Source organism: Flavobacterium sp. HJ-32-4 (assembly GCF_022532105.1).
Classification (GTDB): domain Bacteria; phylum Bacteroidota; class Bacteroidia; order Flavobacteriales; family Flavobacteriaceae; genus Flavobacterium.
Genome location: NZ_CP092832.1, coordinates 3,184,343 through 3,299,685 on the forward strand (window position 1 = coordinate 3,184,343; position 115,343 = coordinate 3,299,685).

The window sequence follows — 115,343 nt, forward strand, 5'->3', positions numbered from 1 at the left end:
CGAAGTCGACCTGCGTGGAATGGCACATAAAATGCCACACCAGTTATCCGGAGGCGAACAACAGCGGGTAGCTATTGCCCGGGCCCTGCTCAACGATCCGGAAATCATCCTGGCAGACGAACCGACCGGAAACCTCGACCCGCAAACGAGTGTAGAAGTACTCAATACGCTTCGGAAAATCAACGAGAGCGGCAAGACCGTCATCATGTCGACACACGATTATGCGGTGTTGCTTAAATTCCCGTCTAAAACGCTTAAGTGTGAGAACGGGACGCTTTTCGAAGTCGTACAGAAAACTGTATAAGCCGGCGGTACTTCCAGATGGTCGCCAGTAACAGGAGGTAAAACGGATACAACGGCACCATAAAGCGGTCGCCTTGTCCGCAGGAGATACCCGATAAGGCCACCGTATACACCACGATAAATGCCGCCACGACGACGTAAAACGGGAAACGTCGCCATCGGACCAATACCAGTAACGAGATTGTGAAGCCTATCACCGTCAACACCCGGTTTTGCCATATCGAGACCGTATACAGTATCGTTCTCCCTCTCTCAAACGCCGGAGTATGTCGTTCGTTTTGGCAGTCTTTGATGGCATACGCGCCATGGGATGTGTTGTCTGACAGGTTGCCCATATAGGCTTTCACCACATACGGAAAACGGTGCCGGAGTTGCTCTTCCAGGTCGTTGGTGGCCAATTTTTTTTGCTCCATTGGTGTCAGGGAAAACAAGTACTCGGCGCGTGGATTGTGTTCCTGTGAATACGTTTTTCCCTCCGCTTCGCACACCGCCCGTGACAAAAGGTAATTGTGCAGTGTCACCCCATCGATGTAGCTGATGGTGTAATTCCCGAACTCATACCGCAGGCCGCCTACTTGTATCGCAATCAAGAGGAAACTCCCGTATAAGGGCCATGCGATCCGGCGGCGCCACAGTTTCCACAATGTCGGTGCAAACCATAGAACAGCGGCAATGGCGAGAAACATACTGGCGGGCTTTACCAACATACTGGCGGTGACCAGGGCGAGTGCCCAGACAAGATGCCGCAGGTTGCCACTGGCTTTATACGACTGTACCAGGCCCACAAATCCCACCAGGCAAAGCGTGAAGATGGACTCGGCCAACAGGTGGAACGCCAGCACGGCGCTGCCCGGCAACAGGAAAAAACAGCCCGCACACCAGAAGGCACGTTTTTCGCCCAGAATAGGTCGCAGTTGCAGCAATAGCAACAAAGCCGTAGCGAGCCAGCATCCGGCGTTCAGCCAAAAACTCCACTCCAATACCGCGGCGTCGCCTCCTCCAAACAGATACGGTAAACCGTTGAGGAACGCCATCAGGATAGGACGATACGGGTGTCCGCGGTGATACAGAAACAGGTTCCGGCTGGCTTCCAAATAGTTGCCGGCATCCGGATACAAGAAGGTTTGTTGGTCAAGTTGGAGCAGCCGATTATACACGATCAAAACCGCCACACCTGCCAACAGCAAGAGCAGTGGGTATCGGTAGCGCGACGCAAGTTCCTTTATCGACATCGCACAAAAATAACCAAATAATTGCGCGGCCTTGGCTGAAAACGTAGCTTTGTCGAAAGCGTACTACATGCCTGACACGACTCTTTCGATCGTCATACCCGCCTATAACGAGGGGCGCACCATCCACCGTATTTTGGATAAAGTGCGGGATGTGACCCTGCTGGCCGGATTCCAAAAAGAGATCCTTGTCGTCAACGACTGCTCTACCGACGACACGGCGGAGGCCATCGCGCGGTACCAGGCGACAAATCCGGATACGCCGATACGGTATTTTGCGCACCCGGTCAATAAGGGAAAAGGCGCGGCTCTGCACACCGGTATTGCAGAAGCGACCGGCGCGTATATCGTGATCCAGGATGCTGACCTTGAATACGATCCGCAGGAATTCAACATTTTGCTCAAACCCGTGGTCGACGGTTTTGCGGATGTGGTATATGGTTCCCGTTTTATGGGCGGTCGCCCGCATCGTATTTTGTTTTTCTGGCATACCATCGGCAACCGCTTCCTGACGTTTCTTTCGAATATGTTCTCTAACCTCAACCTGACGGATATGGAGACCTGTTATAAACTCTTCGACGCCCAGATGCTGAAAAGCCTGAATTTACAGGAAAAGCGCTTCGGTTTTGAACCGGAAGTCACGCAAAAAATCGCCCGAATTCCAAGGGTCCGGATTTACGAAGTGGGTATTTCGTATTACGGCCGCACCTATGAAGAAGGCAAAAAAATCAACTGGAAAGACGGCCTTCGTGCCATCTACTGCATCCTGAAATACGGTCTTTTCCGCTGACATGCTGTCGATCCTGATTCCGACATACCACTACAATGTCTATCCGCTGGCGCAGCAAATGGCCCGAATGGCCGACGCCGCCTCCATCCCGTATGAAATCATCTGCCTGGACGATGGTTCGGGTGGTTTTCGGACGGAAAACGGGAAAATCAATGAACTGCCCCATGCCTCCTTCTCCGAACTGGAAACGAACATCGGACGAAGTGCCATCCGGAACCTGTTGGCCCGAAAGGCACACTATGAAAATCTCCTGTTTCTCGATGCCGACGTCCTGCCGCAAGCCGAAGATTTCCTGCAGCGGTACCTTCCCTATCTCGACGGTACCGACAAAATCGTCTACGGTGGTATCCGCTACCAAATCGAGCCGCCGGCAAAAGAGCAACAGTTGCGGTGGGTCTACGGTATGGAACGGGAGGCGCTTGATGTAGAAACACGTCAAAAACACCCGTATCGCTCCTTCCTCACCTTGAATTTCCTGACGACGAAATCGGTGCTGGCGACGGTGCCTTTTAATGAGGCGATACCCAATCTGCGGCACGAAGACACCTTGTTTTCGTATGAACTGTCAGAAGCGGGTATCCCGATCCTGCACATTGAAAATCCGGTGTGGCACCACGGACTCGAAAACAGTGTGCGCTTCCTCCAGAAATCGGAAGAAGCCGTGGTGGCCTTACAGTCGCTCGTAACCGGCGGATTGCTGCCTTCCTCCTATGCCCGTTTGTCGGCGGTGTATACCACTCTCTCCCGATTCGGCTTGCGGTTTCTTTTCGCCACGGCCTATCGGTTGGGGCGCCCTGCACTTCGCAAGCAGCTATTGGGCACGCGCCCTTCGATGCGGCTGTTCGACCTCTACCGACTTGGTTATCTTTGCAGTATAAAAAAAGCGTGATGCCTCTTTTCTCCGTCATCGTGCCGTTATTCAACAAGGAAGCGACTATCGTTCGCGCCCTTCGAAGTATTTTGGCCCAGGAGGAAATGGATTTTGAAATCATCCTGGTCAACGATGGTTCGACCGATGGAAGTGTCGCACAGGCCAAAAAGGTAGACGACCCGCGCATTCGTTTTTTTGAAACAAAAAACCGTGGCGTCTCGGCAGCACGGAACCTGGGTGCGGAAAAAGCGACCGGGAATCTCCTTGCCTTTTTGGACGCCGACGACATTTGGGAACCCCATCATCTTACCGTACTCAAACAATTACGCCGCGATTTTCCGGGATCGGTCCTGCTGGCAACGTCCTATCGAATTTTTTATAGGGAAGGACATGTCGTCACCCCTCATTTCGACAACCTGCCGAACGGATGGTGCGGTGTGCTCGACGATTTCTTCGCGACCAGTAGGGTATTTCGGGTAGCATGGACCTCAGCGGTGGCGGTTCCGACAGACGCTTTTCGCTTAAGTGGCGGCTTCAACACCGCCTTTGCCATTGGGGAGGACACCGATCTTTGGATCCGGCTCGCTCTCTCGGGCCCGGTGGCCTTCTGCAACCTTCCTTCGGCCACGCACCGACTTGATGCGCAAAACCGCGCCGGTAAACGACCCATCGCCTCGGTACCGCATGCTACGTTCACGGGCTATGAAGCTGAAGAACAGAAGCGTCCGTCGGTGAAGCGATTCGTGGATGTATACCGGATAGAATTCGCCCTCAAACACCGGGTAGCTGGGCGGGTAAACATCGCGAAGCAGTATCTGGAAGCGGTCGATCCGGCCCATATTCCCTGGCGTACTAGGCTATTGCTGGCACTACCGGTGGGCGTTTTGAAAGGGTTATATGCTTTGAAGAAATTCCTGGAAAGAAAGCGGGTAGTCGTCTCTGCCTACCGCTGAACATATGCCATAAAGGCGTCAAAGTCGCGGATGTAGTCGGTTTCGTCAAATTCCCCTGACGAAAACACCAGACATACAGAACCCGCCGAAAAATTTTCCAATTCACGCCAGATATTCGAGCGGATGAGGAGTCCACGATCGGGTTTGTTCAACGTCACCGTGCGGCTTTCCGTTCCGTCATTCAAGACCACATCAAAGCTGCCGGATAACGCGACCAGCATCTCGCACTGTTCTTTGTGGGCATGACCGCCGCGACGCGCACTGCTGGGTACATCGAACAGGTAGTACACCCGGCGGATGTCAAAGGGAAACGTGCCTTTCTCGACCACAGCGATATTACCGCGGTAGTCTTCTATTTTGGGAATCTGGAGAAGTTCGATGTTCATTTACAAAGCGAGATATTCCAACCATTGCGGCCCGATGATTCGGATGTCGAAGCGGGTCACCGACGGACGGGCGTTTTGACGGCAATTGTCCTGCAAGGTACTATTTTCCACCATTTCATTGAGTGCTTCCGTGAACTTCGCAAAATCCTGGTCGGGAACCAGTCGGCCGTTCACGCCATCTTCGACTATCTCTGACGGGCCCGACGGGCAGTCGAAAGACACCACGGGCGTGCCGCAGGCCAGCGACTCGACCAAAATATTGGGTAACCCCTCGTTGCGACTGGTCAGCAGCGTGCATTCGGCGCGGGAGAGGAAGGCATAGGGATTATCGACAAAACCCGGAAAGACCACCTTATCGGAAAGCCCGAGTGATTGGACCAATGCGATTAAGTCGTCACGTTGTGGCCCATCGCCCAGCAGTACGAGTCGGATATTTTTTTCTGGAAGTGCCGAAGCGGCATAGGCCCGGATCATGCCGTCGAATTGTTTGTTGTTGTCGTGCACCATCCGTCCGACACCGATCACGAAACGTCCGTCAACTGTAATGGGCTCGTGGAGAAGCGCGTCGATTCGATCCAGTTCGATGGGATTGTAGAGCGTACGCACCCGTTCATATCCGTATTCCGACCGCACTTTCGCCTCGATCTTCGCTGACACGCAGACGATGCCATACGCGTCACGATAGAGGCTGCGGGAAAGGGAGGGAGCACCCGGGATGTACCAGTCGGTGCGGTAGCTGTGGACGGTGATAACGTAGGGCGTTCGGTATAGCATTCGGGTAAACAGCCACTCCTGCCATGGTTTGTGCTTGTTGCGAAAATCGATGATGAAGTCGAATTGCTGCTCGCGGAAATACCGGCGTAGGAAACCAAAGCGGCGTAGGAGGTCAAGAGCTCCTCCCGACTGCTTACGGGCGCCCATGTTGAGCAGGGTGCCACCGTAGCTGTAAGTGACCTGATCGATAAAGATCACGTTGTGTACATCAAGCCCCTGGGAGACAAAAAAAACCGAAAGCACCGCATGGATACGATCCGCACCTCCTGATGAAAGGCTGTTGCCGACCAGACATATTTTCGCGTGCTTCATTCGGTCCGGATCCTTTTGGTTATTTTTGGGAGGTACGAAACAAAGATAGCACTTATGCGGATACTCCTCATCGGCGAGTTCAGCCGGCTCCATAATTCCCTCAAGGAAGGACTGGTGGCGCTTGGCCATGAGGTGACGCTGGTGTCGGCAGGAGACGATTTCAAAGGGTTTCCGTCCGATCTTTCGATAGCGCCCGTGACGTGCCGCGGGAGTCGCTTCCTGTCGTTCCTGGGTAAAATCCTTCGAAAAGGAACGGGATACGATCTCGAAGCCTGGGAAAAAGGCCTCCGATTCCGAAGGCTGCTACCCCAGTTAAAAGGCTACGATGTGGTGCAACTCATCAACTCGGATGCACTGGAGACGCTTCCGTTCCTTTCCAAACGACTGTACCGATCGCTGTTTTCGCAAAACGGCAAACGTTTCCTTTTGGTTTGTGGAGATGAAACGCCGGTGGTGACGTATTGGTTGTCGCATCCGGACTTCTTTTCCCCGTTGACGGCCTACCTACGGAATCGCGACTACGGGCAGTACTTCCGATATACGTTAAAGTATGCCTCTACTCCCTATCGCTCGCTTTACGATTATGTCACGTCGCAGTGCGAAGGTATCGTGTCATCCGACCTCGATTACCACCTGCCGCTGAACCATTCCGGTATCATCAATACGCTCGTTCCCAATCCGGTCAATACAGACCTAATTCCGTTTTCGCCGCCGCCACTCGCTGACAAAATCGTGATTTTTCATGGGGTCAACCGGTATACCTCGATTAAAAAAGGAAGTCGTTTTTTTGAGGAAGCGTTGGTGGAAATCGAGGCGCGGTATGGGGGGCGCGTGTCGGTTGTGCGTACGGACAGTCTTCCGTACACGGAATTTGACAGGCTGCGGAAACAGGCCCACATCCTCCTTGACCAGGTGTATGGTGTTGACCAGGGATACAATGCGTTGGAAGCAATGGCCCGCGGACAGGTGGTGTTTACCTGTGCGGGTGCGGCTTTCCGCTCCCACTATGGACTTACAGACGAGGTAGCCGTGGAAGCGCGGCCGGATGTCGCGTATCTGGTAGAACGGCTTTCAAAGTTCATCGAGGATCCGGAAACGATGGTCGAAACCGGAAAACGGGCACGTGCATTTATAGAAAAAGAACACCATTATCACACCATCGCGCAACGGTACCTGGACGTATGGAAGCCATCCTAAAATATCGTTACGCCATGATGGTCATTCCCGCCCTGGCAGCGGCGACCGCGCTTTTTGTGCTGCCCGTTTCGTATGACGAGGCGTGGACTTTCCTGAATTTCACCCAAAAAGGCGTGGCGTATTCCGCCAGCCACTACCCTGCCCCGAACAACCATATCCTGCATTCGATACTGACGGTTGGGATGGATGTCCTGCCCGGCCTCAAGCACCTGTGGAAGATCCGGTTGTCGTCGTGGATCGTATATGTGCTGGGACTCATCGCGACGTTCCAAATCGTACGCCGGCATTTCGGGAGCGAAACGGCCGTCCTGGTGAGTGCAGTCGCACCGGTGTTGTTCATGACGTTTTACTATAGTTATATGTCACGCGGCTACGGCCTCGCTTATTTGCTGTTTCTGCTTTGCTTCGATCGCGCCTGGTCGATTTCGGCTGGCAATAACAGCTGGAAGCAATGGCTGTGGCTGTCGGTGTGGGGCGCGCTGGGCTGTTATACACTGCCATCCTTTCTCTATGCGTTGGTGACACTACACGTCTTTTTGTTGGTAAGCCACCCGAAAAATATCGTTCGCCAAGCCCTTTGGTCGGTGACTACGGTGGTGTTGGTTGCCGGCTTGTATCTGCCGCTGCTGCAGACAGAAGGGCTGAAGTCGATCACATCAAACCGTTTCGTGGAACCCATCGGACTTTCGCAGACCCTACGCGAATTACCCGGCTTTCTCGTGCATCTGGTCGAAGAATTAAGCGGATTCTCGCGTTGGATTTTGTTGCCGTTTTTGGCCCTTTCGGGATGGCACCTCATCCGGAGCCGCAACCGCCGCCTGATGCTTTTTGCCGGATGTGTGCTTATGGTCCCTATCCTGATGTTGGTTTTGCAACGGACCATTCCTTTCCCTCGGACCTTCCACTACCTGGCGTTTCCGATGACGCTGTTTTTGGTGGTTCCGCTGGCACCGCTCGTCCGTCGGATGCGGCCCGCTGTTGTTTTGGGCACAGCATGCGCGCTGCAGGTTGGATTGCTTTTACACTTTGCCCTGACTATCGGTGCCTATGAAGACCGCGATATGGCGCTGAACACAACGGCATCGACCATCATCCCTTCTATTGAGGGAGACAAGCGTTACTTTTTTGTAGGAACGCTGTTGCCTACGAATCTTGAATTTGAACTTATTGACGACGGGTATCAACACTACCACATTGAATATGGCTATACGGAAGACGCAGCAAAGGTGAGCGGATTCGACTATGTCATCATCCAAAAAGAACAGGACCATTCGGTGGTGAAACCCTTATGGTCGACGCCGTATTATGCGGTCTATAAGGGAACGACTTCGTCTCCTTAACTTATACTGCCGCTTTTTGGCCCCACCACACGCGGCGAAACCAATACAGCATCAAGATCAGGTTGAGAAAATGGGCAATGGCGTATGCCTTCAACGCGCCGTTTCCTCCCTCTTGGGGTACGAGCCAAAACGCACCCGCCAGGTATAGACCGTTGAACAGTATTTCGGCAATAAGGTAGCGTGTGACCTGCGCTTCCACCAGTACCCGCATCCCAAAAGCCAATGCCAGCACCCGGAAGAGGTCGCCTGCGAGTTGCCACGTCAGCAGGTCGGCGACGGGTTGAAACTCGTCTGACAGGGCTACGGTTACCGCGATATGGCGTAGCAGGTATAATAGCACCAATGCGCCGGTAAAAAGCGGCACGAAATACCGATAGTAGTAGCGTACTTCTTTTCCGAATGCCTTTTCCGACGTAAGGGAGGCGAGTCGTGGCATGTAGTAAAGTGAAAGTCCCGACCCGACCGCTAGCATGTAAAAGCCGGATATGCGGTTGACGGCATCCCATAAACCTGCCTCCGTCACCGAGCGATGGTCAACGATGCACGTCCGTATGAACAACTGCGCCACGGGGGCGAGGATCGAGGTAACCAGTCCCATCAGCATAAACTTCCCAATCTGCCGCACGAACCGCATGTGGAGGACGCGCGGCAAATGGGTACGGAAAAGGGTGCGGTCGCGTCGGAAAAACAGCCAGGTAACCAAGGCCATCAACGCCTCACCCACGGCAATGGCATAGAGTCCGCCTTCCATCCCGAACATCAGGATAAAATAGACGGTAGCGGCAAAAACGGCCGCATTCGAAATGATTTGTATGAGGATGATCTTCCGGAACGCTTCAAAACCGTTGTACACCGCAAGCCAGAATACATTCAATACCACCAACGGCAGCACCGACGCCAGTAGCCGGAGGGGCCATACATAACCGGGATCGAAGAACAGCGCCTCAGAGAGAAAAGGCGCTGCGACAAACGTGACAACTGACAATACGGCCGACATCAACAGCGAAAACCAGAAGAAAGTCGCGTAGATCGCCGATAATTCCTCGAGGTCGTGCCTGTTCCGGGCGACCAGTTTGGTCGCGGAATTGCTGATGCCGAGCGTGCCCAACGACTTCACCATGGCAACGAAATTGCGGAAACTGCCGGTGAGGGCCATTCCTTTCGCACCCAGAAATGTCGAGGTAATTTTTACGGAGAGGAAACCCAAAAGAAAATTGAAGAGAACTTGTGCGGCGTTGAGCGACACCACCTTCAATACTTCGTGTTTATTCGGGAACCGCATCAGATAGTCCGGATTACACGGGCGGGGTTGCCCGCGGCTATTGCGTTGGCCGGCACGTCTTTCGTTACGACCGCGCTGTGTCCGATAACGGCATGATCCCCAATGGTGACACCTTTTAGTACGGTCACATTCGAGCCGATGAACACCCCTTTCCCGATCGTGACGGGCGCAGTGGCGGGTTGCCCCGTCAGCCTGTTTCCGGGTGTGAGGTCGTGCGCATCGCTGTCGAGAATGCGGCAGTTACTTCCTATCAGGGTATCGTCGCCGATGGTAATGCGATCAAAAGCGATGGCTGTAAAGGCATTGTTCAACGCCACCCGATTGCCGATTTCAATCCGCGCGTCGGGATGACGGGCTTCGAGATAGGCATAGTGGGAATAATACTCACTGGAAGCGATGACCCCCACTTGCACGTCCTGACCAAAGGCAATATGTCCCTTCCCTTTCAGCAAAAGCGGGTGGTAACACGTTGGCCGACCCGCTACTGAACGACAGTCGGAAAGCCAGCGGTATTTCCAAACGCGAAGCGTGACGAATAAAAACTGTCGGATCCTATTCATTCCAATCGGTTTACGTGGGTGATAATGTGCTGCAACTGCGCATCGGTGAGCGATCCGTATACCGGCAAACTCAATACTTCCTCATGGAGGGCTTCCGTCAACGGAAAAGATAATCCGTGCCATTCAGGCAAAGCTTTCTGGCGATGCGGCGCGACCGGATAGTGTATCTGTGTCTGGACGCCGTTTTCCAACAGCATGGCCTGCAAACGCGCCCGTTCCGTACATCGGATGATAAATTGGTGGAACACATGCGCGTCGCTTTCGTCATAAGTGGGCAGTACAACCCTTGGGTTCCTGATTTCCGACAGGTAACGGGTGGCAATCGCGCGACGTCTTGTATTCTCCGCATCCAAATGGGGTAACTTCACCCGAAGGAATGCGGCCTGCAACTCATCCAGACGCGAATTGATGCCGACATACTCGTTGTAGTACTTGGTTTCCGAGCCGTAATTCCGTAGTAACCGCACCATCCTGGCCAGTTGCGGATCGTTGGTCGTCACGGCACCGGCATCTCCAAGGGCGCCAAGGTTTTTGGTAGGATAAAAACTAAAACCCGCTGCATCCCCCAGATTACCCGCCTTTCGTCCGGAGGCATCACACGCACCATGGGCTTGCGCTGCATCTTCTACGATGAGTAGTCCGTGACGCGAAGCAAGCTCCCGCAGCCGCGGCATATCACACAGTTGTCCGTAAAGATGGACGGGCAAAAGCGCCTTCGTCCGCGAGGTGAGCTGCGCCTCTACCCGCGAAGGATCGAGGTTAAAACTCGCTTCGTCGGGCTCAACCGGAACCGGCACGAGTCCGGCCTGCTTGATGGCAAGAATACTGGCAATGTAGGTATTAGCCGCTACGATGACCTCATCACCCGCCTGCAAACGGCCCAATTCTATATACGCCGTCAGGATGAGTGTCAGCGCATCGAGTCCGTTCGCCACACCCACAGCATATTCGGTGCCGCAATAGGCAGCGAATTCGGCTTCGAAGGCAGCGGTCTCTTCTCCGAGGATATACCAACCCTTGTCGAGGAAACGCTGCATCCGGTCGCGAAAGTCGGCCTCAAAGGGCTCGTTTACTTTATGTAGGTCGAGGAACGGAATCATAGCAACACGTTTTGTAACCGGGCGTGGTGCGCGGTCGCTACTTCATAAAAATCATGGGTGACGGTGCCGCATCCGAAACTCTCCTTCCAATACGAAAGTCCGCCGTTGAGCTTTTGCCCGTCCGCCTCATTCGAAATACCAAAATCGAACCAGCGTTTGGTTCCTTTGAACTGCGACAAAAGAGAGACATGCAGGAAGTCGAGGCTGCCGTTCTTGTGGCGCTCGGCATCGGCCGCAATGTATTGGGAATGGACGACATAATCAGAGAGATACAGCACCGTTCCGGCAACAGGTCGGTCGCCGTCATACGCGATATACAGGTGGATATGATCCGGAAACCGCTCCATCAAAAGTCGCATTTCGTTTGCCGTATGCACCGGCCGCGCGTCGTGCCGTTCGTTGAGCGAAGGCACCAGCAATTCCTCCCAAAATACCGTGGGATCGAGGACCCGTTTCACGTGCAAAAAGGCTCTTTCACCCCGTTTCAGCCCCGCCTTCCGATCGGTAGAAAAACGCGGTGTAAGGGAGAGGTCCAAGACGGAAAGCGTATCGCGACGCACCAACGTAGCACCAGCCAAAAAAAGCGCATACTCAGCTTCCTGCGACGGTTTGGCGTGGTAAATCGAAGGGAGGCATTTCCACCGAAGGGTCGAAACGCCCTGCGATGCCAGAAAACGGAGTATGGCCGCCAGCATGTTAATGACACCGGCCAGTTTCATTCCGTCTTTATACACCAATCCGCCATAGGTCAGGCCCCCGTGCGTTACGACCTGTTCCCCTTCGCGGTTCGCGGGCAGCACGCCTACCCATTCCCCTTCTTCTTCCAGTATCAGTGAAAAATCCTCAAAGCGATTCGAGTGGTACTCCATATACCGCCGGTCAAACAAAAACGTCGCATTCCGCGCACTTCCTATGAAGGCGTTCCATTTGTCGGCGGAACGGGCGTCGTAGCGACGGACGGTGAGGTTTTTCAAATCGGCGGTTTAGGACGGAAATTTACGCAATTCCCCGCGAATGCACTAATGGCGCATTTGGGTGATTTTACGTATTTTTAACCGTCAAAAAAACGCGCTGTGAAACGACATATTGCCTGGTTGCTGCCGATTCTGCTTCTGGCGGGCTTCTCTGCCTCCGCCCAGACATTTGGGCTGTTGCAGCAATTTGGAGGTCATAGTGACTTCACTTTCGCGGGCAATACGCTAAATTACCAGGAAAACGAGGGCAATCCTGAAGGCCCGTGTACGATCATGACCTCATCGTCGGCTTCGCTGGCCCTCGGACCGTCTGATAACGTGATATTTGCCCGCCTTTACTGGGCCGGCTCGGGCAATGGCAGCGGCGATGATGTGGTGCAACTCAACGGACAACAGGTGGTCGCCACCCAGACCCTTACCTTTACCTATGCCAATATGCCCGCGTTCTGCGCTTCCGCGGATGTCACCGCGTTGGTACAGGCGGCAGGCCCTGGCACCTACACCTTTTCGGGACTTGACCTCAGCGATGTCATCAACACCCTAAACTACTGCGCCAATGGTGTCAATTTTGGCGGATGGGCCCTGGTGGTGGTCTTTGAAAATCCGGCGCTGCCCATCAACCAGGTGAATGTGTACGACGGACTCAACGGCGTGCCGCCCCAGTTGACGATCGTACTCGACAGCCTGAATGTCATCGATTCGGAAGGCGCCAAAATTGGTTTCATTGCCTGGGAAGGCGACTCGGCCCTGGCGGTGAACGAACGGCTTACGATCAACAACCAGGTGTTGAGCAACGCGCTGAACCCGCCTACGAATGCGTTTAATGGGACGAACAGCATCACCGGCGCGACAAACCTTTACAATATGGACATCGATGTGTATGACATCGAAAACAACATACAACCGGGTGACGCCACCGCTACCGTAAAACTGACCTCCGGACAGGATTTCGTGATGATCAGCACCGTAGTGACGAAATTGAATGTCATGTTACCCGATGCGACCGTGGCCATCGACGCCGTCGATACCGACTGCGGCTCGCGCGACATAACCGTTTCTTTTACCGTGTGGAATAAAGAAAGTACGGATGTCCTTCCGGCCGGGGTGCCGGTGTCTATTTACGCGGATGGCACCTACCTCACCACTATTTTCACCACCATCGACTTACCGCCTGGGGGAAGTGAGAGCAGCACCCTGACATTGACGATCCCCGATGGCGTTCCCAATACGTTTACACTGGAATTCCGCGCCGATGAAGCGGCTGACAGCACGAAGACCGTCACCGAACTTAGCGAATCCAACAATAGTACGACCACTCCGGTGACCCTGTTGGTACTGCCCAGCTTCAATGCCGTTCCGGGACTCGAGGCCTGTAACCTCGGCCTTTCTAAGGGACGATTTGATTTTTCGGGGTATCCGGATAGCATCCGCACACGGCCTGAAGATAGCATTCGTTTTTTCGCAACGGAAGACCAGGCGGTTGCCGGTACACCGGAAATCCTGGATCCCTCGGCTTATGAAACCACAGCACCCGACACCGTTTGGGTACGGATCGAGACACCGGAAGGTTGTTTTGTTACCACCTCTTTTCCGTTGACGGTGCGAAATTGCCCGCCTGTTCTCTATAATCTGGTCGAACCGAATGAAAACGGGTATTTTGATTTTCTACTGACGGATGGTTTACACGACATCTTCCTGGATTACCGCCTTTCGATCTACAATCGATGGGGGATATTGGTATGGACGGGCTATGACACGACCGATGATTTTCGCGGACGGTCAAATGAAGGGAACGAGTGGTTAGGGAAAGACCTGCCCGGGGGCACCTATTTTTACCTGTTGGAATTGAACGACCCGGATTATCCGGATCCTATGACGGGCTATCTCTACCTTAAAAAGTGACCTACATTTTTTGGGTGTAGTAGTTGTAATCCTTCATAACGGTCGAAATAAAGGCCTCTTTCGTAGACAGCGGATTTTTGAAACCGCAAACCTGTTCGATCTTATCCGCCAGCCTTTCAAGTGTGCGGTAATCGGCGTGGCGACGGGCCGATTCGAAGGTATCCTTGATGATCCGCATATCGTTGTCGCTCAACCGTACCACCAACGGAAACTGGGGTCGGTAATCGTCTTCCACTTCAATCAGGATGGTACTGTCGATGGTCACCCGGTTCCGAAGCGTTATGACAGCCGTTCCGGCCGCAATGTCACCCAACCGTTGGGTTTTCTTTGTGGTAATCAGCAGGATGAGGCCAGTGACAATCGTTCCGAAGTCGACGATCCGTAAGACCCACCGCATGAAATAGTCGCCGAACGACGCCTGGTACCCGTCGATTTTGACCACTTTAATTTTGACGATGTATTTCCCGATAGTACGTCCTTCAAAAAAGCCCTCCTGCACCACAGAATAAAAGGCGACAGGCAAATAAAACAGGATGTAAACCGCCATCTCTGACCACTGGTCGAGCGTACTGAGGTACTGCTTGAAACCGAAAAAGCTGAAAATGAGGTTGAATACCAACTGCAGGTACACAAACTGGATGACGAAATCGATGAGGCCGGCGAGCATCCGCTCTCCAACCGACGCGGCATTGAATTTGATGACGACATTTTGTGTGGTATTGATGGATAATTGGGTCATAATTTATATTTTAGCCCTACATGAGAGAGGCGGCCTTCATCAAGCAAAATAAAGAAAAATGGCTCGAATTCGAACGGGCTATTTCGGGCGAGACAAAAAAAAATCCGGACGAGTGGGCGGCACTCTACGTGCAGATCGTCAGTGACCTGTCGTTCGCGCAAACGTATTACCCGAAGAGTAAAACCGTTATCTACCTCAACCACCTCGCGTCGCAGATCTTCCAAAAAATCTACAAGACCCGTCGGCATGAGACGAACCGGGTGGTGCATTTCTTCAAAACGGAAGTGCCGTTGCTTACGTATCAAAACCGACGCTACCTGCTCTACTCCTTTCTGTTGCTCCTCCTTTTTACCGCCATTGGCGTCTTGTCGGAGTATGGTGGCGACGGCCTGGCACGACGTATGCTCGGTGACGAATATGTCAATAAAACGCTGGAAAATATCCGCGAGGGCAATCCGACTGCTGTGTATTCATCCGGATCGAACTGGGGAAGTTTCATAGGAATTGTATTCAATAACCTCAAAGTAGGCGCCTTCCTGTATGCATCAGGTATCTTTGGCGGGATTGGCAGTTTCTACTGCCTTTTGCAAAACGGCGTCATGTTGGGCTGCTTCCATTATATCTTCGCTACCCAGGATGTACTGTACAAAAGCGCGCTGGGTATCTGGATACACGGTTCGTTTGAGATTTTTTCGATGGTCGTGGAAGGCGGTTGCGGACTCATGCTGGGCGCATCGCTGCTGTTCCCCCGTACGTATTCCCGCATCGATTCACTGAAGATCGGCTTACGGAACAGTTTCAAGATTTTTCTGAGTACGATGCCGTTCACGATCGCTGCCGCGGTTTTGGAGGGATTTGTGACCCGATATGCGAACCAGCTTCCGGATTTGGTCAACCTTGCCATCATCCTATCGACGCTTTCGATCATCTCCTATTATTACATCATCTATCCGTATCGCGTGGCGCGCCGGATGCAAAACGAACAGCACGCCTCGTGAGGAACCGGATCGTATTTGTTTTATCGCTGCTTTCCGCAGTGGCCACGGCGCAGGACACACTATCCGAGCCGCTGGTGGATACGACGACGGTTACCGTTGACTCTACTTACGTCGACGAGGACAATACCTTTTCGGCCCGCATACCTGCCGACACCAGTGCGTTTTATGCGATTGACCCACAACGGATCAAACCGGTGCGTTTCGAAGATGACCTCCGTTCGCGCTACGATTCGAAGGCATTTTCGTATGAGGATACAAAACCGGAGAAGACGCTTTGGCAACGATTTACCGACTGGCTCGACCGGAAGCTACGCGAATGGTTTGATTTGCAAGACACCCAGACATCTGCCCAAATTCTGCGCTATGTCGGTTGGTCGTTAGTGATACTGCTTGCCCTTCTGGTGGTGTATTTCATCGCCCGTGTCCTTTTCAGGAAGGAAGGAAAATGGGTTTTCACGCGTTCGCCTCAGGCCGGATTACGCTATGATGATGTGGACGACAACATCGAAGCCGCTGATTTCGACGAGTTGATCCGGAAGGCGCTGGCGGAAAATGACCGCCGTCTTGCCACCCGTTACCTCTACCTGCGATTGCTGCGGGAATTGTCGAGACGGGAGATCATCGAATTCGACAAAGAGAAGACGAATTCGCAGTACGCCTATGAAATACGGAATGAGGCGCTACGGAAGCAGTTTCAGTATCTCTCTTATTTGTATAACTACATCTGGTATGGCAAATTCGACGTTGACGAATCGACATACGCCAAAACGGCCGCCGCTTTCCAGGAAACCATAACGCGACTGGCATGACAACTTCCGTGAAACTCTTCCTGGGGCTTTGCATTGCCTTTTTCGTACTGCTCTTGGTGGCCGACAACACCGAACCGCGGCCCGTCGATTGGCAGCGTTCTTATCGAGTAGCCGACAAGAACCCGCTTGACCTCTACGTGTTCAACGAAGAGATCGACCGGCTGTTCGGTGCTGACCGTGTCGAGCGCTTCGGCAACACGCCTTACGAGTACTTAAACGAGAACATCGACTATTACGAGGAAGGTTCCGGGTTTGCGTTATCGGGCACGATCATGTCAATCGGCCAGCATGTAGACCAAGCGTCGGTGTCCGAATTGCTGCTGTTTGCCGCCAACGGAAATACTGTCTTTATCAGCGACTATGAACTCGGCAAAGCTCTGGCCGACTCGCTGCACTTTTCCGTAAAATCGTCGGAAAGAAATCCTGAAAAGCGAAAACTCTGGACCGTAAACGAACGCTCGCGCCAAAAGCCCGTGATCTTCGACAAAGGCATAGGCGATACGTATTTCGACAAATTCGATGCATCACAGACCCAGGTGTTGGGCTACGTGCGTCAGGACGACGCGAAACCGAAACCGAACTACCTGCGCATCCGTTACCTAAACGGGTATTTCTTCCTGCATCTCGACCCACAGGCGTTCTCCAACTACTACCTGTTGCATGGTCGCGACGCACGGTATGCCGAAAGTACGCTGTCATTACTCCCTCACGACCAGGTCTATTTTTTCACCGACGACGCCCGAAACACCACCAACGGTTCCCTCACCCGGTTTATGTTTGAAAACGTCGCGCTGCGTTGGGCATGGCTGCTTTTACTCGGCGGTCTGGTGGTCTTCATTATTTTCACCGCCAAAAGACGCCAACGGGTGATCCCGATTGTCACGCCTTTGTCGAATACCACGGTAGAGTTCGTACAGACCGTTGCCAACCTCTACCGTCAGGAGGGTGAACACGGTAACCTGGTCGAGAAGAAAATCATTTACTTTTTCGAGCGCATCCGACAGGAATACCGTATCGATACCACCGTATTGGACGATGCGTTTGTAAAACGACTGCATCTTAAATCGGGTAAACCCGAAGACGACATACGCCGCGTATGCGACATGATCAATAACTTTAAACGCAATCGGTTCAGCCTGAATGAGGAAGAACTGATTGCCTTCAATGAAGCCACCGAAAAAATCTTCAGCTAGTATGGAAAATGGAAACACACCGGTGCAACCGGACAACGAAAACATCAACTTCACCGCCCGTATTGACCTGGGCGGACTGCAACAACACATCGACGCCATCCGCACCGAAATCGGATCGGTCATCGTCGGACAGGAAAAAATGGTCGACCAACTGCTGGTGGCGCTGTTGGCCAATGGGCATGTGCTGTTGGAAGGCGTGCCCGGCGTAGCCAAAACCCTGACGGCCAAACTGCTGGCGCGCACGCTTGACATCGGCTACAGCCGGATCCAGTTTACGCCCGACCTGATGCCGTCGGATATTCTCGGAACCTCTGTATTCGACCTGAAAAAATCGAGTTTTGAATTCCGGAAGGGGCCCATTTTCTCCAACCTCCTGCTGATTGACGAGATCAACCGGTCCCCGGCGAAAACACAGGCCGCCCTTTTTGAGGTGATGGAAGAGCGGCAAGTGACGATCGACGGCACCACCTATGAAATGGACGCCCCGTTCCTGGTGGTCGCTACCCAAAACCCCGTGGAACAGGAAGGTACGTATCGTCTTCCGGAAGCCCAACTCGACCGCTTCCTCTTCAAGATACACGTAGGCTATCCGTCGCTTTCAGAGGAAGTCGACATCATCCGCCGCGAGCACGAACTGAAAGGGGAAGCCAAGCTGTCACACGTCAAAACCGTGCTGTCGCCGGATGAAATTCGCCGTTGCCAGTCGATCGTCAAACAGGTGGTAGTCGAACCTCAGTTGATGCACTACATCGCACAGATCATCGTCGGCACCCGCGAAAATGCGTTCCTCTACCTGGGCGCTTCCCCGCGTGCCTCACTCGCCATCCTCAACGCGGCAAAAGGGTTCGCGGTAATCAATGGCCGCGACTTCGTAACGCCCGAAGACATCCGTGAAGCGGCGGCACCTGTATTGCGCCACCGCGTGATCGTCACCCCAGAACGCGAAATGGAAGGCCTGACCGCCGACCAGATCATTGCACAAATCATCGAATCGGTTGAAATTCCACGATAAATGAAGCGATTCTTCCGGCAACTCTACCTCACCACGTTTACCTTCTATGTTTTAGGAGGCGTAGTGGCGTTGTTTGCCTTCGCTTTTTTCTTCCCACGATTGTATCTCGCAGCGCAGTTCGCGTTTTTTGTGTATGTGGGATTGATCCTGTTGGATATCGTCCTGCTTTTCCGCACGTCCGAAGGCGTTACCGGTGAACGTACCTTGCCTGAAAAGTTCTCGAATGGTGATGAGAATCCGGTGACGGTTAAACTTGTCAGCCGCTATCCGTTTACAGTCAAAGTACGGGTTATCGACGAATTACCGGAACAGTTTCAATTGCGTGACTTCGGTATCACACGCACGGTCGACGGCATGGCACAGGATACCTTCCGCTATTACCTAAGGCCGGTCAAACGCGGCGAATATTCGTTCGGCGTACTAAACCTCATGGTCACCTCGCCGCTCCGATTTGCCATGCGGCGGTTCCAGTCGGGTGCTGATGCGATGGTGCCCGTGTATCCGTCGTTCATACAACTTCGGAAATACGACCTGATGGCGTTTTCGAACCAATTGGTGCAGTATGGCATCAAGCGGATCCGAAAACTCGGGCACACCATGGAATTCGAACAGATCAAGGAATACGTCCAGGGGGACGATATCCGGACGCTGAACTGGAAAGCCACTGCGAAGAAAAACAGCCTGATGGTGAACCAGTTCCAGGATGAAAAATCCCAAACGGTGTATATGGTCATCGACAAAGGACGGCAAATGCAGATGCCGTTCAACGGACTCAGCCTGCTAGACTACGCTATCAACGCCTCGTTGGTGCTGTCGAATGTGATTTTGAAAAAACACGACCGGGCCGGGCTCTTTTCCTTTTCCAAAACGGTTGAGAATCGCGTTGCGGCTGAAAAACGATCCTCGCAGATGGAACGCATACTCGAAGCACTGTATGCCGTCAAGACCGACTTCTTCGAAAGTGACTTCGGACGCCTGTATGCCGACATCAAGCGCAACGTCAACCACCGCAGTCTCGTGATGCTGTATACCAATTTCGACACGCTCGATGGCCTGAACCGGCAGCTACCCTACCTTCGTGGTATCGCCAAAAACCACTTGCTGGTCGTGGTGTTCTTCCACAATACCGAACTTGACCGTATGTCAAAAGAAAAAGCTGGCAACGTCCAGGAGATTTACGATAAGGTCATCGCCGAAAAGTTCATTTTCGAGAAAAAACTAATCGTCACCGAATTGAAAAAGTACGGTATCCACTCGGTGTTGACGTTCCCGGAGCAGCTGACCCTCGACACCATCAACAAGTACCTCGAGATCAAGGCGCGCGGAATTTTGTAATTTTACGACGGATTTCCGCCACTAAACCGATTGCTCCTGAAACTACTTACTTCTCCACAGAACCCGCTTATCAAATCCATCCTGCAATTACAGGAGAAGGCACGCGCACGCCGTCAATCGGGGCAGTTCGCCATCGAGGGCCGTCGCGAAATCGGTTTGGCGGTGAAAGGAGGCTACGACATTACCGACCTGCTCTTCTTTCCCGAAAAATGCACCGCTGAGGAGGCCGCCCGCCTGGCACCCGGCGCCACGCTATACGAAATCGGACGGGAGGTATTTGACCGCATTGCCTACCGGGAAGGTTCAGACGGATTGCTGGCGCTCGCCCGGGCAAAATCGCTTGAACTTGATGCGTTGCAGTTGTCGGATAATCCACTCATATTGGTGGCAGAAGCACCCGAAAAACCTGGAAACATCGGGGCTCTGTTGCGCACCGCCGATGCCGCACGGTTAGACGCGGTGATCATCGCCAACCCAAAAGGTGATTTATACAACCCGAATATCATCCGGTCAAGCGTCGGCTGTTTGTTTACGACGCAGGTCGCCACAGGCACCACAACAGATGTCATCTATTTTCTAAAGGCGAAAGGTGTGGCCCTTTACGCCGCCGCGCTTCAGGACGCGTCCGAGTACCACCATTGCGACTTCACCACTCCGACCGCACTGGTCGTCGGCACCGAAGACAGCGGCCTGACACAGGAATGGCGGGACGCGGCGGTTCGCAACATCCAGATTCCGATGCAGGGCGAAATCGACTCGATGAACGTGTCGGTAGCCGCAGCGGTCTTGATTTTCGAAGCCAAACGCCAACGCAACTTTCAGTAAAAAGCGTTCGGGAAAGCCGTTTGGGTTTTCGAGAGTTTTCTTATATTTAAGCGAATTTACAGGTCGATGACAGAGCTTGATATCGAAAAAGAAAACAAAGCTATTGCCCAGGAATATAAAGAATTACTGCGCATCAGCTACCAAACCCTGTCGGAAGAGGATAAAAAACTCATCCGGAAGGCGTTTGACGTGGCGGTAGACGCGCATAAAGACCAGCGGCGAAAATCGGGCGAAGCCTATATCTTCCATCCCATCGCCGTTGCCAAGATCGTCGCTTCCGAAATTGGTTTGGGCGCTACCGCAATCGCTGCGGCCCTCATGCACGATGTGGTCGAAGACACCGACGTTACGCTAGAGGACATCGAGAAGATGTTCAATCCGAAAATCGCCCAACTGGTCGAGGGATTGACGAAGATCTCACAGGTGCAGAAAGACCTCAACATCTCGGTACAGGCCGAAAACTTCCGGAAAATGCTGCTCACGCTCAACGACGACGTGCGTGTCATCCTCATCAAACTCGCCGATCGCCTGCACAACATGCAGACCATGGATTCGATGGCCGAGTACAAGCAGATGAAGATTGCATCGGAGACCCTTTATATATATGCGCCCCTCGCCCATCGTTTGGGTTTGTATAATATCAAGACCAAACTGGAAGACCTCGGACTCAAATATACCGAGCCCGACGTATTTAATGACATCCTCAGTAAAATCAAGGAGACGAAAGAAGAACAGGATGCCTATATAAAGAGTATTTCAGACGTATTGAAAAAGTCGCTTGACGCGGAAGGCATCGACTATATCATCAAAGGACGGCCCAAGTCGATTTACTCGATCCGGCGCAAGATGAAAGCGCAGAATGTCACCTTTGACGAGGTGTATGACAAATTCGCACTTCGCATTGTGTATAAATCGGACGCACATGATGAGAAATTCCTCGCCTGGAAAATCTATTCCATCGTCACCGATCATTACCGTCCCAGCCCCAGCCGCCTCCGCGATTGGATTTCGTCACCTAAGTCAACCGGCTACGAAGCGTTGCACATTACCGTAATGGGACCGCTCGGGCGTTGGGTGGAAATACAGGTGCGGAGTGAGCGGATGGATGAAATCGCCGAGAAAGGCTACGCCGCGCATTACAAATACAAACAGGGCGCCACCGAAGAAAGCAGCCTGGATGTATGGCTCAACCTGTTGCGGGAAGCGCTTGAAAGCCAGGAAACCAATGCGGTGGACTTCGTCGAGGATTTCAAAATGAACCTCTATTCGAAAGAAATCTTTGTTTTCACGCCCAAAGGGGAAATCAAATCCTTACCCAAAGGCGCCACAACCCTCGACTTCGCCTTCAGCATCCACTCGGAAATCGGCGTCCACACCCGCGGCACCCGCGTCAACGGAAAATTGGTACCGCTCAACTATGAACTCAAGAGCGGCGACCAGGTCGAGATCATTACGTCGACCAACCAGAAACCGAACCTCCATTGGCTCGATTATGTCACCACCGCAAGGGCCCGGAACAAAATCAAAAGTGTCTTAAACGAAGATACCAAACGGATCGCAGAAGAAGGAAAAGAACTGCTCTTCCGGAAATTACGCCACCTGAAGATAAACGTCAACGAGAGTACGATCAACGAGCTGGCCAGTTTCCTGAAACTCAAAACGAGCCTCGATCTGTATTACCGTGCAGGCATCGGCACCATCGAAAACCCGAAATTGAAGGAATTCGCGGCCCTGAAAGGCAATGCGTTCATGAATTTCTTTAAAGGAAAAATCCGCCGGGCGCCGGTTGAGCAAATCCAGAAGGAAGAAATCAGCAGCAACTACGACATGCTGGTTTTTGGCGCGGAACAAGACAAATTGGATTATAAACTCGCCACCTGTTGCAACCCGATTCCCGGTGACGAGGTGTTTGGCTTCCTGACGATAAACGAAGGTATTAAAGTCCATAAGAAAGACTGCCCCAACGCCCTTAGCCTGCAATCGAATTACGCCTACCGCATCATGCTGGCCAAATGGATCGACTCAAGCCAACAGGAATTCAGGGCCGTGCTCGAAATCACCGGAATGGACAGTATCGGTCTCACCAACAACCTCACACGTGTGATTTCCAATAATATGCACGTGAACATCCAGAGCATTTCGCTTAGTAGCGAAGCCGGACTTTTCAAAGGACAGGTAACAGTAGTCGTACAAAACAACACCATCCTGAAGCGCCTCACCGACAACATCCGCAAAATAGACGGCATCGAAAAAGTAACCCGGATTTACCATAACTGATGTCCGCTACCCGCATTCCCTTCGTCGACGACACCTTCCAGTTGCAGCGAATGCAGCAGAAAGGCGGCTGGACGTTCATCCTCATTCCCCTCGACAAACCCGCCGTGAAAGCGCCTTTTGGCATGCAGAAGGTAAACGGATATATCGACGACTATGAATTGAAAGACGTCACGATGTGGTCAATGAAGAACCAGGGCCATTTCTTAGCTGTAAAATCCGAAATCCGGAAAGCGATTAAGAAGGAAGAAGGGGATACGGTCCGGCTGACCTTATACACCGACGGTCCTCCACCGGTGGCCGATGATGACTTCCTGTTGTGCCTTAAAGACGATCCGGACGCCTATGCTGCGTTCTCCTCCTATCCGGAAAAAAAGAAGCAACTCATCCGCAACTGGGTGCTGGCTCCAGTATCAGAAGACGGCAAAATACAACGCATTGCCGAAGCCATCGACCGCATCGCCGCCGGATTTGACCGCTGGTAACACCCCCTTCACCGCTTTTTTCCATCCTACAGACGGTTTTTTACAATCTTAACAGTGTCGTATTTATTTTTGACTAACAATTTTATTACTTTTGTTAGACAAAACTACGACCATGAAAGCGTCAAAGCAAGTCTTCAGCATCCGGGACCTTGAAAACCTAACCGGAATCAAGGCTCACACGATTCGTACCTGGGAAAAACGATACAACATATTGACCCCCGAGCGCGACCAAAACAACGTTCGCTCGTATTCCATCACCAACCTTCGGGAGTTGATGAACATCAAACTGTTGAACAACCACGGTTACAAGATTTCAAAGATTTCGGAACTGGGTCCAGGCGGAATACCGAAATTGTTGGCGGAAATCACCAACGCGAAAAGTATCCGGAGCCATTCGCTGAATGCCTTCCTGTTGGCGATGATGGACTTCGACCAACCGCTATTCATGCGCACCTACGATGCGTTGGCCGCAACCAAGACGTTCCGTGAAATTTACCTTGACGTGTTCCTTCCGCTGCTGGCGGAAATCGGCACGTTATGGCAAACTGGCACCATTACGGCCGTACATGAGCACTTCATCTCTGAGATGATCCGCCAGAAAACCGCCGCCGAGTCGGATCGCTTGCTCGCGCAGGAACCCGAAAACACCGAACACACCATCGTGTTGTTCCTGCCATCAGGCGAAATACACGATACGGCCTTGCAATACCTCAATTTTGAAACGCTTTCCCGCTCTTATCGCACGCTCTATCTGGGTACGAATGTTACCATGGACGAATTATCTGAGCTAAAACAGATGCACGATAACCTTATATTCGTAACTTACCTGACGGTAACGCCGGGTGCGAATGAGCTTCCGGATTATCTGACCCGTTTTTCGTCCAAGTTGCTGGCTGATAACGACTCTGAATTATGGATTGCGGGACAGATGGCCCGTCATTTTAAACCCTCTCCGCGTTATCCGAATGTGACCACCATTGCATCGCTGTCGGATTTTGGAGACAAACTCGAACGACTCAACCAAAGAGTGAGTGCATGATGGGAAAGACTGTTTTGATTGCCGGGGCCGGATTTTCATCGCTGGCCGCCGCCTGCTATTTGGCAAAAGAAGGGTATGATGTTACGATTTTCGAGAAAAACCCTTCGATAGGAGGACGTGCGCGCCAACTTAAAAAAGACGGTTTTACCTTCGATATGGGTCCGAGTTGGTATTGGATGCCCGACATCTTCGAGCGCTTTTTCGCTGATTTCGGGAAAAAAGTATCCGATTATTACAAACTAATTCGCCTCGATCCTGCCTACCGGGTCTATTTCGGCATGGATGATTTCATCGATATCGGCGACGACCTCGACACCATCGCCGCCAAATTTGAATCACTCGAACCCGGTGCCGGCGACAAGCTGCGCCAGTTTATTGCGCGGGCGAAGAAAAACTACGAGATTGCCATCCTTGACCTGGTGTACCGTCCGGGTGAATCGCCACTGGAACTCATCACGTGGGATACGTTCCGAAACGTCACCCAGTTCGCCGGCACGATCAGCCGTGACATACGCAAGCTGTTCAAACATCCGAAGCTCATCCGTATACTGGAATTTCCTGTACTGTTTTTGGGCGCAAAACCGTCTGATACGCCGTCCTTTTATAGTTTCATGAACTATGCCGACTTCGGACTCGGCACCTGGCACCCCGAAACGGGCATGTTCGATGTGGTGGCGGCCATGGAATCGCTGGCGACGGAATTGGGTGTACGCATCCGAACCGCATCGCCCGTCGATCGCATTGTGGTGGAAAACGGCCGCGCGACTGGACTTGTCGTAAACGGTGAAACCATTTCAGGCGACATCATACTCAGCGGCGCCGATTACGCCCATACCGAAACCTTATTACCGGAAGCGGCTCGCACCTATTCGGCCGAGTATTGGGAAAAACGCGTATTCGCACCGAGCTGCCTCATCTTCTACGCCGGGTTTTCCAAACCGGTAGAAGGAGTGCCGCACCATGCCCTGTTCTTCGATGCCGATTTCGATACGCATACTGCTGCTATTTACGACCGGCCGGAGTGGCCGAAAGAACCGTTGTTCTACGCCAACTTCCCGTCGAAAACCGATAAAACCGCCGCGCCCGAAGGCATGGAATCCGGATTTTTCCTGGTGCCGCTTGCACCGGGTATTGAAGACACCGAAGCCATGCGGGAACGTTGTTTTGAGAACATTATGACGCGCTTTGAGACCATTACCGGACAACCCATCCGAGAGAACCTGTTATTCCGGATCGGTTTCTGTAAGAATGACTTCGAAGACGCCTACCACTCCTATAAAGGCAATGCCTATGGGCTGGCCAATACCTTATTGCAGACGGCGTTCCTACGCCCGAAACTGCGAAGCCGAAAAGTGAAGAACCTCTATTTCGCCGGACAGCTGACGGTGCCCGGACCGGGTGTGCCACCGTCGCTCATCTCAGGAAAACTCTCGGCCGAATTAATACGTACCTATAATCCCATCTTACAGGAAACATGAAAGCACTTTTTGACACCGTCTCTTTCGATTGCAGCCGAAAGGTAACCAGCACCTACAGCACGTCGTTTTCGGCGGCGGTCCGGATGCTGGCGCCATCGATACGGCAGGACATCCACAACATCTATGGGTTCGTACGCTTCGCGGATGAAATCGTCGATACCTTCCACGAATACGACAAACAACGCCTGTTCGATGCCTTTGAACACGATTTAGAACGCGCACTGGCAGATGGCATCAGCCTGAACCCTATCCTGAATTCGTTTCAGCATACCGTCCGTAAATATAGCATCGGACGCGACCTGATCGATGCATTCATGCACAGTATGCGCCTCGACCTCAGCAAATCGGTGTATGAAACAAAAGAAGAATACGCGCAATATATCTACGGGTCGGCAGACGTGGTAGGCCTGATGTGCCTGACCGTTTTTGTAAAAGGAAACCGGGAGAAATATGAAGCACTGAAAGGCGCTGCCGTGAAACTCGGATCGGCGTTCCAGAAAGTCAATTTCCTGCGCGACCTGAAGGCGGACTTCGAAGGATTGAACCGCACTTATTTCCCGGGCACCGACCTCAACCGACTGGACGAGGCGGCGAAAATGGAAATCGTACGCGAGATCGAAGCCGACTTCGCCGACGCCTATGACGGGATTCGCCTGTTGCCCATGGAGGCAAAATTTGGGGTCTATACAGCCTATGTCTATTACCGTCGCCTGCTGACGAAACTGAAGAAAACGCCTTCGTCTGAATTGGTGGCCGCGCGCGTTCGGGTTCCTAACTACGAAAAATTCGGGCTCTTCGCCAAGAGCTATATCGTTTATCGCTTTAACTTTGTCTAATGTCAATTTTCATACACCTCCTGGTTTTCGCACTCACCTTCTTCATGATGGAATTCATGGCGTGGTTCACCCATAAATTTGTCATGCACGGATTTTTGTGGTCGCTACACGCCGACCACCACCGCAAAGACCACGATTCGTGGTTCGAGCGCAACGACGCCTTTTTCATTTTCTACGCCGTCGTCAGCATCGGGTTCTTTTTGTTGTGGCAAAACGGCATACTTGAAATCGGGTTGGCGATTGGTTTGGGTATTTTCGCATACGGACTTACATATTTCCTCGTCCATGATATTTTCATTCACCAACGGTTTAAGTGGTTACGGAATGCCGATAACATTTATGCCCGGGCGGTGCGTCGTGCCCACAAGATGCACCACAAGCACTTGGGAAAAGAACACGGGGAATGTTTTGGGATGCTGGTCGTTCCGTTGAAATACTTCCGCGAAGCCAAAAAGAAAAGCGCCCCATGAGGACGCTTTTTTTTATAAACAAGTAAGAGATGACTACTGTTGGCTTTTCAACATTTCCTGCAGCGGTTTGAGCTCTTCTACATCGAAGTCGGACTGCTTCAGAAGCGACATCACGGCCATGATATCGTTCATCGTCATTTCGTCGCCGAGTAACCGGATGACGGCAAAACCGTTTTCTTCTGAGTAGGCATTGACAACAAATTCATCCGTCTTTTCCTCTTTGCCTTTCATGTAGATCGAAGCACCGTTTTTACCCGATCCGATTTTCATCAGAGGATCGTATTTCCCCGCTTTCAGGATAGTGTTGACGCTGTCTTTCTCGGCTTTGTAATCCGCTAGATTTTTTGGATTACGTTTGAACATCAACACATTGAGTTTTTCGATACGCTCGAGGGCGCCCGCCTGCTCCGCCGTAATGTTCTTAGGATTGGCCTTGATGATCGACGAGGCGATGTCGACGGTAAGGAAATCCGGGTTCTCCGACTTCTTGACGTAGTACTTCTCAAGGGAGGGTCCTGATTCGCAGGAAGCGAGGCCAAACGCAAAGGCCAGTAGGAGGAGGTAGCGGAAGTTTTTCATGTTGTTAACGTGCTTTCGATGCTTTTTTAAGGTTGTCGCCGCCTGGCAGATCCATACGGTCGGTGAGGGCTGACAGATCGTCGAGGTCGAAGTTACCGGTCAGGGAAAGCAATACGGTTTCGTTGCCTTTACCCGTTCCCTGGATGAACATCAACAGTTCCTTTACGATGTTGTCGGTACTCCCGGATTTCACCATGATACGGATGCTTTGTCCTTTATCGTTTATACGCATCAACTCTTCCAGTTTGGCTGTCTTGATATACTTTTCAGCCGTTGCTTTCATATCCGCGGCATACTTCGAGTTGGCGGTCGTAAACACCCGAAGGTTATCCAGTTTCTCGACCAGTTTCAGGAATTGCTTCGCGTCTTTGTCTTTGCTATCGACCTTACCCATCATCGAGAACATTTTTTTGTTTACGATGACCGTAGTGATTTCTTCGGGTCCGTCGAACTTATTGAATACATCCTGTCCGAAGAAAAGGGTTGGCAGTAAGGCCAGTACTAAAGTTAAGAATACTTTTTTCATGATTGCTGATTTTTACTTTTTAAATATGACGTTTTTTGATTGTTCGTATGTTTCAATGTAGGCCATTCCTTTCACACCGGAATTCACGTGGTGGGAAAGCATTTTCAGGGCCTTTTGGGTTTCCTGGTAGGCTATTTCAGGATTGTCGTAGGTACCGAGGTCCTGACCCTGGCTGGCAGGTGCCGTGTTAAAGTGGAGGTAGGCGAAGGTACCGGCACCGAGCAACAGCACCACCGAGGCCGCAGCCGGAATCCAGCGCATGCGGTTTCTCTTTACGGGAAGCGATACTTCCGTTTGGGGTTCCAACTCCCGTGCTTCGGCGAAAAATCCGAAGAGCGGACGATAGGGTACTAAATCGGCGGCCACATCGTCAGACGCAAAATAGGCGGCCAGTATGTTTTCTTCGTCAAGCGTCGTTTCCCCTTCAAAATAGCGGTCCAGCAGCAGCCGGATGTTATCCAATTCCATAGCGATGTAGTTTAATGATCGATTCTCGTAATGTTTTCCGTGCCCTGGATAATGCGACCCGTACGGCCGTTTCGTTCATATCCATTATTTGGGCGATCTCATCGTATTCACACTGCTCGATGTCGCGCAACTGCACGATGAGTTTCTGTTGTTGCGGGAGTTCCTCCATCGCCTTCTCGACGAGCCGCATCGTATCGCGGTCTTCAATCCGACGTTGCAGGCCCGGGTCGGCGTCCGTATAATTGCTGTGGACGATCCGAAGGTTGCCCGCCCTTTTCGACTTCAGTTGATCCAGACAAAAATTCTTCGTCATCGTCATCGCAAGGGCTTCCACACTATTATACGACGAAAGCGTCTCCCGGCGTGACCAGAGGCGAAGCATCACCTCCTGAACGGCATCTTCCGCTTCGTCGCTGCTCACCAGCAGCCGGAGGGCTACCCTGTAGAGCTTAGCCCGGAAGGGCGTCACCGTTTTCATGAATTCCGTTTGATCCATCTGTTTTATCGTGTGTTCTAAGTCAAGACGAGACACGTTTTTTTTTGTTACAAGAAAAAATCCGGTAAGGCGAAAGTTCTTAAATTTACGTTTTAGACAAAATGCCTGCTATGAAAAAAACAATTGGATTTCTGGGACTTTTCCTGCTTGCCGCGGGCTTCTTCCAGAGTTGCGAAGACCAGGACGACAAACTGTCGGTAAGCGCCGGACTTGAAGTACAGAACTTTATCTGGAAAGGCCTTAACACCTATTATCTATGGAAGGAAGACGTGCCCGACCTGGCCGATGACCGTTTTGCTTCACAGAAAGATCTCGAAGCCTTCTTGCGGGGCTATCCCGATCCGTTCGACCTGTTCGACCATCTGCGCGTCAACGAGTCAATCGACCGCTTCAGTTTTATGGTCAGCGATTACAGCCAGGTGGAAAACCTTTTTGCGGGCGTTTCCAAAAGCAATGGCGTCGACTTCGGACTGAAATACCGACCCGGCAGCACGACCGATGTGTTCGGATGGGTGCGGTATATACTTCCCGGTTCGGACGCCGCTACAAAAGACATCCGTCGTGGCGATATTTTCTATGCAATAGACGGTACGCCCCTCACCGTAAGTAATTACCAGCAATTACTGGCACAGGACACCTACACCCTCAATCTGGCGGATTTTGACGGTGGAAACCTCACCCCTAACGGGAGAAGCATCACCCTTACGAAAGCGCAACTCACGGAAAATCCGGTGTATATCAAAAAAGTCATCGAACAGGGGGGCAATAAAATCGGCTACCTCATGTATAATGGCTTTACCGCTGATTTCGACCCACAACTGAACGACGCGTTCGGCGAGTTCAAGGCGGCGGGTGTCACGCATCTGGTGCTCGACCTTCGGTACAACTCGGGTGGTTCGGTTCGCACGGCATCGCGACTGGCGAGCATGATTACCGGCCAATTCAATGGTGAACTCTTCTCGAAACAGCAATGGAACCCTGATTTGCAGGCCTACTTTGAGGAAAACAATCCATCTGACCTGGCAGTGAATTTCGTCAATTCGATTGGCAGCTCGGGCATCAACAGCCTGAATTTAAACAAGGTATACATCCTTACGACCAAAAGTACCGCGTCAGCCAGTGAATTGGTCATCAACGGACTAAAACCCTATATCACGGTTGTACAAATCGGTGACGTAACGGTGGGGAAAAACGTCGGTTCGGTCACCCTTTACGATTCGCCCGATTTCGGTCGTGACGGTCGTTCTACCAAGCATAAATACGCCATGCAGCCGATCGTCATCAAGATGATCAACGCCGATGATTTCGGCGATTACCAGGATGGCATTACGCCTACGATCGCGCAACTCGAAGATTTCGACAATCTGGGTACACTTGGCGAAACCACCGAACCCTACCTCAACACCGCACTGACGCTGATCGCCGGAGGTGGTCGTCGACCGGTTCCGACACCGGCCGTTGTGACGCATCCGTTCCGGGATACGCGCTCGATGCGGCGCTTCGGTACGGATATGTATATTGAGACCCCTACCTCACTCGGGCGTAGATAAAAAAGAAAAGGGGCTGTCTTCAATGCGAAAACAGCCCCTTTTTTATTTCGGCATGGTCAGCGAACAGACACTTAGCGTATGAGTTCGATACGATAAATGGTTGCACTAAGGGGTCGTCGGGAATGTAATTCGTTACCATATACGCTAGATACACGCTATATACACGACATAAACACGACATATATACGACATATATACGACATATATACGCTGCATATACGCTTTATGTCGCGTCCTAAAATAGCTATACAGGTTACTAAATAAATCCTGTGACCCGTCCTTAAAATACCAAAGGGTAACGCCAGTTCGATATAAGCGTGCGATCAGGATGGTGTAACATGGCTGGATACAAGGCGCATTCCGCAGCGATTCCGCGATTGGGCCCCTGCCTACTTTTACTAAACAGCTATCAGAGGTAGCATCGCAACTTTTTAGATCATCAAAAAAAAGCTGTCTTTTTGAGACAGCCTTTCTGGTTTAGTCGTTGAAGTAAAACCCGTTGGGTGCGATTCCGGCCGGGGCGTTGGCGATAACTGATCCGTTTCCGACATCGTATATTGAAATGATGCCATTCGAGGCGAAGTCGCGCGCATCGGCCACATACGCTTTTCCGTCATGCACCGTAAATCCATAGAGCGTCATCGCTTCGGTTGCGAACGACTCTATCTCGGGTAGAGGCGGCTGTGGTGTACGTCGTATGCGGCAGAACGACGTGCCCGAGCAAAAGTAAACATCCCCTTCCTCGACGGCCAGGTATTGCGGATCGGCGTATCCGGTCAGGGGCTTGCTTTCGGTTACGTCGAGGGAGACGGGATCAATCGTATGGAGGATGCCATCCGTAGCGAAAGCACCGCAAAGCACATAGAGTTTTCCGTTGTAGTACGCCATGGAATTCGGTGACAGCTCCGTTTCGATCACGCCGAGCGATGCGCCTGTGGTGGCATTGAGTACGGTAACCGAATGTCCGGCTCCAAAACTACCGTTCGCAATAAAGAGCTTCTGTCCGACCTTCTCGATGTGATCGGCCAGGTTACCAATCGGCCACGTCGTTTCGATGGTTTGGGTGTCGAGGTTGATGACCGCCACGAAATCGTCGGTCTCATCGGTAAAACTTCCCAGGTTCGTTACGTAGGCTTTGCCCCCATCCGCTACGCCGTATCGCGGAACCGAAAGACCGCCTTCGATGGTACCGATGTAAGCGAAGGTGTAGCGGTTCACGACCGTGATTTTGTTGGATCCGTTGGAGATGATATACGCCCTGTTGCCGTCAAAAAACACCGATTGGAGATAGCCGCCAAGGGTTTCCGTCGGGTTGACCGCGGCGAAAATGCCCTGTTCCACGGTCGTGCCATCCTCGCTGAGATAGGTGACCGAGCCACTAACGGCATTTCCTTCATTGAGTACGAGTACGCCGTCATCATAGTCGCCGCTTGGGTTCGACGACGCACTGTCATCCGAACAGGAAACACTTAAAAAGGCCAGGGAGGCCATTACGAACAGGGAAATACGCTTCATATTATAGTATTAGGGTTATGTAAAAAGTATAATGGCGTAAAGGCATATAGCGGCCCTCCATCGCCTGGTAGGAGAGATTTCCAATATTGTCGATCCGGCAACCCGCGGTAATCGCGCCGGAGGCATACTCAAGGACGGCATTTGACAACGCATAATCGGGCAGCTTGCGGGTGGGGTCATTATCGGATTGGAGGTAGACGGAGCCCGTATAGCGCTGTTCGAACCGGAGCGTCGCGTGGCGGTACCGTACACTGACGGCTGCCATCGCATTGTGATAGGGCACGTACATCAATTGATTTCCGGTTTGGACGTTTCGCGATTGGGTATAGGCATAGGACGCATCGAGCCTCGTCATCCAACGGGCCGACTGCTTTTCGAAATGGTACTGCGTTTCAATCCCACGGAAATGCACCCGATCGACGTTCTCCGGACGGAAGACACCGCCGCTTACAGGAACCCAGCGGATCATATCGCGAATACGTCCATCAAAAAGCGTCACACCAAAGCGCCCTAAACGGGTGGTGACCTCCTGGCCCACTTCCCCCTGCACCGCCACCTCGGGGCGTAGCGATTCGTTTCCGGCGCCCTGCCAGTAAAGGTCATTGAACGTAGGTGCCCTGAAATTACGCGACAGGTTGGCCGTCCAGCGGAAGACTTTATTAGGCTGGAAGGCGACGCCTGCGGAAAACAACAACGGACTCGCGTATCCCGACACAGCGTCTTTTCGGATGCCGGCTTCGTATGTAAACTGAGGCGTGATTTCGTGCCTAAGGGAAATTGCCGTGGTTCCGGTTCGGCGGTCAGCCCGTCGGATATCATCGCCATTGGCTTCGCTTTCCGATACATCGGCAATACCGTTCAATTTGAGACCGTTTCCGAAACTATACGTGCCGTCGTACCGAACGAGCAACGTCCGGGAACGTCCCTGCCGATACGACGGGACTTCCACATCCTCAAAATACCGGTACCGCTCGGTGACATACGCGACTTTTGCCTTTCCAACGAAACGACCATGCGCCGACAGCCACTCGAGCATGTGGCGCGAATTGAAGTCGAGGTATTGCGTGGGGGTGTCCGATGGATTTAACAATGAAAAATGCCGGTGCCCGTCATACACCTGTTGGTACAACCGGAATTCATTGGCTGTGTTGGGTCGGTAGCCGATAGCCACATTCGATCCCATATTGTAATAATGTCCGTTTCGGTTACGTCCGCCGGGAATAGCATAATCGTTCTGCGATTCGTTTCGGCTAAGGGTCGCGTCGACCGACCACCGTCCGGACCCGCCGCGGACGTGGTAGGCCACGCCATACGTATCGAAACTCCCATACCGACTGTAGAGCGAATGCTGGAACTCCCGCCCGTATCGAAAAACATTGTCGAGGTGGACCGTTCCACCGATAGCACCGCTTCCGTATCCTACTCCACCGCCACCCGGCCGAACGACCACCTGGCCGAAGCCTTCTGTGAGTATCGTATTGAAATCCGTTTGGCCGTTTAGCAGTGAATTAATGGCAATACCGTTCCAGACGACGGCGGTTTGCGAGGCCGTGGTGCCGCGGAACGAGACCGATGCTACCATCCCGGCGCCATTCTCGCGGAAGTAGAGCGCCGTGGTTCGGCTGAGTAGGGTTTTCAGGGAATTCTGGTGCCACAACAACGAGTCAGGCACGACCTTCAAGGTACGCGATCGGCTGAAGACACGCCATTGCACGTCGGCCACACGCACCTCATCCAACTGACGGATGGTGTCTTGGGCAAACGACGATAACGTCGCCAGTAGCGCTATAAAAATGAGTTTTCCTGTATTCATACCACCCGACCTTTCTTCCCGAAGGTCTCTTTGTGTTACGGATGGGGCAGGTCTCCTGGCTTGCGTCCCGTCACATGCCTTCCCGTTTTCACAGTGGCTGCGGATTGTGACAGGCTTTTTAGCTTACAGTTGCGGGAACAGCCCGGGATTCACACCCGGTTCCCTTTTAATGTGGTCGGCGACGAACGCACAACCCTATCCGGCGGCAAAGGTATAATTAAAAACGAACAGGCGTATATTTGCCCCATGCAAAATTTGAGATGGGCCGTAATCGCGACTTTCCTGCTGATCGGATGCGGGAAAAACGAGCGACCGGCGGCAACACCCCCATATAGCAATCACATAGAAGCCGCGTCGGGACTGGCACTTTACGAATATGACGGCTATACTGTCGTTAAAGTACTGGAACCCTGGCCCGACGCGAAACACTCGTACACCTACGTGCTCCGGAAACGGAATGCAAAAGTGCCCGACAGTCTTCGCTCCTACCCGTCCGTCGAGGTGCCAGTGCGATCGATTGTGGTGACATCGACCACGCATATTCCGTCGTTGGAGATGTTGGGGGTGGAAAAGACGCTGACCGGCTTTCCCAACACCCGTTTCATTTCGTCGGAACGGACGAGGGCCCGGATCGACGCAGGGCATGTGAAGGAACTCGGCGGCAACCGCGACCTTGATACCGAAGCCGTATTGGACTTGCATCCGGATGTGGTGATTGGAAACGGCATAGACGACCACAATCCGGCGTATGACAACCTCATGCGGGCGGGTATTCCCGTGATGCTCAATGGCGACTGGAACGAAAAAACGCCGTTGGGACGTGCGGAATGGATCAAGTTTTTTGGAGTGTTGTTTGGGAAGGAAGCCCAGGCCAATGCACTCTTCCAACAGATACGGGACGATTACCGAAAAATCCGCGCACTGGCCCGGAAGACGCCCAAACACCCGACCGTTTTGGTAGGAGCGATGTACCAGGATGTCTGGAACTTACCACAGGGAGGCAGTTGGGGCGCCTTGTTCATAGCAGATGCCGGCGGCGACTATCTTTGGAACGACACCACAGGCACGGGAAGCCTGCAATTGCCGTTTGAACAAGTCTTCGAACGCGGACAAAACGCCGACTTCTGGATCGGCCCCGGGCAGTTTGCCTCGCTGGCCGACCTCAATGCCGCGAGCAGCCATTACCGTGAATTCCGCAGCTACCAACAAAAGACTATTTTCTCGTTCAGTTCGCGTAAAGGGAAGACCGGCGGATTGCTATATTACGAATTGGCGCCCAATCGACCAGATCTGGTGCTGCGCGACCTCGTATCGATCCTGCATCCGGAATTGCTGCCGAACCACGAGCCGGTTTTCTTCGACCGACTTCGCTGATGACCGACGTGAACCAAAATCCTAGTACCTTGCATCCATGACGCAACACCGTCGCCATACCCTGCTTTTCACCCTGCTTTCGATAGGGATGGCGGTGTTTTTTCTATGGGATTTGTGCTATGGATCGGTGCGTATACCCCTTCCCGATGTCGTGCGGACGCTGTTCGGCGGGGAAGCAACGAAAGCCAGTTGGACGTATATTGTATGGGACTTCCGACTGCCCAAAGCGCTAACGGCGGTTATGGCGGGCATGGCGCTGTCGGTAAGCGGACTTATGATGCAGACGTTTTTCCGGAACCCGTTGGCGGGACCTTATGTGTTGGGACTCAGTTCAGGTTCAAGCCTTGCCGTAGCGTTTGTCGTGATGGGTTCGGCCTTCCTGCCGGGTTCCCTCGCCATGGCCCTCGCATCTCCGTATGGCATTGCAGCGGCTTCCTGTATCGGCAGTGTGGTGGTGCTTTTTGCTGTCCTGACCGTGGCGCGACGCCTTCGCGATACCATGTCGATACTCATTGTGGGGCTGATGTTCGGAAGTTTTACATCGGCGATTACCGGCATACTCAGTTATCTCTCAACGGCCGAACAGTTGCAACGCTTTACCTTTTGGTCATTGGGCAGCCTCGGGAACCTATCGTGGGAAGCGGTCACGATTGTCGCGATCGGCACCGGCATTGGGCTGGCGCTGGCCGCGTTTTGCATCAAGGCGCTGGATGCCCTTTTGCTGGGGGAACACTACGCACAGACACTCGGAATCCCGATGGCCCGTACGCGCATTTGGGTGCTTCTTTCCGTCGGAATTTTGGCGGGCGTGATTACGGCCTTCGCCGGCCCCATTGCGTTTGTCGGCCTGGCGGTGCCCCATATTGCCCGCTTGCTGTTTCGCACCAGCCGACATTCGGTATTGTTTTTTGCAACCCTGTTGTTAGGTGGCGCGATTATGTTGGTATGCGACGCCCTTTGCCAGTTTCCCGGCCTCGAAATACAATTGCCGATAAATGCCGTGACCTCGTTGTTGGGCGCACCGATGGTGATTTGGTTATTGTTGAACAAACGGAAATGGGCCTCATGAAAGCCTTATTGAAAGCCGACGACCTGGCAATTGGTTATCCCGGAAAAGGGGGAGGTACAACCGTTGCGGAAGACCTCCATTTCGAAATAGAACGCGGTACGTTGGTAGGACTTATCGGCAGTAATGGCGCGGGTAAATCGACGTTGTTGCGGACCCTGGCAGGTCTCCAACTCCCGTTACGCGGACGATTGGAACTCGACGGCCGTGAACTGACCAAAATGACGGCGTCCGAACTTGCCTGTTACCGAGCGGTGGTATTGACCGAACGGCTGCCACCCAGCGACCTGACCGTATTTGAGTTGGTGGCCTTAGGACGACAGCCCTACACTAATTGGTTGGGAAAGCTGTCAAAATCGGACATCGCCGCGACGGAGGACGCGTTGGCACTCACCGGTGCAGCAGGCCTTGCCTCAAAACGACATTACGAGATCAGTGACGGACAGTTACAGAAGGTATTGATCGCCAGGGCCATCGCACAGCAAACGCCCCTTATCTTCCTGGATGAGCCGACCACCCACTTAGACCTGCCCCATAAACTCGCGCTGCTGCAGTTGTTGCGTAAGTTGGTGACTGTTGCCGGGAGAACCGTGATCTTTTCGACGCACGACATCGAACAGGCGCTGACCGTATGCGATGCGTTCCTGGTCATGACCTCCGATGGACTGACGCTGTCATCAAAAGAAGATATACTACAAAATGGCGTACTCGATGCGCTATTCGCGTCGTCCGGACTTCGTTTTGACACGGACCGACTGCGATTTGAGCCACGCACGCCTTGACAGACACTTGGGAAAACCGTACATTTAAAGAAAAAGTGCGATGAAACAACTGTTGCTTATCGGCCTTTTTCTCTACGCTGGCGTAGCGTGGGCCCAACCTCCATTCGAACTGACACCCACCGGGTTTGCACCTGTTACGTTTACAGTTCCTGCGCGGGATATGCTCGACCGGGCGGACCGGATTACGCGATGGGCCGCAAAAGAAAACCGAAAAGGACACGATGTGGTGCGCGAATCGGACCAATCATTGCGGGTTGAAGCCCGACGCGACAATGCCTTTTTCTACCGCGATCGGGGCGAGGAATATGCCTTTCGGATTGACTATGTAATGACCATTCGGTTTACGGATGAAACATGTAGGGTTACCTTTTCGGTGAGCGACATCTATGGAAAAGGACGTCCGGTGCAGATGCAGTTGTCTGATTACTTTCTTTCGGATGGTCGCCTAAAAGAGGATTTCCGCGACGTCAAACCCTCTCTTGAACGGACGGCAAACGCACTGCTCCGCTCGCTTTACGACGCTTTGCAACGCCCTTAGACCTCAAGTTCCGACACCTCTTGTACCTGCCCGGGCTGCAAGTTCCCTAGCTGCAGTTGTCCGATACGGACGCGCACCAGTCGCAGCGTGGGGAAACCCACCGCCGAGGTCATCTTGCGCACCTGTCGGAACTTGCCTTCGCGAATGGTAACCGATACCCAACTCGTCGGTCCGTGCCGATCATCGCGGATCCGGCGGCCGCGTTCGGGTAAGTTTGGAACAAATGGCAACAGGGCTGCCTCGCAGGGCTTTGTTTTATATTTACCTTTTTTGGTGCCGATCAGCACGCCCGCGGCCATTTCGGCAACCGCTTCAGGTGTGATGAGGCCGTCGACCTGCACGTAGTACTCTTTTTCGACTTTCCGTCCCCGGACCCATTCGCTCATCTTCCCGTCGGTGGTGAGCAGCAGGAGTCCTTCCGAATCTTCGTCGAGTCGGCCGATGGCCATGGTACCCGGCGCGAAGTCGTGTAGTTCACCCAACAGTTTCTTGTTTCGTTTTAACTCGTAAACGAACTGGCTCAGGTATCCATAGGGTTTATACAGGAGATAATGATGGTGCATGTTTGGTTCGTGTCTGTATGGGTAACGGTCGCTGCTTTCAGGCGTGACCGCTTTCCACTATCTTTACCGATATGGAACTACAAGATGCAAAAGTACTGATTACCGGCGGTACGACCGGAATCGGTTTTGAAACGGCCCGTTTGTTAACCTCTAAAGGCGCGCAGGTCGTGTTCTGCGGACAAAACGCGGAACGGGTAGCAAAGGCGGCAGCCGAACTGGGTATAACAGGTTTTACGTGCGATATTTCCGACGCCGCGGATGTGGAGCGGTTGTTTGAGAAAAACCGTGGCCACACTCGGTGGGCTGGATGTTTTGATCAACAATGCCGGCGTGGGCTATTTCGCCGCACTGGCGGACACCGACCCAGCGGATTTTGAACGCATTTGGCGCACGAATGTACTGGGACTCTTCCTGGCCGGACAAAAAGCGGCGGCGCATTTCACGGCGCAACAATCGGGGAATATCATCAACATCGGGTCGACGGCAGCACGCGCCGGATTTGCGAAAGGCTCTGCCTATGTCGCGAGTAAATTCGCCGTTTCCGGACTCACGGAATGCTGGCGGGCGGAACTCCGGCCCCACAACGTTCGCGTCATGCAGGTCAATCCGAGTGAGGTATTGACGCAATTCGGACCAAAAGTAGGCTTTGACCAACAGGACAACGGGAAGAAACTGCATGCCACGGAGATTGCACATTTAATCGCCTCGATGCTGTCGATGCCGGATGTGGGGTTCATTCCGGAGGCGGCGGTGTGGGCGACGAATCCGTGGTGAAGATGGGGAGAAGTGAGAGGAGAGAGGAAAAAAACAGAAACAAGATAAAGGATGGATTATTCAGCTAAGATGCTCCGCGATGGGGCGCTACAAGACAAAGTGATCGTGGTGACGGGCGGCGGAAGCGGCCTTGGGAAATCGATGACGCGCTATTTCCTTGAATTGGGTGCCAAAGTGGCGATTACGTCGCGGGACCTGGAAAAATTAACTACTACAGCCGCGGAACTCGAAGCGGAAACCGGGGGTAAATGCCTCCCGGTGGCCTGTGATGTACGCCACTACGACCAGGTCGAAGCGATGCTGCAGGCGGTGTTGACGGCGTTTGGCAAGGTCGATGTATTGCTGAACAACGCCGCGGGTAACTTCATTTCGCCAACGGAACGGCTGTCGGCCAACGCGTTTGATACGATCATCGACATCGTCTTGAAGGGATCCAAAAACTGTACGCTTGCCTTTGGCAAACACTGGATTGATACCAAACAACAAAACACCGTCATCCTGAATATCGTAACCACCTATGCCTGGACCGGATCCGCCTATGTGGTGCCGTCGGCGACTGCGAAAGCGGGTGTACTGGCGATGACGCGCAGCCTGGCGGTGGAATGGGCAAAATACGGTATCCGCAGCAATGCGATCGCGCCGGGCCCCTTCCCGACCAAAGGCGCCTGGGACCGACTATTGCCGGGCGACCTGAAGGAAAAATTCGACCTGGCGAAGAAAGTGCCTCTGAAACGGGTGGGCGACCACCAGGAACTGGCGAACCTCGCGGCCTATCTCGTGTCGGACTTCTCGGCCTATGTAAACGGCGAAGTCGTGACGCTTGACGGCGGCGAATGGCTGAAAGGCGCCGGGCAGTTCAACCTGCTCGAGGCCGTGCCGGAGGAGATGTGGGATATGCTGGAGATGATGATTAGAAGCCGGAAGGGTTAGGTTTGGAGTGGGCAGTCTCAGTAGGCAGTGGGCAGTCGCAGTGGGCAGTTGGCAGTCTCAGTAGGCAGTGGGCAGTCGCAGTGGGCAGTGGGCAGTCGCAGTTGGCAGTCGCAGTAGGCAGTGGGCAGTGTTAGTAGCTACCGGTGCTGATCGATTCAAATAGAAATGCTCTTTGACGAAGACTACTACTATATCTATTTCAACTATGAATAATACTGCCTACTGCGACTGCCCTCTGCCCACTTACTCCAAACCCTAGCCCCGATGGAAGCGGAAAGGACGTAAAGTGGCACGGCTGGCGATGCCCGTGCGGCAGTGCGACCAACGGAAGCGCCTGCAAGCCGGTGCAACGCCGCCGTGGCGCGAACGGACTTGCAGTGGACAGCGGGAAAATGCTTCTGATAAAAGGAAAATAAATCGGTCGGAACGCGCGTTTTCAACTTGAAATCCCCATAATAAGTTGTATTTTTACCGCTCAAATTTCAGGAGACATCCATGGGTAAAATCATAGCCATCGCCAACCAGAAAGGCGGTGTCGGAAAAACCACCACGTCCGTCAATCTAGCGGCCTCACTCGGCGTATTGGAAAAGAAAGTACTGTTGATCGATGCCGATCCGCAGGCGAACGCGAGTTCGGGATTGGGTATCGACATCGAGGGAGTCGAGTCGGGCACCTATCAGCTTATTGAGCACAGTATCAAGGCGGAAGCGGCTGTTTTGCAGACGTCTTCCCCGAATGTCGACATCATTCCGGCGCACATCGACCTGGTGGCGATCGAGATCGAACTCGTTGACAAGGAAAACCGCGAATATATGCTGAAAGAGGCACTGAAAGAGGTGCGCGAACAGTACGATTATATCCTGATTGACTGCGCCCCTTCACTGGGTCTGCTGACCCTGAATGCGCTCACGGCCGCTGACTCGGTCGTGATACCGATACAATGCGAGTATTTCGCCCTTGAAGGACTGGGCAAGTTGCTCAATACCATCAAAAGTGTGCAGAAAATCCATAACCCGGAGCTGGACATCGAAGGCCTGTTGTTGACGATGTACGATTCGCGCCTGCGGTTATCGAACCAGGTCGTGGAAGAGGTGCAGAAACACTTTAACGACATGGTTTTCAACACTATCATCCAGCGGAATGTGAAGTTGAGCGAAGCGCCCAGCTATGGCGAGAGCATCATCAATTTCGACGCTACGAGCAAGGGTGCCAGCAACTACCTGAGTCTCGCGCAGGAAATCATCAAGAAAAACAGCCAGGCGACCGTATGACAAAAGCCGTGAAGAAACAAGCGCTCGGACGGGGATTATCAGCGCTTTTGAAAGACCCAGAGAATGACATCCGGTCCGCTTCCGACAAAGGGGCCGATAAGGTCGTGGGCAATATCATCGAACTGGAACTCGACGCGATTGAAATCAACCCGTTCCAGCCGCGTAGCAATTTCAATGAGGAATCACTGAACGAACTGGCGACTTCGATCCGGGAATTGGGTGTGATACAACCGATTACGGTTCGTAAGGTCGACTTCAACAAATACCAGCTTATTTCGGGTGAGCGCCGTTTGCGTGCCTCGAAAATAGCCGGACTCAAAACCATTCCGGCCTATATCCGGATTGCCGACGACAACGAATCGCTGGTGATGGCGCTGGTGGAAAACATCCAGCGACACGACCTCGATCCGATTGAGATCGCGTTGTCGTATCAACGTCTTATCGACGAAATCCAGCTTACACAGGAGCAGATGAGCGACCGTGTGGGGAAGAAACGCTCGACCATCGCGAACTACCTGCGCCTGTTGAAACTCGATCCGGTCATCCAAACGGGTATCCGCGATGGGTTTATCACGATGGGCCATGGTCGCGCTATTATCAATATTGAGGATCATGACGCGCAGACGGCTATCTACCAGAAGATCGTCAGCCAGAACCTCTCGGTACGCGATACGGAAGCGCTGGTCAAAACGTACCAGGAAGGACTGAAACCGAAGGTTGCTGCTAAAGGGAAAGAAGCGAATGGCGTGTCGGAAGACGGCCAAAAACGGATCGCGGCCTTCTTTGGCGCGAAAGTCGACGTGAAAGTAGCGGCGAACGGCAAAGGGAAGATTACGATTCCGTTCCAGTCGCAAGAGGATTTCAACCGTATCCTGCAATTACTGAACGCGTAGTGATCCGGCGTTGCCTCATACTCTTTTTTGTCTTATTCCTCTTCGGGAATGCAATCGCGCAGGCACCCAAACAAAAGCCTGCCGAATCGATGCCTTTAGTGGTGGGTGACACCGTCAAAACGTCATCCGTGAACCCGCTTGCCCCTACAAAGGCGGCCTTCTATTCGGCGATTTTGCCGGGTCTCGGACAGGCCTACAACAAAAAGTACTGGAAGATCCCGATTGTATATGGCGCGTTGGCAACAGGCATCATCATCTACAATAAAAACAACGAATCGTATCACCGTTACCGCAACGCGTACAAGCAGCGGCTGGCGGGACTTGAGGACGAATTCGCCGGACAATACAGCGACCAGACGCTTATTAATGCGCAACGGCAGTTCCAGCGGAACCGCGACCTTTCTTTGTTGATTACGGTCGGACTGTATGTGCTGAACATCGTCGATGCCAACGTTGATGCGCACCTGAAACAGTTCAATGTTGACGACAACCTTACGGTCAAACCCGACCTTTTCCCGAATGAAATAGACGGTCGCCAGAACCTGGGCGTCCAGATCCAATACCGATTCTGATGAAAATTGCATTGCTAGGCTACGGTAAAATGGGAACGATCATCGAACGGATGGCGGTGGAACGCGGACACGAGATTGTGTTGCGGAAGACACGGTCGAATTCGTATGACGGACTCGCATCGGCCGATGTGGCGATTGAATTCAGCGTGCCGGATGCCGCGGTGGCAAATATTACGACCTGCCTGGAAACCGGTATACCCGTGGTCTGTGGCACCACCGGATGGCTTGCCGAGTACGACCGCATGGTGGCATTGTGTAACGACCGAAACGGTGCCTTCCTGTATGGCTCCAATTTCAGTCTCGGTGTCAACCTGTTTTTTGAATTGAACGCCCATCTTGCCCGCATGATGGCTAAATTCAGCCAGTATTCGGTGCGGATGGAGGAAATACACCACACGCAAAAGTTGGATGCTCCGAGCGGAACAGCGATTTCACTGGCCAACGGCATTATCGAAAACAGCGACTATACCGGTTGGACATTGGAAAATCCGCAACCGGGAGAAATCCCGATCGACGCCAAACGCATCGATGCGGTTCCGGGCACCCATACCATATCGTATCATTCTGCGGTTGATACCATCGAAATTACCCATATTGCCCACAACCGGGAGGGTTTTGCCTTTGGCGCGGTAGTCGCTGCCGAATGGCTCGCCGGTCGCAAGGGCGTTTTCACCATGAAAGACGTGCTTGCTTTGTAACGTAACCACATACCAAAAGACTTAGAACGAAATAGTACGACTATGACGACATCGCAATGGTTGCTTTTTTTCCTCCTTGTACAGGTCATTCACTTCCTGGGCACATGGAAACTCTATGTAAAGGCTGGCCGTAAGGCATGGGAAGCCGCTGTACCGGTCTATAACGCAGTAGTTTTGATGAAGATCATCAACCGCTCGCCCTGGTGGACGGTGCTGTTGTTTGTGCCGGTGATCAATATCATTATGTTTCCGGTGGTATGGGTGGAAACGTTGCGGTCGTTCGGGAAGAACTCCACTACCGACACGCTTCTCGGCCTGTTTACATTGGGATTTTATATCTACTACATCAACTATGCCGTAGACGTAAAATATGTAGAGAACCGCAGCCTGAAAGCCACTTCCAAAGCCGGTGATACACTGAGCTCGCTGCTCTTTGCCGTGGTCGTCGCGACGGTGGTGCACACGTATGTGATGCAACCGTTTACCATCCCAACGCCTTCACTGGAAAAGACCTTGCTGGTAGGCGATTATCTCTTCGTCAGTAAATTCAACTTCGGCGCGCGGGTGCCGATGACGGCTGTAGCGGCGCCTATGGTGCACGATACCATCATTGGTACCGGATTGCGTTCGTATTCGAAATGGCCTCAATACCCGTATTTCCGTTTTCCGGCTTTCGAAAGCGTGGAAAAGAACGACATCGTCGTATTTAACTGGCCAACCGATACGGTGCGGTATTTCAGGGATAAAGTCACGCGTGGCCTGCGCAAGCCAATCGACAAGAAATCGAACTATGTCAAGCGATGTGTCGGCACACCGGGCGATACCCTCGAAATCCGCGACGGATACGTTTACATCAATGGTAAAAAACTCATTCTGTCAGACCGCGCCCGTCCGCAATACAACCACAAAATCTACTCCACCGCCGGCGTCATGCCGCAGCAGTTGCGCGATGCGGGCATTACGGGAATCGGAGGCACCTACGACGTACAGATTACGTCAGATGAACAGGGGCCGGCATTGGAACCGTATATCCTTTCCGCCGTCCCACAGCCGAACGGTGTGTACCGCATAACCGTTCGTGAAGGCGGCGTACCCGATCAGGTGCTCAGCCGCTATTCGATCACCCTTATGCCGGTTGAAACCAAAGAACTTCAGTGTAATATGACGCTCGACGAAGCGGCCCAACTGCGAAAAGTGGAAGGCATTGATTCGGTCGTTAAAATTACGATGCCGACGACAAACGCCATTTTCCCGCAAGTCGACAACCGTTGGAGTATCGACAATTACGGACCGATTTACATCCCTAAGAAAGGAGCGACCATACCACTTACGCTGCAAACGCTGCCGTTCTATAAAGAAATCATCCGCGAGTATGAAAAGCACGAACTGGAAGTGAAAAACGGTACGATTTACATCGATGGAAAACCGGCCACTTCCTACACCTTCGGCGATGACTACTACTGGATGATGGGTGACAACCGCCACAATTCAGAGGATTCCCGCTATTGGGGATATGTGCCGTCTACCCATATCGTTGGGAAACCGGTGTTTATATGGTGGAGCGTTGACCCGGCCCAAAGCTGGAAGAACCCGATCAAAAAAATCCGCTGGGACCGTCTGTTCACCACCGTGGGCGGGCATGGAAAACCGGTATCCTACCTCCCCTATTTCCTGATCACACTGGCCATTTACCTGATTGGTAATACGATTTACAAAAAGAGGAAAGCCGCAAAAGCGTGATGAAAAGCCTGTTGTTGCCTACCTACTTCCCGTCTATCAGTTCGTTTGCGGCACTCGTGCAGGCAGAGGGCCTGTTGCTCGAAACGGATGACAACTTCCAAAAGCAGACGAACCGAAACCGGATGTATATCTACAGTCCGAACGGCGTGCAATTGCTCAACATTCCTATCAAACACTCAGGCAACCAGCACCAGAAAACACGTGATGTACGACTGGAGACGGCCTTCGACTGGCAGAAGCAGCATTTCAAATCGCTGGAAGCCGCGTATCGCAGTTCGCCCTTTTTTGAATACTTCGAAGACACCCTTCACCCCTTTTTTGAAAAGCGGCACACATTCCTACTGGACCTGACACTGGAGTCGATGGCGCTCGTTTCGAAATGCCTCCGGTTTGACCTGACCTACGAAAGGACGGAGGAATACTTCAAGGTCCGCACCGATGTCAAGGATTTCCGCGGGTTGGCCAATGGAAAAAAGGATGCCACAGTGATCGAACCGTATACCCAGGTGTTCGAGGAAAAATGCGGCTTTTTACCGAACCTCAGCGTATTGGACCTGCTCTTCAACGAAGGACGGCACGCACTGGCCTATCTGCAAAGGCAGTCGGTATAGCTATACCTTTTTGTCCGTCAATACCGCCAGGATGGGAAAATGGTCGGAATCCTGGATTTCAGGGAAGTTCCGGAAACTTCTCACCTCATACGAAGGGTCGGAGAAAATGTAGTCGATCCGGGCCGGATAGTACTTAAAATCATAGCTTTTCCCAAAACCACTCCCAGCTTCTTCAAACGTATCGTTCAGGTCGCCCCGGATGGTGCGGTAGACATACGAGAACGCACTGTTGTTCATGTCGCCGCAAATCAGGAGTTTGTGCGTCCACTCGGCACGATGTTCGCGCAGCATCTCGGCCTGCACCTGTTGGCGGCGAAAGGCATTGCTCATGCGACGGAGCATCATCTGCGACTTCTTCTGATTGATACCGTTTACGTCTTCCTCTATTTCATGCACATCCGGACTGATCTTGATCGATTGCAGGTGCATGTTATAGACCCGGATGGTGTCGTTTCCTTTGACCACATCGGCGTAAATCGCGCTGTTCGACGTATCCGGAAACGGGATTTCACCTTTTCCTATGATCCGGTATTTGGAAAAAATGGCCTGCCCGGTGGCGATCCGCACCCCGTGCATGGCGACATACTTATAAGGAAATGCTGAGATGTCGAAGTCGGCCATACCCGAATATTCCTGAATGCAAAGGATATCGGGTTGGTGTTCTTTTACAAAATCTGAGATTTCAACCGGAACGGTCGTCTTCTCCGACCATTCAAACTTGTTGAAAAGACGGACGTTATAACTCATGACTTTGAAGTCGCCTTCCTGCGAATCATAGTCGGCCGATCCAAACTTATAGAACTTGCTGATGAACGTCATCCCGAGCAACAGCACGATGCCGGAAAGGAGGACCTGCCTGCGGAATTGCATCGCCCACCAACCGAAAAACAGTACGTTCAGTATCAACAGCAGCGGCAGGATAAGGGTGAAAACCGACAGCAACGGAAACACCTTCGGAGCCAGGAACGGAAAAAAATAGGCAACGAAGGTCAGGATCGCCAATATAATATTGAGGAAAAAGACGATTCTGTTGGGCCACGAAAGCTGTTTCATCGGGAGGGACGGGTTGGCTGTAGCGAAGCTACAAAAAAAACCGGCGTTACGGATTTCCGGCCTTAAAAAGGAATTCCTTCTCTTCTTTCGTCAAACTGTCGTATCCCGATTTGCTGATTTTGTCGAGGATATCGTCGATTTGTTGCTGATGGCGATCTTTCGCGGGTTTGGCCGTTGGGCGCGGCGCCTTCGGATTGGTGTGCACCTGCCGGAACGGACGTTTCTTTGCCGGCTTGAGCCATTCCCATCCACCCGATTCAAAAAGCAGCATGAAACGCGACAAATCGATGCCACGCTGTAGCAGGCGTATGTAAAGGAAACCAAAGAACGCACCTGCCAAATGCGCGATATGCCCGCCAAAATTCGGATCGTGCAATTGCAGCAAATCAACCAGTAACAGAACCGCCGCAATGTGCCAGAGTTTGACATACCCAATCAGCATCAGGCGAATCGACATCAACGGCTGATACGTCGTCGCGGCCAGCAACACCGCCATGATGGCACCCGACGCCCCGACCATATTCCCCACGCTGCCTGTGAGGTAGAAGGTCAGCACGAACACGAGTCCACTGAAAATAGCGGACAACAAATACAATCCGAGAAACTGCCGTCCATTGAAAAAGGTCGTAAAAATGCGCGCCGCGAAAAACAGCGTCAGCATATTGAACAGCAGGTGGAGGAACGACGCATGCAGGAAGGCATAGGTCACCAATGTCCACGGACGAAGCCATAAGGTATCGATATATCCTACGAGCTGAAGCCAGTCGGGAAAGACAAATACGAAGCTTCGGAACTGGTAGAACAGGGCAATCGATGCCAGAAAAATACCGACATTCCAGTACATCACGCGTTCCGGTGTGCCACCGAAACGATACTCCATTTTAAGGTCTTTGTAGATCGACATCAGTTCCAGCGTCTGTGATTATACTTGTTATTGCGCCAAGCCCACATAATGATGACCCCGAAAATCGCACCGCCAATATGGGCAAAGTGCGCGACATTCGATCCCATGACGCTATAGTTGGAAACACCTCCCAGCACATCAAGGGCAATCAACCCGGGAACTACATACTTAGCCTTGACAGGTATCGGAATGAACATTATGAACAACTCTGCATTGGGAAACATGAGCGCAAAGGCCGCTAGCAACCCATATATAGCTCCAGATGCGCCGACTGCAGGACTCACGAATGCGCCCGCAAACCGGTCGAGTCCGTCCCTCCCCAGAACGTCTGTCCATCGCTTATCGTACTCGCCATTAGAAAGCAGTTCAATTATATCTTTCTTGGCGAATCCATTCTGCAGCAGAAGGTCGAGTCCTTCGTGGAAAAAATAGCCATTTGCAAGCGTATGGACTAACGCCGCTCCTAATCCACACGAGAGATAAAAGAACGTAAAACGTCGGGCACCCCAAAAATGTTCAAGATATCCCCCGAACGAATAAAGCGCAAACATGTTGAAGGCGATGTGCATGACACTACCATGCATGAACATATGTGTTACCACCTGCCAGATCTTGAATGCCGGATTCTCAACATAATAGAGGGCAAACCAACTGTCGGCATTCTCTATCAGGCCACATCCTACGAACATGATGATATTCAGGATCAACAACTGTTTAACGACGGGCGTCATCTGCATCATATAGCGAAACGTTTATCTAAATCCTCCACCCGTAAGGTGATGAAGGTTGGTTTATGAAACGGCGAAACCGACGGTTCCTTGCATGCGAAAAGGCTGTTTACCAAATTTTCCTGTTCTTTTTCCGACAATACCGTGCCGGTCTTCACCGCCAGGCTGCGCGCCATCGATTTGGCGATGCCGTCACTCTGGCTGAAATGGGTGTCGGGTACGTCTTGTTGTAAGTCGGCCAGGAGTTCCTCCAATACGATCGAGGTCTCACTCTCCGCCACATTGACCGGAAGGCCCGAAATCACCACATGGTCTTCCTCAAACGACTCGAAGATAAATCCGGTATTGCGGAGCGACGGTTCGAGTTCCCGTAACAATTCGAGTTCGACGTTGGAAAAATAGAGCGGTAACGGAAACAGCAACTGCTGGCTCGATGCCTGTTGCAGCGTGATACTGGCGAGAAACTGCTCATACAGAATCCGCTGGTGGGCCCGTTGCTGGTCGAGTATGACCATGCCCGACTTTATCGGACTGACGATGTATTTCCGGTGCACCTGATACGTGCGGGTCGTTCCGGTGGTTTCGTCTTCGTTGAAAAGCGACGGTGTGACTTCCTCCGACTCGAACTGCACATCCGGAAATGCCGCCGATACGACTTCGGTGTCGTGCTTGAGGTCGGCATACAACGACTGCCACTGGGGCGCCGGTTCTTTGCGATAGGAAGAAGACGAAGATGTCGCTTTGGCCGGACGTGTTTCCCCGAAGGGGTTGAACGCCTGGTCGACCTCGATCGTGGGCAATACGGCCTCCGCATCCTTGAAATGATAGGGCGTATCCAGATTCGGATCGCGCTCAAAGTCCAATACCGGTGCTACGTTAAACTGTCCGAGGCTATGCTTGATCGCCGAACGCAATATAGCGTACAGCGCATGTTCATCGTCAAACTTGATTTCCGTTTTTGTCGGATGGATATTGATGTCGATGGTATGCGGTGGGACATCCAGATAGAGGAAATACGAGGGCTGGCATCCTTCCTTAATCAATCCTTCATAAGCCGCCATAACCGCATGGTGGAGGTAGCCGCTGCGGATGAAACGGTCGTTCACAAAGAAAAACTGCTCGCCCCGGCCCTTTTTCGCAAACTCCGGCTTACCTACAAACCCCTGTAGGTTCACGATTTCAGTCTGCTCGGACGTCGGTACGATCCGCTCATTGGTTTTACCCCCAAATACACCTACGATGCGTTGCCGCAGGTTGGAAGCCGGCAGGTTGAACACCTCATGACCGTTGTGGTGGAGGCTGAAATGAATCGACGGATGCGCCAACGCCACCCGCTGGAACTCGTCGATGATGTGCCGTTGCTCGACCGTATCCGATTTCAGGAAGTTGCGTCGGGCGGGAATATTGAAAAAGAGGTTTTTTACAGCGAAGGATGTTCCTTTGGGCACCACCGCCATTTCCTGCGATACGAAACGGCTTCCTTCGATGACGAGATGGGTGCCGAGCTCTTCCTGCTCCTGCTTTGTCTTCAGTTCCACGTGTGCAATCGCTGCGATCGAAGCCAGTGCTTCCCCCCTGAATCCTTTGGTATGAAGGGCGAAAAGATCTTCCGCCACCCGTATCTTTGATGTCGCATGTCGTTCAAAACACAGCCGCGCATCGGTCACGCTCATACCCACTCCATTGTCGATGACCTGGATCAGCGACTTGCCGGCGTCTTTTACCACCAAACGAATCTCTGTAGACCGGGCATCAACGGCATTTTCAAGCAATTCCTTCACGACGGATGCCGGCCGCTGGACGACCTCTCCTGCCGCGATCTGGTTGGCAACGTGATCCGGTAAAAGCTGGATGATGCTCGACATGTAACTGGATTGAGGAAGCCTCAAAAATACATATTTCCCACTGGATTAACCGAGGGAACAGAAGCGAAAAAATTCACAATTTTTTATCGGAAACCCTGCACCGATTTGCGTGGCTGTGTCTGGCGTTTCAGGGCCGCCATGCGGATGGCGGTAATACCTGCCTCCGTGCCTTTGTTGCCGTGCGAACCCCCACTGCGGTCTAACGACTGCTGAAGGTTGTTGTCGGTCAGCACACAGAAAATCACGGGGGTGTCGGTCAGGATGTTCAGGTCTTTGATACCTTGGGTAACCCCTTCGCACACAAACTCGAAGTGCATGGTCTCGCCTTTGATGACACAACCGATGGAAATCACGGCATCCGGTTGGTGCACATCGATCATCCGTTTCGAACCGTAGATGAGTTCGAAGCTACCCGGCACATCCCAGCGGATGATATTTTCTTCGCGGGCACCACAGTCGAGCAGCGCTGCTTTACAGCCATTAAAGAGTCCTTCGGTGACGGTTTCGTTCCAGCCTGAAACAACAATCCCAAACCGAAAATCATTCGCATTTGGGATTGAAGTCTTGTCGTATTCCGACAAGTTTTTATTTGCGGTTGCCATTACTGTGCAAGCCCCATGAAGGCATCGACGCCCTGCGCTTCCGCAGATGTCGGATAGTTTTCTTTGATATCGGTAAAATACTCGAGTGCTTTCGATTTGTTGCCGAGGGCCAACTCCGCCTTACCTGCTTTCATTTTGAAGCGGGCCGCGATGAATTTGTTGTCCTTCTTCATATCGATGGCTTTTTGGTAGTATTCCAACGCCTTGTTCAGGTCTTTTTTCTCAGCATACGCATCACCGATTGCACCCTGCGCCAATGGCCCAAGCGTTTCGTCGTCTGACTTGAACTGCTCGAGTTGCTCGATGGCCTGGTCGAACTTACCGGTTTGGAGGTACGCGATACCGGCGGCATAGTGCGCCAGATTCGCCGATTTCGTACCGGAGTAATCTTCCGCAATGGCGGGAAAACCGGGCTTGCCTTCGGCGTCTTTCAGGGAAAGCGCGTAAAGTGAGTCGGCTTTCGTACCGTTGGTTGCCTCTACGAAATTCTGCTGGGCGCGGAACATCTGCTCGGCTGCATCTGTCTCTTTCGGCTCAACGATGAACTTACCATACAGTACCCAACCCAACGCAGCGACGGCAATTACACCTACCACACCGAAGATAATCTTCTGGTTTTTCTCAACCCACTGCTCGGTTTTGCTGGCGGTGGCATCAAGCGCATTGAACACGCCGGCGGTCGTACTGTCTTTTTCGTCGACCTGTACTTCCTCTACGAACGTATCCTCTACTTTTTCCTCCTTCGGCTTTGGTGCTTTGTATCCTCTCTTGTTATAGGTTGCCATTTACGTTTATTTAATCGAGGTGCAAAAATATAATTTTTATTCAAATCTGAAACGCTTTATCGGTATTTTTGAATAATTTGCACGCGCCGCCCGGCCGCTACACCGCATGTACCTCAAACGCATTTCTTTACTGAATTACAAGAACTTCCCGGAAAAGACGTTCGAGTTCGACAACCGTATCAACTGTTTCGTCGGACCGAATGGCACCGGAAAAAGCAATGTGCTCGACGCCGTCTACCATCTGGCGGTGGGCAAAAGTTATTTTAACCCGCTGTCGGTGCAGAATATCCGCCATGGTGAGGACTTTTTTGTGGTGGAAGGCGACTTCGAAATCGACGGCCGCGCCGAACACGTCGTCTGCAGCCTGAAGAAGGGCCAGAAGAAGGCCCTGAAACGGAACGGTAAGCTTTATGAGAAGTTTTCGGAACACATCGGGTTGATTCCTATCGTGATGGTATCACCCGCCGACCGCGACCTCATCACGGAAGGCAGCGAAGAACGCCGCAAATTCGTCGATGGCGTGGTGTCGCAGTTGGATCCCGATTATCTCCGGCACCTCATCCACTACCAGAAAATACTGGTGCAGCGCAATGCACTATTGAAGTATTTCGCCCTCAACCACACGTTCGATAGCGAGACCTTAGCTATTTATAACGAGCAGCTTTCCGCACTGGCGCAGCCTATCTACGAAAAACGCCGCGCTTTCCTTGAGGCATTCATTCCCATTTTCGAGCACCACCACCGGCAAATCACCGGGGCGGCCGAATCGGTGCGACTGACCTATGAGAGTCCACTGGCAGCGAAACCGCTTTTGGCGTTATTGGAAGAATCCCTTTCCAAAGACCGCGTGCTGCAATACACCAGTACCGGCATCCATCGCGACGACCTGGCCTTTTCCATCGACCATCATCCCATCCGGAAGTTTGGATCGCAGGGACAACAGAAGTCGTTTCTCATCGCCCTCAAGCTCGCGCAGTTCGACTTCCTGAAAAAACAGTGCGACCGGATGCCCATCCTCCTCTTCGACGACATCTTCGACAAACTCGATGAAAACCGGGTGGGACGTATCATTGAAATGGTGAACCAAGACGATTTCGGGCAACTCTTCATCTCCGATACCCATCCGGATCGCACCGAGGCGATTGTGCGTAAAACCGGGCAATCCTACAAGATATTTTCGCTCTAACCCCGCCTTTCTTCCTGCACAGGTGTTAACTTTTCATACTATATTTGTGGGATGAAACACTTCGTCCTGCTATACCTTACCTTCCTGGTAGCAGTCGGATGCACCGGACAAACCGACGCGCTTCCGGCAAAAGCCTTCGCCGAACAACTCGCCGGCACGCCGAATCCCCAATTGCTTGACGTACGGACTCCCGAAGAATTCCAGTCGGGCCATATAGACGGTGCCCGCATGGCGAATTGGAACGGACCCGAATTCGAAGCCATCGCACCATCCCTCGATAAAAAACAACCCGTTTTTGTGTATTGTCTCAGCGGTAGCCGAAGCGCCCGTGCCGCCAAGAAACTGAAGGAAATGGGCTTTTCGACCGTATACGACCTGCAGGGCGGCTACCTCAAATGGGAAGCGGAAGGCCTTGCCGGTGCCCCCCAGTCGACCGTGCCGGTGGGCATTTGCCCGCAGGAATATGGCGATGCCATCCAATCGGGAAAAGTATTGGTCAACTTCTACGCCGAATGGTGCGCCCCCTGCCAAAAGATGAAACCTTTCATGGAACGCCTGGCCGCGCAGGAAGGGACGCTCAAAGTCATGCGCCTGAACGCCGATGAACACAAAACCATGGTGCGCGAACTGAAAGTATCGGAACTGCCTGCCCTTTTCCTTTACCAGGATGGAAAACTCACCTGGACGCATACCGGTTATATCTCGGAAGACGAACTCAAAAAACACCTTTGATGCTCTCCCAAGCCGCCCTCGACTTTCTCCGCGACCTCAAGCAAAACAACCACCGCGACTGGTTCATCAGCCAGAAAAAGCGCTACGACGCCTATAAAAAGGAATACCTGCAACTGGCGGCTGACCTGCTGGCCGCGCTCCAGGCGTTCGACCCAAGCCTCGAAACGCTCGAACCCAAAGACTGCACCTTCCGGATCAACCGCGACATCCGGTTCTCTGCGGATAAATCGCCCTATAAAACCCACATGGGACTCTGGTTCTCGGGCGGATCCAAAATACACAACCGCCCCGGCTATTACATCCAGATCGAGGACGGAAATGCGTTCGTCGCAGGAGGCTTGTACCAGCCCGATGCCGAAGAACTCCGCAAAATCCGACGTGAAATCGCCTTCTTCCACGACGACCTGGAAGCCGTCATTGCCGATGGGGATTTTCAGTCGGTATTCGGAGGCCTTAGCCCCGAAAATGCCCTGAAAACAGCACCCAAAGGCTACGAAAAAGACCATCCCGCGATCGAATTCCTCAAACTGAAGAGCTTCGTTGCCACCGCAACGTTTCCGGTGGGTGACGTATTAAAAAAGGATTTCGTTTCGAAAACCGCCCAGAAACTGCGGGCCCTGAAACCGCTGAACGATTTCATTGACCGCGCACTCGAAGAATCAGAAGACTAAAGATGCAGAAAAAACGGAGGATATTGTTTCTCGGGGAAGCCTATCGGGCCGACGCCATCACCTGGATGGACGGCCTGAAGCAATTCGGCGATTTCGACATCGTCACCTGGGAACTAAACCATCCCGGACACAACCTGCAAAGCCGGATCAAACGCTTCGTCGAATACCTGACGGCCTTGCGAACGATACGCCGCCTCATCCGCGAACACCAACCCGATATGGTTATCGCGGAACGCACCACCAGTTATGGATTTCTGGCCGCTTCCTGCGGACTCCATCCGGTCGCGATTGCCCAGCAAGGCCGCACCGACCTCTGGCCTGAACGCTCGCTGACCATGCCGCTGAAACGGATGTTGCAGCACCGCGCCTTCAAATACGCCGACCTGGTGCATGCCTGGGGGCCGGTTATGACGGTATCGATGCGGGAAGCGGGTGTTGACATGTCGAAAGTGATGGTCCTTCCCAAAGGCATCGACCTCGCGCGGTTTCGATATGAAACGGATGCAAACCGGGTGCCGACCGCGATTGTGACGCGATCGCTGCAACCGGAATACCGACACGATGTCATCCTTCGGGCTTTTTCCCTACTTGCGTCACGCGGCATCCAACTTCCGCTCGTAATCGTAGGAGATGGCAGCCGAAAGCAGTACCTTCAACAATTGGCACAGGAGTTGGACATTGCCGACCAGGTGACCTTCACAGGTCGCATCGCCAATACACAACTTCCCCAATTACTGGGCGCCTCGTCCCTTTACCTGAGCATGCCGATAACGGAAGGCGTGTCGGCCTCGCTTTTTGAAGCCATGGCCTGCGGATCCTACCCCATCGTGACCGACCTGCCCGGTAACCGAAGCTGGATTTCGCATCGGGATAACGGACAACTTGTGCCGGTAGACGATGCCACGGCACTTGCAAATGAAATAGAATGGGCCCTCGCAAACCCCGAAGTGCGAAGAAAAGCCTCTGAACATAACCGACAGTTTGTCGAAACCTACGCTGATTTCCATACCAACATGAAGAAGATAGCCGACCGCTATCACGAAATGATCAACGAAAAAGAAGCCCATGTGCGGAATTAGCGGTTTATTGCACTTCGATGCTGCGCGACGTGCAAGTGAAGAATGGATCGTACGGATGCGGGATGCCCTCGAACACCGCGGCCCCGACGATGCCGGTATTTTCATGGACGGCGCGCTCGGATTGGGGCACCGTCGACTGTCGATACTTGACCTTTCAAAAGCCGGGCACCAGCCGTTTACGTCGCACGACGGGCGGTATGTGATGGTCTATAACGGCGAAATCTATAACTTCCGCGATTTTTACGGGGAGCTCAAAGCCCGTGGTATCGACCTACGCACGGGTTCCGATACCGAGGTGCTGCTGGCCTTGTTCCAACTACACGGAACCACCATGCTGTCACGCCTGAACGGTATGTTCGCCTTTGCTGTATGGGACAAACAGGAACGCCGACTCACACTCGTGCGCGACCGGATGGGCGTGAAACCCCTTTATTACGCCCTTCACGACAACAGCCTCTTTTTTGCATCCGAACAAAAAGCGCTGTTCAAAGCCGGTGTGCCGCTGCGGATTGCACAGGACGGACTCGAGGAGTACATCTTCAACCGCTTCGTAGCAGGCGAAAAAACGCTGTGCGAGGGCGTCTATGCCCTACTTCCGGGGCACATCATGACCATAGAGGCCGACGGAAAAACACAGATGACCAAATGGTGGGACCTGAAATCGGAGATCCTGGCGCACCCGAAGATTGCCCATCCGGTGGAATGGTTTCGGGAACTATTCAATGATTCGGTACGCCTGCGCATGATCAGTGACGCGCCGGTCGGCGTATTGCTGAGTGGGGGACTCGACTCGTCATCTGTTGCCGCCTCCTTGTTTGAACAGGGCTATAAAGGCATCAACACCTTTACGATCGGCTTCCGCGAAAGCGAACACAACGAAGACTACCTCGCCCGACGCCTTTCCAAACAGTTCGGGTTCGACTTCCATTCGATGATACTCGAGGACGACGCCGTATTCGAGACCCTCAAATCTATTACCTACCTGCATGACGACCCGTTGATGCACCTCAGCGAACCGCATCTGTTGGCCGTATCGATGCTGGCCAAGCCCAATGTCAAGGTGCTGCTGTCAGGCGAAGGCGCCGACGAACTGATGGGCGGCTACTACCGCTATAAACCCTTGCAATTCCCCAACCTGCTGCATGTTTTGGCACTGTTCGGACGCAATGCCGGTGCGGGACAGGGTGGGAAAATCGACAAACTCTTCCGGTTTGCCCGTATTGGGTCGAAACGGGATATGGTGCTTTTCAACGGCTCGAACATCTTCCCTGAAGATATCGCATCAGGCTTCGGAATCTCAAGCCTACCGGAAAACGCTTACCGGAAGCAATTATACGAAGACGCCCGTACGCTCTATCCCGGTGACCTTCGCCGCAAAGCGATGTATGTCGACCAGCACACCTACCTCTGTTCGTTACTCGACCGAAACGACCGCTGCACGATGGGGGCATCGATCGAATGCCGCGAACCGTTTTTGGACCAACGCCTTTTGGCCGGACTCGGCTCACTCGACAGCAAGTGGTTTTTCACCGGCAAGAAAGGAAAATACATCCAGAAAAAAGCGATGGCCGGACGATTGCCAGAGGAAATACTCGACTTCCGGAAAGTCGGACTGAGCTCGCCCTGGGACCAGTATCTATTGCGCAATCCGGCCTTTAAAGACGAGTTGGAAGCCTTCCGGAAAAGTGAAATCTTCCGTCTTCCGTATTTATCCTCCATCGATCCGTCACAACTCCTAAAGCGTCTGCAACAGGGTGACGACCGGATGATTTCCTATATCATGCCGCTCTTCATGTTACACATGTGGACCACCTATTACGCCGGACGCTTTACCTCGACCTTGATGTAGTCGCGCTTTTAGCGTATTTTTGAGGCTTAAACCAAGCCTAATGGAAATCCGCCACGACGTCTCCTTAAAAAACTACAACACCTTTGGCATTGATGCGAAAGCCCGCCGGTTCGTATCCGTGACCACCGAAGCGGAATTGATCGACGTCCTCAAATCCCATCCAGACGCACCCAAATTTATCATTGGGGGCGGCAGCAACATGTTACTTACCCGCGATCTCGACGAACTGGTCATCCATATCGCGATGAAAGGAAAAGACATCGTGCGGGAAGACGACGATACGGTCGACGTGCGCTGCATGGGCGGCGAAGCCTGGCATGACTTCGTGATGTGGGCCATCTCCCACGACTTCGGAGGCATCGAGAACATGTCGTTGATTCCCGGAAATGTCGGCACCTCGCCCGTACAGAACATTGGCGCATACGGCGTAGAGATCAAAGACACCTTCGTTTCCTGTGACGCTGTGGCCATCGCCACCGGCGAACGCCGCCACTTTTCACTCGAAGAATGCCGGTTTGGCTATCGCGAAAGCATCTTTAAAAATGAGGTAAAAGGACAGTATATCATCACTGCGGTCACCTTTCGCCTCACCAAACGGAACCACGTCATCCGCACCGATTATGGCGACATCCAGGCCGAACTCGCGCGCAATGGCGTCACCACACCTACCATCCGCGACGTGAGCAATGCCGTCATCACCATCCGCCAAAGCAAACTGCCCGATCCGAAAGAACTGGGTAATAGCGGCAGCTTTTTCAAGAATCCGGTCATCCCGATGGCGCAATTTGAAGCGCTGAAGGAGCGTTTCCCGGATATCCGTCACTTCCCTGTATCCGATACCGAAGTGAAAGTGCCGGCCGGATGGCTGATCGAACAGGCCGGAATGAAGGGGTTCCGCGATGGGGACGCCGGCGTACACAAAAACCAGGCGTTGGTGCTGGTGAACTACGGAACGGCCTCCGGCCAAGACATCATCGCCCTTTCCAAAAAAGTGCAACAGGCCGTGACCGACAAATTCGGTATTGCCATTGAAGCGGAAGTAAACCTCGTATAATGTACATCCCCGATCACTATAAAAACGAAGACGAGGCCGACATCCGGCGCTTCCTGGCCGAAAACGGCTTCGGCATTCTCGTAGGGACGGTCAACGGAGAACCGTGGGCCACGCACATCCCGATGGTGATCGAAACCGATGCGGACGGACGGACCTTCCTGCACGGACATCTATCCAAAGAAAATCCGCATTGGCAGACGTTTTCGGGCGATACTGAAACACTCGCGATCTTTATGGGGCCACATGCCTACGTATCGTCCTCCTGGTACGACCATGAAAACGTTCCCACCTGGAATTACGTTGCGGTGCACGTCTATGGTCGGATCCGGATTTTGTCGGAAGAAGAAACCCTCGCCTCCCTGACGCGACTGGTCGACAAATACGAGAAAGGAAACGAACACCCCGTTCGCGTATCTGAATTGTCGGAGAAAACCCTTCGGCAGGCGCGGGGCATTGTAGGATTTCAACTCGACATCACGCGTATCGAAGCCAAACGGAAGATGTCGCAAAACCGCGATGCCGCCAATTATGAAGCGGTCATCCAACACCTCGACGCGTCGGGCGACCCGCAGCAACAGGCCGTAGCCGCGGAGATGAAACGCAAAACACCCTTCGAGTAATGGACCTCATCGCAACCGTCCGACAGGAACTGCAGTCCATGTCCGATCCGGTGTGGCAGGAGAAAACGCGCCGTTTTTTTAAGGAATCGGTCGATCCGTATGGCGTTCCGACCGGCGACGTCCGAAAATTGGGGAAGTACTTCTATCCTTTCCTCGCACCATTGCAAAAGGAAGCAGTGTTTACGCTTTGCGAGCAATTATTCGCGTCAGGAAAGCAGGAAGAATGCCTCATTGCCTGTGACTGGTCGTTACGTCCGAAAAAACACTACACCGCCGACGATTTCGCCCGGTTCAGCCGCTGGGTCGACCAGTATGTGACCAACTGGGCCATCTGCGATACGTTCTGTAACCATACCGTTGGAACCCTTGTGACGAAATATCCGGAACTGTTACCCGAACTTGAAAAATGGACTACGGACTCTAACCGCTGGAAACGACGGGCGGCCGCGGTCTCGCTGATCGTCCCGGCTAAAAAAGGGCTTTTCCTCGACACCGTCTTCCGAATCGCCACCGCCCTGTTGGAAGATACCGACGACCTGGTGCAGAAAGGATACGGCTGGATGCTGAAGGAAGCGTCGATACCCCACCAGGAGGCCGTCTTTGACTTCGTACTAGACCACAAAACCGTGATGCCGCGTACCGCCCTCCGGTATGCCATTGAAAAAATGCCGGAACAGCACCGGCGCGAGGCGATGGCGAAGTAAGCCGCCACTACCGTCTCGGTTAGTCGTCGCGCTCTTCTGTATTTTCGTCCGGTTCTTCCGTTTTCTCTTCTTCCTGTTTTTTGTTCCGGAAAGGTCGCAAGGTAATACCCAAGTACACCGCGCGTGACTGCCGGGCGAAACGACTCGTCACGATGAAGTTGGGTGCCGTCATATCGTAGTAACGGCGTTGGGTGTGGAAGATATCCGTACACCGCAGGGAAACGCTCAGTTTCTTGTTGTATAAATCCTGTTTGAAGGACGCATCCACATAATACTGTCCGAAATTCTTGACCAAAGGCGAAAAAGTCGGCGACTGATAATTGCCGGAAATCTGCAGCATCGACTTCTTCCACGGTGTAAAATTGTGGTTCATCTTGCCGTTCAGGCTGAAATTGTCGGTCGAATAAGGTGTGCCTACGTTTGACGCGTCAATCCGTTCATTGTAGTAGTTGAGGCTTGAGTTGATCTTCCACCATTTATACAGTTGAAAATAGGCGTTCACCTCAACTCCGGCGTTCTTGGTGCTGTTGATATTCTGGAAGTTGGTTTCCGTGACCCCGTCTGAACGTAATAAGACAATGCGTTCGATACTGCCGACGGCGTAGCGATAATACAGACTGAAGCTGACGGAACTCTCTTTCCAAGACTTCGTATACGTCACATCGAACGAATTGGTGTACTCCGGAAGGAGGTTCGGATTGCCTTTGTTCAGGAAGAACGGATCGTTGAACTGCTGTAAGGGGTTGATTTCCCGAAAAACCGGACGGTCGATCCGACGGCTGAAACGAGCCGTGACCTTGTGGTTGTTTTTGAATTCCTGCAACAGGTGGAGGCTTGGGAATGCATCCGTATAGTCGAAACTATTCCGGAGGCCGTTGCTGACATCGAAGGAGACGTTGGTATTCTCAACGCGAAGTCCTACTTTATAACTGAAATTCCGAAACTTGTTCCGATAGGTCACATAACCGGCGTTAATCCCGATGTCATACCGGAAATCGTTCGAAATCTGCGGATCGGTGATGTAGATATCAAGCGGTTGGTAATAATTGTCCAAACGATACCCGGCCTCATTGCGTTTGATACGGAACTTCATCCCCATTTCCATCTTCGCCTTTCCCGGAAGCGGCTGGTCGTAGTCAACCTGGGCGACGAAATTCTGCTCGCGGTTCTCCTCTTTGGTGCGTGCGATATCTGGTAAGGTCGGGGCCGGGGTTCCGTCGGTATTATAATAGGTCTGTACGATATCGCCATCGGTACGTTCAGTACCGCGGGCGTAGAACAAATCGGCTGAAAGCTGCTGTTGCGGCCGCTGGAACTTCTTCGTATAATTCAGCGTAACATTGTTGGAGGCGTCGCTGTCGGTCTCCTTGATGTTTCGGTTATAGAGATCGGTCAGGGTAAAGGCCCCGTCGTATTGCCGATACAGGAAGTCATTGTCGTCTTTATCGGCCACTTGCGAATGCAGGAACGAAAAGCCGAGCGTATTCTTTTTGTTAAACGCATACTCGCCCCTAAAGCGGCTGTTCTGCGTCACGGTCTGGCTTAAAAAGTCGCGGTCCTGGTTCACGTAGCGGGTCGAACCGCCCTGATTGGTCTCGCGGTCTTTTGATTCCCAACTGCGCATGTGCGATTGTTTCACGTCGTATGAGGCAAACAAACTCAGTTTCTTGTAATTGAAACTGACGTTCGACGAGGCATTGTACCGGTCATAGCTGCCGCCGCTGACCATGATCATGGCGTTGACGCCCGGCCTGTTCTGGCTTTTCAGGATGATATTGATGATGCCGCTGCTACCATCGGAATCGTATTTGGCCGACGGATCGTTCATCACTTCTATACTTTCGATCATACTGGCCGGAATGTAATCCAACACCTGAGAGCGGCTGATTCCCAGAATACCGCACGGTTTTCCATTGATATACATTTTCACTTTGCCGCCACGCAGCGTGACCGAACCGTTGGCGTTGACAAAAACAGAAGGGATGTTTTGAAGGATATCACCCGCCGTGCCATTGGCCCCCACCGCGTCTGTGTCGATGCGGTATACGCGTTTGTCGACGTCGATGCGCATCCGATAATTGCCTTCGATACGCACCTCGTCCAAATCGATGGACGCTTCCTTCATCTTGATGACACCCAGGTCAACCGAACCTCCTTTCGCATTAGCCACAAGAGGAATAACCCGGCGTTCGAGTCCGATCAGGCTGACCGTCAAAAAACAAGGCTCGGTCAAATTGGCCTTCAGCCGGAAGGTGCCGTCCTCTTTCGTCATCCCGCTGCCAACAGAAACGGAATCTTTTACCGTCGCGATTTTGACAATGGCACTGGCGATCGGGTTGGCGCCCGTGTCGTCTACTACCTTACCTTGCAGCGTGGTTTCGGACGCGCGGGAAGGCGTTGTTTCCTGCGCCCAACTACCGGCAAATGTAAAGAAGAAAGCCAACAAAAGAAACGAATGCAAACCCGTTGGACAAGAGCGTTTTGCCAAGTATTCAATAAGACGAAGTACCACGTATTTTTTTTTGCCGAATTTAAACAAAATTGTAATATTGTCACGGAATTATGAATTTTAATAAATAAATATCTCGATTAACATAATTTTATTGAGATATAGTTCAGTTTGCGATTGTCAATTACGGAATTAACAAGAATATGAAGATATCCCTCCTTTTCGGCATGTGCCTGTTTTGTTCGCTTTCGCTGTCGGCCCAGGTATGGGTGAACCGCTACAACGGACAAGGTGACTACAGCGACCGTTTTACCGCCGTGATGACCGACGCATCCGGAAATGTATACTTGGCAGGTTCGGCCATCATGCCGGGCAACAACCAGGACATCGTCCTGATGAAAACCGATCCGAGCGGAAACGTGGTTTGGAAGAACATTTACGACGGACCTTCCTCCGGCGCCGACGCGGCCCTGGCAATGACCATGGACACGTCTGGCAATATCTATGTCACCGGATACGGAAAATTCTCGGCATCTGCTACCGATATCGTTACCATCAAATACGACAGTGCCGGAACGCTTCTTTGGACGGCCAACTACGGATACATAACCGACCAGTACGAACAGGGCAACAGCATTACGGTCGATACAAACGGCAATGTCTATGTGGCAGGCCAGAGCGACCCGGATGCCACCACGAATGCCAGTGATGACTATGTGGTGCTGAAATACAATGCGTCAGGCGTCCAACAATGGGTGCAACGCACAAACGGCACGGGCAACGGCGTCGACCGTCCGTCAAAAATTGCGCTGGATGCGTCAGGAAACCCGGTTGTGACGGGTCGTTCCGACAACCTCGTCAACTACGACTACCTCACCGTAAAATACAATGCGTCGACGGGTAGCCCGATTTGGTCGGTGCGTTTCGACCGAACCCACAACGACTGGGCAACCGACCTCATCATCAATCCGACCAACGGAAACATCTATGTCACGGGACGCAGCAAGAATACCGATTTCGACTACGCTACCGTGTGCTATAATTCGTCAGGGGTACAGCAATGGGCCACCATCTATGACAACGGCATTGGTGACAACCGGGCGACGAATATCGGCATGGACAGCAGCGGAAATGTCTACGTTACCGGGCAAAGTGACGTCGGTACCGCCAGTGTAAACTACGATATCGTGACCCTGAAATACAACAGCAGCGGCGTGCAACAGTGGCTTAAGACGTATAGCGGAACGGCCCTCGATGACGATATTCCCACGGCCTTTTATGTCAGTCCGTCCGGTAATGTCATCATCGCGGGCATGACCGATACCGATGCGGCGGCCAATGTCAGCAATAACTACGTCGTGCAGAAATACAATGGGTCCGGTGTCTTGCAATGGACGCAGACGTATACGAACAGTGCGTCGTCCAACGACATTCCCCGGGGCGTGGTAGAAGATGCCTCCGGTAATGTCATCGTAACCGGCGCCTCGGAAGTGATTCCGCAACGGAACGCCGTAACGGTGAAATACAATGCATCCGGCACCTTGCAATGGACCAATATCGAAAACGAAACCGGCGACAACTCTGACAAGCCCAACGCCATGGCCATCGACGCAAACGGCAATATGTATGTCGCCGGTTATGTAGTCGAATACGGGGCGGACCGAAATTTCGCCCTCCAAAAGATCACTGCCGCCGGGGCTACTGCCTGGGTTCGCACCCTGAACGGCACCGCAGTAGGAAGCTCCGATTCCGCTCTGGGCGTGGCCGTCGACAATGCAGGTAACATTTATGTGGCCGGATACACCCACAACAAAGGAACGTCAAGCGACATCACCGTTGCGAAATACGACACGAACGGCAACCAGTTATGGGTCTCGTATTATGACTATGCCACCGAAACGGATCGCGCCCTGGGCATCGCCCTCGACGGATCCAATAACGTATACGTCACCGGACGAAGTGACAGCAATTCCGGAAACGTCGTATCCAATGACGACATCGTAACCATCAAATACAACACCAACGGTACCCAGTTGTGGGCGGCGCGTTACAATGGCAGCGGCAATACAACCGATACCGGACGGGCCATCCGCGTGACGACAGCAGGCAATGTATATGTGGCCGGACGGACGTCCAACGCGACCAATTTCGATTACATCGTATTGAAATACAACACCAGCGGCGTCCAGCAATGGGTGAACTCCTACGCCGGCGCCGGAAACGATGAAATCTTTTTCATGGAACTCGACGGATCCGAAAACGTCTACGTGACCGGCAACAGCCAAAACAGCAGCCTGACCAGCGTCGATATCGTCACCCAAAAAATCACTTCGGCAGGGGTATCGCAATGGACGGCCCGATACGATGGCCCTGCCACAGGCACCGACCTGACCGATGCAATCAAAATCGACACCGCCGGAAACGTATGGGTAGCAGGCAGCACCGATACCGACACCTCCGATGCGACGCTCAACAGCGACATTTGTCTGATCAAATACGACAGCAGCGGCAACCAAACATGGGCCTCTACCTATGGCAGCGGAACCGGAACCGATGATCAGGCGGTCAGCCTGGCCCTCGACGGAAGCAACAATGCCTATTTGTGTGGAATGATAAACGGGCCGACCAACTACGATTATGCGACGTTTAAATTCACGCCTACCGGAACTGCCAGTGCGCCATTGGTGTATAACGGACCCGGCGATGGAGCCGACATCCCGCAGACGATTCTGTTCCGGAATAATTTCCTTTACGTAACCGGAAGCAGTACCGGAACCGGAACACAGTCCGATTTCGCCACACTTAAGTACGACCCGGCGACGCTGTCGGTCACTACCATCGCCCAGGGCGACGAGCGCGTAAAGGTGTATCCGAACCCGGCTTCCGACCAATTGAACATCGACCTGTCGCAACTGGCAGAGCGCCTTACCGACAACACCTCCATCATCCTTTACGATACCTTCGGCCGAACGGTTTTGGAGACCCGCATAACAGGCGTGTCGACCCAACTCGACGTCAACTCCCTGGCTGCAGGATGCTACATACTGGCCGTGCGGTCGGGAAAAACACCTGTATACACGTCCAAAGTAGTGATTCGTTAGTTCTATCCCTTCATATAAACGCCCTACGCGATGCTATCCAAAATCAAAAAAACCATTATCTGCCGAAATGTTCACGATTTTTCCATCGACAACCGACGTAACCTGTCGTATACGCCCAAAAAAGGGGATGTAGCGATTTTTGAGGTATTGGAAATCGGAAAACACCGGGCTATCCAGTCCGATTCGAAACGCATCATGACCATCATCGAAGGCGATCTGATCATGGCCGCTTTCGGAGAGCGCTATGCCACCGAGCAATTCGAAGGCTATCTGCCTGAAACACCGACCGAAGTACTCGACATTCTGGGAGCAGGCGGTGCCATTGGTGTACTCAAATCCAAGCACGACCATTTCAAACACATTCCCACCACCAGTGTCAGACTCGTCGGCTATGCTGTGGATGCATCCGGAGACATCATCAACACCATCTACCGCGACACTACCGAAATTCCCTTTACCGGCAAGGTACCGAACCAGGCGAAGGTCATTCTCTCGATAGGCTCTTCGATGGACAGCGGAAAAACGACCTCCGCGGCCTATCTGGCCCGTGGACTCAAAACCACCGGACGGAATGTCGCTTTTATCAAACTCACCGGCACGAGCTACACCAAAGACATGGACCTGGTATATGACTGTGGGGCCGACCGGACGGTTGACTTCACCGAAGCCGGCTATCCCTCGACCTACATGTGCAGCAAAGAACAAATGCTGAACCTCTACCAAACCCTTTTACACGCGCTTGAACCGGCTGCACCCGACTATATCGTAATGGAAATCGCGGACGGTTTGTTGCAGCGGGAAACCGAGTTTTTGCTTCGGGAACCCCGGTTCATGCAAACCATTTCCAACGTCATTTTTTCCTGCGGCGACAGCCTGGGCATCTTCTTCGGAATCGAGTTCCTTTCAAAACTGTCTGTGACGCCGACAGCCCTCAGCGGTGTGTTCACCATGAGTCCGCTTCTGGTCAAAGAAGTGCAGGACCGCACCGACATTCCGGTGGTGACTATCGACGAGTTGAAAATGGGAGGCGAAGCCATAGCGCATTTTACCCGGGAATATGCTCACTAAAAAAGCGCTTCTAAAAGCGTTTGCCTGGCGACACCGCGATAAAGTCGCCGCCGCCTTTTTATTTGGCCTGCTCAGTATTTGCACCACCATCCTCATTCCGGTTTTTCTGGGGAAGTACTACCAGATTGCACTGCACCGTCATTCCGCACGTGGTAAAATATTCGACGTGCTGTTCGGACATGTAACGGGACTTACGACCTTCTTCGTGACCTTTGGCGTCCTGATCGCCCTTAAATTTGTGGGCGATTTTTTCAAAAGGTACTACATGGGCATCACCGGGGAATTACTGGCGAAGGACACCCGCGAGCGCCTTTTCGAACGACAACTGAACGCCCAGCTGGAGGCGCATCAAAAAAAAGACACCGGCCTGTACCTCCTTCGGTACAGCGGCGATTTATCCGCCATCCAACAGTACCTGACCAAAGGCATCATTTCGTTTATCAATGATTGCCTCTACCTGTTGCTCGCCGTTGCCCTCCTGGCCATGCTCAATCTTCGCCTGACACTGGTGCTACTGGCCTCCTACCCGGTCATTTTTGGGTCTATCCTGTACCTCAACAAACGGCTGAAGGTACTCACGCGGAAACGGCGGAACCGACGGTCCAACAACCTGTCGTTTGTGTCGTCGCGGCTAAGTGCCGTATTGACGATAAAAGCCTTCAACCGGCAACGCATCGAAGCCGATAAATACATTAAAGGGTCGACCGATCTCTACCAATATGGCGTACGCTACCAACGGCTTTACGCACTGATACAAGCCCTATTACCCTTTATGTTGTATGGCATGCTGGTCGTAGTGCTGGGGCTGGCGTATGAAATGAAACACACCAGTCATCACAAGATACACGGACACGACCTCGTGACCTTCATCATGACCATCGTCAGCATCATCCCCGTGATGAAACGGATACTCGGCGTCAACTTTATCTGGCAGGCCGGCGATATTTCCTTTACGAAACTCCTCCGCGTTTTCAACACCCGACAGGAAAACGAAACCGGAAACAAACAGGCACCGGACAATTCCGGCCACATAACGTTTTCAGGAGTGTCCTTCGCCTTTGAGGGCGAGCAGTACGTATTCCGCGACCTGTCATTTGAACTACCCGCCTCATCCCTGGTGCTGATTACGGGTCCGCACCAATCCGGAAAAAGTACCCTGCTGAAATTGATAAGCGGTTTATATGATCCGACGGCGGGAACGATTTCCATCGGCAAAACCCCTACTGCGGATTGTGATAAATTCCTGCTGCGCAAGCGGGTTACCATCGCCTCCGACGAACTTCCGTTGATTGGCAAAACGGTCTTCGAAGCGATCTCCTACAGCCGGAAACCCGAAAAACGCGCACCGGCCCTGGCGATGTTGAAAGCCCTGGGGTATTGTGCGGAAGACGCTGACGAAGCCGTCCTCAACAATCCGATTAAGGAAAACGGCCGAAATATTTCGTATAGCCAGCGGAAGATATTGCTGTTGGCGCGGGCCTTCCTTACCAACAAAAAAATCATCATGCTCGACGAACCGTTTGAAGGCCTTGATGACGCGATCGTGCACCGGATAACCACCGTCCTTCACCAATACCGAAAAAAACACACCCTTCTGGTTGTCGGGCGTGCACAGGAAGGCGGACTCGACTATGATTTGGAAATCAGCCTCAAAAACAAGGACCATGTGTAGGGATTCCCGGAAAACACGTACCTTGTTTCCGTATTCCGTAACCCGGCAGCGTATGCGCAACCTACTTTTTTTTGTATTGGTCATGGGACTTGCCGCGTGCCGGACCGTACCCAACAAAGCGACCGAATCGGCTCCTAAAATGAACGAACGTTTCTCCATAGCCCTCCATGGCGGCGCAGGCAATATCGCAAAAAGGGGACTCACACCCGAACAGGAAGCGGCCTACCAGGACAAGTTGCGGGAAGCGCTCGACAAAGGCCGGCAACTTTTGTCCGACGGGGCCCAAGCCGTCGATGTGGTGGAAGAAGTGATCAAAATCCTGGAAGACTCACCGCTTTTCAATGCCGGCAAAGGCGCCGTCTTCTCACACGAAGGTCACAATGAAATGGACGCAGCCATCATGGACGGTAAAACGCTCGACGCAGGTGCCTTGGCCAATGTGCGCACGATACGGAATCCTATCAGTGCCGCGAAAGCCATCATGCGGAAATCCAAATTTATCTTCCTGTCGGGCACAGGAGCGGAGGCTTTCGCAAAGGAAAACGATATTGAGATCGTCGATACCTCCTACTTTTTCTACCAACCCCGCTGGGACGAGTTCCTGAAAATACGGGACTCCAAAAAAATCAAACTCGACAACGACAGCTCCAGTGGTGCCATCGATTCGTTCAACAGTTCGATCGACAAGTACGGGACCGTGGGCTGTGTGGTGATGGACCGATATGGAAACCTCGCTGCCGGCACCTCAACAGGCGGAATCGTCAACAAACAATACAATCGGATCGGCGATTCGCCGCTCATAGGATCCGGCACCTACGCTAACAACGCCACCTGCGCCGTGTCGTGTACGGGCCACGGTGAAGATTTCATCCGCGCTGTCGCCGCCCACAATGTATCCTCACTCATCGAAAACCGGGGCGTCAAATTGAAGACCGCTGTCTCACGGACCATCGCCAAAATTACCGCTTTGAAGGGCCGGGGCGGCATGATTGCGATAGACAGTAAAGGCCATATCGTAATGGATATGAACACCTCGGGCATGTTCCGGGCGGCCGCCACCGAAAAAGGCATCGAGTGCGTCGCGATTTACAAAGCGACCACTGCTCCCCCTCAGTAGAACGCGTGGAAGTGCCCTATCGGTACGACTGTTTTGGTATAACTGTAACATTTTCCCCTCTTTCCAGTCATACTCACATCAATCAAAATCCATGAGAAAACTACTACTACCCCTTGTTTTTCTGGCGTTATGCGGATGCGATGACGCACTTGAATGCGGACTTATCAACCGTCGTGCTGATATGCAGGACAAACCGGCGCAGGTGCTTGCACGGGATGCCTATGCCACGATCACGTATGAAGCTGAAGTCACCAATGACACGGCCGATGACGAAGACTACGACTACTCGTTTGATATCTATGGCGATGTGCCTCCCGGACTCACCATTACGTATGAACACCGACAAGTCGTGCTTCGCGGCTATCCGCAACGCAGCGGGGTGTATGATTTCAGTATCCACGTGAATGTCGATTACGTAGGCATCGATTTCAGATGCCTTAACGACGATACCGACGAGAATACCTACCGGATTACCGTACAATAATCAATCACGCGTTTTTGGCGGCTGCACCTGCGGGTCAGGATCTTTGGCCGGCCTGACGGCATCAAAATCCGCCGGTTGGGCCGATGTCGTGCGTTGGGTGCTGCCCTTTTGCTGCGACGTCATCTCCGATTCGAAATCCGCACGTGATGCAGAGGGCACAGCTTCTACTTTGTTGGCATCCGAGGCACGTACACCGCGTGGCGCCACCGCAGCAGGTGCAGGTGTCGTCGGCACGGGATCGGGTTTCGGCAGTGTCGGAGTCGGCGGTGCCTGTGGCGGCACATATACCGGTTGGGTGGTTTGGCCAAAGGCCAGCAGGGAGAACCAAAGGAAAGCGGCTACCAGAATCGTTTTCATCTTTTTTTTGCTGGCAAGGTAGCCACCGACACCCGGCAGGATGTTACGTTTTGCACCGAAAGCGTTGTAATCTTTCGACAAGGGTGAAATTAGCGGAACGCAATTTTTCGATTCTGTCATAACTACGTACCTTTGCGCCACCAAAAAATGCAAGGGTTTTATGCTGGACATCGTTTTCTGGATTTTCGTCGCCGTCACCTTCCTGCAGTTCCTGTACTATGTGGTGATATTTGGGAAATTCGCCTATTACAAAGCGAAAAAGCAAACCCCGAAGCGCATTCCCGTTTCCGTCATCGTGTGTGCCAAGAACGAAGAGGAAAACGTCCGGCGCTTCATCCCGCTATTGGCCGAGCAGGAATACCCCGATTTTGAAATCGTACTCATCGACGACGCGTCATCCGATGAAACGTTGGAGGTTTTTGAAGAATTCGAACGCCAGTACCGCAACATCCGGTTGGTAAAAGTGGCCAACAACGAAGCCTTCTGGGGTAACAAGAAGTTCGCCCTTACACTGGGCATCAAAGCCGCCTCGAAAGACTATCTGTTGTTTACCGACGCCGATTGCTATCCTTCCTCCAAAAACTGGATCACCGAAATGACCTCGCATTTCTCAGCGCAGAAAACCATCGTGTTGGGCTATGGCGCGTATGAAAAGATCCCGAATTCATTTCTCAATAAACTCATCCGTTACGAGACGCTTTTGACGGCCGTCCAGTACTTCTCCTATGCCAAAGCAGGCAACCCCTATATGGGCGTTGGCCGTAACATGGCGTATAAAAAAGAGGAATTCTTCAAAGTAGACGGCTTCCGCGACCACCTGAAAATCCGTTCGGGTGACGACGACCTCTTCATCAACCAGGTAGCCAACAAAAAGAACACGACGATTTGTTATACGACGGAAAGTATCACGTACTCAAAACCCAAAACATCCTTCAAGGAGTGGTTCACGCAGAAGCGCCGCCACGTGGCCACCGCCGGTCATTATAAGATGAAAGACCGGGTGCTGCTCGGCCTTTTCTTCGTCTCGCAATTTATGTTCGTCATCCTCGCCACGTTGTTGCTGGCCTTCCTCTTCAACTGGATCGCCGTGGTGTCGATTATCGGCTTCCGCTACCTCTTCGTGTGGCTCACTATGGGATTCGCGGCGGGCAAACTAAAAGAAAAAGACACGGTATATTGGTTTCCCTTCATTGAATGGGCCCTCATTTTCACACAATTGAATATCTTTATCTCCAACACCTTCTCAAAACCGGTGCATTGGAAATAAGACCCTACATCGAGAAAGCCAAAAAAGGCGACCAGGTAGCCTTCACCTTCCTGCTCGACCATTACTGGAACGAGGTCTACGGCTTCATGCTGCGCCGCACCGAAAACGAAACCGATGCCGAAGATATCACCATCGATACCTTCTCGAAGGCTTTCGATAAAATCGCGTCTTATAATCCCGAATACCAGTTCAATACGTGGTTGATTGCCATCGCGAAGAACGTCCATATTGACATGCTGCGGAAGAAACGCACGTCGCTTTTTATTGAAATTACCGACGAAGAGGACGAACAGGCGTACAATGTAGCCGACACCGCACCCACGGCAGAAGACGAACTGATTACCGAACAGAACCTTTCGCGCCTGCTGCAATTCATCAAAGAACTCAAGCCCCATTACCAGGAAGTCATCCAACTGCGCTACTTCCAGGAGCTGAGCTACCAGGAAATTGCAGACAAAATCGGCGAACCCCTCAGCAACGTAAAGATCAAACTACTGCGCGCCAAAAAGCTGTTGGCCGAGATCATCGAGAAGCGGCGGTAATCGAATTTTATCGATAAAACGACATCGTTACAACCTTTTGGAAAGACACGGGCATCCTGACAGAAAAGGGACCCTCCGTTCCGTATGTCCAACCAAAAAAAATAACCATATGTCACAACCAAGCATCTTCGACCGGGGTTGGCTGAATGTCGTCTTTGAAGGACGCAACAAAAGCTACGGCGCTTACCAACTCCGCCGCCAAAGCGGCAAAACCACCCTCCTGGCCTTTTCTGCCGCCTTATTGCTGTCCGCCTCGTTTGCAGGTATCCCGGCACTCGCCTCCAAAATCTGGAATGATACGCCTATCGAACTCCCTCCTACACCGCTCGACAAACCACACGTGGTGGTCTTCCGCCCCATCGACTATAAACGCCTGAAGTTCGAGGAAAAACGCGAGTCGGGCAAAAAGCTGGTCGCCGAAACCAAACCCGAGCGACGATTCACCAAAATGACGCCGAGCCACGAGCCCGATCCGGCGGACCCGCCGACCGTAGAAGAACTACGAAACGCGACAATCGGCAGCGAAACGACCACCGGCAATCCGAGCGGTGGCGACAACGCACCGGCAGGTGGGGGTGGCACGGGTACTACAGACGGTCCGCCTGCGATCGACATACCGGTTGAAAACACGCCTATGCTGACCGGTGCCCTTGAGCGCAGCCCCGAGTTCCCGGGTGGCATCCAGAAATTTTATGAATATGTGAGTAAGAATTTCCGCGTACCTGAAGAAAACACCGGTCGCGTGCAGGTCATCGTCTCCTTCGTGGTAGAAAAAGACGGCGCGCTGACAGATGTAAAGGTGTTGCGGAATCCGGGCTACGGACTCGATAAAGAAGCGATTCGCGTGCTCCGCGGACTCAAGACCAAATGGAGTCCCGGCATCTACAAAGGCCAGAAAGTACGCACCCTCTATACCCTGCCAATTGTCGTAACACCGGCGGGATAAAGGTTGGTTAAACCGAAGAAGCAGGAGATCCTCCTGCTTTTTTTATGCGGGTTTGTAATTAGCGAATGAGACAATTAGCGAATTAGCGAATGGGAGGGTGGCTAATTAGAAAATTATACAATTAGATAATTAGATAATGGAGAAGCGGAAATAGCGAGTGAGCCAATTAGCGAAACAGAAAATGGGGAAGAAGTTCACCGGAAGCTAGGGTGCGTGCTGATTGGCAAACCAAGGTTGTAGATTTCGATGCCCGAGGCCTCTCGTTGAGAAGGTAGTGAAAATGAATTACAACTCTTTTCGACCGGTTACGAAGAGTGTTCATGAATTTTCCCCGTTTCCCAATCGTTTATGTTTCCGCGTTTACCACTTCCGTATAAACATGTTTTCAGATGGAATTTCCCAAACTGGATGCATCTTTGGTCGTGGTGATTTTCCCGACCATTCGAAAATGAGCTGAATAGCAACTAGCTATCCCCCATTCACTAATCCTCCGATTATATCATTTTCTAATTTTCTAATTATCAAATTAGCCATTCGCTAATTACCTAATTCGCTATTTTTACCCCATGACCAACCGCCAAAAACTCCGCCTTCTCTTCAGCCTCCCCGTCGTCGTGGCCGCACTCGGCTACTTCGTCGATATCTACGACCTCTTGTTATTCGGCATCGTACGCGTACCCAGCCTGCAGGATCTCGGTATGGACGTCGACAAAGCCGGCACCCTCATCCTCAATTTCCAGATGACCGGATTGCTGCTGGGCGGCATCCTCTGGGGCGTACTCGGCGACCGCAAAGGACGCCTGTCCGTGCTTTTCGGATCCATTCTCGTCTACTCGGTGGCGAACGTCGCCTGCGGCTTCCTCCCCCAAATCCCCATCGCCGATAAAGTGATGGTATACGCCGTGTTGCGGTTCATCGCCGGACTCGGCCTCGCCGGTGAACTCGGGGCCGGCATCACCCTTGTATCCGAAAGCCTGCCAACAGAACTGCGCGCCATCGGCACTTCGCTCGTCGCCGGATTCGGACTCCTCGGCGCTGTCGTAGCCCAGCTCACCGTTGAACTCGCCGGAAGCTGGACCACTGCCTACTTCATCGGAGGTGGCCTCGGCCTCGCCCTCCTGTTGCTGCGCGTCGGTGTACTCGAAAGCGGGCTGTTCAAACAACTTGCTCACGAAAACACCGTATCACGCGGCAACTTCTTCGCCTTTTTTACCCATCGCGACCGCTTCCTGCGCTACCTGCGGTGCATCGCCATCGGCCTGCCTACCTGGTTCTGCGTCGGCATCCTCGCCATGATGGCCAACCAATTCGGTCCCGTGTTCGGCATCAGCGACATCGCGCCGGGCAAAGCCATTATGTGGACGTACGTCGGCATCTCAGCCGGTGATTTCGCCAGCGGCTTCATCTCACATGCCCTCCGCTCACGCAAGAAAGCCATACTATATATGATTCTCGCCACCGCTGTCGGCGTAGTGTTGTTATTATCCGGAGTAGCGAAAACCGCCAATGCGTATTATGGCTTCTACGTGTGGCTCGGACTCACCACCGGCTACTGGGCCATGTTCGTGACCGTCGCCGCCGAACAGTTCGGCACCAACATCCGCAATACGGCGACGACCACCGTACCCAACATGGTCCGCGGACTCGTACCCGTCATGCTCATGGGGTTCGATTTCTTCAAACCCGGATACGGCGTCATCACCGCAGCCGCCCTCGTCGGCGTGATCGTATTCGCCCTTGGCATCGTATCGGTCACCACCATCCCCGAAACCCACGGCCGCGATTTGGATTTTACGGAATGACGGAGCAAAAGCGGACATGATGTAATACAAACTGGAAGCCGATCTGACTTCAAAATCTAACTCTTCCCCCAACAACTCATCGAAGTACGACTTTATTCGGAAAATACGGCTTACTTCCTGTGGCTTGTGCCTGTTTTGTAAATGGGCATCATTTCTAGCTTTGTAAGAACGTGCTACCGGCCCCAGACGGCATCAGGCGACACATTTGGCGGCCCGGTTCCGCTCCACCCTCCACATCCTTTTCCAAAAACACCCCAACACCCCCACCCTTTCCTCTCCACGCACCGAAACCATCCGGTGGCGGCCACCAAGGCTATTTGAAAAAAGAAAAAGGCAGGGTGGCGGCCACCATTCGTTCCCGGCGATCCGAAACCATCCGGTGGCGGCAACCACCGCCTTTCGGCCTGTTTTTAGGGCAGGAACCGCACCACCACGGCCTTACGGCAAAAAAAATAGGCCTGGTGGCGAGAAAGAGGCTGTTTTATTTACGAATCCTTCAATATTATAGCAAATCCCAGCCGCATACATCCCAAGTATGGCTCAATGTTTCCCGATCTAAGTACCACGCTCCCTTTACGCAAAACACAGCACAAAACACATTGAAGTTATAACAAAATGTGTTAGGCCCACGCCACCCCTCACACCCCGTTTTCACATTCGCTAATTGGCTAATTTCCCAATTATCTCCGGTTTTAAAAAAATGTGCGAACTTCCCGTCTCCCCAACTCCTACCTCCCAACTCCCGAACAATCCTCCTACTTTTAACAAAAGATGCGGTTTTCCCACACCGCCATGTCCGCGGGAACCCGTACCTTGGAATTGGGGAAGGGCGGCTGCGTCCCTTAACAAAAACGACGGAACTGACCTTGCGGAAAAACCGTACATTTTGTTAAAAGAAAGGCAGACCCGGATTACGCTTCCAAAGCCGTGAGATGTCCCTGGTTGCTATGCACAAGGCCGCGAAACTTCTCATCTTCCCAACTTTCGGTCTTCCGAACTTCCGAACTTTCTATCTTCCCATCTTCCCAACTTCTCGACTTTCCGACTTCCCAACTAGCCCCTTTTAACAAAAGATGCTGTTTTCCCACACCGCCATGTCCGCGGGAACCCGTACATTGGAATTGGGGAGGGGCGGATGCGTCCCTTAACGAAAACGGCCGAACTGACCTTACGGAAAAACCGTACATTTTGTTAAAGGAAAGGCAGACACGGATTACGCTTCCAAAGCCGTGAGATGTCCCCGGTCGCGCTGCCCAAAGCCGTCAAACTTCACGTCTTCCCGACTTTCGGTCTTCCGAACTTCCGAACTTTCTATCTTCCCATCTTACAACTTCCCGACTTTCTGACTTTCTGACTTCCCGAACTATTCCCTTTTAACAAAAGATACGGTTTTCCCACACCCCCACGTCCGCGGGAACCCGTACCTTGGAATTGGGGAGGGGCGGCTGCGTCCCTTAACGAAACCAGCGGAACTGACCTTGCGGAAAAACCGTACATTTTGTTAAAAGAAAGGCAGACGCGGATTACGGTTCCAAAGCCTTGAGATGTCCCCGGTCGCGCTGCCCAAAGCCGTCAAACTTCACGTCTTCCCAACTTCCGGTCTTCCGAACTTCCGAACTCCCGAACTCCCCATCTCCCAAACTCCCCATCTTCCCAACTTTTCTCACTATCTTTGCATCCGTATGGAAACCATTCTCGATACCCCCAAACTTCCCACCGGTAAACCCAAATGGCTGCGTGTAAAACTGCCGATTGGGCAGAAATATACTGAACTGCGTGGACTCGTAGATAAGTACAAACTCAACACCATCTGCACCTCGGGCAGTTGTCCCAATATGGGCGAATGCTGGGGTGAAGGCACCGCAACCTTCATGATCCTAGGTAACATCTGCACCCGTTCGTGCGGATTCTGCGGTGTCAAGACCGGTCGCCCCGAAACCGTCGATTGGGACGAGCCTGAAAAGGTCGCCCGCTCGATCAAGATCATGAACATCAAGCATGCCGTGATCACCAGCGTAGACCGCGACGACCTAAAAGATATGGGCTCGATTATCTGGTACGAAACCGTACGCGCCATCCGCCGGATGAACCCCAATACCACCCTCGAAACCCTTATCCCCGATTTCCAGGGTAACGAACGCATGATCGACCGCATCATAGCCGCCGATCCGGAAGTCGTTTCCCACAACATGGAAACGGTCCGCCGCCTGACGCGTGAAGTCCGTATACAAGCGAAATACGACCGTAGCCTCGGCGTATTGAAATACCTCAAGGAAAAAGGCATCCGTCGCACCAAATCGGGCATCATGCTCGGACTAGGTGAAACCGAGGAAGAAGTCATCCAGACCATGCGTGACCTCCGCGACGCAAATGTCGACATCGTCACCATCGGCCAATACCTACAACCGAGCAAGAAACACCTGCCCGTTAAAGAGTTCATCACGCCCGAACAATTCGCCAAATACGAAACCCTCGGAAAAGAAATGGGCTTCCGCCATGTTGAGAGCGGCGCGTTGGTGCGGAGTTCCTATCATGCGGAAAAACACATTTTATAGTGTTGGGTTTTGGGTTTTAGGTTTTGGGTTATTATGAACTCGTAAATGATTTTCGAGTAGATGGAACACTTTTTCCCCTTTTCGATGTAGACCCGATGAAGATTCATCAATTTTGAGCCAACGCCACACCCAAAACCCAGAACCCAAAACCCAAAACCTTCACATGATCAAAATCGCCATCAACGGTTTCGGACGCATCGGCCGCACGCTCTTCCGCCTCTTGCTTGACCATCCGTCGATTGAAGTAGTCGCCATCAACGACCTCGCCGACGCCCGGACCATGGCGCATCTCCTGAAATACGACAGCATCCATGGCATATTGCCAGTTGACTGCAGCGCCGAAGAACACGCATTGGTCGTCAACGGCAAACGTATTCCGTTCTTCAGCGAAAAAAATATCGCCGACCTCAACTGGGGCGCGCTTTCCGTAGACATTGTGGTGGAATCGACCGGAAAATACAAGACCTACGACGAGTTGCACGCACACATCCGTTCAGGAGCCCGGAAAGTGCTCTTGTCGGCACCCTCCGAAACCGACCGCATCAAAACCGTCGTATTGGGGGTGAACGAACACATACTCGAGGGCACGGAGGAAATTGTATCGAATGCATCGTGCACGACCAATAACGCCGCCCCGATGATCAAAGTCATCGATACCTTATGTGGCATCGAGCAGGCCTACATCACGACGGTGCACTCTTACACCACCGACCAGAGCCTGCACGACCAACCCCACCGCGACCTGCGACGGGCGCGGGCGGCCTCCCAATCCATTGTACCTACCACCACCGGCGCGGCCAAAGCCCTAACCCGCATCTTTCCCAAACTCGAAGGCAAGATTGGCGGCGGTGGCATACGCGTTCCGGTGCCCGATGGTTCCCTCACCGATATCACCTGCTACGTCCGTACGGCGGTTTCGATCGACGAACTCAACGCCGCCTTTCGCGCAGCCTGTGAAGGGGAACTGCAGGGCATCATGGCCTATACAGAAGACCCTATCGTGTCGGTCGACATTCTGGGCAATCACCACTCGTGCCTGTTCGACAGCCAGTTGACATCCGTAATCGATAAAATGGTGAAGGTAGTGGGTTGGTACGACAATGAGGTCGGCTATTCCGCCCGCCTTATTGACCTCATCCTGTATTTTAAGCAACAAGGTCTTACGACCCGATAGCTCCGTCAACGAACGCGTGCACCAGGCGTTCGAACTTTTCCCGTTTCTTCAGGAAGGCTGTTCGCATCGGCACATACCACAGCGGCAGGCCCTCAAGCTGACCGGACAGGCGCATATAGTCTTTCTCCGTCGTCACAACGATACGCCCCGCCGCGCTTTCCCGAATACGTTCCAGATCGGCAGCGGAAAAGTCGTGATGGTCAGGGAAGCGAAGCGTACGATCCGATGCCTGTGACAGGAAATCAAAGAAAGGTTGTGGTTTCGCAATACCCGCCACGAGTACTTTCGGTGCCTGTCTGATCTCGGCAACCGGTTGCAAGCCCTCCTCTGATACCGCATCGTCATCGTATTCGATATGGGTAAAAAACACCGACTGCTGCTCGTCAAGGCGCAGTTTACGCCGGATGTGTTCGCGTTGTTCGGCAGTCAGGTCGGGCGGACATTTGGTGACTACAACTATATTCGCCCGTCGTGCACCACGGCGTCCTTCGCGAAGGTGACCCGTTGGCAGCAGGAAGTCGTCGGTATACAGTTCGGCATAGGTCGTCAACAGGATAGCGAACCCCGGTTTCACCCGTCGGTGCTGGTAGGCATCGTCAAGCAGGATGACATCCGGTTTGCGATCCAGTGCCAGCAATCGCCGGATGCCCGCCACCCGATCCGCATCCACCGCTACCGTTACATCCGGAAACTTTCTGTGGTATTGGAAAGGCTCGTCCCCCAAAGCTGCGACCGTCGTTGTATCATCCGCCAGTACAAATCCTTTTGATTTCCGGCGGTAGCCCCGACTGAGGATGGCCACTTTGTAATGCGCCGAGAGCAGGCGCACGAGGTACTCCACCATCGGGGTTTTGCCCGTCCCGCCGACACTCAGGTTACCCACGACAATCACCGGCGTGTCAAACGCATACGACCGGAAAATACCCGAATCATATAACTGGTTGCGAACCGCCGTCACGAGTCCGTATAGCAACGAAAACGGAAAAAGGATTATTCGAAGCAACGCCATGCGGCAAAGATACTTTTTTATCTTTGGACCGTATCGTCTAACCTTTAGCCATGAAAACCGAAACCTTCTGGATGATTGTGCTGCGTATTGTCGGCCTGATGTTGTTGTCATCCGCTTTTTACGTGATTCCGCAAGCCCTACTCACCCTGCGTCAATTTAACGACTCCTCATCCCCTGACCGATGGGAGGCTGCTCTCTACCTTCTTGCAGGCATCACCGTGTATCTTGTAATCACCTATTTCTTTCTCTTCCGACCCGATCGCCTGGTTCGTGGGCTGCGCCTGTGTAACAGAATGGAGGCCGAAATCGGGCTTTCCATCACACCGAGTACGTTTCTTTCCGTTTCGGTGGCCGTGACAGGTGGCTTGATGTTCGCACGGGGGCTCCCGGGTCTGGTTTCCGAGCTCATACGGTTCTTCCAGGTACATGACCTATTACGTGACTACCCGTCACTGCACACTATGGTAGCGACAGCCGTTCAGGTCTTGGTCGGATTCCTCCTGCTATCCAGATGCCATACCGTCGCACACTACATACTTTCCAAAGCAAATCCCTCCTCATGACTCTAAAAGATTGCCTCGCCGTACTTGAAGAAATGGCGCCCCTCGCCTATGCCGAAGATTTCGACAACGTCGGTTTGCTGGTCGGCGATGCTGCAGCAGACGTCACCGGCATCCTGGTATGCCACGACGCACTGGAAGACGTCATCGACGAAGCAGTGGCGAAAAAGTGTAACCTGGTGGTTTGTTTCCATCCCATCCTGTTTTCCGGATTGAAAAAAATCACCGGTAAAAACTATGTGGAGCGGGCCGTGATCAAAGCCATCCGGCACAATATCGCCATTTACGCCGTCCATACCGCACTCGACAACCATCGAAATGGTGTGAATAAAATCTTCTGTGATGCGTTGGGATTGACCCATACACGCATCCTGGTACCTAAGAAGGACTTCATCCGCAAACTCGTAACCTACACCGTTCCCGAAAATGCCGATGCCGTGCGCCAGGCCCTTTTCGCAGCCGGTGCGGGCAACATCGGCAATTACTCCGAATGCAGCTTCAACTCCGAAGGTATCGGCACGTATCGCGGAAATGAAGAAAGCGATCCGGTGGTAGGGCAAAAAGGTGAATGGACGCAAACGGCCGAAACCCGCATCGAAGTCACTTTTGAAAAACATCTCGAATCTCGCATCCTAAAGGCCCTTTTCCAAAGCCACGTATACGAAGAAGTTGCCTACGAAATCTATGATACCCGCAATGCCCACCAAAACATCGGTTTAGGCATGGTGGGCGAACTGGAGACGCCAATGCCTGAAGCTGAATTCCTGAAGTTTGTAAAAGACAAAATGGGAGCGGGCGGTATCCGGCATTCTGACTTCCTGGGGCGCGAGGTACGTACCGTCGCCGTATTGGGTGGTTCCGGCAGTTTTGCCATCGGTGATGCCATTCGCGCAGGCGCCGATGTGTTCCTGACCGCCGACCTGAAGTACCACCAATTCTACGAAGCGGAAGGAAAAATAGTGTTGGCAGACATCGGACACTTTGAAAGCGAGCGCTATACAAAAAATTATATTGTTGACTATCTTACCGAAAAAATGCCTACTTTTGCAATCATTTTATCAGAAGTAAACACTAATCCGGTTAAGTACGTATAAATCTATGGCGACGACAAAAGAACTGAGCGTTGAAGACAAACTGAGGGCTATTTATGATCTGCAATTGATCGACTCACGAATCGACGACATCCGTAATGTGCGTGGCGAGCTTCCGCTGGAGGTACAGGACCTCGAAGACGAAGTGGCCGGCCTTAGGTCGCGTGCCGAGAAACTGAAAGCCGATCTTGACGTTATTGACGACCAGATCAAAGCCCGCAAAAATGCCATCGAGGAGCACCGCGAGGCCATAAAGAAATACGCCAAGCAACAGGAAACGGTTCGCAACAACCGCGAATTCAACTCGCTTGCGAAAGAAATCGAATTCCAGGAACTGGAAATCCAATTGGCTGAGAAGCAGATCCGCGAAATGAAATCGTCGATCGAATACAAAAGACAACTGGTCGACCAGTCAGAGGAAAAACTCAACGAGAAGCAACAGCACCTCGAGCACAAAAAAGCGGAACTCGATGCCATCATGGCCGAAACCGCAAAAGAAGAGGATTTCCTGGTAGCGAAATCAGCCGAGTTCGAAGCGCTGATCGAGCCACGCCTTTTGGCTGCTTACAAGCGCATCCGGGGCAGTGTCCGCAACGGACTCGCCGTCGTATCCATCGAGCGCGGCGCCTCTGCCGGTTCGTTCTTTACGATTCCTCCACAAACACAGGTAGAAATCGCAGCGCGCAAGAAAATCATCACCGACGAACATTCAGGTCGTATTCTGGTCGATGCCACGCTCGCCCGCGAAGAGAAGGAAAAGATGGAAGAAATTTTCGCCAGCGTTTCCTAAACGATAGCAAGCCCCGAAACGGGGCTTTTTTTATGGAAAGTACGAAACAACGTCTGCTGGCCCGCAGCCTCGGGACCTGCATCAACATCCTCGCCTATATCGCGCCACGACAGGCGGCCGGTTTGGCCCACCGGTTCTTTAGTCGTCCGCGATACGGGCGGTTGGAAGCCCATGCCCTTCCCGACCCACTGAATCAGGCACGAAAGTCGGTCTATCCTTCTGCACTCGGAAACATCGTTTGTTATGAATGGGGCAGCGGTCCAAAGATACTGTTGCTGCATGGCTGGGAAAGCCATTCAGGCCGCTGGGAACGACTCCTACCCTTTCTCGATGGTTTCCATGTGATGGCCATCGACGCCCCCGGGCACGGACAAGACAGCGGGATCGAATTCAACGCCCCAAGATATGCCGCCTTTGCCGATGCGGTTTCTGCCACCTTCCAACCCGATTTCATCATCGGGCATTCGATGGGTGGTATTTCACTACTGTATCTGCTTCACCGATACCCGATGCCGCAACTGCGTAAAGCGGTTGTGATGGGTGCACCCTCCGAAATGACGGCCATCGTAACCAATTTCAACGACCAACTCGGCCTTTCCAAACGGGCGCGACAGGTGTTCGACGTGTATATCGAAGCGCGTTATGGCTTTCTTCCCTCCGCTTTTTCAGGTGCCGCTTTCGCGAAAACCATCACTGTCGAAACCTTAGTGGTGCACGCTACCGACGATGACATCGTGCCGGTTGCCGAAGGAGAACGCATCGCCGCAGCCTTACCCAACGGGCACTTCCTCTCCGTTACCGGGTCGGGCCATCGCCTGCACGACGATGCGCTGTATGCCGACATCCGCTCGTTTCTGCGCGCATAGAACAGAGTTGCGTACCTTTGTAGTATGGAGGAACAAAAACGCATCAACAAGTTTATTGCGGAAACTGGCTTTTGCTCGCGCCGTGAAGCCGACAAACTCGTGGCGGACGGCAAGGTGACCATTAACGGCGCGTTGGCTGAGATGGGCTCGAAAGTTACCCCTTCGGATGAAGTACGTGTCAACGGAAAACTCCTCGCCGAACGCACCGACAAACCCGTGTACCTGGCCTTCTACAAACCCGTCGGTATTGAATGTACGACCAACCAGACGGTGCGGCACAATATCATCGATTACCTCAATTATCCCGAACGGATCTTTCCCATCGGGCGACTCGACAAAGCCAGCGAGGGACTCATCTTCCTCACCAATGACGGCGATATCGTCAACAAAATCCTGCGGGCCCATTACCACCATGAAAAGGAGTATGTCGTAACGGTGGATAAGCCCATCACCGACCGTTTCATCCAGCGGATGGGGAACGGCGTACCGATACTCGGCACCGTAACCCGCAAGTGCAAAGTGACGCAGATCGACCGTTTTACGTTCACCATCATCCTGACACAAGGCCTCAACCGCCAGATCCGCCGGATGTGCGAATACCTTGGATATGAGGTGCAGACCCTGAAACGCATCCGGATCATGAACATTTCGCTTGACGTCCCGAAAGGCCGCTACAGGGAATTGACACCGGCGGAAATTGACCAACTCATCGAACAAACCGGCCGCGAACGGGAAAACCTACAGGAGCGCCTGCTACCAAAAGCTGACCACGCATCATCCCGACCTACAGAGAGAAAGCGATGGAAATAAAGCGCTTCTTCCTTCTCTGGATCGTGCTCCCGATCGGCCTGTATGCGCAGGGCGGACAGCACTTTCTTGACAAAGGGATAGCGGCGTATGAAAAAGACCGTTACCAAGAGGCGGCAGGTCTTTTTGAAAAAGCGGTGTCTGAAGCCAAACGGGAACACAACGTTCCGGTTCAGATGACGTCGTTCAACAATCTGGGCAATTGCTATTCGCAGCTCGGCCAATCAGAGAAAGCCCTCGCCTATTACCTAAAAGCGCAGAAAATGGCGGTCACCGCACGCGATCCGCGGTATGAGGCCAAAATCCTGATGAATATCGGGGCGTTGTATTCGGAGCAAAAGGACCTCAGCCAGGCCTTATCGCACTTCGAAAAGTCGATCGCGGTAGCCGAAAAAACCGGCGATACGAAACTCACGGCCGATTGCCTGAACAATATGGGCATTGTGTATGAACAGCGGCAGGACTTCGATCATGCGCTCAAGGTATACGACCGGGCGCTTCGTTTGTATACGACCACCCAAGACGACGGCCGGATCTCGATGGCCCATAACAACCTCGCCATCGTGCAGAAAGCCCGCGGACGTTATGACGAGGCGGCGGCGCACTACCGGATGGCTTTGGCTATTGCCGAAAAGAACGACGACCGCTATATGATGGCCGCGACCTATAACAACATGGGCAACCTTGAAATCGTAGCCGGTCGCCCGAAAACAGGACTCAACTACTGCCTGCGTGCCTGGAAAGAAGCCCAGACGCTGGGTGCCCGGGAGATTGAAGTGGAGGCACTCGACGGCATCGCCACCGCGTATGAAAAAATGGGAAGGCTAACAGAATCGCTTGACTTCCGGAAACGGTACGAAGCCGCCAAAAATGACTTTGTCAATACCGAGCGCTCCCAGCAATTAACCGAGATGTCGGTGAAGTACGAAAGTGAGAAAAAGGCGGCCGACATCCGCATCCTGCAACAAAAACGGCAATTGGATGCCCTTGCGCTGCACGACCGCGACCTCCGTATTGAAAACCAGCGCCGGGTCATTGTGTTCGTCTTCATCGGTATGGCGCTGCTCGCCCTGTCCCTAGTTTCTATTTTATACGTGCAACGCATCCGGCGGAAACTACTGCGTGAGAAAACGATACGCGAAACCGAAGAAGCCGAGCGCGCCCGTATGGCGAAAGACATACACGACGACCTGGGATCTGGTTTGGCCAAGATCAACTTCCTGAGTGAAGTCATCGTGCGCGAAACGGCAGGAAAGGAAAACGTCAGGAACAGTGCCGAGTCGGTTCGGGAAACCGCCATCCGACTTGTGGAAAACATGCGCGACCTTATTTGGGCGTTGAATCCGGATAATGCGACGTTTGATCACCTGCTGTCACGCATACGTGAATACGCTACCGACTACCTCGAAACCTTCGATATCGCCGTAAGGTATGACTTTGATCAGGTTCCCACAGGACTCACGCTTAAAAGAGAAAGCTACCACCACGTTTTGATGGTGGTGAAGGAAGCGCTGAACAACCTGGCCCGGCATTCGGGTGCGACGGACGCCTTCCTTACGGTTACGGTCACCGAGGGTGAAATCGTGCTTGCCATCCGCGACAATGGAAAAGGCCTCGACCCGGAAACCGTCCGAAAAGGCAACGGACTTGCCAACATGCGCAAGCGGATCGAGGGCATCGGTGGGCGAATGGAAATCGACGGATCAAACGGAACACAGCTTTCCTTTTTCATCCCGCTGCGTTGACATATACCCAAAAAGTGGTAGTGCGCGAATAGCTGTATTTCATACATTTACCGTATGGATATCAAAGTCGCCATCATCGAAGACGAACAACAGATTCGGGAAAGCCTCGCCGTTTTGATCAACGGCAGCCTCGGATTCTCCTGCACCGACGTATACGCTACGGCGGAAGAAGCGCTGATCGGGCTGCCCGGATCGGGCGTTGACGTGGTCTTGACCGACATCCATCTTCCGGGAAAAAGCGGCATAGAATGCGTGGCCGAACTGAAACCAAAATGCCCGTCGATGCAGTTCATGATGTGCACAGCCTTCGAAGACACCGAATCGGTGTTTAGTGCCCTGAAAGCCGGTGCTACCGGATACCTTACCAAAACCACCCAACCCGCGCGCGTGCTTGAGGCGATTATCGAAGTCTATCAGGGTGGATCGCCCATGAGCAGCCATATTGCCCGGAAAGTCGTTGCGTCATTTTCGCCTATGCTGACACCGACCGAAAACGGGTTGTCGGTGCGTGAGCGCGAGATACTCGATCACCTATCACGTGGACTCCGTTATAAAGAGATTGCGGGCTTGCTTTTCATTAGTGTAGAAACTGTCCGGACCCACATCCGGAATATCTACGAAAAGTTGCAGGTACGCTCGCGCACCGAGGCCCTTAACAAACTCTACGGCCGCTGATAATTACTACTTTTTTGCGATTGACGCGACCCCCAGGCGCCGATACCTTTGTCTTCGTTAACCTTTAATCAAAACAAAATGAAGACATTACTAAAACAAAAAGTCACCTACGTCGCATTGACGCTCGTGGGAATCCTATCACTGAATTCATGTTCAAACAGCGACGACGACGGTGAGGCGTATGTGTGCGAAACCTGCGTAACGACACCCGATGCGTTGGCAGTAAACGATGCGAAAGCCACCGGCGTGTACAAAGGAATCGTAGTAGGTTCAAGCGGTACGGTGCGCTTCGACATCCAGAATGGAAGCAATACCATCACGGCGGTGCTTACTATCGATGGTACGGTGGTCAACCTGACCGCGCAGGCGATGCCAACAGATGGCGAACCGTATGTATCCGCCTTTACCGGCACGCTTAATGGCAGTCCGGTCAGCGTCACCTTCCAGGTGGGGGCACAGGGCGGGGCTCCGACCGTAGTCACCTCTTCTATTCCAGGACACCCGAACGCGGTTTTTGAAGTGTTCAAAGAAACGTCGACTTCTTTGATTGAAGCGTTTGAAGGCACCTATCAGAAACCGGGGGAAACCGGCATCTTCAATATCATCCTTTCCGAGGCGTTGGGCGGTTTCAAAGGCATTTCAAAAGACGACCAGACGCAGACGGTAAACGACATTGGCGGTGGATATGACGGTGCCACGGGCTATATCACCAATGAAGATGGCGAACAAGTAGCGCGTATCGTCGGCGACGAACTCAACGGCCAGTTCCAGGATTCGGACGGCACGGTCACCGTTACCGGACGACGGACGTTGTAATGATCGTTATAACATGGAAAAGCAGGCTATAGGCCTGCTTTTTTTATTGTCGTCAGAAGCACTTTACGAAGTGCGTCTTTTATATCCCAACACCTTTTCCAGTATACCATAATTTGGTATATTTGAAAAACTTCTGTCATCATGGCTAAAAACACTTCTATTCTGCTGGGTGATCATTTTGAGAATTTCATCAGCGAAGAAATTAAGTCCGGACGTTTTAGTTCTGCCAGTGAGGTAGTTCGATCGGCACTTCGATTACTTGAAGTGCAACAGCAAAAAATACGACAACTTCGTCACGAAATCGAACAGGGCGAAAAGAGTGGGTTTGTCGAAGACTTTAACGCCGATGACTATCTCGAAAGTCTTCACAAGAAGTATTTATGAGGTATCGGATAAGCCGGAAAGCACTCGAAGATCTTGATCAAATCTGGCTATATACCTTCCAGCATTGGTCAGCACGGCAAGCCAACCATTATTATCGGATGATTCGTCAGGAAATGGAATATATCTCGGACGATTTTAGTGCAGGAAAAGATATTGGAACCATAAAACCCGGCTACCGACAGGCAAAAGTCAGCGCTCATTTTATCATCTATAGACAGGGCGATGACGGCATAACCGAAATAGTACGGATACTCCATCAGATGATGGACATTCCCAATAGCATCTAGAAGCCTTTGATTTGGAAGCACCTCACGTAAAAACACTTCCTGAACCTCGATAGGTCGAAACTGATTCCCTACAACTTCCTCTTATTCTCCCGCGCTAACAACGTATTTTTCAACAACATCGCAATTGTCATCGGCCCGACGCCACCGGGAACCGGGGTAATATACGACGCTTTCTTGCTTACGTTTTCAAAGTCGACATCGCCTGTAATCACGTATCCTTTCTCTGATGATTCGTCGGCCACACGGGTAATGCCCACGTCGATGATGACGGCATCGTCCTTGACCATCTCGGCCTTCAGGTAATTCGGCACGCCAAGGGCACTGATGATAATGTCAGCCTGGGTGGTAATCTGTGCGATGTTTTTGGTGAAGCTATGGGTAAGAGTCACGGTCGAATTCCCCGGGAATCCTTTGCGACCCATGAGGATGCTCATCGGACGGCCGACGATATGGCTGCGTCCTATTACCACGGTATGTTTCCCTTTGGTTTCGACCCCGTACCGCTCAAGCAGTTCGAGGATACCAAATGGGGTCGCGGGGATAAACGTCGACATGTCGAGCGCCATTTTACCGAAGTTTTCCGGATGGAACCCATCGACGTCTTTCTGCGGGTCGATCGCCATGATGACTTTCTGCGTATCGATTTGTTCCGGCAAGGGCAGTTGCACGATGAAACCGTCGATCGCGTCGTCTTCGTTCAGTTCCTTGATTTTTTTGAGAAGTTCCGTTTCAGACGTGGTGCTCGGCATCTTGATAAGTGTCGACTCAAAGCCAACCCGTTCGCAGGCTTTTACCTTGCTGCCTACATAGGTGAGGCTCGCGCCGTCATTTCCGACGATGATGGCCGCCAAATGGGGCACCTTCTCGCCTTTTGCTTTCATCTTCGCCACTTCTGCAGCGATCTCATTCTTGATGTCGTCTGAAACTTTTTTTCCGTCTAGTAGTTGCATGTTGTGTAGGTTAGCGTTAGCCAAAAAGCGAATTAGCGAATGAAAACCGGAGTCGTCATTCGCTAATTCACCTAGTTTTTATCGCATCGGGCCTTTCATTCCGCCCATCATCTTCATCAGGTTTTTGCCGCCCGGCCCCTGCATCATCTTCATCATCTTGCTCATCTGGTCGAACTGCTTCATGAGTTGGTTGACCTCCTCGATTTTACGTCCGGAGCCTTTGGCAATCCGGTTTTTGCGTTTTACATCGATGATAGAAGGCTTTTTGCGTTCGGTAGGCGTCATCGAGTAAATAATCGCTTCGATGTGCTTGAAGGCGTCGTCCTCTATCTGCACATCCTTCATCATCTTGGACGCGCCGGGTATCATCCCCACCAAATCCTTCATATTCCCCATACGCTTCACCTGCTGGATCTGGGTAAGGAAATCATCGAAACCGAATTCGTTCTTGGCAATCTTCTTCTGCAGTTTACGCGCTTCCTCCTCATCGAATTGCTCCTGGGCACGCTCCACCAACGAAATAACGTCGCCCATACCGAGGATACGGTCGGCCATACGCGATGGGTGGAACACGTCGAGCGCCTCCATTTTTTCACCGGTACCGATGAACTTGATCGGCTTATTGACGACCGATTTAATCGAAAGTGCGGCACCACCACGGGTATCACCGTCGAGTTTCGTAAGGATGACCCCGTCAAAGTCGAGGCGGTCGTTAAATGCTTTCGCGGTATTCACGGCATCCTGGCCCGTCATCGAGTCGACAACGAAAAGCGTCTCCTGCGGTTGCAACGCCTGGTGTACGTTGGCGATTTCATCCATCATCTCCTCATCCACGGCCAAACGACCGGCGGTATCGACGATGACCACATTATAGCCCTTCTCTTTCGCGTATTTGAGGGAATTCAGCGCAATCTGCACCGGATTCTTGTTCTCCGGCTCCGAGTATACCTCTACCCCTATTTGCTCGCCCACCACATGCAACTGGTTGATCGCCGCCGGACGGTATACGTCACAGGCAACCAAGAGCGGACGCTTGGTTTTCTTCGTTTTCAAATAGAGGGCCAGCTTGCCCGAGAAGGTGGTCTTACCCGATCCCTGCAAACCTGACATCAGGATGACGGACGGATTCCCCGACAGGTTGATACCCGCTGCTTCGCCTCCCATCAATTCGGTAAGCTCGTCTTTCATCAACTTGACGAGCAACTGCCCCGGCTGGAGCGTCGTCAATACATTCTGTCCGATGGCCTTCTCCTTTACGCGGGTCGTGAAGTCCTTGGCTATCTTGAAGTTAACGTCGGCGTCAAGTAGTGCGCGGCGTACCTCCTTGAGGGTATCGGCCACGTTGACTTCGGTAATTTTACCGTGTCCTTTCAGGATATGGAACGCCTTATCGAGTTTTTCGCTTAGATTCTGGAACATAATGCTGTTTGTGAAAGGTGCAAAGATAATCGACCGACCACAATTTACAATGGATTAATCGACCGAACGACCACCAAAACCCGCGAATACAACAAGCCGCATGGCCATGACATAGGGCAAAAAGGAAAACCGGCCCATACAGCAACCGGTTTTCGCACGCAACTATCTAAATTCCTAATTCAGGCAGGTATGGTTGTCGCCCTGTTGTTGGGCAAGCTGGCTTACCTGTGAAGCCGAAAGGGCCGAGCGGTAGACCCGAAGGTCGTCGAGGTGGCCATGGAAGCCTTTTCCGATGAAATAGCGGAAAAACTCGGATGTGATATTAAAATTGGAGTTCGCATCGGTCGCCACCAACGTGCCGTCGCGGTAAATGCGTACCGTATCTGTATCGCCTTCTATGGTGAGCGCCAAATGATGCCAGTTCGTAGTGTCATTCCAAAGTGTTTCGTTGTTCCAGGTAAGGTCCCACAACGATTGAACACCTCCTGCGCTGCTGAAGAACAGCGGTCGGTTCATATCATAGACACCCAGAAAAAAGGCCACATTATTATCATTTTCTGCTTTCTCGAAAAATTTCTCGAGGTTACTGGTGTCGGTATTCTGCATCCGGAACCACACGCTTACGGTAAGCGAATCGCCCTGTTTCAGGTGGTTGACCACCGTTTCATCCAGCGCCAGGTAGTCAAGTGCGGCGCCGCTGAACGATACCGCCGACTGTGTATTTCCGCTTCGGTCAGTTACGAATTGCGGCGGGTAGTTCGCATTGAACGCGAGGTTATCACCCGAAACCAGGTCGCGCGCTTCATTGGCAAACGGTACGTAAATGATCAGGTTATCGGTCAATATGTTCGGGACATCGCACGGACCCGGTGGCGGATTGCACAACCCGACGGCCTGGTCAAGGGCGGCCAGAAGCGCGGCATTGTCCGCAACGGTTACCACATTCCCGTCTGAAAATGTCAGGGAGATGGGATAATCCACTGCGAAGTATTGTCCGGGCTGCATTGACATCAACAACGCGAACAAATCAGCGTCATCATTAAGGGTATAGGTATTGGCTAACTGGTAATTGGCGTCGTAGGCGAAAATCGTAATAGGATAATTGATGTTGATGCAGTTGATCGGGTCGGTGTTGGCGCTACTGCCGGCACAATCGGCCACCGCCGCGTTCCATTGCGCTTCGGTCGCGAGCACTTGCTGCGTTCCGTCTTCATGAATGATGGTCACGGGTAACACAGGCTGCATCCAATCACCTTCGTGACGTTGGAGGCCTTCGATCACGGTATTCACCTGGGTTTGGCTTTCGTCGTCCTGGACGGTGTAGACGGTTTCGTTCATCTGATTTCCTTCCTGGTCGTGAACCGCTACCTGGTACGGACGCTGTATCCGAAAACAAGCCGAACTGTCAACGGCATTATCCGAAACCTCATCGGCCGTCGTGAGTCGTTGAAGCATTTTGGTAAGCGGGGCATTGTGGGTCAGGTTCTGCGGATTGACAGTTTCAGAATCAAGTGACTCGGTCTGGCAGGAAATACCCAGCATCGACAGTACCACCACAGTATACAAAAGAAAGCTACGCATTCGGAGATTTTCCACTAAAACAAAGATTTACCGATTTTCCCTACCCAAAATAATCATAATTTCAGGAACGGGATGCATAAAAACGTTTTTTGCAGTAAATTGGGTGAAGTTTAAAGGATTTCGGTAGGGTTTTCAACCACGTGATTGTTATATATGAAAACAGGACGACCAAAGATGCAGGACGACAACCAGGGTATTTGCGAAGAACAGGTGTTTTCATCCGTTTTTCGCGCGCATGCCCGGACGCTTCGCAGTTATCTTTACTTCCGCTACGGAAATGAAGAAACGGCGGGCGACATGGTGCAGGAGGCCTTCGTCAAGTTGTGGGAAAACTGTGCATCGGTGCCCTTTTCGAAAGCAAAGGCGTATCTGTACACAGTGGCCAACAACGCCTCGCTCAACGTAATTGCACACGAAAAAGTGGTGCTGCGTTTTGCGAAGACCAAACCGGGTCGGGAGGCGCATGATGAGAGTCCGGAATACAAAATGGAAGAAGCGGAATTCGACGCGAAACTCCAATCGGCCCTCAACAACCTCAGCGAAGCACAGCGCACGGCCTTCCTGCTGAACCGGATTGAAGGAAAGAAATATTACGAAATCGCCGACATGCTGGGCATCAGCGTGAAGGCCGTCGAAAAGAGAATAAGCGGGGCATTGGCCTCGTTGCGAAAGGAAATCGACCAAATACGGTAGAAATGGAAAAAGAACATGACCTTGCGAAATGGCTGGCCGGTGAAATGACCGGAGACGAGCTTCGTGAGTTTGAAAAATCGGAAGGTTTTGCGACCTACCAGCGGATTGCAGCCCATTCAGAACGCCTGCAATTGCCCGACTTTGACACGTCGGACATGCTGCAGCGCATCACGTCCCGTGAGAAAAAGACTGCGCCCGTCGTGCGACCTCTATGGCGCCGTGCCGGATGGCAGATTGCTGCGATCCTCGTGATTGGTTTGGGCATCTGGCTGGGACTACCGAACGAAAAACCAACTGTTTACGTGGCCGACGCCGGTATGCAGAAAAGTTTTCGACTCCCCGATGGATCGGAAGTCACCTTGAACGCCGGTTCGGAAGCGTCCTACCTCAAAGGTGACTGGGACGACAACCGCGAGGTCTCGTTGACCGGGGAAGCCTTCTTCCACGTGGCCAAAGGACGTAAGTTTGAAGTCCACACCGATCAGGGAACGGTGACCGTACTCGGTACACAGTTCGATGTTAGGTCGCGCGGACAACGCTTTGAAGTGGAATGTTTCGAAGGAAGGGTGGATGTAAAGACGCCTACTTCCCATACCATTATCACCAAGGGACAAATTGTGGCCTTTGAAAAAGGACAACCCCTGGAAGTCGCGCCACAATCATCGGCACAGCCCTCCTGGATGCACGGCGAGTTGGCCTTCCGCGCCGAAAACCTCGACCAGGTCGTGGCAGAATTGCAACGACACTTTAACATCCGGATTGACCTGCGTTCGAACGCTGCGACCGAGCGTTTCACAGGCGTGGTTCCGGGTGACGATCCATTAGTTGCCTTACATTTGATTGCCCGTACCTATAAGTTGCAAATCCGTCAGGCTTCCGCGAAAGCGTTCATACTCGATGCCATGGAATGAAAGGAAAGCTCACGCTGTTTCTTTTCTTCTCTTTCCTGCCTTTGCTGCGGGCACAGGTTCAACTGCCTTTGCGCGACGTACTCTTATCGATCGAAAAACAGCAGCATATCCATTTCAGTTTCCTGGAAGAGGATATTGCTTCGGTTTCGATCGTTCCTCCTCCCCCTACACTTAGCGGACCACAACTCCTTCAGTATTTAGAGGTCCAGACCTCGCTCCGCTTTGAAACGGTAGTGGAAGGCTATGTCAGTATCTCTGTCAAGGTCGACGACAATCCCTCCCTCGCGCCGGTGCGATTAGGGGAAGTAGCGGTGCGCAACATCCTAACCACGGGTATCTCGCGTAAGCAGGAAGGCGTTTTTGTAATCAAACCGGACAAGATGGGAATGCTGCCCGGACTCACGGAGACCGACATCCTTCAGGCGATGCAGCAGATTCCGGGCATATATAGTGCCAACGACCTGGTTTCGGATCTCAACATCCGGGGAGGTACGCACGACCAGAACCTGTTTCTTTGGAATGGGATCCGGATGTTCCAGACGGGACACTTTTTCGGACAGATTTCCGCCTTCAATCCCAACCTGAACAACCGCATTGAGATTACCCGCAACGGAAGTTCGCCCTTCTATGGCGATGCCGTTTCCGGGACGGTTTCCATACAATCAATGCCGGAACGCAACCGCGAATACGAAACCAGCGTAAGTTCAAACCTGATTTCCGCGGAAGCGAACACCCAGGTAAAACTTTCTGAACGCGCATCGGTTAGGGTATCGGCACGCCGCGCGATTACCGATCTGGTGCGTTCACCCGCCTATAAAAGTTACTTTGACCGAGTCTTCCAGAACACCGTCGTTACCCGGCCGGCGGAAAATGAAACCGTTACTTATACCGCCGACGAGGACTTTTACTTCTACGACGCCTCGCTGCAATACGACCAACGCGTGGGTGAACGCAGCCGATTGGGCGTTTCCCTGATCGCGATGGACAATTCCCTGCAACTCATGGAAAATACGGCGAATGGTACCGCAGCCACCGCCAAAAACAGCGACTTAAGCCAACAAACGATGGGCGCTATCGGTTCGTGGCAGACACGCTGGAGCGACGAAGAGGCTTCAAAAGCGGAAGTATACTACTCCTATTTTGACGTCGATTCAAAGAATGAAAAGGTAGATAATACGCAGGTGTTCACCCAAAACAACCGCGTGCAGGATTTTGGCATCCGGCTCGAGCACCGGGTACGCCTCAGCGATAACCTCTCCCTGGCGGGCGGCTACCAGCACTTCCGCACGGCTGTATGCAATGCTGACGCGGTGAACCAACCCGAATACAGTCGCACGGTGAATACCTACCTTCAGGAACATGCTGCCATCGGTGAGGCTGCCTGGGAGTGGGGTCGTTTGCGTACCAAAGGAGGACTACGACTGAACTATATCGAACAATTGGCGGCGTTTCGCATAGAACCCCGACTGGCTTTCCAGTATGTGCTGTCGAATCGGTGGTCGATGTCGTTACTGGCAGAAAGGAAAAGCCAGACGATTTCCCAGATGGTCGAACGGCAACAAGACTTCCTCGGAATCGAAAAACGGCGCTGGGTCTTGTCGAACGGCGGATCGATTCCCATCCAAAAAAGCACACAGGCCGAACTCGGCTTCGCCTATAACGACAACCAATGGTTGGTCACCTTTGACAACTTTTACAAAAAGGTATCAGGTATCACCACGGAGTCCCAATCCTTTCAAAACCAACTCGAATTGATCCGGATTACCGGCTCCTACGCCGTTTGGGGTTCGGAACTGTTAGTACAACGTGATTTCCCCGGCTTCCGCACCTGGATGAGTTATAGTTTCAACCACAACCTATACGATTTTCCCCTCCATTTCCCGCCGGAGTTCGACAACAATTTTGAAATCGAACACTTGGTGAACTTTGCCGGTATTGCTACGCTGGGCAGGTTCAAGGCTTCTATAGGAGGCAAATGGAGCAGCGGGCGACCGTATACGGAACCACTTTCAGAGACACTGGAGCCGGGTCAAAACCAGATTGCATACGGCACACCGAACGGCGCGCGGCTGCCATCGGTTTTACAACTGAACTTCTCGGCTTCTTATCAATGGATGTGGGAGAAAGGACGTCTCAGCGCGCAGTTCGCCCTCCTGAATCTCTTCAACAGCCACAATCCGCTCAAACGCTATTACCGCATCAACCGCAACGACAACACCATTGAAAAAGTCGACCTTTTTGCGATTGCACGCACGCCGAATTTCAGCCTTCGGTACGAATTCAAATAAAAAAAGGTACTGTTTTAATAAGCAAGCATTCGACGAAAAAAGGTATTTTTGAGTCCATTAAGGAAGTCCGCTTTTGAACTATCCTGCATAGTCCTGCTCCTTTGGTGCGGGACTATCTTTTTTATATCCTTCAATGAATACGGTATCGTTCTTCCATAAAGTATACATCAGCAGGAGGAGTTTTCGCTGTATGGCCACCTGACCTATCATCTTCGAGGGTTTGTTTTGGTTGATTCTAAGATAGGTTTGCTTCATATCGGGATTGAAACGACAGGCCACCATTGCAGGGAAGTAGAGGGCATTCCTTATGTATCGGTTTCCTTTTTTGGATATGCGTGTTTTACCTTTTATGGATGTACCCGACTCCCGTTGTACAACATCGTAACCGGCAAAGCTTGCAAGTTGCCTTGCGTTTCGTATCTGGTAGAAACCATCGGTTTCAGCGATGATCGTGGCTATTGTAATCAACCCTACGCCTTTTATGGTGTTTATTTTGTTTACCTTGTCCTGAAGACCTGCGTCTGAGGCTATCTGTTTCTCGATTGCTTTTTTGACTACTTGGATCTGTTTGTCAATCTCCTTTATGAGCTTTTGGTTGCTTCTGAAGATAAACTGCTGAACCTCAAAAGAATTTTCCTTACTGTGTTTTATGTTGCCTAAGGCCGTTCGCTGTTCCTGCAACTGGACATAATAGCGAGTAAGGTTACGGAGTCCACGGAGCACTGGGCTGGGAGGAACCCATGTCCTATGTTTGCGTTCCACCCCAAACTGGCTCAAGACTTTAGCATCCAGATGATCGGTTTTGGTCTTTACGTTCAAACTTGAGAAGTAATGGCTCGATGTATTGGGCAACACCACATGAACCGTCTTTTTGATCTTGTAGAGATGATAGGCAAGCGCCTCATAATAGACACCTGTCGCCTCCATAAGAAAGACTAGCTCAGATTCGGGAGTACTTACGCTTCTTACCCAGCGAGTAAACTGATTGAAGCCCGTTTTGTCATTAGAAAAATCAACTGATTTGCTGAACACCAGAGCACCCTTGCTATCCTGTTGGCAATGACACGCGGTGAAGGTTGATTTTGAGATGTCGATTCCGACCGATTGTTTTACGATAGACATAAGTAAGAATTTTAAGTGTTGACAATTCTCCTTCGTCTTTGCTTTTGTCTTATCCAGGCTCGTAACGCGGCCTTAAGTACTGTTCTGACTCCTGAGAATAAAGCATGCGGGTGAAGTCTTTTTTACGGTATAACACTACAGATTTACCTAGCCCCCAAAACCTCGCACGCAAATGATCAACACACTTTGAATAACAACAATGTACTGATCTTGAAATTCTCAGTAAAAATAAAAGCCCCCGGTACGGGAGCTTTCTGCTTTTTCAGTTTCGGCATTACAACGTCACTTTTTCGAACGTCAGGTTATCGACACTTCCGTCTCCACCGCTGATATGGCGAAGCTGGATTTTGGTACTGCTGCTTGAAATCACATCCCAATCTTCATTCAGCTCTGTCAGCAGGACAGGATCCGTGAACAACAAGCTGAAATCGACATCACTTGAAGCGCTGTCATCGTCGGCACCGTTATCGGTAACCAACCAGGTACCAGTATAGGAATTGGAGCTATTGGCGGCGGTTACCACCATCGTCGAACCGAACGTAAAGGAATAGCCATTGAAATTCGAGGTTTGGTCGACGCCGTCTTCCGAATACAACGTCACCTTCCAACTGCCGTCCTGGACGATATTGGAGATGCCGGAAGCGGTGGGTCCGGAAACGCTGTCGTCTTCCGAACAGGCAATGTGGGATAGACTGAGACCTAGGAATGCGAGGATAAAAAGAGACTTTTTCATAGTTTGGAATTATCGGTACTAGTTAAACGGGTATCCACCTTCTTTTATTGTTTTAGAACTGGAAGTAGATAAACGGTTGTGGGCCGCTGCTGGCCGTTGCGGTTACCAGCCAGAACACGAGAGCCAGCACGCCGGCTTTCAGCACGACCGGCATCACGTCGAAGGAACGGCGTAGTAACTGCCCTATCGGCTTTGGCAGGAAATGCCACGCATAGCCGGCTGCCATCACAATGAACACATTACGGTAGCCCATCACTACGGTGAGCCAGGCCGTCGGATTCCAATCGAGGGTTGCTATGTGTGTAATGATGTCGAATGCCTGTTCAAATGTGTTGGCGCGGAAAAAAATCCAGCAGAAAGCGACGAAATGAAACGTTACGATCACGCCGATTACCGTCCGGATGGTTCTCCAAATGGAAAAGGAGCCCTTTTTATCGAGAGGTGCAAACTCGTTCCACACCTTATGCACCGACAGCGCCAGTCCGTGCAACGCGCCCCAAATGATGAACCTAAGGCTCGCCCCGTGCCAGAGTCCGCCCAAGAGCATCGTCGTCATGAGGTTCGCATTTGTGAAAAGGGCTTTGGTACGTTCGTGTGACAACAGGATGCTGATCGAAAACACCACCAACGCCGCAAGTGAGATCAACAGCGGCCAGATATCCTGTTCCCAATACAATACGCCCCACGTAATGAGTCCGCCGAAAAACAGCACGGGGAATAGAAAACCACCAAACGTGCCGCGTCGGTTACCTCCTATGGAAATGTAGAGGTAGTCGCGGAGCCACGTAGACAACGAGATATGCCAACGCCGCCAGAATTCGGTAATCGAGGCCGACTGATACGGCGTGCGGAAGTTCGTCGAAAGGTGAAAGCCCATCAACAACGCGATACCAATGGCCATGTCGGAATAACCCGAAAAGTCACAATAGATCTGGATGGCATAACCATACGAAGCCATCAGGTTTTCAAACGCTGAATAACTTCGGGGCGAGTCGAACACACGGTCGACGAAGTTGATGGAGATGTAATCGGATACCACCGTCTTTTTGATGAGTCCGCCAATAATCAGGAAAAACGCCGTATTCAGTTCGCCTTTCGTCAGGTGCAGCCGCTTGTATATCTGTGGTAAAAACTCGGACGCCCGTACGATCGGCCCTGCCACCAACTGCGGAAAAAACGACACGAAAAACAGGTATTCCAGGATGTTGTTCGTGGGCTTCAGTTCGCGTCGGTAGATATCGATGATGTAGCTCATCGACTGGAAGGTGTAAAACGAGATGCCCACGGGCAGGATGATCTTCCCAACCGAAAAATGGCCGTCGAAGAGGGTGTTATAGGTATCTCCCAGAAAATGGGCATACTTGAAATAGCCAAGGAAACACAAATTCAGGATGACACTCAGCACCAGATAGAACTTCCGATAGCCTTCCAACGCTTCCTCATACAGTAGTTTCGCCAAATTGTAATCGACAACTCCGGAGAAAAGCAATAGGACGAAATAGACCCCACTTGATTTATAGTAGAAAAAGAGGGAAAAAGCGAATACATAAAGATTGCGGAAATGAAAGGTCCGCAACCGTGTTGAAAAGATGTAAAGCGGGTAAAAAACAAGGAACAGCCCGAGAAACAATCCGGTATTGAACAAAATCGGATGTTTCGGGTCATAGGTAAACCAACCTTCCACGGTTTCGACCGTCAGGTTCCCGAAAAGATCACGAAAAAGGGACAAAAAATCGTTCATTTTGGTCAGTTGCGGTTTTTCAGGTAATCACGGTACACACGAATCATCGCCTTTGCCAGCAATTCGCCCTGCAATTCATAGCCGGCCTTGCTATAGTGTACCCGGTCGGCCGCCATCAGGCCGCGTTTATAGTTGCGATTGACGGCAAGCGTACCTCCCATCTGTCCATATAAATCCCACACGGCGTAATTGAGCGCGACGGCATTTTCACGTATGACCTGGGCGTAGGCATCGGCAAATTTATTGACATAGCGGCGCTTGAACAACGACGGCGGCGGCGTCACGACCAACAGGCAGGCGTTCGGATTCGTCTCCCTGATCCGGTTGATGAAGGTGACCAACTGGTCTTTAAAGGCATCCGATGACATCCGGTCAAACGACTCATTCGTTCCGAACGACAGCACGAAAAGGTCCGGCGAAAGGGCCTTCGTCTGCTCAAAAAACAACGGATATTTGTTGAAATCCGAATAGCGGGCGCCATTTACGCCGATGTTATGATACAGCACACCCGAGCTCCGGTTTTCAAGTATCACGCCACTTAACACGTAACGCTTCTCGCTGCCATTTGGAAGGAGGAATACCTTTTCGAGGCTGTTGTCGGTTTCATAATAGTGATACCCCGGGCCTTCGGCGAGTCCCAACGGGATAAACTGCGAACGCTCTACGCGTTTTTTCTGCTTTTCGTCGGTGGGTATCTTCAGCGTGCGTCCGGCCCTGATCAGGTTCGAACGCAGGCCATTCGCTTTCTTCAACTGGGTGATGCTGATACCGTATTTGTCGGCTATCGAACCCAGTACCTCACCGCTACGGATGCGGTGCGTGATGACTTTGGGCACGTCTGACTCAATGGTCACCGTCCGCTTGGCAGTCGCCAACTCAAACGTGTTTTCGTTACCAGGTGTCACGATCTTTATGGTATTGAATTCATTGCCAAGGGTCTTGGAATTGAACTCAATGACGAAATCATCCGACCCGCTGTATAAGGCAATTCCGCTAAGACCGACCGGACTGCCGTCGGGGGGACCAATCGCCCGGTGGTTCTGCCAAGAGGTGTTTGAGGTGAACCGGATATCGGAAGAGCCGTTGGTTCGGGCGAGACTGTGCGGAAAAACGAAACCGCGGCCGGCGTTGCCGAATTGTTGCTGGAGGAGTTTACGGACCTTATCCGTAAAAAGGTCTGCCTGTATATGGGAATCGCCGACATGGACGATGTTCACTTTCTGGCCTTTCATGACCGCAATTCCATCGCCCAGCCGTTCCAATTTCCGGAAAAACGGCACCATGGCCGAGGCGTTCGTAATGATATTATCGGGCAATACCACCGCCGTGGTGTCTACGTTGACTGAATCGAGCGCGACTTCCGTCGTATCAACCGATTGTGCGGTCATACGGAGGCATCCGGCCAGAACCCATATCCAGATATACTTACTCATCGGAAGGTAACACAGCGGTTGAATCAGGTTGTGGCGGAGCCGGCGGGGTCGGCGTTTTCTCCTTACGAAGCGAACGATAGGTCGCATAACCTTTCATAATTCGGTCGTAAAGCAGTCCGGCCACTTTCTTCGCGCCGCGGAAATTGAAGTGCGTGTAATCTTTGTTGGCGAGGGCAGGGTCACCTTCCGTCCAGGTGGTCATCGAGCCTTCGCCGCCCATAAGCGTGAACAGGTCGATAAAACCCGATTGTGTGGCAAGCGCATACCGGCGCTGGGAACGTGTAAGTGGCACCACCGCTGAATCGGTCTTCATTTCCAAATCATACTTCGTCGCTTTATCGGCCGTCGAAATGATCAGGATGGCCACGCCCGGGAAGCTCTCTTTCAGCTTTCGGACGGTTTGGGCCATCCCGCGTTCGTACCAGCTATAATTGCGGTTGCCGTAGTTGAGTACATTCGTACCATAATGCAATACAATCAGGTCGTATCCCAATTTATCGTGGAAGGCCCGCATCAATGACGTGTTGAAACGCGCGATTGGCATTCCTGAATTCCCGCGTTGGGAGAAGTTATCGACGTGCACGCCTTTGCCGTCATCAAAGTTAAAGCCATAGACGGGGATGGAATCGGCATCGATAAAATCCGCCTTGAGCGTCCCGACACTGCCCTGCTTTACGACAAGCGTATTGAGAAGCGAGCGGTTGACCAACCGCCTCCGGATGGAATCTTTGCCGATGATGAAGTCGACCTCGCCGCGTTCGTTATCCGACTTTCCGTAGAACAGCGTCGGATTGTCGAGGGTTCCGTTGAAACGGCCTTTACCCGCTTTATATCGCACCCACTCTACCGACGTGGTATCGTTCGCAAAGAACACATGACCATTTACACCGAACGGACGCAGCGGGTTCTTGACGTTGAGATAGGACTGGGTTTTCCATTTCAGGGAAAACTCATGTACGACGGAACTGCGCGAACCGGCCGATTCCGACGTGATGGCGACAAAGCCTACGCCGCGCCCGCCGAATTTCTGTTGGAAAGCGGTTCGGAGGTCCTGCACGATCATATCACCGTCGGTCATCGAATCGCCGAAATAGGCAATCCGCACGTTTCCGCTACCTGTTTTCTCAAGTTGGTACAACTTCTCGAAAAAGGGAATAAGGTATTGATTGCCCGTATACGTGTCAAAGGTCTCTTCGGGGAACGTGACGCCGTTGGTCTCGAAATACACCACGGGTTGGTTGGCGAGCGAGTCGCCGGCTTCGACATCGGCCTCGTCTTTTACATTGCCGACAGCGTCCAGCAACATGCTGTCAACCAATACGTTCTTAGTGCTTCCGGCTTGTTCCGAAAAAATCTTGTTCGGCAACACCCGTTTGATGCCGAGATAAAAAACCGCAGCGAGCAGCACGATGGCAAATGAATGCCAGAAATACGATTTCCTCATAGGGGTTTTACATTCGGGAAGGTACGTCGATGCCGAGGAGGCGGAAGCCGGTACGGATCACCTCTCCTACTTTTTCCGACAGTTGCAGGCGGAAGACCTTTATCGTGTCGTCTTCGGTAGCGATAACCGGAACGGATTGGTAAAAACTATTGTATTCCTTGACCAAATCGTAGATGTAATTGGCAATGAGGGCCGGACTGTACTCGCGGGCGGCTTCCTGGATAACATCCGGGAAAACCGTCAGGCGTTTGAGCAGTTCTTTTTCTTTTTCATGTAGTACCGAGATACCAGACGGCTGTGAAAGATCGACGTCGGCGCGACGCAACAGCGATTGGATCCGGGCATAGGTATATTGGATGAAAGGCCCTGTATTTCCGGCGAAATCCACTGATTCTTCCGGATTAAAAAGGATGCGTTTTTTGGGATCGACCTTGAGTATGTAGTATTTCAGTGCTCCCATACCGATAATATGGTAGAGGCGTTCTTTTTCCTCAGGCGAGAAACCTTCCAGCTTGCCCAATTCTTCCGATATCGTACGCGCGGTTTCGGTCATTTCGTCCATCAATTCATCGGCATCGACCACAGTCCCCTCACGGCTCTTCATTTTACCGGACGGCAGGTCTACCATGCCATACGACAGATGGAACAGGTTTTCCGCCCAGTCGAAACCGAGTTTTTTGAGGATGAGGAACAGCACCTTGAAGTGATAATCCTGTTCGTTTCCAACGGTATACACCATACCGCCCACATCCGGGTGGTCTTTAACCCGTTGGATGGCAGTGCCGATATCCTGCGTCATGTAAACCGCCGTACCATCTGACCGGAGTACAATTTTACGGTCGAGTCCGTCATCGGTCAGGTCAATCCAAACCGATCCGTCCGGGTCTTTTTCAAATACGCCTTTCTCAAGACCGAACTGAACGACCTCCTTTCCTAATAAATAGGTATTGCTTTCGTAGTAATACGAATCGAATTCGACTCCCATCTTGGCATACGTCTGGGCGAAACCATCGTATACCCACTGGTTGAGTTGTTTCCAAAGCGACAGCGTTTCGGGGTCACCGGCTTCCCACTTCCGAAGCATCTCCTGTGCTTTGAGTAGCGAAGGAGCCTGTTTTTTGGCGTCGTCTTCCGACAGGCCGGTGGCAACGAGTTCCTGTACTTCCGTTTTATATTTCTTATCAAACGCGACGTAGGCGTTTCCGACGATCTTGTCGCCTTTGAGTCCAGACGAAGCGGGCGTTACCCCCTCTCCTGATTCCTGCCAGGCCAGCATGGATTTGCAGATATGGATGCCCCGATCGTTGATAATCTGTGTTTTGTACACCTTTTTACCGGCGGCTTCCAGGATTTGCGCGACTGACCATCCCAATAAGATGTTCCGTACGTGCCCCAGGTGCAGGGGCTTGTTGGTGTTAGGAGAAGAATACTCCACCATCACCGCCTTTTGTTCCGGATCCGGCACCGCAACACCAAATGATGCCTGTTTGCGGATCGTATCGAGGAAATCTATATAATAGGTGTCGGCTATTACCAGATTCAGGAAGCCCGACACTACGTTATAACGGGCGACCAACGGCACATGGGCGATCAGGTGATCACCGAGCCGTGTGCCTATTTCGGCGGGGTTGCCTTTTATCAGTTTGAGCAGAGGAAACAAGACCACGGTTACGTCCCCTTCAAAGTCACGTCGGGTGGCCTGGAACTCGATGCGTTCCGGTGCGACACCATAAAGCGTGTTGAGGGCGATTCCGATCTCTTTCGATAGCAGGCTATTGACTTCCATTCCGTTCCAAAATTGACGCGCAAAGATAGTGCTAATTCCAAAATGGTGAATTATAAACGTACAAATTAGGGTAAATGGGCAAGTGGCTGTTTTCGTATTGTAAAACGTCAGAAAAGCAGCGGACTGAGCCTGAGGCGAATTTCGTTTTTTTAAGACTTTTTTATAAAATAATTGCTATGTTTGTTTCCTTAAAATTATTTCTGCGGATATGAATAAGTTTTATGTTTTTGTTGCATTATTCCTGAGTTTTGCTGGTTTTTCGCAAGGCATTCAAGTCGACACTTCGCTGACGCCTACGCAGTTGGTGAACTCGGTATTGATCAACAGCCCCTGCGTCTCCGGCACAAGCGTCACCGCTTCGACCGGAACCAATTTCGGTTCGACCAACGGTATCGGCAAGTTTGTGAACTACAACCCAAACTTCCCCTTTGCTTCGGGTGTGGTACTTTCGACGGGTGATGTGACACAGGCGCCGAGCCCCAACACCACCATCCAAAGTGCCGGATCAACCTCCTGGGGCGGCGATGCCGAACTTGAGTCTATCCTATTATCGCAATCGGGTGTGACCTTTAGTTCGATTAATGCGTCGTATCTTCAATTTCAGTTCCAGCCGACAGCCAGTTCCTTTGACTTCAACTTTATCTTCGCTTCTGAAGAATATGGGGCATCGCAATGTAATTTCTCGGATGCGTTTGCCTTTATCCTTGAAAATGTAGGCACTGGGGTGAAGCAAAACCTGGCGGTTATCGCGGGCAATACACCTATTTCCGTAGCTACGATCCGTGACAATGCCTATAATGCCGGCTGTCCATCGGCGAACCCAAGCTTTTTCGGTGCCTATAACGGACCGAACTTCGGACCTGCTATCAACTTCAACGGTCAAACCGTACAGATGACGGCCTCCGCTACTGGCCTGACCATTGGTGCTACCTATCGTATCAAGATCGTCATCGCCGACGGTCGTGGCAGTGCCGATGACAACCTTAACGTAGGATACGACTCGGCCATCTTCATCGAAGGATCCAGTTTCAACATTGGCCAGAACGTATTGGGCCCCGACCTCGTGACGTCGAACAACACGGCGGTGTGTTTGAACAGCACCTACCCTATCTTGCAGCCGACATCGCCTATCCAGAATGTTATTTCGTACCAATGGCTCCAGAACGGCGCCCCGATTTTGGGACAAACATCCGCACAACTTGACCTGAATACGCTTACGACACCCCTTCAGGCGGGTATCAATTCGTTTGCCCTACAATACACCCAATCGGGCTGTAGTGTCATTCAGGACGATATAAAAGTAGAGGTGTTGCCGGCCGTGAACGCGATCGCCACGGTGCCGGATCGTTACTTGTGTACGGCTCCTTATACCTTTGATCTTACCACAACGTCTACCCTCATCCTAAACAATAATACGCCCGGTAATACATCCGATGACCTTCCGGCGTCTACACAGATTACCTACTACAACACACAGGGGGAAGCTGTAGGCGAAACAGGAGCGATTGGAACAAGCATCACCATCACCCAGGCCCAGAGCCCGAAAACGATTTGGGTTCGTATCGAAGCGAGCACCGGATGTTACGCGATCCGCAGTTTCACCCTTCATGCGGTGAACCCGCCTAACGCTCTGCCGACTCCGTTGATGGCACCTATCACGGTGTGTGCGCGAAACGCTACGGATACGCCTCCAAGAGCGGTGTTTTCCGTAACGCCTATCATCGCTGCGGCTTTGGGTTCACAAAACCCGGCGGAGTATGTGGTGACCCTGCATACATCGGCGATTGGAGCGAATAACGCCACTACCAACACGCAGAGTACCATACAGTGGAACCCCGCATTTGAAATCACACGCCCTGGGGGCACGATCTGGGTACGCGTACAGGCCGGAAATAATCCGGATTGTCGTGTCGTGTCGACGGTCCAGTTGATCGTGACGCCACTACCACAGGTCGATGTCCTTCCGGATGTCGTGGTATGTACGGGCGACGGCACAGGCTTTATCTTACCTGTCCCTTCCGATCCTGCTATCGAATACCACACGCTTAACAACGGAGGTGGATCGATCCTGGCGCCAGGCTTTAATGTGGTGCCGAACCCTGAGACTACTATTTACCTCTACAATCCTGGAAACGGCACCTGTAACCCAGGACAGGACTCCTTCAAGGTGACAAAAGCGGATTACTCTTCGCTTCCTTCCACGGTGACCGAGTGTCAGAATAACAATTACAGCCTGCCGCCTCTTCCTTACGGTGGCTACTTCACATCGCCGGGTGGTGTGAACCCGCTGGCATCTACAACACTTACTACACCGGGTACGAACACGTATTACGCGTTCTGGTCGAATCCAAATGATCCGACCGACTGTACGGTCGAAAAGGCGATAACCGTCACGATACAGCCGTTTACCAATATTCCGGAACAAGACGACATCTTTAGCTGTAACAACTACACGCTTCAGAATGCCCCGGCCGGTATGTCTTATTACACAGGCCCGAACGGAACTGGCACATTGATCGTAACACCTAAAGTATACACCCCTGGTACGTACCAGATTTACCTACACAAACAAACGGGCACCGCTCCGAATATTTGCCAGGACGACGAACCGATTACGATTTACGTGGGTGTTACCAACCTTACGCCGCCTGCTGATGTAAGCGTCTGTAACAGCTACACCCTTCCTGACCTGACCGTGGGTGAATACCGCGATCAGGCAAACGGACTGGGTAATATCGTTGCAGATGGTACTGTTATCACGTCTACGACTACCCTGTATTATTGGGTACCGGGTCAGACCTGTACCGGTAACCTCGATTTTACCATAACCGTACAGCAGACGCCGCTTCCGGTGCTCAACAACGTAGTATCATGTAACCTATACGAGCTGCCGGCCGTCGCGCACCCAGGTAACTACTATACCGGTCCAATTGGTACAGGTACTATGCTGCCTGTGGGCTACCCGGTAACCTCCACCCAGACCATTTATTTCTTCGACGGAAACGCCTCATGTTATGTGCAGGACGACTTCCTCGTTACCATTGATAACGAGCCACTGTTGGACGTAATCCCGCAACCTGCGCCGATCTGTAACGCAACATACACCGTTCCAAATCTGGTAAACGGAGAGTTTTACTACGCTCCGGGCGGACCTTCTTCATCCAACGTTGCCATTACTCCGGGAACCGTTATCAGCACGCCGGGTATTACTACTCTGTATGCCTTCAACCCAAGTGCATCGGGCGGATGTCCGCCGGTATCCTATAGCATTGACATCGACATTACGTCTACAACGGTAACATTGCCGGGCGGACTTAACGATGGTGATACCGTGATGGCATGTGACGACACAGGTTATGTACTACCGGCGTTGACTGGAGGTGCAAAGTATTACGCAGCGCCAGTAAACCCGCAGAACTCGGCCGCAAGTACACCGATAGCAGTTGGTACGGCTATCATGACCTCGGTCCCGATCTACGTGTACGCCGAGAACAACAACCGGATTCCGTGTTCCGACCAGAAAATGTTCAACGTAGCGATTTATCCGAAGCCTTCTGTGCCAACCCAAACCACAATAAATGCGTGCGAAAGCTATACGCTCCCTTCCTATACCGCACCGGTAACCGGCTACTACGAGCAACCGGGAGGTCCGTTGACAGCCGGCAACATCGCACACGTGCCAGGTGAAACACTCACAAGTTCCATTCTATTGTACTCATATGCCGCTAGCCCGTCTTCGAACCCGGCACTTTGTCCGGACGAAGAGCCATGGCAGATCAACATTACGCCAGCGCCAACCTATACGACACCTGCCGGTGTCACGTTGAGCGGCACGACTTTTACGGTAGATGCCTGCGACTCGTATACATTGCCAGCTCCAACGGCCTTCTCGCCCATCGCCACCGGTTACGTTACCGCCAACGATGGAACGGATCCTGCGTACGGTAGCGCGACAGTTACAGCTCTGGGCACCACAACACTGTACATCCGCACGCAATCAACAGATGCTGCGGCATGTGTCAGATACAAACCGTTTACCATTAACTTGTTTGCAAAACCAGTTGTACCGACGCAGACAACGGTAAATGCGTGCGAGAACTACACGCTTCCCGCATACACAGCGCCTATAACGGGCTACTATGAGCAGCCAGGTGGTCCGGTTACGGCGGGTAACGTTGCACACGTACCGGGAGAAGTTCTGACAAGTTCCATCCTATTGTATTCGTATGCGGCAAGCCCGTCTTCGAATCCATCTTTGTGTCCGGATGAAGAGCCATGGCAAATCAACATTACGCCTGCACCAACCTATACGACGCCGACGGGTGTGACCTTAACCGGAACAACGTATAGTGTAGAAGCCTGCGACTCTTACACATTGCCAACGGTAACGGATTTCTCTCCGATCGCAACTGGGTATGTAACCACAAACGACGGAACCGACACCCCGGCACCGGCCACTATTACGGCTCCCGGAGCTACCGTTTATGTTCGTACGCAATCGCCGGACGCTGCTGCCTGCGTCAACTATCGCGCCTTCAATGTCGGTGTATACAACACGCCGGTGGTAGCGCCAATCGTAGGCACGCCTTTCGCCGCATGTAGCGATACGGGCTTTACCTTCCCTGCTCTCGTTGCTCCGGCCACCGCATATTACGAGCAGCCAGGTGGACCTAACACACCCGGTAACGTCTCGCACGCCGCAGGTTCGACCATCACGGCACCTGCCACGTATACGTTCTACGCCTACGCAGCGGCAGGACCGGCGTCTAACCCGAACCAGTGTTATGACGAAGAGGCCTTCACCGTAACGATTTCGCAAACACCAGCGCTTACCGACTACCAACCGGTATTCAGCTGTGACTCGTGGGATCCGACGGCCTTTATCGCAGCGCTTCCGGCTAACGCAGGCCTTTATGCGGACCTGGCGCACACGACGCCGGTGTCGTCACCTGTTCTCGCTTCAACGACGCTTTATGTATACGCGGAGAATCCGGCCAACGCCAACTGTAACGACATTGACGACTTTACAGTGACCATTACGCCAACTCCTGTATACAACGCCGCGGATATAGCTACAGTAAACGCTTGTAACAGCTACACCCTTCCTGCCTTGCTGACGCCGAACGCACAATACTATGATGCGATCAATGGCGCCGTAATTGCGGCTGGTACTATATACACAGCACCGACTACGACCCTTTACGTCCATGCGGTAAACGGCACGGCACCGAATACGTGCGTCGGAACGTGGGAACCAAAAGTCATCAACGTATTCAATGTGGAAGAACCAGCAAGCTTGCAAAACTGCGGAAACTATACGCTCCCTGCCCTGACGACGCCAGGTGCCCTGTATTACACAGGTCCTAACGGCACTGGAACAAGCTATGCAGGTGGTGCTGTCATCGCATCTACGACCACGCTTTATGTGTATGCCATGAATGGCGCCGGAACATGTTCCGATCAAAGCCCTGCGTTCACCGTTACGATCAACGCTCCGGCTGTAGCGAATTCAGTACCGGCCAACCTTACCACTGTTTGCGACACCGATGGAGACGAAAACTATGATTTCAATCTCGATAGCCTGACGGCAACGGTTCTGGGCTCACAGAGTGCCACCGATTATGAAGTGACCTATTATGACAATGCACAAAACGCGGCACTTCGTACTGACGCTATCGCGACGGATAATGGTCCGAATGGTGATACCGCAGCAAGAGATTATCCGGAAAACATTTATGCCGTCGTAACCAACATTGCAACGCCATCATGTTATTCTACACCGACCCTGATTCAATTGCTTCCAATAGCCCAACCAACAGGTGCTAAACTCGTAATCGAAGATCCGATCTGTGTCGACAGCGAAACCGGAGACGTGACGCCAGGATATGTAGTGAGCGGCTATTCATCACAATACTATACCTTCGACTGGCAAGATGCGTCAGGCGCAACGGTTAGCACATCACCGAACTTCACAACAACCACTCCGGGTGATTATACGTTGTACATCACAACGACTGTGAATGGCCTGACAGCCTGCGACTCGGGTGCGATTCCGTTTACACTGATCCAATCTGGTAAGCCTCAGGATGTACAGATCGACGTGACCACCGGTTACTTCAGCGACAACCAAACGGTGGTCGTAAACGTAACGCCAATTCCTGGTACTGTCGGTGAATTCCTCTACTCAATTGACGGTTCTGACCCAGTCCCAAGCGTTCCAGCCAACGCCACGACCTTCACCTTCACTGGTGTAACAGAAGGATGGCACGAAATCACTGTGATCGACCCGAATGGTTGTGGTAGCGCTGCCTTCCCTATTGCAGTGCAGACGGTATACAATCCGAAATACTTTACACCTAACGGAGACGGCATCAACGATACCTACCGTATTCCAGGACTTGCGGGCCAGACAGCCAGCATCACCATCTACGATCGTTATGGCAAACTATTGCAAACCATGACTACCGACGGACCGGGATGGGACGGCACCGTCAACGGAAGCCCGCTGCCGGCAGATGACTACTGGTTTATTGTAAGCTATGTCGAAAATGGCGTACCGCGCGAATACAGATCGCACTTCTCGCTCGTACGTTAATCGTTTGATACTTATGAAAGTAAAAGGCTCCATTTGGAGCCTTTTCTTTTTTAACGCCTATTCCATGTAACAACTTTGAGCAAAGGAAGTCTAGTCTGCGTTAAAAAATACTCAAAAAGACACTTCATGAAACATTGCTTACTGTTGTGGGTACTCGCCTTTGCCCTCCCGCTATCCGCCCAAAAAACCAGTAGTGTCACCGGAACCGTGACCGACAAAACAAAACAGCCCCTTTCCTATGTGACCATCTCCCTGAAACTCGACGGAAAAATCGTCACCGGTGGTATCACTGACGACAATGGTAAGTTCGAAATCCCCAACCTTGAGCCCAAAGCGTACACCGTAGACATCCAGTTCATGGGGTTTAAGACACAGACGCAAACCGCCGATCTTACCACACAGAGAACGGTTAACTTCACTATCGTCCTTGAAGAAGACGCGGTGGTGCTCAACGATGTTACCGTCGTAGCCGAACGTTCCACCATCGAACAAAAACTCGACCGCAAAGTCATCAATGTCGGTCGCGACCTCACTACCGCCGGTGCCACCGCTTCCGAGATCATGGGCAACATCCCGTCAGTCAATGTCGACCAGGATGGCAAAATATCCCTCCGCGGCAACGAAAACGTCCGTATCCTGGTAGATGGCCGTCCTACTAACATAGACGCCGCCACCCTGCTCAAACAGATTCCCTCTACTTCTATCAAGAAGATCGAACTCATTACCAACCCGAGCGCCAAATACAATCCGGAAGGCATGTCGGGTATCATCAACATCGTCCTTCACAAAAACGCAAACGACGGCTTCAACGCCAGCCTGAATACCGGCGTGACCGTAGCCGTGACGCCGAAGATCAACAACTCCCTCGACATGAATTTCCGCACCGGAAAGGTCAACTTCTTCGCTACCTACGGCAACAACTTCGGCAACCAGTTCAACGATGGCGAGGTCATCCGCGAAGACCAGGATAATAGCCAGGAGTTTGACATCGTCAACAAAAACAAAAGCCACCTGCTGAAAGGCGGTATGGATTTCTACATCGACGACCGCAATACCGTCTCCGCTTATACCACGCAGAACTTCGCGCGCGGCATCGGCTATATTGACAGCTTCTACGGTTTCCCGAATACGGCTGAAAATTATAGCAGCTATGATATCTACGACAGCCAGAACGACAACCAGATTTACAATACCGCCTACAAGCACCTGTTCAAGAAAGAAGGCGAAACCCTCGATGTCGAACTGAACTTCAACGAGTCAAAAGAGTTGCAGGATATCACCTTCAGCCCAACCGCAGCCAGCCCCATTGCGCCTTATAACGACTTCAAACGCGAAGTACGTGTCGGGAAAACGGCCAACGTCGACTATGTAAACCCACTAAGCGAGAAGTCGACGCTCGAAGTCGGCGCTGAAGCCCGCCTCATGCGTTCGTCTAACATCTTCCGCACTACTGGTGTCCTGATTCCGAACGCGGTTACTTCTTACGACTTCGATATCTATTCCGCCTATGCCACCTACGGCCAGCGGTTCGACAAGTTCAGCTACCAGATCGGGGCACGCTTCGAAAGCTACAAAGTGAAGGCCATCTACAACGGTAACACCGATTTCAAAGACGACTACATCACCGTTTACCCGTCCGCCTACCTCACCTATACGCCAAGCGAGAAAAACAGTTGGCAGATGAGCTACAGCCGACGTGTCGACCGTCCGAGCCTCGAACAGACCACGCGCCTGCCCGAGTTCAGTACGTCCCGTATCATCTCCGTCGGTAACCCAAGCCTCGACCCGCAGTTTACCAACTCGCTCGAAGTCAACTACACCCGCATGCTCGAAAAAGGATCACTAACCGCCGGTGTCTTTTTCCGCCTTATCAACGACGAGATCAGCCGGATCCTCTATCCTAATCCGTCCGACGAGGAAAACCGCCTCATCATGACATTCGACAACTTCCGCGACAACACCGCCTTCGGCTTCGAACTGTCTACCAACTACAAGCTCACCAAATGGTGGGATGTACAGCCGGCCATCGATTTCTCCAGCATCCGCCAGCGCGGAGTCGTGAGCATCCGCAACCTAACCACCGCAGACTTTGACCCAACCGAAGTCACTATCACGGCCAATGCCTTCAACGCGCGTATCAACAGTAACTTCAAAGCCACCAAACAACTCAGCTTCCTCTTGTTTGGCTTCTACCGCGGCGGCGTCAACGGCGTACAGAACGACAGCCGTGAAATGTATAAAGTCGACAGTGGCATGCGCTACAGCTTCCTCAGCGACAAAGCCAGCCTGAGCCTGCGCTTCAACGACATGTTCAACACCATGCGCTACGCCTTCGATGCCGAGCACCCCTACCCGTCACACGGCGCCTTCTACTGGGAAAGCCGCTCGCTCTTCATCAGCTTCAACTACCGTTTCGGCGCCGGAAAGAACCGCGCGCTGCAACGCCGCCAACGCGACGACAATACCAAACAGGGAGGCGGAGGCTTCTTCTAAAAAATGAAAGTCCGGATCACCATCCGGACTTTTTTATTTTGGGCGCGCCGGCGCATCGGCCAACTTCGTTTATCGAATGCTGGGGCGCCGTCAGGCTATCCGCTATAGCTTTTGGCGCTACTCCTTCAGAAACGGTCGTTACATAAATCAAATCGACTCCCTATTCACTATCCACAAGGCGCCAAAAGGCTGCCGCTCCTATCCTTCGCGCAGCAAATATCCTAAACCTGAAACCAACCGTTTCAAACAGCTAGATGCCTTCCGCGCGTTTTTTCCACTCGTTCAGGAGCTCTGCAAGTGCGGCAGGTTTGCGCCCGTAGGTATCGGGTAACGCCGCCTGGTTACCGGTCATCCCTTTGGCCAGCCGTTTACCAAAAGTGAACCTTTTGTGGCTTTCAACATAATCGAATACGACCATTTTCCGCAACCCAACGTGGCCCGAGCGGAACGATCCTACATCCTGCCACTTTGTAAAATGACTTCGGAACAGACTGGTTACCACGAAGCCCTCTGACGTGAGTTTCAAAGAAGCCGCACCCGGCCATAGTTGCACGAGACCTACCAGCAGGCAAAATCCGAAAAAGACGGTAGTGAGCCAGCTCATTAAGGGAGACTGCCCCATCATCCCAATGCCCATATACACAAAACCCGCACTAACGACAATCGTGAAAACACTGCCGTACTTCGCAGGTCGTAAAATCAACTCATTCGCATCCATAACTGGGTAGTAGATATCTTCCAAAAACACCAGAGGCCATCCCCCATTATCAATTATCAATTAACAATTATCAATTCTCCACTATCAACCATGAACCATGAACTATGAACTATCAACCAACACCTACCACCGAATAATCGCACTCGCCCACGTAAAGCCACTGCCGAAAGCCGCCAGCACCACGAGATCGCCGTCTTTTATTTTTCCGGCTTCCCATGCCTCGGTCAGCGCAATCGGAATCGAAGCCGCGGTCGTATTGCCATACCGCTGGATGTTGTTGAACACCTGGTCATCCCCCAACTGGAACTTCTGCTGGATGAACTGCGCGATCCGCAGGTTCGCCTGGTGGGGTATCAGCATGTTGATATCCGAAACGGAAAGGCCATTCGCCGCCAGTCCTTCGTTGATGACTTCCGCAAAACGCACCACCGCATTCTTAAACACGAACTGGCCGTTCATATACGGGTAATAACTTTCGTCATCCGGATTGGCATCCGCGATGATGTCGGTCACCCAACGTGCCCCCATTCCGGGCGCATTAAGGTATAATTCTTCTGCATGTGCACCTTCCGAATGCAGGTGGGTCGACAGGATACCTTTCGACAGGTCCTCCTCCCGCTTCAATACCGCGGCACCGGCTCCATCCCCGAAGATGACCGAGACGCCCCGGCCCCGTGTCGTCATGTCAAGTCCGACGGAATGCACCTCCGAACCGATCACCAATACTGTGCAGTACATGCCCGTCCGGATAAACTGGTCGGCCACCGATAAAGCATACACAAAACCCGAACACTGGTTGCGCACATCCAGCGCGCCAACCGTCCGGAGTCCGAGTTCTTTTTGTACTGCCACACCCGGTCCCGGAAAATAGTAATCCGGACTCAACGTCGCGAATACCACAAAGTCGATATCATCCGCCTTCACACTGGCACGCTCCATCGCAATCTTCGCGGCTTTCACACCCATCGAAGTCGTCGAATCCTGTCCGCGCACAATGTGGCGCCGCTGTTCGATGCCCGTTCGCTCACGGATCCACTCGTCGTTGGTATCCATGATCTTCGAGAGATCTTCATTCGTAACTACATTATCGGGAACATAGAAGCCGAGTCCGGCCATACGGGAATGATACATAACGTACTTTTTGATAAAATTCGACCCGTCCTTTTGCCAAACCGGCAAAAAGAACCGCTTGCAAGATACGGCTTTTGACGATGCCGTCGAAATACCCTACAACGGTTGTCCGACTGCCCAAAAATCATGACCTTCGTAAAAACCGCCCGAACCATGCGCTATCTTCTCCTTCTGGCCTTCAGCGCCGCCTGCTTTGCACAACCCCTATCGTCTACACAGGCGGCCCACCTGGCAACGCTGCCGATGAAGTGCCTGCAACAGGAGTACCCCAACAAAACCGGGCAGTTGCTGGCCAACAGCAGTGAAATCGCCGGACCTAAAGACCTGCATCCGGCTTTTTACGGGTGCTTCGACTGGCATTCGTCGGTGCACGGACACTGGAGCCTGGTGTACCTCCTCGCCCATTTTCCCCAACTCGAAGGCCGCGATGTCATCATCGGCAAATTGCAACAGAACCTCAGCCGTGAGAATATTGCCGTCGAAATAGCCTATCTCTCCCGCAAACACGAAAAATCGTTCGAACGTACCTATGGCTGGGCGTGGTTGCTCAAGCTCCAGCAGGAACTTGATACCGCTCCCGATTCGTATGCCGCGCCACTGGCAGCCAACCTGCGCCCGTTGACCGATACATTGGTGGCCCGCTATACCGAATTCCTGCCCAAACTGCTGTATCCCATCCGCGT

At 52.3% G+C, this 115,343-nt stretch carries 103 protein-coding genes and 1 riboswitch (2 of these 104 running past the window's edge); of the genes, 68 read left to right on the forward strand and 35 right to left on the reverse strand.

Annotated features, from left to right (window positions below; translation table 11 throughout):
• Nucleotides 1–304 carry the 3' portion of a cell division ATP-binding protein FtsE gene (locus tag MKO97_RS13615; RefSeq protein WP_241103760.1) on the forward strand. The gene continues 380 nt to the left of window position 1, outside the view, so the window shows 304 of its 684 coding nt (coding positions 381–684); the start codon falls outside the window, past its left edge; it ends in the stop codon at nucleotides 302–304.
• On the opposite strand, the gene MKO97_RS13620 is transcribed toward MKO97_RS13615, so the two are convergent.
• The gene (locus MKO97_RS13620) at nucleotides 255–1,535 is read right to left on the reverse strand and encodes a hypothetical protein (RefSeq protein ID WP_241103761.1); all 1,281 of its coding nucleotides are present in this window, start codon (nucleotides 1,533–1,535) and stop codon (nucleotides 255–257) included. The two genes, MKO97_RS13615 and MKO97_RS13620, sit on opposite strands and share 50 nt — an antisense overlap.
• 67 nt (nucleotides 1,536–1,602) lie before the next feature.
• Here MKO97_RS13620 and MKO97_RS13625 point away from each other — a divergent pair, with 67 nt between their 5' ends.
• Genes MKO97_RS13625 through MKO97_RS13635 form a run of 3 tightly spaced genes read left to right on the forward strand, consistent with a single transcriptional unit; the run spans nucleotide 1,603 to nucleotide 4,146 of the window.
• Complete coding sequence (locus MKO97_RS13625) at nucleotides 1,603–2,322, forward strand: glycosyltransferase family 2 protein (protein ID WP_241105532.1); 720 nt, start codon at nucleotides 1,603–1,605, stop codon at nucleotides 2,320–2,322.
• Between the two features lies 1 nt (nucleotide 2,323).
• Complete coding sequence (locus tag MKO97_RS13630) at nucleotides 2,324–3,211, forward strand: glycosyltransferase family 2 protein (RefSeq protein WP_241103762.1); 888 nt, start codon at nucleotides 2,324–2,326, stop codon at nucleotides 3,209–3,211.
• Nucleotides 3,211–4,146 (forward strand): glycosyltransferase, encoded by a 936-nt coding sequence (locus MKO97_RS13635; protein ID WP_241103763.1) that lies wholly within the window; start codon nucleotides 3,211–3,213, stop codon nucleotides 4,144–4,146. Before MKO97_RS13630 ends, MKO97_RS13635 begins: the two co-directional genes overlap by 1 nt.
• Here the strand turns inward: MKO97_RS13635 and MKO97_RS13640 are convergent.
• Nucleotides 4,137–4,532, reverse strand: a complete 396-nt coding sequence (locus MKO97_RS13640; protein WP_241103764.1) for an FdtA/QdtA family cupin domain-containing protein — start codon at nucleotides 4,530–4,532, stop codon at nucleotides 4,137–4,139. The two genes, MKO97_RS13635 and MKO97_RS13640, sit on opposite strands and share 10 nt — an antisense overlap.
• Nucleotides 4,533–5,618 (reverse strand): glycosyltransferase, encoded by a 1,086-nt coding sequence (locus tag MKO97_RS13645; RefSeq protein ID WP_241103765.1) that lies wholly within the window; start codon nucleotides 5,616–5,618, stop codon nucleotides 4,533–4,535.
• Nucleotides 5,619–5,672: 54 nt separating this feature from the next.
• Between MKO97_RS13645 and MKO97_RS13650 the strand changes: the two genes are divergently transcribed.
• Both MKO97_RS13650 and MKO97_RS13655 read left to right on the forward strand, forming a co-directional pair.
• Nucleotides 5,673–6,815 (forward strand): glycosyltransferase, encoded by a 1,143-nt coding sequence (locus MKO97_RS13650; protein ID WP_241103766.1) that lies wholly within the window; start codon nucleotides 5,673–5,675, stop codon nucleotides 6,813–6,815.
• Nucleotides 6,800–8,155 (forward strand): glycosyltransferase family 39 protein, encoded by a 1,356-nt coding sequence (locus MKO97_RS13655; RefSeq protein WP_241103767.1) that lies wholly within the window; start codon nucleotides 6,800–6,802, stop codon nucleotides 8,153–8,155. The genes MKO97_RS13650 and MKO97_RS13655 overlap by 16 nt, the downstream gene beginning before the upstream one ends.
• A 1-nt stretch (nucleotide 8,156) precedes the next feature.
• Here MKO97_RS13655 and MKO97_RS13660 read toward each other — a convergent pair whose 3' ends face one another.
• From MKO97_RS13660 to MKO97_RS13675, 4 genes are read right to left on the reverse strand one after another with little or no spacing between them, the layout of a single operon-like run.
• Nucleotides 8,157–9,437 (reverse strand): O-antigen translocase, encoded by a 1,281-nt coding sequence (locus MKO97_RS13660; RefSeq protein WP_241103768.1) that lies wholly within the window; start codon nucleotides 9,435–9,437, stop codon nucleotides 8,157–8,159.
• Nucleotides 9,437–9,997: an acyltransferase gene (locus MKO97_RS15080; RefSeq protein ID WP_305879416.1), complete on the reverse strand. Its 561-nt coding sequence runs from the start codon at nucleotides 9,995–9,997 to the stop codon at nucleotides 9,437–9,439. The genes MKO97_RS13660 and MKO97_RS15080 overlap by 1 nt, the downstream gene beginning before the upstream one ends.
• Nucleotides 9,994–11,097 (reverse strand): DegT/DnrJ/EryC1/StrS aminotransferase family protein, encoded by a 1,104-nt coding sequence (locus MKO97_RS13670; protein ID WP_241103769.1) that lies wholly within the window; start codon nucleotides 11,095–11,097, stop codon nucleotides 9,994–9,996. Before MKO97_RS13670 ends, MKO97_RS15080 begins: the two co-directional genes overlap by 4 nt.
• Complete coding sequence (locus MKO97_RS13675; RefSeq protein WP_241103770.1) at nucleotides 11,094–12,071, reverse strand: GNAT family N-acetyltransferase; 978 nt, start codon at nucleotides 12,069–12,071, stop codon at nucleotides 11,094–11,096. The genes MKO97_RS13670 and MKO97_RS13675 overlap by 4 nt, the downstream gene beginning before the upstream one ends.
• Before the next feature lie 99 nt (nucleotides 12,072–12,170).
• On the opposite strand from MKO97_RS13675, the gene MKO97_RS13680 reads away from it, so the two are divergent.
• Nucleotides 12,171–13,973, forward strand: coding sequence for a gliding motility-associated C-terminal domain-containing protein (locus tag MKO97_RS13680; protein WP_241103771.1), 1,803 nt, complete (start codon nucleotides 12,171–12,173; stop codon nucleotides 13,971–13,973).
• 1 nt (nucleotide 13,974) lies between these two features.
• Here the strand turns inward: MKO97_RS13680 and MKO97_RS13685 are convergent, their stop codons facing one another.
• A complete protein-coding gene (locus tag MKO97_RS13685) occupies nucleotides 13,975–14,712 on the reverse strand; it encodes an RDD family protein (RefSeq protein WP_241103772.1) in 738 nt (245 codons plus the stop codon).
• Between the two features lie 20 nt (nucleotides 14,713–14,732).
• Between MKO97_RS13685 and MKO97_RS13690 the strand changes: the two genes are divergently transcribed.
• From MKO97_RS13690 to MKO97_RS13745, 12 genes are all read left to right on the forward strand, one after another.
• The gene (locus MKO97_RS13690) at nucleotides 14,733–15,710 is read left to right on the forward strand and encodes a stage II sporulation protein M (RefSeq protein ID WP_241103773.1); all 978 of its coding nucleotides are present in this window, start codon (nucleotides 14,733–14,735) and stop codon (nucleotides 15,708–15,710) included.
• Nucleotides 15,707–16,519 (forward strand): DUF4129 domain-containing protein, encoded by an 813-nt coding sequence (locus MKO97_RS13695; protein WP_241103774.1) that lies wholly within the window; start codon nucleotides 15,707–15,709, stop codon nucleotides 16,517–16,519. Before MKO97_RS13690 ends, MKO97_RS13695 begins: the two co-directional genes overlap by 4 nt.
• On the forward strand, nucleotides 16,516–17,712 hold the full coding sequence (locus tag MKO97_RS13700; protein WP_241103775.1) for a DUF4350 domain-containing protein: 1,197 nt from the start codon (nucleotides 16,516–16,518) through the stop codon (nucleotides 17,710–17,712). Before MKO97_RS13695 ends, MKO97_RS13700 begins: the two co-directional genes overlap by 4 nt.
• A gap of 1 nt (nucleotide 17,713) precedes the next feature.
• A complete protein-coding gene (locus MKO97_RS13705) occupies nucleotides 17,714–18,724 on the forward strand; it encodes a MoxR family ATPase (protein WP_241103776.1) in 1,011 nt (336 codons plus the stop codon).
• Nucleotides 18,725–20,059 (forward strand): DUF58 domain-containing protein, encoded by a 1,335-nt coding sequence (locus MKO97_RS13710; RefSeq protein ID WP_241103777.1) that lies wholly within the window; start codon nucleotides 18,725–18,727, stop codon nucleotides 20,057–20,059.
• A 36-nt stretch (nucleotides 20,060–20,095) separates the two neighbouring features.
• Nucleotides 20,096–20,884, forward strand: coding sequence for an RNA methyltransferase (locus MKO97_RS13715; RefSeq protein WP_241105533.1), 789 nt, complete (start codon nucleotides 20,096–20,098; stop codon nucleotides 20,882–20,884).
• A gap of 66 nt (nucleotides 20,885–20,950) precedes the next feature.
• Complete coding sequence (locus MKO97_RS13720; protein WP_241103778.1) at nucleotides 20,951–23,161, forward strand: bifunctional (p)ppGpp synthetase/guanosine-3',5'-bis(diphosphate) 3'-pyrophosphohydrolase; 2,211 nt, start codon at nucleotides 20,951–20,953, stop codon at nucleotides 23,159–23,161.
• Nucleotides 23,161–23,643 carry a YdeI/OmpD-associated family protein gene (locus MKO97_RS13725; RefSeq protein ID WP_241103779.1) on the forward strand — a complete coding sequence of 161 codons (483 nt, stop codon included), beginning with the start codon at nucleotides 23,161–23,163 and terminating at the stop codon, nucleotides 23,641–23,643. Before MKO97_RS13720 ends, MKO97_RS13725 begins: the two co-directional genes overlap by 1 nt.
• Before the next feature lie 112 nt (nucleotides 23,644–23,755).
• Nucleotides 23,756–24,682 carry a MerR family transcriptional regulator gene (locus MKO97_RS13730; RefSeq protein ID WP_241103780.1) on the forward strand — a complete coding sequence of 309 codons (927 nt, stop codon included), beginning with the start codon at nucleotides 23,756–23,758 and terminating at the stop codon, nucleotides 24,680–24,682.
• The gene (locus MKO97_RS13735) at nucleotides 24,682–26,160 is read left to right on the forward strand and encodes an NAD(P)/FAD-dependent oxidoreductase (RefSeq protein WP_241105534.1); all 1,479 of its coding nucleotides are present in this window, start codon (nucleotides 24,682–24,684) and stop codon (nucleotides 26,158–26,160) included. The genes MKO97_RS13730 and MKO97_RS13735 overlap by 1 nt, the downstream gene beginning before the upstream one ends.
• Nucleotides 26,157–26,996 carry a phytoene/squalene synthase family protein gene (locus tag MKO97_RS13740; RefSeq protein WP_241103781.1) on the forward strand — a complete coding sequence of 280 codons (840 nt, stop codon included), beginning with the start codon at nucleotides 26,157–26,159 and terminating at the stop codon, nucleotides 26,994–26,996. The genes MKO97_RS13735 and MKO97_RS13740 overlap by 4 nt, the downstream gene beginning before the upstream one ends.
• Nucleotides 26,996–27,466: a sterol desaturase family protein gene (locus MKO97_RS13745; protein WP_241103782.1), complete on the forward strand. Its 471-nt coding sequence runs from the start codon at nucleotides 26,996–26,998 to the stop codon at nucleotides 27,464–27,466. The genes MKO97_RS13740 and MKO97_RS13745 overlap by 1 nt, the downstream gene beginning before the upstream one ends.
• A gap of 33 nt (nucleotides 27,467–27,499) precedes the next feature.
• On the opposite strand, the gene MKO97_RS13750 is transcribed toward MKO97_RS13745, so the two are convergent.
• The 4 genes from MKO97_RS13750 to MKO97_RS13765 are packed head-to-tail and all read right to left on the reverse strand — an operon-like array spanning nucleotide 27,500 to nucleotide 29,535.
• Nucleotides 27,500–28,045, reverse strand: a complete 546-nt coding sequence (locus tag MKO97_RS13750; RefSeq protein WP_241103783.1) for a DUF4252 domain-containing protein — start codon at nucleotides 28,043–28,045, stop codon at nucleotides 27,500–27,502.
• Nucleotides 28,046–28,049: 4 nt separating this feature from the next.
• Nucleotides 28,050–28,571 (reverse strand): DUF4252 domain-containing protein, encoded by a 522-nt coding sequence (locus tag MKO97_RS13755; RefSeq protein ID WP_241103784.1) that lies wholly within the window; start codon nucleotides 28,569–28,571, stop codon nucleotides 28,050–28,052.
• Between the two features lie 12 nt (nucleotides 28,572–28,583).
• Nucleotides 28,584–29,039 (reverse strand): hypothetical protein, encoded by a 456-nt coding sequence (locus tag MKO97_RS13760; protein WP_241103785.1) that lies wholly within the window; start codon nucleotides 29,037–29,039, stop codon nucleotides 28,584–28,586.
• Nucleotides 29,026–29,535 (reverse strand): RNA polymerase sigma factor, encoded by a 510-nt coding sequence (locus tag MKO97_RS13765; RefSeq protein WP_241103786.1) that lies wholly within the window; start codon nucleotides 29,533–29,535, stop codon nucleotides 29,026–29,028. Before MKO97_RS13765 ends, MKO97_RS13760 begins: the two co-directional genes overlap by 14 nt.
• 110 nt (nucleotides 29,536–29,645) lie before the next feature.
• Here MKO97_RS13765 and MKO97_RS13770 point away from each other — a divergent pair, with 110 nt between their 5' ends.
• Nucleotides 29,646–31,085 (forward strand): S41 family peptidase, encoded by a 1,440-nt coding sequence (locus MKO97_RS13770; protein WP_241103787.1) that lies wholly within the window; start codon nucleotides 29,646–29,648, stop codon nucleotides 31,083–31,085.
• A gap of 477 nt (nucleotides 31,086–31,562) precedes the next feature.
• Here MKO97_RS13770 and MKO97_RS13775 read toward each other — a convergent pair whose 3' ends face one another.
• Together MKO97_RS13775 and MKO97_RS13780 are read right to left on the reverse strand one after the other, a co-directional pair.
• Entirely contained in the window at nucleotides 31,563–32,600 is a 1,038-nt protein-coding gene (locus MKO97_RS13775; protein ID WP_241103788.1) for a YncE family protein, read from the reverse strand.
• A gap of 1 nt (nucleotide 32,601) precedes the next feature.
• The gene (locus MKO97_RS13780; protein ID WP_241103789.1) at nucleotides 32,602–34,413 is read right to left on the reverse strand and encodes a TonB-dependent siderophore receptor; all 1,812 of its coding nucleotides are present in this window, start codon (nucleotides 34,411–34,413) and stop codon (nucleotides 32,602–32,604) included.
• A 27-nt stretch (nucleotides 34,414–34,440) separates the two neighbouring features.
• Nucleotides 34,441–34,626, reverse strand: a riboswitch (cobalamin riboswitch).
• Nucleotides 34,627–34,659: 33 nt separating this feature from the next.
• Between MKO97_RS13780 and MKO97_RS13785 the strand changes: the two genes are divergently transcribed.
• From MKO97_RS13785 to MKO97_RS13800, 4 genes are read left to right on the forward strand one after another with little or no spacing between them, the layout of a single operon-like run.
• Complete coding sequence (locus MKO97_RS13785; protein WP_241103790.1) at nucleotides 34,660–35,787, forward strand: ABC transporter substrate-binding protein; 1,128 nt, start codon at nucleotides 34,660–34,662, stop codon at nucleotides 35,785–35,787.
• Nucleotides 35,788–35,824: 37 nt separating this feature from the next.
• Nucleotides 35,825–36,856, forward strand: coding sequence for an iron ABC transporter permease (locus MKO97_RS13790; RefSeq protein ID WP_241103791.1), 1,032 nt, complete (start codon nucleotides 35,825–35,827; stop codon nucleotides 36,854–36,856).
• Complete coding sequence (locus MKO97_RS13795) at nucleotides 36,853–37,635, forward strand: ABC transporter ATP-binding protein (RefSeq protein WP_241103792.1); 783 nt, start codon at nucleotides 36,853–36,855, stop codon at nucleotides 37,633–37,635. The genes MKO97_RS13790 and MKO97_RS13795 overlap by 4 nt, the downstream gene beginning before the upstream one ends.
• A 40-nt stretch (nucleotides 37,636–37,675) precedes the next feature.
• Complete coding sequence (locus tag MKO97_RS13800; RefSeq protein ID WP_241103793.1) at nucleotides 37,676–38,173, forward strand: hypothetical protein; 498 nt, start codon at nucleotides 37,676–37,678, stop codon at nucleotides 38,171–38,173.
• Here MKO97_RS13800 and MKO97_RS13805 read toward each other — a convergent pair.
• Nucleotides 38,170–38,736 carry a pseudouridine synthase gene (locus tag MKO97_RS13805; protein ID WP_241103794.1) on the reverse strand — a complete coding sequence of 189 codons (567 nt, stop codon included), beginning with the start codon at nucleotides 38,734–38,736 and terminating at the stop codon, nucleotides 38,170–38,172. The genes MKO97_RS13800 and MKO97_RS13805 overlap by 4 nt on opposite strands.
• 71 nt (nucleotides 38,737–38,807) lie before the next feature.
• On the opposite strand from MKO97_RS13805, the gene MKO97_RS15180 reads away from it, so the two are divergent.
• From MKO97_RS15180 to MKO97_RS13845, 9 genes are all read left to right on the forward strand, one after another.
• A complete protein-coding gene (locus tag MKO97_RS15180; RefSeq protein WP_371820403.1) occupies nucleotides 38,808–39,113 on the forward strand; it encodes an SDR family NAD(P)-dependent oxidoreductase in 306 nt (101 codons plus the stop codon).
• A complete protein-coding gene (locus MKO97_RS13810) occupies nucleotides 38,995–39,510 on the forward strand; it encodes an SDR family oxidoreductase (RefSeq protein ID WP_256463645.1) in 516 nt (171 codons plus the stop codon). The genes MKO97_RS15180 and MKO97_RS13810 overlap by 119 nt, the downstream gene beginning before the upstream one ends.
• Nucleotides 39,511–39,561: 51 nt before the next feature.
• Nucleotides 39,562–40,440: an SDR family oxidoreductase gene (locus tag MKO97_RS13815; RefSeq protein ID WP_241103795.1), complete on the forward strand. Its 879-nt coding sequence runs from the start codon at nucleotides 39,562–39,564 to the stop codon at nucleotides 40,438–40,440.
• Between the two features lie 495 nt (nucleotides 40,441–40,935).
• On the forward strand, nucleotides 40,936–41,712 hold the full coding sequence (locus tag MKO97_RS13820; protein ID WP_241103796.1) for a ParA family protein: 777 nt from the start codon (nucleotides 40,936–40,938) through the stop codon (nucleotides 41,710–41,712).
• On the forward strand, nucleotides 41,709–42,605 hold the full coding sequence (locus MKO97_RS13825) for a ParB/RepB/Spo0J family partition protein (protein WP_241103797.1): 897 nt from the start codon (nucleotides 41,709–41,711) through the stop codon (nucleotides 42,603–42,605). The genes MKO97_RS13820 and MKO97_RS13825 overlap by 4 nt, the downstream gene beginning before the upstream one ends.
• Nucleotides 42,605–43,177: a DUF5683 domain-containing protein gene (locus MKO97_RS13830; protein WP_241103798.1), complete on the forward strand. Its 573-nt coding sequence runs from the start codon at nucleotides 42,605–42,607 to the stop codon at nucleotides 43,175–43,177. Before MKO97_RS13825 ends, MKO97_RS13830 begins: the two co-directional genes overlap by 1 nt.
• Nucleotides 43,177–43,875, forward strand: coding sequence for a 4-hydroxy-tetrahydrodipicolinate reductase (gene dapB / locus MKO97_RS13835; RefSeq protein WP_241103799.1), 699 nt, complete (start codon nucleotides 43,177–43,179; stop codon nucleotides 43,873–43,875). Before MKO97_RS13830 ends, dapB begins: the two co-directional genes overlap by 1 nt.
• Nucleotides 43,876–43,917: 42 nt before the next feature.
• Complete coding sequence (gene lepB, locus MKO97_RS13840) at nucleotides 43,918–45,615, forward strand: signal peptidase I (RefSeq protein WP_241103800.1); 1,698 nt, start codon at nucleotides 43,918–43,920, stop codon at nucleotides 45,613–45,615.
• Nucleotides 45,615–46,226 carry a WbqC family protein gene (locus MKO97_RS13845; protein ID WP_241103801.1) on the forward strand — a complete coding sequence of 204 codons (612 nt, stop codon included), beginning with the start codon at nucleotides 45,615–45,617 and terminating at the stop codon, nucleotides 46,224–46,226. Before lepB ends, MKO97_RS13845 begins: the two co-directional genes overlap by 1 nt.
• On the opposite strand, the gene MKO97_RS13850 is transcribed toward MKO97_RS13845, so the two are convergent.
• The 6 genes from MKO97_RS13850 to MKO97_RS13875 form a co-directional block, all read right to left on the reverse strand.
• A complete protein-coding gene (locus MKO97_RS13850; protein WP_241103802.1) occupies nucleotides 46,227–47,279 on the reverse strand; it encodes an endonuclease/exonuclease/phosphatase family protein in 1,053 nt (350 codons plus the stop codon).
• Between the two features lie 46 nt (nucleotides 47,280–47,325).
• Nucleotides 47,326–48,183, reverse strand: a complete 858-nt coding sequence (locus tag MKO97_RS13855) for a rhomboid family intramembrane serine protease (RefSeq protein ID WP_241103803.1) — start codon at nucleotides 48,181–48,183, stop codon at nucleotides 47,326–47,328.
• Nucleotides 48,183–48,914: a rhomboid family intramembrane serine protease gene (locus tag MKO97_RS13860; protein WP_319800052.1), complete on the reverse strand. Its 732-nt coding sequence runs from the start codon at nucleotides 48,912–48,914 to the stop codon at nucleotides 48,183–48,185. Before MKO97_RS13860 ends, MKO97_RS13855 begins: the two co-directional genes overlap by 1 nt.
• Nucleotides 48,915–48,919: 5 nt before the next feature.
• The gene (gene mutL, locus MKO97_RS13865; RefSeq protein ID WP_241103805.1) at nucleotides 48,920–50,776 is read right to left on the reverse strand and encodes a DNA mismatch repair endonuclease MutL; all 1,857 of its coding nucleotides are present in this window, start codon (nucleotides 50,774–50,776) and stop codon (nucleotides 48,920–48,922) included.
• 83 nt (nucleotides 50,777–50,859) lie between these two features.
• The gene (ribH, locus tag MKO97_RS13870) at nucleotides 50,860–51,378 is read right to left on the reverse strand and encodes a 6,7-dimethyl-8-ribityllumazine synthase (RefSeq protein WP_241103806.1); all 519 of its coding nucleotides are present in this window, start codon (nucleotides 51,376–51,378) and stop codon (nucleotides 50,860–50,862) included.
• A complete protein-coding gene (locus MKO97_RS13875; protein WP_241103807.1) occupies nucleotides 51,378–52,163 on the reverse strand; it encodes a tol-pal system YbgF family protein in 786 nt (261 codons plus the stop codon). The genes ribH and MKO97_RS13875 overlap by 1 nt, the downstream gene beginning before the upstream one ends.
• A 106-nt stretch (nucleotides 52,164–52,269) precedes the next feature.
• On the opposite strand from MKO97_RS13875, the gene MKO97_RS13880 reads away from it, so the two are divergent.
• Genes MKO97_RS13880 through MKO97_RS13915 form a run of 8 tightly spaced genes read left to right on the forward strand, consistent with a single transcriptional unit; the run spans nucleotide 52,270 to nucleotide 60,058 of the window.
• A complete protein-coding gene (locus MKO97_RS13880; protein WP_241103808.1) occupies nucleotides 52,270–53,349 on the forward strand; it encodes a DNA replication/repair protein RecF in 1,080 nt (359 codons plus the stop codon).
• A 51-nt stretch (nucleotides 53,350–53,400) separates the two neighbouring features.
• Complete coding sequence (locus MKO97_RS13885) at nucleotides 53,401–54,081, forward strand: rhodanese-like domain-containing protein (protein WP_241103809.1); 681 nt, start codon at nucleotides 53,401–53,403, stop codon at nucleotides 54,079–54,081.
• Complete coding sequence (locus MKO97_RS13890) at nucleotides 54,081–54,752, forward strand: DUF2461 domain-containing protein (protein WP_241103810.1); 672 nt, start codon at nucleotides 54,081–54,083, stop codon at nucleotides 54,750–54,752. The genes MKO97_RS13885 and MKO97_RS13890 overlap by 1 nt, the downstream gene beginning before the upstream one ends.
• Nucleotides 54,753–54,754: 2 nt before the next feature.
• Nucleotides 54,755–55,831, forward strand: a complete 1,077-nt coding sequence (locus MKO97_RS13895; RefSeq protein WP_241103811.1) for a glycosyltransferase — start codon at nucleotides 54,755–54,757, stop codon at nucleotides 55,829–55,831.
• Nucleotides 55,818–57,680 (forward strand): asparagine synthase (glutamine-hydrolyzing), encoded by a 1,863-nt coding sequence (gene asnB / locus MKO97_RS13900; RefSeq protein ID WP_241103812.1) that lies wholly within the window; start codon nucleotides 55,818–55,820, stop codon nucleotides 57,678–57,680. Before MKO97_RS13895 ends, asnB begins: the two co-directional genes overlap by 14 nt.
• Before the next feature lie 40 nt (nucleotides 57,681–57,720).
• Nucleotides 57,721–58,734: a UDP-N-acetylmuramate dehydrogenase gene (murB, locus tag MKO97_RS13905; protein WP_241103813.1), complete on the forward strand. Its 1,014-nt coding sequence runs from the start codon at nucleotides 57,721–57,723 to the stop codon at nucleotides 58,732–58,734.
• On the forward strand, nucleotides 58,734–59,354 hold the full coding sequence (locus MKO97_RS13910; protein WP_241103814.1) for an FMN-binding negative transcriptional regulator: 621 nt from the start codon (nucleotides 58,734–58,736) through the stop codon (nucleotides 59,352–59,354). The genes murB and MKO97_RS13910 overlap by 1 nt, the downstream gene beginning before the upstream one ends.
• On the forward strand, nucleotides 59,354–60,058 hold the full coding sequence (locus tag MKO97_RS13915) for a DNA alkylation repair protein (RefSeq protein ID WP_241103815.1): 705 nt from the start codon (nucleotides 59,354–59,356) through the stop codon (nucleotides 60,056–60,058). Before MKO97_RS13910 ends, MKO97_RS13915 begins: the two co-directional genes overlap by 1 nt.
• 19 nt (nucleotides 60,059–60,077) lie before the next feature.
• Here MKO97_RS13915 and MKO97_RS13920 read toward each other — a convergent pair whose 3' ends face one another.
• Nucleotides 60,078–62,519: an outer membrane beta-barrel family protein gene (locus MKO97_RS13920; protein WP_241103816.1), complete on the reverse strand. Its 2,442-nt coding sequence runs from the start codon at nucleotides 62,517–62,519 to the stop codon at nucleotides 60,078–60,080.
• 191 nt (nucleotides 62,520–62,710) lie between these two features.
• On the opposite strand from MKO97_RS13920, the gene MKO97_RS13925 reads away from it, so the two are divergent.
• The 5 genes from MKO97_RS13925 to MKO97_RS13945 all read left to right on the forward strand — a co-directional run bounded on the left by MKO97_RS13925 (nucleotide 62,711) and on the right by MKO97_RS13945 (nucleotide 69,949).
• On the forward strand, nucleotides 62,711–65,608 hold the full coding sequence (locus MKO97_RS13925) for an SBBP repeat-containing protein (protein ID WP_241103817.1): 2,898 nt from the start codon (nucleotides 62,711–62,713) through the stop codon (nucleotides 65,606–65,608).
• A gap of 30 nt (nucleotides 65,609–65,638) precedes the next feature.
• Nucleotides 65,639–66,676 carry a hypothetical protein gene (locus MKO97_RS13930; protein WP_241103818.1) on the forward strand — a complete coding sequence of 346 codons (1,038 nt, stop codon included), beginning with the start codon at nucleotides 65,639–65,641 and terminating at the stop codon, nucleotides 66,674–66,676.
• Nucleotides 66,666–68,348, forward strand: coding sequence for an ABC transporter ATP-binding protein (locus MKO97_RS13935; protein WP_241103819.1), 1,683 nt, complete (start codon nucleotides 66,666–66,668; stop codon nucleotides 68,346–68,348). Before MKO97_RS13930 ends, MKO97_RS13935 begins: the two co-directional genes overlap by 11 nt.
• 52 nt (nucleotides 68,349–68,400) lie before the next feature.
• A complete protein-coding gene (locus tag MKO97_RS13940) occupies nucleotides 68,401–69,465 on the forward strand; it encodes an isoaspartyl peptidase/L-asparaginase family protein (RefSeq protein WP_241103820.1) in 1,065 nt (354 codons plus the stop codon).
• Nucleotides 69,466–69,556: 91 nt separating this feature from the next.
• Nucleotides 69,557–69,949: a hypothetical protein gene (locus MKO97_RS13945; RefSeq protein WP_241103821.1), complete on the forward strand. Its 393-nt coding sequence runs from the start codon at nucleotides 69,557–69,559 to the stop codon at nucleotides 69,947–69,949.
• Here the strand turns inward: MKO97_RS13945 and MKO97_RS13950 are convergent, their stop codons facing one another.
• Entirely contained in the window at nucleotides 69,950–70,306 is a 357-nt protein-coding gene (locus MKO97_RS13950; RefSeq protein ID WP_241103822.1) for a hypothetical protein, read from the reverse strand.
• A gap of 160 nt (nucleotides 70,307–70,466) precedes the next feature.
• Here MKO97_RS13950 and MKO97_RS13955 point away from each other — a divergent pair, with 160 nt between their 5' ends.
• The 6 genes from MKO97_RS13955 (at nucleotide 70,467) to gap (ending at nucleotide 78,592) form a co-directional block, all read left to right on the forward strand.
• Nucleotides 70,467–71,573, forward strand: a complete 1,107-nt coding sequence (locus MKO97_RS13955; RefSeq protein WP_241103823.1) for a glycosyltransferase — start codon at nucleotides 70,467–70,469, stop codon at nucleotides 71,571–71,573.
• Nucleotides 71,564–72,115, forward strand: coding sequence for an RNA polymerase sigma factor (locus tag MKO97_RS13960; protein ID WP_241103824.1), 552 nt, complete (start codon nucleotides 71,564–71,566; stop codon nucleotides 72,113–72,115). Before MKO97_RS13955 ends, MKO97_RS13960 begins: the two co-directional genes overlap by 10 nt.
• A 109-nt stretch (nucleotides 72,116–72,224) precedes the next feature.
• Complete coding sequence (locus tag MKO97_RS13965; RefSeq protein ID WP_241103825.1) at nucleotides 72,225–73,061, forward strand: energy transducer TonB; 837 nt, start codon at nucleotides 72,225–72,227, stop codon at nucleotides 73,059–73,061.
• Nucleotides 73,062–73,627: 566 nt separating this feature from the next.
• The gene (locus tag MKO97_RS13970) at nucleotides 73,628–74,863 is read left to right on the forward strand and encodes an MFS transporter (RefSeq protein ID WP_241103826.1); all 1,236 of its coding nucleotides are present in this window, start codon (nucleotides 73,628–73,630) and stop codon (nucleotides 74,861–74,863) included.
• A 1,682-nt stretch (nucleotides 74,864–76,545) separates the two neighbouring features.
• On the forward strand, nucleotides 76,546–77,418 hold the full coding sequence (gene lipA / locus MKO97_RS13975; protein ID WP_241103827.1) for a lipoyl synthase: 873 nt from the start codon (nucleotides 76,546–76,548) through the stop codon (nucleotides 77,416–77,418).
• Between the two features lie 163 nt (nucleotides 77,419–77,581).
• Nucleotides 77,582–78,592 carry a type I glyceraldehyde-3-phosphate dehydrogenase gene (gene gap / locus MKO97_RS13980; RefSeq protein WP_241103828.1) on the forward strand — a complete coding sequence of 337 codons (1,011 nt, stop codon included), beginning with the start codon at nucleotides 77,582–77,584 and terminating at the stop codon, nucleotides 78,590–78,592.
• On the opposite strand, the gene lpxK is transcribed toward gap, so the two are convergent.
• Nucleotides 78,579–79,601: a tetraacyldisaccharide 4'-kinase gene (lpxK, locus tag MKO97_RS13985; protein ID WP_241103829.1), complete on the reverse strand. Its 1,023-nt coding sequence runs from the start codon at nucleotides 79,599–79,601 to the stop codon at nucleotides 78,579–78,581. The two genes, gap and lpxK, sit on opposite strands and share 14 nt — an antisense overlap.
• A 50-nt stretch (nucleotides 79,602–79,651) precedes the next feature.
• On the opposite strand from lpxK, the gene MKO97_RS13990 reads away from it, so the two are divergent.
• The 10 genes from MKO97_RS13990 (at nucleotide 79,652) to MKO97_RS14035 (ending at nucleotide 87,622) form a co-directional block, all read left to right on the forward strand.
• Nucleotides 79,652–80,164 carry a hypothetical protein gene (locus MKO97_RS13990; RefSeq protein ID WP_241103830.1) on the forward strand — a complete coding sequence of 171 codons (513 nt, stop codon included), beginning with the start codon at nucleotides 79,652–79,654 and terminating at the stop codon, nucleotides 80,162–80,164.
• Nucleotides 80,161–81,255 carry a Nif3-like dinuclear metal center hexameric protein gene (locus MKO97_RS13995; RefSeq protein WP_241103831.1) on the forward strand — a complete coding sequence of 365 codons (1,095 nt, stop codon included), beginning with the start codon at nucleotides 80,161–80,163 and terminating at the stop codon, nucleotides 81,253–81,255. The genes MKO97_RS13990 and MKO97_RS13995 overlap by 4 nt, the downstream gene beginning before the upstream one ends.
• A 4-nt stretch (nucleotides 81,256–81,259) precedes the next feature.
• Nucleotides 81,260–82,042, forward strand: coding sequence for a zinc ribbon domain-containing protein (locus MKO97_RS14000; RefSeq protein ID WP_241103832.1), 783 nt, complete (start codon nucleotides 81,260–81,262; stop codon nucleotides 82,040–82,042).
• Nucleotides 82,043–82,074: 32 nt separating this feature from the next.
• Entirely contained in the window at nucleotides 82,075–82,908 is an 834-nt protein-coding gene (locus tag MKO97_RS14005) for an alpha/beta fold hydrolase (RefSeq protein ID WP_241103833.1), read from the forward strand.
• Between the two features lie 24 nt (nucleotides 82,909–82,932).
• Entirely contained in the window at nucleotides 82,933–83,718 is a 786-nt protein-coding gene (rluF, locus tag MKO97_RS14010) for a 23S rRNA pseudouridine(2604) synthase RluF (protein ID WP_241103834.1), read from the forward strand.
• Nucleotides 83,709–85,460: a tetratricopeptide repeat protein gene (locus MKO97_RS14015; protein ID WP_241103835.1), complete on the forward strand. Its 1,752-nt coding sequence runs from the start codon at nucleotides 83,709–83,711 to the stop codon at nucleotides 85,458–85,460. The genes rluF and MKO97_RS14015 overlap by 10 nt, the downstream gene beginning before the upstream one ends.
• A gap of 54 nt (nucleotides 85,461–85,514) precedes the next feature.
• On the forward strand, nucleotides 85,515–86,135 hold the full coding sequence (locus MKO97_RS14020; protein ID WP_241103836.1) for a response regulator transcription factor: 621 nt from the start codon (nucleotides 85,515–85,517) through the stop codon (nucleotides 86,133–86,135).
• A gap of 78 nt (nucleotides 86,136–86,213) precedes the next feature.
• Nucleotides 86,214–86,951 carry a hypothetical protein gene (locus MKO97_RS14025; protein WP_241103837.1) on the forward strand — a complete coding sequence of 246 codons (738 nt, stop codon included), beginning with the start codon at nucleotides 86,214–86,216 and terminating at the stop codon, nucleotides 86,949–86,951.
• A 141-nt stretch (nucleotides 86,952–87,092) separates the two neighbouring features.
• On the forward strand, nucleotides 87,093–87,335 hold the full coding sequence (locus tag MKO97_RS14030) for a type II toxin-antitoxin system ParD family antitoxin (RefSeq protein ID WP_241103838.1): 243 nt from the start codon (nucleotides 87,093–87,095) through the stop codon (nucleotides 87,333–87,335).
• Nucleotides 87,332–87,622: a type II toxin-antitoxin system RelE/ParE family toxin gene (locus tag MKO97_RS14035; RefSeq protein WP_241103839.1), complete on the forward strand. Its 291-nt coding sequence runs from the start codon at nucleotides 87,332–87,334 to the stop codon at nucleotides 87,620–87,622. The genes MKO97_RS14030 and MKO97_RS14035 overlap by 4 nt, the downstream gene beginning before the upstream one ends.
• 68 nt (nucleotides 87,623–87,690) lie before the next feature.
• Here MKO97_RS14035 and MKO97_RS14040 read toward each other — a convergent pair whose 3' ends face one another.
• From MKO97_RS14040 to MKO97_RS14050, 3 genes are all read right to left on the reverse strand, one after another.
• Nucleotides 87,691–88,572, reverse strand: a complete 882-nt coding sequence (locus tag MKO97_RS14040; protein WP_241103840.1) for a bifunctional 5,10-methylenetetrahydrofolate dehydrogenase/5,10-methenyltetrahydrofolate cyclohydrolase — start codon at nucleotides 88,570–88,572, stop codon at nucleotides 87,691–87,693.
• A 78-nt stretch (nucleotides 88,573–88,650) separates the two neighbouring features.
• On the reverse strand, nucleotides 88,651–89,991 hold the full coding sequence (gene ffh, locus MKO97_RS14045; RefSeq protein WP_241103841.1) for a signal recognition particle protein: 1,341 nt from the start codon (nucleotides 89,989–89,991) through the stop codon (nucleotides 88,651–88,653).
• 174 nt (nucleotides 89,992–90,165) lie between these two features.
• Entirely contained in the window at nucleotides 90,166–91,572 is a 1,407-nt protein-coding gene (locus MKO97_RS14050) for a LamG domain-containing protein (protein WP_241103842.1), read from the reverse strand.
• 153 nt (nucleotides 91,573–91,725) lie between these two features.
• On the opposite strand from MKO97_RS14050, the gene MKO97_RS14055 reads away from it, so the two are divergent.
• From MKO97_RS14055 to MKO97_RS14065, 3 genes are read left to right on the forward strand one after another with little or no spacing between them, the layout of a single operon-like run.
• The gene (locus MKO97_RS14055; protein WP_241103843.1) at nucleotides 91,726–92,265 is read left to right on the forward strand and encodes a sigma-70 family RNA polymerase sigma factor; all 540 of its coding nucleotides are present in this window, start codon (nucleotides 91,726–91,728) and stop codon (nucleotides 92,263–92,265) included.
• 2 nt (nucleotides 92,266–92,267) lie between these two features.
• On the forward strand, nucleotides 92,268–93,176 hold the full coding sequence (locus MKO97_RS14060) for a FecR family protein (protein WP_241103844.1): 909 nt from the start codon (nucleotides 92,268–92,270) through the stop codon (nucleotides 93,174–93,176).
• Complete coding sequence (locus MKO97_RS14065) at nucleotides 93,173–95,464, forward strand: TonB-dependent siderophore receptor (protein ID WP_241103845.1); 2,292 nt, start codon at nucleotides 93,173–93,175, stop codon at nucleotides 95,462–95,464. The genes MKO97_RS14060 and MKO97_RS14065 overlap by 4 nt, the downstream gene beginning before the upstream one ends.
• Before the next feature lie 78 nt (nucleotides 95,465–95,542).
• Here MKO97_RS14065 and MKO97_RS14070 read toward each other — a convergent pair whose 3' ends face one another.
• The 6 genes from MKO97_RS14070 to argS all read right to left on the reverse strand — a co-directional run bounded on the left by MKO97_RS14070 (nucleotide 95,543) and on the right by argS (nucleotide 103,723).
• Nucleotides 95,543–96,586 carry an IS110 family transposase gene (locus MKO97_RS14070; protein ID WP_241103846.1) on the reverse strand — a complete coding sequence of 348 codons (1,044 nt, stop codon included), beginning with the start codon at nucleotides 96,584–96,586 and terminating at the stop codon, nucleotides 95,543–95,545.
• A 274-nt stretch (nucleotides 96,587–96,860) separates the two neighbouring features.
• Nucleotides 96,861–97,319 carry a hypothetical protein gene (locus MKO97_RS14075; RefSeq protein ID WP_241103847.1) on the reverse strand — a complete coding sequence of 153 codons (459 nt, stop codon included), beginning with the start codon at nucleotides 97,317–97,319 and terminating at the stop codon, nucleotides 96,861–96,863.
• 52 nt (nucleotides 97,320–97,371) lie between these two features.
• The gene (locus tag MKO97_RS14080; RefSeq protein ID WP_241103848.1) at nucleotides 97,372–99,060 is read right to left on the reverse strand and encodes an MBOAT family protein; all 1,689 of its coding nucleotides are present in this window, start codon (nucleotides 99,058–99,060) and stop codon (nucleotides 97,372–97,374) included.
• 5 nt (nucleotides 99,061–99,065) lie between these two features.
• Nucleotides 99,066–100,493, reverse strand: a complete 1,428-nt coding sequence (locus MKO97_RS14085) for a GDSL-type esterase/lipase family protein (RefSeq protein ID WP_241103849.1) — start codon at nucleotides 100,491–100,493, stop codon at nucleotides 99,066–99,068.
• On the reverse strand, nucleotides 100,486–101,937 hold the full coding sequence (locus tag MKO97_RS14090) for a hypothetical protein (RefSeq protein ID WP_241103850.1): 1,452 nt from the start codon (nucleotides 101,935–101,937) through the stop codon (nucleotides 100,486–100,488). The genes MKO97_RS14085 and MKO97_RS14090 overlap by 8 nt, the downstream gene beginning before the upstream one ends.
• Nucleotides 101,938–101,944: 7 nt before the next feature.
• The gene (gene argS, locus MKO97_RS14095; protein WP_241103851.1) at nucleotides 101,945–103,723 is read right to left on the reverse strand and encodes an arginine--tRNA ligase; all 1,779 of its coding nucleotides are present in this window, start codon (nucleotides 103,721–103,723) and stop codon (nucleotides 101,945–101,947) included.
• Nucleotides 103,724–103,931: 208 nt separating this feature from the next.
• On the opposite strand from argS, the gene MKO97_RS14100 reads away from it, so the two are divergent.
• A complete protein-coding gene (locus MKO97_RS14100; protein WP_241103852.1) occupies nucleotides 103,932–110,318 on the forward strand; it encodes a T9SS type B sorting domain-containing protein in 6,387 nt (2,128 codons plus the stop codon).
• Between the two features lie 126 nt (nucleotides 110,319–110,444).
• Nucleotides 110,445–112,811: a TonB-dependent receptor domain-containing protein gene (locus MKO97_RS14105; RefSeq protein ID WP_241103853.1), complete on the forward strand. Its 2,367-nt coding sequence runs from the start codon at nucleotides 110,445–110,447 to the stop codon at nucleotides 112,809–112,811.
• Nucleotides 112,812–113,061: 250 nt separating this feature from the next.
• Here the strand turns inward: MKO97_RS14105 and MKO97_RS14110 are convergent, their stop codons facing one another.
• Both MKO97_RS14110 and MKO97_RS14115 read right to left on the reverse strand, forming a co-directional pair.
• Complete coding sequence (locus MKO97_RS14110) at nucleotides 113,062–113,529, reverse strand: hypothetical protein (RefSeq protein ID WP_241103854.1); 468 nt, start codon at nucleotides 113,527–113,529, stop codon at nucleotides 113,062–113,064.
• A gap of 123 nt (nucleotides 113,530–113,652) precedes the next feature.
• Nucleotides 113,653–114,660: a 3-oxoacyl-ACP synthase III family protein gene (locus MKO97_RS14115; protein ID WP_241103855.1), complete on the reverse strand. Its 1,008-nt coding sequence runs from the start codon at nucleotides 114,658–114,660 to the stop codon at nucleotides 113,653–113,655.
• Nucleotides 114,661–114,786: 126 nt separating this feature from the next.
• Between MKO97_RS14115 and MKO97_RS14120 the strand changes: the two genes are divergently transcribed.
• Nucleotides 114,787–115,343 carry the 5' portion of a DUF2891 domain-containing protein gene (locus tag MKO97_RS14120; RefSeq protein ID WP_241103856.1) on the forward strand. Its footprint extends 526 nt past the window's final position, so the window shows 557 of its 1,083 coding nt (coding positions 1–557); it begins with the start codon at nucleotides 114,787–114,789; its stop codon lies off the right edge, out of view.

What these genes read in the sequence shown, in the direction of transcription:
- MKO97_RS13620 (WP_241103761.1), bottom strand. Translation starts at nt 1,535, where the DNA reads ATGTCGATAAAGGAACTTGCGTCGCGCTACCGATACCCACTGCTCTTG.
- MKO97_RS13625 (WP_241105532.1), top strand. Translation starts at nt 1,603, where the DNA reads ATGCCTGACACGACTCTTTCGATCGTCATACCCGCCTATAACGAGGGG.
- MKO97_RS13630 (WP_241103762.1), top strand. Translation starts at nt 2,324, where the DNA reads ATGCTGTCGATCCTGATTCCGACATACCACTACAATGTCTATCCGCTG.
- MKO97_RS13635 (WP_241103763.1), top strand. Translation starts at nt 3,211, where the DNA reads ATGCCTCTTTTCTCCGTCATCGTGCCGTTATTCAACAAGGAAGCGACT.
- MKO97_RS13640 (WP_241103764.1), bottom strand. Translation starts at nt 4,532, where the DNA reads ATGAACATCGAACTTCTCCAGATTCCCAAAATAGAAGACTACCGCGGT.
- MKO97_RS13645 (WP_241103765.1), bottom strand. Translation starts at nt 5,618, where the DNA reads ATGAAGCACGCGAAAATATGTCTGGTCGGCAACAGCCTTTCATCAGGA.
- MKO97_RS13650 (WP_241103766.1), top strand. Translation starts at nt 5,673, where the DNA reads ATGCGGATACTCCTCATCGGCGAGTTCAGCCGGCTCCATAATTCCCTC.
- MKO97_RS13655 (WP_241103767.1), top strand. Translation starts at nt 6,800, where the DNA reads ATGGAAGCCATCCTAAAATATCGTTACGCCATGATGGTCATTCCCGCC.
- MKO97_RS13660 (WP_241103768.1), bottom strand. Translation starts at nt 9,437, where the DNA reads ATGCGGTTCCCGAATAAACACGAAGTATTGAAGGTGGTGTCGCTCAAC.
- MKO97_RS15080 (WP_305879416.1), bottom strand. Translation starts at nt 9,997, where the DNA reads ATGAATAGGATCCGACAGTTTTTATTCGTCACGCTTCGCGTTTGGAAA.
- MKO97_RS13670 (WP_241103769.1), bottom strand. Translation starts at nt 11,097, where the DNA reads ATGATTCCGTTCCTCGACCTACATAAAGTAAACGAGCCCTTTGAGGCC.
- MKO97_RS13685 (WP_241103772.1), bottom strand. Translation starts at nt 14,712, where the DNA reads ATGACCCAATTATCCATCAATACCACACAAAATGTCGTCATCAAATTC.
- MKO97_RS13690 (WP_241103773.1), top strand. Translation starts at nt 14,733, where the DNA reads ATGAGAGAGGCGGCCTTCATCAAGCAAAATAAAGAAAAATGGCTCGAA.
- MKO97_RS13700 (WP_241103775.1), top strand. Translation starts at nt 16,516, where the DNA reads ATGACAACTTCCGTGAAACTCTTCCTGGGGCTTTGCATTGCCTTTTTC.
- MKO97_RS13705 (WP_241103776.1), top strand. Translation starts at nt 17,714, where the DNA reads ATGGAAAATGGAAACACACCGGTGCAACCGGACAACGAAAACATCAAC.
- MKO97_RS13710 (WP_241103777.1), top strand. Translation starts at nt 18,725, where the DNA reads ATGAAGCGATTCTTCCGGCAACTCTACCTCACCACGTTTACCTTCTAT.
- MKO97_RS13720 (WP_241103778.1), top strand. Translation starts at nt 20,951, where the DNA reads ATGACAGAGCTTGATATCGAAAAAGAAAACAAAGCTATTGCCCAGGAA.
- MKO97_RS13725 (WP_241103779.1), top strand. Translation starts at nt 23,161, where the DNA reads ATGTCCGCTACCCGCATTCCCTTCGTCGACGACACCTTCCAGTTGCAG.
- MKO97_RS13730 (WP_241103780.1), top strand. Translation starts at nt 23,756, where the DNA reads ATGAAAGCGTCAAAGCAAGTCTTCAGCATCCGGGACCTTGAAAACCTA.
- MKO97_RS13735 (WP_241105534.1), top strand. Translation starts at nt 24,682, where the DNA reads ATGGGAAAGACTGTTTTGATTGCCGGGGCCGGATTTTCATCGCTGGCC.
- MKO97_RS13740 (WP_241103781.1), top strand. Translation starts at nt 26,157, where the DNA reads ATGAAAGCACTTTTTGACACCGTCTCTTTCGATTGCAGCCGAAAGGTA.
- MKO97_RS13745 (WP_241103782.1), top strand. Translation starts at nt 26,996, where the DNA reads ATGTCAATTTTCATACACCTCCTGGTTTTCGCACTCACCTTCTTCATG.
- MKO97_RS13750 (WP_241103783.1), bottom strand. Translation starts at nt 28,045, where the DNA reads ATGAAAAACTTCCGCTACCTCCTCCTACTGGCCTTTGCGTTTGGCCTC.
- MKO97_RS13755 (WP_241103784.1), bottom strand. Translation starts at nt 28,571, where the DNA reads ATGAAAAAAGTATTCTTAACTTTAGTACTGGCCTTACTGCCAACCCTT.
- MKO97_RS13760 (WP_241103785.1), bottom strand. Translation starts at nt 29,039, where the DNA reads ATGGAATTGGATAACATCCGGCTGCTGCTGGACCGCTATTTTGAAGGG.
- MKO97_RS13765 (WP_241103786.1), bottom strand. Translation starts at nt 29,535, where the DNA reads ATGGATCAAACGGAATTCATGAAAACGGTGACGCCCTTCCGGGCTAAG.
- MKO97_RS13770 (WP_241103787.1), top strand. Translation starts at nt 29,646, where the DNA reads ATGAAAAAAACAATTGGATTTCTGGGACTTTTCCTGCTTGCCGCGGGC.
- MKO97_RS13775 (WP_241103788.1), bottom strand. Translation starts at nt 32,600, where the DNA reads ATGAAGCGTATTTCCCTGTTCGTAATGGCCTCCCTGGCCTTTTTAAGT.
- MKO97_RS13780 (WP_241103789.1), bottom strand. Translation starts at nt 34,413, where the DNA reads ATGAATACAGGAAAACTCATTTTTATAGCGCTACTGGCGACGTTATCG.
- MKO97_RS13785 (WP_241103790.1), top strand. Translation starts at nt 34,660, where the DNA reads ATGCAAAATTTGAGATGGGCCGTAATCGCGACTTTCCTGCTGATCGGA.
- MKO97_RS13790 (WP_241103791.1), top strand. Translation starts at nt 35,825, where the DNA reads ATGACGCAACACCGTCGCCATACCCTGCTTTTCACCCTGCTTTCGATA.
- MKO97_RS13795 (WP_241103792.1), top strand. Translation starts at nt 36,853, where the DNA reads ATGAAAGCCTTATTGAAAGCCGACGACCTGGCAATTGGTTATCCCGGA.
- MKO97_RS13800 (WP_241103793.1), top strand. Translation starts at nt 37,676, where the DNA reads ATGAAACAACTGTTGCTTATCGGCCTTTTTCTCTACGCTGGCGTAGCG.
- MKO97_RS13805 (WP_241103794.1), bottom strand. Translation starts at nt 38,736, where the DNA reads ATGCACCATCATTATCTCCTGTATAAACCCTATGGATACCTGAGCCAG.
- MKO97_RS15180 (WP_371820403.1), top strand. Translation starts at nt 38,808, where the DNA reads ATGGAACTACAAGATGCAAAAGTACTGATTACCGGCGGTACGACCGGA.
- MKO97_RS13810 (WP_256463645.1), top strand. Translation starts at nt 38,995, where the DNA reads ATGTGGAGCGGTTGTTTGAGAAAAACCGTGGCCACACTCGGTGGGCTG.
- MKO97_RS13815 (WP_241103795.1), top strand. Translation starts at nt 39,562, where the DNA reads ATGGATTATTCAGCTAAGATGCTCCGCGATGGGGCGCTACAAGACAAA.
- MKO97_RS13820 (WP_241103796.1), top strand. Translation starts at nt 40,936, where the DNA reads ATGGGTAAAATCATAGCCATCGCCAACCAGAAAGGCGGTGTCGGAAAA.
- MKO97_RS13825 (WP_241103797.1), top strand. Translation starts at nt 41,709, where the DNA reads ATGACAAAAGCCGTGAAGAAACAAGCGCTCGGACGGGGATTATCAGCG.
- dapB (WP_241103799.1), top strand. Translation starts at nt 43,177, where the DNA reads ATGAAAATTGCATTGCTAGGCTACGGTAAAATGGGAACGATCATCGAA.
- lepB (WP_241103800.1), top strand. Translation starts at nt 43,918, where the DNA reads ATGACGACATCGCAATGGTTGCTTTTTTTCCTCCTTGTACAGGTCATT.
- MKO97_RS13845 (WP_241103801.1), top strand. Translation starts at nt 45,615, where the DNA reads ATGAAAAGCCTGTTGTTGCCTACCTACTTCCCGTCTATCAGTTCGTTT.
- MKO97_RS13850 (WP_241103802.1), bottom strand. Translation starts at nt 47,279, where the DNA reads ATGAAACAGCTTTCGTGGCCCAACAGAATCGTCTTTTTCCTCAATATT.
- MKO97_RS13855 (WP_241103803.1), bottom strand. Translation starts at nt 48,183, where the DNA reads ATGTCGATCTACAAAGACCTTAAAATGGAGTATCGTTTCGGTGGCACA.
- MKO97_RS13860 (WP_319800052.1), bottom strand. Translation starts at nt 48,914, where the DNA reads ATGACGCCCGTCGTTAAACAGTTGTTGATCCTGAATATCATCATGTTC.
- mutL (WP_241103805.1), bottom strand. Translation starts at nt 50,776, where the DNA reads ATGTCGAGCATCATCCAGCTTTTACCGGATCACGTTGCCAACCAGATC.
- ribH (WP_241103806.1), bottom strand. Translation starts at nt 51,378, where the DNA reads ATGGCAACCGCAAATAAAAACTTGTCGGAATACGACAAGACTTCAATC.
- MKO97_RS13875 (WP_241103807.1), bottom strand. Translation starts at nt 52,163, where the DNA reads ATGGCAACCTATAACAAGAGAGGATACAAAGCACCAAAGCCGAAGGAG.
- MKO97_RS13880 (WP_241103808.1), top strand. Translation starts at nt 52,270, where the DNA reads ATGTACCTCAAACGCATTTCTTTACTGAATTACAAGAACTTCCCGGAA.
- MKO97_RS13885 (WP_241103809.1), top strand. Translation starts at nt 53,401, where the DNA reads ATGAAACACTTCGTCCTGCTATACCTTACCTTCCTGGTAGCAGTCGGA.
- MKO97_RS13890 (WP_241103810.1), top strand. Translation starts at nt 54,081, where the DNA reads ATGCTCTCCCAAGCCGCCCTCGACTTTCTCCGCGACCTCAAGCAAAAC.
- MKO97_RS13895 (WP_241103811.1), top strand. Translation starts at nt 54,755, where the DNA reads ATGCAGAAAAAACGGAGGATATTGTTTCTCGGGGAAGCCTATCGGGCC.
- asnB (WP_241103812.1), top strand. Translation starts at nt 55,818, where the DNA reads ATGTGCGGAATTAGCGGTTTATTGCACTTCGATGCTGCGCGACGTGCA.
- murB (WP_241103813.1), top strand. Translation starts at nt 57,721, where the DNA reads ATGGAAATCCGCCACGACGTCTCCTTAAAAAACTACAACACCTTTGGC.
- MKO97_RS13910 (WP_241103814.1), top strand. Translation starts at nt 58,734, where the DNA reads ATGTACATCCCCGATCACTATAAAAACGAAGACGAGGCCGACATCCGG.
- MKO97_RS13915 (WP_241103815.1), top strand. Translation starts at nt 59,354, where the DNA reads ATGGACCTCATCGCAACCGTCCGACAGGAACTGCAGTCCATGTCCGAT.
- MKO97_RS13925 (WP_241103817.1), top strand. Translation starts at nt 62,711, where the DNA reads ATGAAGATATCCCTCCTTTTCGGCATGTGCCTGTTTTGTTCGCTTTCG.
- MKO97_RS13930 (WP_241103818.1), top strand. Translation starts at nt 65,639, where the DNA reads ATGCTATCCAAAATCAAAAAAACCATTATCTGCCGAAATGTTCACGAT.
- MKO97_RS13935 (WP_241103819.1), top strand. Translation starts at nt 66,666, where the DNA reads ATGCTCACTAAAAAAGCGCTTCTAAAAGCGTTTGCCTGGCGACACCGC.
- MKO97_RS13940 (WP_241103820.1), top strand. Translation starts at nt 68,401, where the DNA reads ATGCGCAACCTACTTTTTTTTGTATTGGTCATGGGACTTGCCGCGTGC.
- MKO97_RS13945 (WP_241103821.1), top strand. Translation starts at nt 69,557, where the DNA reads ATGAGAAAACTACTACTACCCCTTGTTTTTCTGGCGTTATGCGGATGC.
- MKO97_RS13950 (WP_241103822.1), bottom strand. Translation starts at nt 70,306, where the DNA reads ATGAAAACGATTCTGGTAGCCGCTTTCCTTTGGTTCTCCCTGCTGGCC.
- MKO97_RS13955 (WP_241103823.1), top strand. Translation starts at nt 70,467, where the DNA reads ATGCTGGACATCGTTTTCTGGATTTTCGTCGCCGTCACCTTCCTGCAG.
- MKO97_RS13965 (WP_241103825.1), top strand. Translation starts at nt 72,225, where the DNA reads ATGTCACAACCAAGCATCTTCGACCGGGGTTGGCTGAATGTCGTCTTT.
- MKO97_RS13970 (WP_241103826.1), top strand. Translation starts at nt 73,628, where the DNA reads ATGACCAACCGCCAAAAACTCCGCCTTCTCTTCAGCCTCCCCGTCGTC.
- lipA (WP_241103827.1), top strand. Translation starts at nt 76,546, where the DNA reads ATGGAAACCATTCTCGATACCCCCAAACTTCCCACCGGTAAACCCAAA.
- gap (WP_241103828.1), top strand. Translation starts at nt 77,582, where the DNA reads ATGATCAAAATCGCCATCAACGGTTTCGGACGCATCGGCCGCACGCTC.
- lpxK (WP_241103829.1), bottom strand. Translation starts at nt 79,601, where the DNA reads ATGGCGTTGCTTCGAATAATCCTTTTTCCGTTTTCGTTGCTATACGGA.
- MKO97_RS13990 (WP_241103830.1), top strand. Translation starts at nt 79,652, where the DNA reads ATGAAAACCGAAACCTTCTGGATGATTGTGCTGCGTATTGTCGGCCTG.
- MKO97_RS13995 (WP_241103831.1), top strand. Translation starts at nt 80,161, where the DNA reads ATGACTCTAAAAGATTGCCTCGCCGTACTTGAAGAAATGGCGCCCCTC.
- MKO97_RS14000 (WP_241103832.1), top strand. Translation starts at nt 81,260, where the DNA reads ATGGCGACGACAAAAGAACTGAGCGTTGAAGACAAACTGAGGGCTATT.
- MKO97_RS14005 (WP_241103833.1), top strand. Translation starts at nt 82,075, where the DNA reads ATGGAAAGTACGAAACAACGTCTGCTGGCCCGCAGCCTCGGGACCTGC.
- rluF (WP_241103834.1), top strand. Translation starts at nt 82,933, where the DNA reads ATGGAGGAACAAAAACGCATCAACAAGTTTATTGCGGAAACTGGCTTT.
- MKO97_RS14015 (WP_241103835.1), top strand. Translation starts at nt 83,709, where the DNA reads ATGGAAATAAAGCGCTTCTTCCTTCTCTGGATCGTGCTCCCGATCGGC.
- MKO97_RS14020 (WP_241103836.1), top strand. Translation starts at nt 85,515, where the DNA reads ATGGATATCAAAGTCGCCATCATCGAAGACGAACAACAGATTCGGGAA.
- MKO97_RS14025 (WP_241103837.1), top strand. Translation starts at nt 86,214, where the DNA reads ATGAAGACATTACTAAAACAAAAAGTCACCTACGTCGCATTGACGCTC.
- MKO97_RS14030 (WP_241103838.1), top strand. Translation starts at nt 87,093, where the DNA reads ATGGCTAAAAACACTTCTATTCTGCTGGGTGATCATTTTGAGAATTTC.
- MKO97_RS14035 (WP_241103839.1), top strand. Translation starts at nt 87,332, where the DNA reads ATGAGGTATCGGATAAGCCGGAAAGCACTCGAAGATCTTGATCAAATC.
- MKO97_RS14040 (WP_241103840.1), bottom strand. Translation starts at nt 88,572, where the DNA reads ATGCAACTACTAGACGGAAAAAAAGTTTCAGACGACATCAAGAATGAG.
- ffh (WP_241103841.1), bottom strand. Translation starts at nt 89,991, where the DNA reads ATGTTCCAGAATCTAAGCGAAAAACTCGATAAGGCGTTCCATATCCTG.
- MKO97_RS14050 (WP_241103842.1), bottom strand. Translation starts at nt 91,572, where the DNA reads ATGCGTAGCTTTCTTTTGTATACTGTGGTGGTACTGTCGATGCTGGGT.
- MKO97_RS14055 (WP_241103843.1), top strand. Translation starts at nt 91,726, where the DNA reads ATGAAAACAGGACGACCAAAGATGCAGGACGACAACCAGGGTATTTGC.
- MKO97_RS14060 (WP_241103844.1), top strand. Translation starts at nt 92,268, where the DNA reads ATGGAAAAAGAACATGACCTTGCGAAATGGCTGGCCGGTGAAATGACC.
- MKO97_RS14065 (WP_241103845.1), top strand. Translation starts at nt 93,173, where the DNA reads ATGAAAGGAAAGCTCACGCTGTTTCTTTTCTTCTCTTTCCTGCCTTTG.
- MKO97_RS14070 (WP_241103846.1), bottom strand. Translation starts at nt 96,586, where the DNA reads ATGTCTATCGTAAAACAATCGGTCGGAATCGACATCTCAAAATCAACC.
- MKO97_RS14075 (WP_241103847.1), bottom strand. Translation starts at nt 97,319, where the DNA reads ATGAAAAAGTCTCTTTTTATCCTCGCATTCCTAGGTCTCAGTCTATCC.
- MKO97_RS14080 (WP_241103848.1), bottom strand. Translation starts at nt 99,060, where the DNA reads ATGAACGATTTTTTGTCCCTTTTTCGTGATCTTTTCGGGAACCTGACG.
- MKO97_RS14085 (WP_241103849.1), bottom strand. Translation starts at nt 100,493, where the DNA reads ATGAGTAAGTATATCTGGATATGGGTTCTGGCCGGATGCCTCCGTATG.
- MKO97_RS14090 (WP_241103850.1), bottom strand. Translation starts at nt 101,937, where the DNA reads ATGAGGAAATCGTATTTCTGGCATTCATTTGCCATCGTGCTGCTCGCT.
- argS (WP_241103851.1), bottom strand. Translation starts at nt 103,723, where the DNA reads ATGGAAGTCAATAGCCTGCTATCGAAAGAGATCGGAATCGCCCTCAAC.
- MKO97_RS14100 (WP_241103852.1), top strand. Translation starts at nt 103,932, where the DNA reads ATGAATAAGTTTTATGTTTTTGTTGCATTATTCCTGAGTTTTGCTGGT.
- MKO97_RS14105 (WP_241103853.1), top strand. Translation starts at nt 110,445, where the DNA reads ATGAAACATTGCTTACTGTTGTGGGTACTCGCCTTTGCCCTCCCGCTA.
- MKO97_RS14110 (WP_241103854.1), bottom strand. Translation starts at nt 113,529, where the DNA reads ATGGATGCGAATGAGTTGATTTTACGACCTGCGAAGTACGGCAGTGTT.
- MKO97_RS14115 (WP_241103855.1), bottom strand. Translation starts at nt 114,660, where the DNA reads ATGTATCATTCCCGTATGGCCGGACTCGGCTTCTATGTTCCCGATAAT.